Raw genomic sequence first — 112,431 nt, forward strand, 5'->3', positions numbered from 1 at the left:
GCCCGAAGCCGCCTTCGGTGCCGAGGCGATGGTCGTTGATCACGAGCACGTCACCCGGATAGATCAAGTGTGGATTCTTGATCTGCCCGTTGTCCTGCCAGATCTCGGGCCAGTGCCACGGCTTCTTCAGGAAGCGCGCGGAGATGTCCCAGAGGGTGTCGCCCTTCTTGACGACGTACCGGTCCGGGTGGTTGTCCGCCCACTCCGTCGTCGCGGCGTAAACCGTCAGCGTCAGCAGCAGGCCCGCCGAAACCGAAAGGAGTTTTTTAAGCATGACTGCCAATCCCCCGATCCCCAAAGGTTTTCCCGAGTGTAATGGAAAAGTTAGGTACAGGAAAACGAACTGCGTCGCAGCTGCGGAAGGCGGCCCACGGGCGCCTGCAGCAGGTTCCGGCCGGCCCGCGGGGCTGCCGCCGGCCCGGGACGGCGGGTAGAATGACTGGCCCGGCCCTTGCACCCGACTGCCCCGGCCGCATACTGGGACCGCCATGGCCTTGCTTCCGATCCTCGAATTCCCCGACCCGCGCCTGCGCACGAAGGCGCAGCCGGTCGCCGTGTTCGACGCCGCCCTCAAGCAGCTCGTCGCCGACATGTTCGAGACGATGTACGCGGCGCCGGGCGTCGGTCTCGCCGCCACCCAGGTCAACGTGCACCAGCAGCTGCTCGTCGCCGACATGTCGGAGAACTCCGACCAGCCGCTCGTGCTGATCAATCCGCGCATCCTGACCAAGGACGGCGTGCAGGTGTTCCAGGAAGGCTGCCTGTCGTTCCCCGGCATCTTCGCCGACGTCGAGCGCGCGCTGCACGTGAAGGTCGCGGCGCAGGACGGCGACGGCAACGCGTTCGAGCGCGAGTTCGAAGGCCCGCTCGCGGTCTGCATCCAGCACGAGATGGATCATCTCGTCGGCAAGGTCTTCGTCGACCACCTGTCGCCGCTGAAGCGCTCGCTGCTGCTCAAGCGCCTCGAGAAGAAGCGCCGCCAGAGCGCCTGACGCCGTCCGGCCCGAGTCAAAAGCCTTCGACACGAAGGACACGAAGAACACGAAGGAGAAATCTGGTTTCCCTTCGTGTTCTTCGTGTCCTTCGTGTTTCAATCTTTCAATCCTTCTCTAGTCTCCTCCGCCACTCGCCATGTCAAAACCGCTGCGCCTCGTCTTCGCCGGCACGCCCGAGTTCGCCGTGCCTTCGCTCGCGGCGTGCCTGGCGAGCGGTGCCGAGGTCGTCGCGGCCTACACGCAGCCGGACCGGCCGGCCGGGCGTGGGCGCAAGATTGCGGCGAGCCCGGTGAAGCAGGCTGCGCTCGCCGCGAACGTGCCGGTCGAGCAACCGGAGACCTTGCGTGACCCGGCCGCGCGCGCGCGCCTTGCGGCGTACGCCCCCGATCTCGTCGTCGTCGTCGCCTACGGACTGATCCTGCCCAAGGCCGTGCTCGCGCTGCCGCGACTCGGTTGCTGGAACGTGCACGCGTCGCTGCTGCCGCGCTGGCGCGGCGCGGCGCCGATCCAGCGCGCGATCCTCGCCGGCGACGCCGAAACCGGGGTCGACCTCATGCAGATGGAAGCCGGCCTCGACACGGGGCCGGTGTTGCTCGAAGCGCGCACGCCGATCGCGCCGGACGACACCGGCGGACGCCTGCACGACCGCCTGGCCACGCTCGGCGCGGCGACGCTCGCCGACGGCCTCGCACGCGTGCGGCGCGGCGACACGCTCGCGCCGACCGCGCAGCGCGAGGACGGCGTCGCCTACGCGCACAAGCTCGACAAGGCCGAGGCGCGTCTCGACTGGAACGAGCCGGCCGTCGCGCTCGCGCGCAAGGTGCGTGCATTCGATCCGTGGCCGGTCGCCGAAGCCGTCATCGACGGCGAGCGCCTGCGCATCTGGTCGGCACAGGCGCTCGACGCCGACACCGGCGGTGCCGCGCCGGGCCGCGTGGTCGCGACGCAGCGCGACGCGATCGACGTCGCGACCGGCGCCGGCGTGTTGCGCATCACCGAACTGCAGCGCGAAGGTGGCCGCCGCATGGCGGTGCGCGACTGGCTCAACGCGCGCCGCGACGGCGTCGCCGCGTGAGTCGCCCGCCCGCTCCGCCGCGGCGTGCGCGCTCGAACCCGGTGCCGCCCGGCGCCGCGTTGCGCGCCGACGCCGCACGTGCGCTCGCGCGCATCGCGCTCGACGGCGTCTCGCTGCGCAGCGCGCTCGCCGAAGCGAATCAGCGCGTCGCTGATCCGCGCGACCGCGCGCTGCTCGCCGCGTCGCTGTTCGAATCCTCGCGCTGGTGGCTGCGCTTCGACGCCGCGCTCGCGCGCCTGCTCGAAAAGCCGCTGCCGCCGAAGGCGCGCGACGTGCGCGCGCTGCTCGTGCTCGCGTTCGCCCAGCTCGCCGTGCTCGGCCTGCCCGAGTACGCGGTCGTGGCCGCCTCGGTCGAGGCGGTGCGCGCACTCGGCCAGCCGCAGTTCGCCGGACTCGCGAACGCGTTGCTGCGGCGCTTCCTGCGCGAACGCGCCGCGCTCGACGCCGAACTCGATCGCGATGCGTCGTTGCGCCATGCGCATCCGCGCTGGCTCATCGAAGCGATCGAGCGCGACTGGCCGGAGCAGGCCACGGCGATCCTCGCCGCGAACAACCGCGAGGCGCCGCTGACGCTGCGCGTCAATCGGCGCCGCACGACGCGCGAGGCGTTGCTCGCGCGTTTCGTCGAAGCCGGCATCGCCGCACGCGCGCCGGACGGACTCGCCGACGCGCTCGTGCTCGACGACAGCACCGACGTGACGCGCCTGCCCGGCTACGCCGACGGCGCATTCTCGGTCCAGGACGGCGCCGCTCAGCGTGTCGCCGAGCTGCTCGCGCCTGCCGCCGGCATGCGCGTGCTCGACGCCTGCGCCGCGCCGGGCGGCAAGAGCGCGCACCTGCTCGAGCGCGCCGACGTCGACCTGCTCGCGCTCGACGCCGATCCGGCGCGCCTGCCGCGCGTGCGCGAGAATCTCGAGCGCCTCGGCCTCGCCGCGACGGTCGTCGTCGGCGACGCGGGCGAACCTGCGGCGTGGTGGGACGGCCGGCCGTTCCAGCGCATCCTCGTCGACGCGCCGTGTTCGGCGACGGGCATCGTACGCCGCCAGCCCGACATCAAGCTGCACCGCCGCGGCGCCGACGTCGCGCCGCTCGTCGCCGGCCAGCTGCGCCTGCTCGCCGCGCTGTGGCCGCTGCTCGCCCCCGGTGGCCGCCTGCTCTACGCGACCTGTTCGTTGTTGCGCGCGGAAAACGAAGGCGTGCTTGCCGAGTTCCTGCGTGGCCGTGATGATGCGCGCGCGATGCCGTTGGACGAACGCTGCGGCCATGCCGCAGGGATCGGCCGCCAGAACCTGCCGGGCGAAGGCGGCATGGATGGCTTCTACTATGCGCTGGTCGAAAAGCAGGCGTGAGCGATTCCGGCGCGGCGCGCGCGCGTTCGCGGCTGCCGCGTTCGCCTGCGCGCTCGCCGCGTGCGGCATGCTCGCGCCACCGGGTTCGCTCGGCGTGCGCGGCGTGCAGCTGTACTCGACCGCCGGCACGGCGGTGCTCGAACTCGGCCTCGACTGCCGCTTGAGCGGGCCGATGCAGGACGCGCTCGACCGCGGCATCCCGATCACGTTCGCGATCGACGTGCGCGCCGGCGACTGGCCGCGCCGGCAGGCGCGCGCGACGCGGGCGATCGAGCTGCGCTACTACCCGCTGTCGCGCCGCTACCAGCTGCGCCTGGGCGACAACCCCGACGACGTGCGCAGCTTCACGACGCAGGCCTATCTCGTTTCCGCGCTCGGCTCGCTGCGCCTCGGCCTGCCGGCCGAATTCGCGCACCTCGCGCCGGCCACGCCGCTGCATGTGCGCGCGGCGATCGACCCGACCGCGCTGCCGGGCGCGCTGCGCCTGCCGGCGCTGTTCGAACCGGCCTGGCGACTCGCTTCCGCGGACAGCAGATGGCCCGCCGCGACGCGCTGAACTTCCTGTTCCGCCGCGTGCTGCCCGCGCTCGCGGTCGCGGTGCTGCTGGTCGCGTCGCTCAAGCTCGCCGAGGACGCCGCAGCCGACAGCGCGCGCTTCGCCGCGCACTACCGCTGGGTGCTCGGCGCGGCGCTCGTCGCGCTCGTCATGCTGGTCGGCGCGATCGGCCTGCGCCTGTGGCGCCTGCGCGCGGACGTGCTGCGCGGCGTGCCCGGCGCGCGCCTCAACCGGCGCCTGCTGCGCCTGCTGATCCTGCTCGCGCTGCCGGCCAGCGTCGTCGTCTACGGCTTCGCGTTGCGCTTCCTCGACGCGACGATCGACAACTGGTTCAACCTGCGCCTCGAGCAAGCGCTCGACGACGCGCTCGAACTCGGCCGCGTCGTCATCGACGAACACCTGCATCGCGACGAAGGCGCGAGCACGCAACTCGCGGTACGCCTCGGCGAAGAGCCGGCCGAACGCGCGCAGGCACTGCTCGACGAAGCGATCGAGGGCCTCGGCGCGATCCAGCTCAGCGTGCTCGGCGCGGACGGCCGCATCGAGGCGAGCGCGAGTTCCGATCCGCGCTACCTCGATCCGCCGATTCCCGACGGCGCCGTGCTGCTGCGCGTGCAGGGCGATCGCCGCTACGCCGCGGCGGAACCGTTCGGCAGCGGCCTCGCCCTGCGCGTGGTGCTGCCGATCGCGCCCGCGGCGCGCCCCGCGCAGGCGGCGCAGGAGCGCCTGCTGCAGGGCCTGTTCCCGCTGCCCGCGCGACTGCAGCCGCTGGCCGCGCGGATCGAACGCGCGAGCTTCGACTTCCAGCGGCTGAAGTTCCTGCGCGGCTCGCTCAAGCTCACGTTCGCGTTGATCCTCACCTTCGTGTTGCTGCTGTCGGTGCTCGTCGTCGTGCTGGCCGCGTTCGGCCTCGCGCGCCGGCTGGTCGCGCCGGTCGGCCGACTCGCCGCGGCGACGCGCGCGGTCGGCGCAGGGCGTTACGACACGCCGCTGCCGGCGCCGAGCGACGACGAACTCGGTTTCCTCGTCGCCTCGTTCGCGAAGATGACGCGCGAACTCGAGTTCGCCGGCGCGCGCGCGCAGAAGAGCGCGCGCGAGACCGAGCAGCAGCGTGCCTGGCTGGAAGCGGTGCTCGAGCGGCTCTCGGCGGGCGTGCTCGGTTTCGATCGCGATGGCCGCCTGCGCGTCGCCAACCGCGCAGCCGACACGATCCTCGACGTCGACTTCGAGCAACACCTCGGCGCGAGCGCGGTCGAGATCGGCACGCTGCACGCCGCGCTCGCGCCGTTCACCGACCCGCTCGCGCGCCACCTGCGCGAGGACGTGCGCGAATGGCGCGAGGAGGTCGTGCTCGACACCGCGCAGGGGCGACGCAGCCTCATGGTGCGCGGCACCGCGCTGCCGGGGCAGGCCGGTTACGTCGCCGTGTTCGACGACCTCACCGTGCTCAACCGCGCGCAGCGCGACGCCGCCTGGGGCGAGGTCGCGCGACGCCTCGCGCACGAGGTGAAGAACCCGCTCACGCCGATCCAGCTCGCCGCCGAGCGCCTGCGCCGGCGCTTCCTCGGTCGGCTTGCGCCGGAAGAGGGCGAACTCATCGATCGCGCCACGCACACGATCGTGAGCCAGGTCGAGGCGCTCAAGACGATGGTCAATGCGTTCGGCGACTACGCGCGGCCGCCGCAGCTCGCGCCGCGTCCGCTCGCGCTGCACGCGCTGCTCGGCGAAGTGCTCGACCTGTACGAGAACGACCAGCGCCTGAGCCTCGCACGTCGGTTCGCAGCGGGCGAGCCGCGCGTGCGCGTCGACGCGGTGCGCCTGCGCCAGGCGCTGCACAACCTCATCAAGAACGCGCTCGAGGCGATCGGCGAAGTGCACAAGCCGCAGCTCGTCGTCGCCACGCGCGTGTTCGAGGAGGACGGCGAAGCGTGGGTCGAGCTGTCGGTCGCCGACAACGGTCCGGGCCTGCCGGCCGACTTCGGCGAGCGCTGGTTCGAGCCGTACACGACGAGCAAGTCGCGCGGCACCGGGCTCGGCCTCGCCGTGGTCAAGAAGATCGCCGAGGAACACGGCGGCAGCGTACGTGCGGAAAACCGCGCCGAGGGCGGCGCGCGATTCAGCGTGCGCCTGCCGCTCGACACCGCGCCGGACTGAGCCGCCTGGCTCAGCCCTTTCAGTCGCGCGCGTCGCGCAGATCCGGCGGCGGCGCGCGGAATTCGTCGAGATGGCCGTCGAGGCCGTGTTCGCAGCGCACGAGGCCGCGCGCGAGCGTGTCGGCGAGCAGGCCGTCGTTCGCTTCGTGCAGCGTGCGCGTGCGGTGCCACAGGTGCAGCGCGAGGCCGCCGAAGCGCAGGTCGCGGCGCTGCAGGCCCGCGTTGAACGCGCGCGCGGCCAGTTCGTTGTCCTCGCGGCCCCAGCCCGTCATCGCTTCGTTGAATCCGTTGATCGCGACGAGGTCGTCGCGCCAGAAGCCCCAGTTGCAGCTCTTGATGCCGCGCTGGCTGCGATGCGGCCGCGCGTACAGGCGTGCGAGCAGCGGGATGCGCAGCGTGTGGCGGCGGCGCTCGATCGCCGGTTCGAAGAAGCCGATGTCCAAGCGGCGTTCGGCCAGCACGCGCGTGCTGCACGCTTGCGAGGTGAGCACGCGCGAGCCCTGCACGAAGCAGCCGCGGCGCGCGAAGGAGCGATGCTCGGCGATGCAGTGGCGCTCGGCGACCATGTCGCCGTCGAAGAACACGATGTAGTCGCCTTGCGCGGCGGCGATGCCGCGGTTGCGCGCGCGGCTCATGCGCGCGCCGTCGTCGGGCTGCCACAGGTGCACGAGCCGCGTCGGGTAGTCGCGCGCGAGTCCGCGCAGCAGCACCGCGGTGTCCTCGCGCGACCCGTCGTCGGTGACGATGACCTCGTCCGGCAGCACGGTCTGGCGCGCGAGCGCACGCAACACGAGGTCGAGCGCCTGCGGCCAGTTGTAGGTGATGACGACGACGCTGAGGCGCATGCCGGCTCCGTCCGCTGCGGGCGCGCATGGTAGCAGGCGCGCGACGGTGCCTCGCGCCACGCCGTCTCCGGTCCCGTGCACCGGCGCGCGCGCCCACGGCCGATGCGCCATAATCCGCGCCCCGCGACCGGGTCCGAGCGCGCATCGCGGCGAACGGCACCGTCCGGCGGGACGGCTTGGGCATGGACACTGGGACGGTATCGATGGACAGCGTGCTGGTCACCGGCGGCGCCGGGTTTCTCGGGTCGCACCTGTGCGACCGCCTGGTCGAGCGCGGCCACGACGTGCTGTGCGTCGACAACTTCTTCACCGGCAGCAAGCGCAACATCGCGCACCTGATCGGCCGGCCGTACTTCGAGCTCATGCGCCACGACGTGACGTTCCCGCTCTACGTCGAGGTCGAGCGCATCTTCAACCTCGCCTGTCCGGCCTCGCCGATCCATTACCAGTTCGATCCGGTGCAGACGACGAAGACGAGCGTGCACGGCGCGATCAACATGCTCGGCCTCGCCAAGCGCGTGAAGGCGCGCATCCTGCAGGCATCGACGAGCGAGGTCTATGGCGATCCCGAGATCCATCCGCAGACCGAGGACTACTGGGGGCGGGTCAACCCGATCGGCCTGCGCTCGTGCTACGACGAAGGCAAGCGCTGCGCCGAGACGCTGTTCTTCGACTACCACCGCCAGCACGCGCTCGACGTCAAGGTCGTGCGCATCTTCAACACGTACGGTCCGCGCATGCATCCGAATGACGGCCGCGTAGTCAGCAACTTCATCGTGCAGGCGCTGCGCGGCGAGGACATCACGATCTACGGCGACGGCAGCCAGACGCGCAGCTTCTGCTACGTCGACGACCTGATCGAGGCGATGCTGCGCATGATGGACACCGAGGCCGGCTTCACCGGTCCGATCAACATCGGCAACCCGGGCGAGTTCACGATCCGCGAACTCGCCGAGAAGGTCGTCGCGCTCGTCGGCGGTCGCTCGAAGCTCGTGTTCAAGCCGTTGCCCGCCGACGATCCGCGCCAGCGCCAGCCCGACATCGCGCTGGCGAAGGGAAAGCTCGACTGGCAGCCGCGCGTGGCGCTCGAGGACGGCCTCGGCGAGACGATCCGCTATTTCCGCGACCTGCTCGCGGCCTGAGGCGCACGATGACGGGTACGAGCTTCGCGGTCGTCGTCACCTGCTACAACTATCGCGACTTCGTCGCCGAGGCGGTCGACGCCGCGCTCGCACAGACGCGCGCGGCGGCACAGGTGATCGTCGTCGACGACGGCTCGCGCGACGGTTCGCCCGAGCTGCTGTGCGAGCGCTACGGCGACGATCCGCGCGTGACCGTGCTGTGCGTCGCCAACGGCGGCCAGCTGTCGGCGTTCCAGCAGGGCCTCGCGCGCGTCGACGCCGACGTCGTCTGCTTCCTCGACGCCGACGATCGCTGGAGCGCGGACTACCTCGCACGCATGGCCACCGTGTTCGATGCCGAGCGCGAGGTCGACTTCGTGTTCTCCGACGTCGAGTTGTTCGGCCACGAACAGCGCCGGCTCGGCTATGCCGACGCGCCGGTCGACTTCGGCTACACCGCGATCGCGACCTACCTCGACGCGCACTGGTACGGCGCGCCGACCTCCGCGCTCGCTCTGCGCACGCCGCTCGCACGGCGCGTGCTCGACCTGCCCGGCGAGCTGCTCGCGACCTGGCGCCTGAGCGCCGACAACTGCCTCGTCTACGGCGCGAGCGTGCTCGGCGCGCGCAAGCGCTTCCTGCCGACCGGCGCGGTGCACTACCGCATCCACGGCAACAACGGCTGGTGGGGCAAGCAGAGCGCGCAGACGAAGTTCCTCAACCGCTACCGCTCGCGCTGCCTCATCGAGCAGTATGCGCGGCGCGTCGGCCTCACCGATGCGTGCGCCGAGGACATCAAGCTCGAGTACCGCAGCAAGCCGGCGCCGTCGTGGCGCGAGACGCGCCGCTACGCGCGCCTCGCGATGCACGGACGCGTGTCGAGCCTGCTCAACCTGTCGCGCGCGCTGTCGATCCTGCTCGCGCGCATGCGTGGCTAGGCGCATGCATCGCGCGCCATTCATCGCACTGCTCGGGCTGCTCGGCGGCTGCGCCGGCTTCCATCCTGTCGCGATGGACGAGCTCGCCGCGGGCCATGCGAGCCGCATCCACGGCGTGCGCATCGCGCACGAGTCGCCCGGCCATCTCGACCTCGAAGTCGACTACACCTACGACGGCGCGGTCGGCACCTGCGCGTTCGCCGGCGCGACGAGCCGTTGCAGCGGCGCCGACGCTTGCCGCGACGCGCCGCCCGCGCCGTGGGCGTAAACGCCGGCGCCGCTCGAGCCGGGGCGGCATGTCGCGCACGTGCTGGTGTCGATGAACGACGACGCGCCGCGCATGTACGCGAGCGACGAGCTGCACATCGAGCTCTACGAGGGCGGCAGGAGCGAGTTCGCGACGGCGACGTTCGCGTATCCGAAACTCTGGCGGCGCGAGCGCGCCTCGCCACGCTGGGTCGGCGACTGGGCCTGGTGCAAGGCGCCCGCCGCGCGCACCTGCGACTGACCGGCGAAAATCGGCGTCGCACTGCCGGCGCGGTCGCGCTATCCTCGCTGTCTCCTTTTCGCAACGCTGGAACGAGCGATGGCGGCAGCCGCACGCGTACTCGTGGTCGACGACGAGCCGGACATCCGCTCGACGATCCGAGACATCCTCGAGGACGAAGGCTACGCGGTCGATCTCGCCGACTCCGCCGCGGCCGCGCGCGAGGCGCGCCGGCGCCAGCGGCCCGACGTGGTCCTGCTCGACATCTGGATGCCCGACCTCGACGGCATCAGCCTGCTGCGCGAATGGAACGAGCGCGGCGGCCTGCCGTGCCCGGTCATCATGATCAGCGGCCACGGTACGGTGGAAACCGCGGTCGAGGCGACCCGCCTTGGCGCCTGGGACTTCATCGAGAAACCCATTTCGCTGGCCAAGCTGCTGCTCGTCGTCGGACATGCGCTCGAGGCGGGCCGGCTCAAGCGCGAGAACGAAGGCCTGCGCCGCCAATTGCCCGCACCCGGTGACCTCGTCGGTTCCGGTCGCGCGATGCAGGCCTTGCGCGCGCAGATCGACAAGATCGCCGCGCACGACACCGGAGTTCTCGTCGCCGGGGAGCCGGGCACGGGCAAGGAAACGATCGCGCGCGCACTGCACGATCGCAGCGCGCGCCGCGCCGGCCCGTTCGTGACCGTGGCCGCCGGCGCGATCGCGCGCGCGACCGCCGCGCTCGCGCTGTTCGGCGCCGAGGACGCGAACGGCGTGCAGCACGGCCTGTTCGAGCAGGCGAACGGCGGCACGCTCTACCTCGACGAGGTCGCCGAACTCGATCCCGAGCTACAACTGCGCCTGTCGAGCGTGATCGAGCGGCGCGCGCTGATCCGCTGCGGCGGGCATGAACCGGTCGCGCTCGATGCGCGCGTGATCGCCGCGACCGCGCACGATCTCGGCGCGCTCGTCGCGGCCGGACGCTTCCGCGAAGAGCTCTACTACCAGCTCAAGATCGTGCCGCTCGCGGTGCCGTCGCTGCGCGAGCGCGGCGACGACATCCCCGAACTGCTGCGCTATCACACGGACTGGTTCGCCAACCGCGACCAGTTGCCGTACCGCAATTTCCCGGTCGCGGTGCAGAACCGCCTGCGCCACTACGCGTGGCCGGGCAACTTGCGCGAGTTGCGCAACCTCGTGCAACGCCTGCTCGTGCTCGGCGCCACGAGCGAGGTCACGCTCGAGGAAGTCGAGGCCGCGCTCGGCTCCGCCGGCGCGGTGGCGACGCCCGTGGCGGGCGCGTCCGGGGTCGACTTTTCGCTGCCGCTGCGCGAGGCGCGCGAGCAGTTCGAGCGTGCCTACCTGCTGCACCAGCTCGATGCGGCCGGCGGCAGCGTCGGCAAGCTCGCCAAGGCGGTCGGCATGGAACGCACGCACCTGTACCGCAAGCTCAAGGACCTCGACATCGACCCGCGCCGGGTCGACCAGGCCGGTTGAGGCAGGGCCACCGGTTCAACCGCAGCTGAACGGACTGGTATTTTCGTGCTGCAATGCGGAAACTTCGGCGTCATGCGCGGGTCATATCCAGCAGCTTCATTCACACTCCAACTGGGCGCCGCCGCGCAAGCAGCAGCGCCATTTTTTTGTCCGGGAATCGGCGCAGGCGAATCGGGCACCCGTGCGGGCGACCGGCGCCGCCCGTGACCTCCCCACCTGCGGCCCGCCCGTGACCGCGATCAGCTAGAGGAACCCCCATGCGACTCGATGGCAAAGTGGCAATCGTGACCGGCGCGGCGAGCGGCATCGGCAAGCGCATCGCCGAGGTGTACGCGGCGAACGGTGCCGCGGTCGCGATCGCCGACCTCAACCTCGACGGCGCGCAGGCGACCGCGAAGGAGCTGGCCGACAAGGGCGCCAAGGCCGTCGGCATCGCGATGGACGTGACCGACGAAGTCGCGGTGGACGCCGGCGTCGACGCGGTCGTGAAGGAACTCGGCGCGGTCGACATCCTCGTCTCCAACGCAGGCATCCAGATCGTCAACCCGGTCGACACGTTCGCCTACGCCGACTGGAAGAAGCTCATGGCGATCCACGTCGACGGCGCGTTCCTCACCACGCGCGCGTGCCTACGCCACATGTACGCGCGCGGCAAGGGCGGCGCGATCATCTACATGGGTTCGGTGCATTCGAAGGAAGCGTCTAAGCTGAAGGCGCCGTACGTGACCGCCAAGCACGGCCTGATCGGCCTCGCCAAGGTCGTCGCGAAGGAAGGCGCCGAGCACGGCGTGCGCGCGAACGTGATCTGCCCCGGCTTCGTGCGCACGCCGCTGGTCGAGAGGCAGATACCCGAGCAGGCGAAGGAGTTCGGCATCTCCGAGGACGACGTGGTGAAAAAGATCATGCTCAAGGACACCGTCGACGGCGAGTTCACCACGGTCGACGACGTGGCCGCGTGCGCGCTGTTCTTCGCCGGCTTCGAGACCAACGCGCTGACCGGGCAGAGCATCGTCGTCAGCCACGGCTGGTGCATGCAATGAGCACGCGTCGGCGCGGTGCCGCGGAACGCCGCGTCGCGCGCGGCCGCGCGCTCACGCGACCGGCGGCGCGCACGTTGTCGGCGCCGGCCGAATCGGCGGGCGCGTACGAAACCGTCGCGCTCGTGTTGCAAGGCGGCGGTGCGCTCGGCGCCTACCAGTGCGGCGTGTACGAGGCGCTGCATGAGGCGGGCATCCGGCCGGCGTGGTTCGCCGGCACGTCGATCGGCGCGATCAACGCGGCGATCCTCGCCGGCAACGCGCCCGAGCGGCGCGTCGAGCGCCTGCATGAATTCTGGGACACGATCTGCGCGCCCGCGGGCGCGGTCGCATGGCCGCTCGTCGCGCTCGCCGGGATCTCCGACTGGCTGCCGCCGAGCACGCCGTTGAGCGCGTGGCTCAATGCGCTCGGCGCCTGGGGTGCGCTCGCGCACGGCCAGCAGGGTTTCTTCACGCCGCGCCTGCCGCCGCCGTACGCGTTCAGCGACGGCAGCGCCGCGGCGACGAGCTTCTACGACACCGCGCCGCTCAAGGCCACGCTCGAGCGCCTCGTCGACTTCGACCGGATCAACGCGGACGGCGTGCGCCTGTCGGTCGGCGCGACCAACGTCGCGACCGGCAACTTCCGCTACTTCGATTCCGCACGCGAGCGCATCCGCCCCGAGCACGTGCTCGCCTCGGGTGCGCTGCCGCCCGCGTTCCCCGCCGTGGTCGTCGACGGCGAGCCGTACTGGGACGGCGGCCTCGTCTCGAACACGCCGCTCGAGTACGTGCTCGAGTCGGTGCCGCGGCGCGACACGCTCGTGCTGCAGGTCGACCTGTGGAGCGCGCGCGGGCCGCTGCCGAAGACCGTGCTCGACGTGCTCGAGCGGCAGAAGGACATCCAGTACTCGAGCCGCACGCGCCAGGGCACCGACCAGATCGCCGCGCGCCAGCGCCTGCGCAACGCACTCGGCCTGCTGCTCGAGCGCGTGCCGGACGGCAGCCTGCCGGCCGAACTCGGCGCCGAACTCGAACCGTGGTTGTGCGATCGCGTGTTCAACATCGTGCACCTGATCTACCGCGCGAAGTCCTACGAGGAGCAGTACAAGGACTACGCGTTCGCCGCCGCGACGATGCGCGAACACTGGGCGAGCGGCCACGACGACATGCGCCGCAGCCTCGCGCGGCCGGAGTACTTCATGCTGCCGCAGCGCGGCCTCGGCGTGGTCACGCACGACATCCACCGCGCGCGCGGATAGCGCGGGCCCGCGGCAGGGGCTCCCGCCTCGCGCGCCAATTCCGGCCCCTCGCGTCATCCGGATCCGCTCCCGCGCGTTGCAAGGAAACGTTCGCGAATCGAGGAATTTCGATGGATTCGGCCGTGCCGCGTGTATCCGTCACGCCGACGCGCGATGATGCGCGGATGGAACCGGACTTCATCGCCCGCCTGCGTACGCAGCTCGGTGGCCCGCGCGACGGCGCGCTGCTGCGCTTCTCGCTCGGCAATGCGCTGCTCGGGCAGGGCGATGCCGCGGGCGCTGCCGTCGCATTGCGCGAGGCGATCGCGTTCGATCCGCACTACTCGGCCGCGTGGAAGCTGCTCGGCCGCGCCCTCGCCGAAGGCGGCGACCCCGCCGCGGCGGCGGACGCGTTCGAACGCGGGATCGCGGTCGCGCGCGAGCGCGGCGACGAACAGGCCGCGAAGGAAATGGGCGTGTTCCTGCGGCGCCTGCAGAAGCCGGCGGCGTCCTGAACCGATTGCATGCCCTGCTGCTGCTGTCGATCGCACTGCTCGCGTTCGGCGGCCTGCGCTGGGCGATGCATCGACCGGTCGCGCATGCCGCGGGCGTGCTCGTCGACGCGGTGCCGCGACAGACCGATCCGAGCGACCGCTCGCTCGTGCAGCACGGCGACTATGCCTTGCAGCCGCTCGCCGATTTCGACATCGAGGCGCGCGTGCTGTCGCGCGCGGACTATTCCTTCGATGCCGGCGCGGCACTTTCGCCGACCGATCTCGCGCTCGGCTGGGGACGGATGTCCGACACGGCGGTCATCGACGCGCTCGACATCGAGCAGTCGGTGCGTTACTTCAGCTACCGCTGGCGCGACGCACCGCCGATCCCGCCCGCGGAAATCGTGCGCTCGGCGACCAACCTGCACGCGATCCCGACCGATGCCGCGACCGCCCGCGCGCTCGCGCGCGTGCGCGTCGGCGACGTCGTCGAATTGCGCGGACGCCTGGTCGAGGCGAGTCGCGCCGACGGCTGGCACTGGCGCAGCTCGCTCAGCCGCGAGGACAGCGGCGCGGGCGCATGCGAACTCATGCTGGTCGAGTCGATCGACCGGCGACCGGCGCGATCCGACTGAGCGCGCAAGCCGGTCGTCCCGTGAGGCGGGATTGGCTCCCCGTGCATCCGGAGCGACAGGGATTCCCGCGTTCGCGGGAATGACGGGCACCTTGGCCTATGGAACGGCCGCGGCCGCCGTGGGCGCCAGCGCGTTCGGCCAGCGCTTGTAGGTCCACTGGTATTGAGCGAACGCGAGCCGCACGCAGTCCTCGACACCACGGTTGAGCGCGGTGCAGGCGACGCCGATGTCCGGGTCGGCGATGCCGGCCGGCGCGGGCAGGAAGTGCACGCGGAAACCCGCGCCGTGCGGCAGGCGTTCGACGAAGCTGAAGAGCACGCATGCGCCGGTGCGCTCGGCCAGGCGCGGCAACAACACCATCGTCGGTGCGGGCACGCCGAAGAAGGGCGCCTGCGCGCCTTCGCCCTGGCGCGGCTGCTGGTCGGGCAGGATGCCGACCACGCCGCCGGCGGCGAGGCGCTTGTACAGCGTACGCACGCCGGCTCCTTCCGCGCGCACCTGCTCGACCGGCAGCGCGCCGCGCGCGCGCAGCAGCAGCGGCTCGAGCACGGCATGGCGGGGGGCGCGGTAGAGGATCGCGAGCGGCGTCTGCGCGGCGAGCCAATAGTTGAGCAGTTCCCAGCAGCCCAGGTGCGGCGCCGCGACGATCAGGCCGCGGCCGGCCGCGAGTGCCGCGTCGAACAGCTCGCGGCCGCGCACCTCGCGCACGAGCGCGAGCGCGTCCTCGGGCCGGTTGCCCCAGATCGCGGCGACCTCGGCGAGCGCCTTGCCGGTCTCGACGAGGCTCGCACGGGCGAGGCGTTGTCTGTTTTCGGCGCTCTCTTGCGTCAATACGAGGGAGAGGTTGCGTTCGGCGATGCGGCGGGTGCGCCCGTCGCGCAGCCACGACAGCCAGCCGAACGCACCGCCGAGCGCGTGCACGAGGCGGAGCGGACAACGGCCGACGAGGCGCAGGCTGCCGTAGAGCAGCGCGACCGGCCAGGACAAGGCGGGAGACGGCATGGCGGCGGCGATTGTAAAGGCGCGACGGGTGCGGTGCGGACGGATTGACCGTCACGGGTCGCACGGCGAGCATGCTGGGCTTTGCAGTGGAGGCCGGGATGATCGCCCTGATCCAGCGCGTCGGCGAGGCGCGTGTCGAAGTCGACGGCGCGGTCGTCGGCGCGATCGATGCCGGCCTGCTCGCGTTCGTCGCGGTGCAGCCGGGCGATGGCGAGGCGCAGGTGCAGCGCCTGCTCGAGCGGCTGCTCGGCTACCGCGTGTTCGCCGATGCGCAGGGGCGCATGAACCGCTCGCTCGCCGACACCGGTGGCGGCCTCCTGCTGGTGTCGCAGTTCACCTTGGCCGCCGATACGCGTTCCGGTACCCGACCGGGGTTTTCGACCGCGGCCGCGCCGGCCGAAGCGGAACGCTGGTTCGCGCGCCTGGTCGAATTGTCAACTTTGCGCCACGCGAGGGTGGAAACCGGGCGTTTCGGGGCCCATATGAAGGTCCATCTGGTCAACGACGGGCCGGTCACGTTCTGGCTCGAGACGCGCTGAGCGACGCCGGCGTGATCCACGCGGGCGGCGTTTTACGTATTAGGAGTAATGGGCCCGCCGGCGCACGGGCTCCCGCGGCCGGACGCCGCCTGCAGGACGCCGGATCCCGCTCGCTTGCGTGGGGCCCGGCGGCGACGCCGCGAGCCGGCCGGCCGCGCCCTTGACGCGGCTCCTATACTCAATTTCCTTTGCCGTACAGAATCTTCCGGAACCGACATGGCCGCAGAGCACAACCAGGAGCAGCAGTCCGAGATCAAGACCCTGATCATCAAGGGCAAGGAGCAGGGCTACCTGACCTATGCCGAAGTCAACGACCACCTGCCCGACGACATCGTCGATCCGGAGCAGATCGAAGACATCATCGGCATGATCAACGACATGGGCATCGAGGTGCATGAAGTCGCACCCGATACCGAGACGCTGCTGCCGGAGACGCCGGTCGCGACCGACGACGACACCGCGACCGAGGAAGCGGTCGCCGTACTCAGCGCGGTCGACGCCGAAGTCGGTCGCACCACCGACCCCGTGCGCATGTACATGCGCGAGATGGGCACGGTCGAGCTGCTCACCCGCGAGGGCGAGATCGCGATCGCCAAGCGCATCGAGGAAGGCCTGAACCAGGTGCAGGGCGCCCTGGCGAGCTTCCCGTGGTCGATCCAGCTGCTGCTCGAGGAATACGACCAGCACACGGAGGGCAAGAAGCGCCTGTCCGAGGTGCTCGCCGGCTTCGCCGACATGGAGCAGCCGGACGTGGTCGTCGCCGAGGCGTCCGTGGACGCCGAGGCGGTCGCCGAGGAAGACGAGGAAGAGACGGAGGGCGGCGGCGACGAGTCCGATCCGGCCGACGTCGGCCTCGACCTCGCCGAGGTCGCGCGCCGCATGGACGAACTGCGGCAGATCTATGCGAAGTTCCAGAAGACCGCCGACAAGTACGGCACCGCCGACCGCAAGTCGCAGAAGCTGCGCGACGAGATGGCCGAGGCGTTCCTCAAGCTGAAGCTGCCGGCGATCATGATCGACGGCTTCGTCAAGAAGCTGCGCGACGTCGTCAACAACATCCGCAACCACGAGCGGGTCATCGGCGACCTGTGCATCAAGCACGCACGCATGCCGCGCAAGGATTTCCTCAAGCTGTTCCCGTCCAACGAGACCAACCTAGAGTGGGCGGACGAACTCGCGCGCAAGCGCCAGAAGTGGTCGCCCGCGGTCAAGGTGCAGCGCGACGCGATCGTCGCCGAGCAGGAGAAGCTCATCTCGATCGAGCAGGCGCTCTACCTCGGCGTCGCCGACATCAAGGAGATCAACCGCGCGATGTCGATCGGCGAGGCGAAGGCCCGCCGCGCGAAGAAGGAGATGGTCGAGGCGAACCTGCGCCTGGTGATCTCCATCGCGAAGAAGTACACCAACCGCGGCCTGCAGTTCCTCGACCTAATCCAGGAAGGCAACATCGGCCTGATGAAGGCGGTCGACAAATTCGAATACCGCCGCGGCTACAAGTTCTCGACCTACGCGACGTGGTGGATCCGCCAGGCGATCACGCGTTCGATCGCCGACCAGGCGCGCACGATCCGCATCCCCGTGCACATGATCGAGACGATCAACAAGCTCAACCGCATCAGCCGCCAGATGCTGCAGGAGATGGGGCGCGAGCCGACCCCGGACGAACTCGCGGTGAAGATGGAGATGCCCGAGGACAAGATCCGCAAGGTGCTCAAGATCGCCAAGGAACCGATCTCGATGGAAACGCCGATCGGCGACGACGAGGATTCGCACCTCGGCGACTTCATCGAGGACTCGACCATCGTTTCGCCGATCGAGTCGTCGACGAACATCGGCCTGATGGAAACGGTGAGGGACGTGCTCGCCGGCCTCACGCCGCGCGAGGCGAAGGTGCTGCGCATGCGCTTCGGCATCGACATGAACACCGACCACACGCTGGAAGAGGTCGGCAAGCAGTTCGACGTCACGCGCGAGCGCATCCGCCAGATCGAGGCGAAGGCGCTGCGCAAGCTGCGCCATCCGAGCCGTTCGGAGCAGTTGCGCTCGTTCCTCGACATCGACTGATCCGCGCTCCATTCGCCGCGAAACGCCCGCGCCTGTCGCGGGCGTTTTTCGTTTCCACGCCCGCATCACGCCCACACGTGCAACCGCGCGCTGCGATCCCGTTCACGCGCTCGCGGGGTGTCCGCCGTCGCCCATCCGCGCCGGCGGCTTCGGGCCGTGCCGACGATCCCGCGGCGTACGGCGGGGCGCCTGCGCGAAACCGCCGCGTCGGGGTAGACTCGGGCGTTCGGTCGGAGCGGAGACACCCGCGAGGCGCCCGGGGTGGGAGGGACCCCGGTCCGCCTGCGTCGCCGCCCGCGCCGCGTCCCGACCTGTGCGTCGCCACCATGTTGCTGGGGAGAGTCCATGAAGCGTCCTGCCGTTCCTTCGATCCGTCGTTCCACGCGCGGCTTCGCGCTGTGCGCCCTCGCGTTCGCCTGCAGCCAGGTGCTCGCCGCCGAGATCAGCCCGTCGCTCGCCGTCGAGGCCGATGCCGCCGGTCGCGTCGAGGCGCTGATCGTGTTGCCGGACCAGGCGACGCCCGTGCTGTCGCCGCTCGGCGGCGACGCCGACTACCTCGTGCGCCGCCGCGCGCTCGTCGATGCCTTGCGCGCCCGCGCGACCGCGCAGCAGGCCGGCGTGGTCGACTGGCTGCGCGCCCGCGGCATCGAGCATCGCGCGTACTGGATCTCCAACCTCGTCTGGGCGCGGCTGTCGAGCGCGGATCTCGCCGAACTTGCGACGCGCACCGACGTCGCGCGCGTCGAGGCGAACCCGCACGTCCAGCAGGCGTTGCCGGTCGACGAAGTCGCGCCCGCGCAGCCGGCATCGATCGAGGCGATCGAGTACGGCGTCAACAAGATCAATGCGCCGGGCGTGTGGGCACTCGGCTACACCGGCCAGGGTGTCGTCATCGCCGGCGAGGACACCGGCTACCGCTGGGATCATGCCGCGCTGAAGTCGCACTATCGCGGCTGGAACGGCAGCAGCGCCGACCACAACTACAACTGGCACGACTCGATCCACGATTCGGTCGGCAACGTCTGCGGCAACGATGCGCCGGCACCGTGCGACGACAACAGCCATGGCACGCACACCGCGGGCACGTTCGCCGGCGACGACGGCGGCAGCAACCAGATCGGTGTCGCGCCCGGTGCGAAGTGGATCGGTTGCCGCAACATGAACGCAGGCGACGGCACGCCCGCGCGCTACATCGAGTGCATGCAGTGGATGCTCGCGCCGACCGACCTCGCCGGGCAGAACCCCGATCCGGACAAGGCGCCCGACGTGGTCAGCAACTCGTGGGGCTGCATCCCGTCGGAAGGCTGCACCACCGGCACCGAGATCAAGACCGCGGTCGACAACGTCGTCGCGGGCGGCATCTTCTTCGCCGCCGCCGCCGCCAACGACGGCCCCGGTTGCGGCTCGATCACCGATCCGCCGGCGATCTACGATTCCGCGTTCGTCGTCGGCGCGACCGACAGCCAGGATCGCATGGCCTCGTTCTCGAGCCGCGGCCCGGTCAGCGGCGTCACGCGCATCCGTCCGGACGCGTCCGCACCCGGCGTGAGCACGCGTTCGGCGACCAACGCGAGCACGACCAGCTACGGCACCAAGAGCGGCACGAGCATGGCGACGCCGCACGTCGCCGGCGCGGCCGCATTGTTGATGTCGGTGAACCCGGCGCTCAAGGGTCATCCCGACCAGGTCGGCGACCTGCTGCGCAACACCGCGGTCACCGCCGGCGTGACCGATCCGTCGAACTCCGGTTGCGGCGGCCTCACGATGGCCGATCATCCGAACTACCAGGTCGGCTGGGGTCGCATCGACGTGCTCGCCGCGGCGCAGGCCGCGATGGGCTCGAACCACACGGTGACGCCGAGCGTGGCCGGCGGCAACGGCGCGATCTCGCCGTCGACCGCGCAATCGGTCGCCGACGGCGCGACGATCGCGTTCACGCTCACTCCGGTCGCCGACTACCACCTCGTCACGCCGATCGGCGGCACCTGCGCGGCGGGCTCGCTCGCGGGCAACGTCTACACCACCGGCGCGATCACCGCGGACTGCACGGTCGTCGCGAGCTTCGCGATCGACACCTGGACGGTCGACGCGAGTGCAGGCGCGAACGGCACGATCACGCCGGCGTCGCAGACGATCGATGCCGGCACGAGCGCGACCTTGACCGTCACGCCCGACGCCGGATACACCGTCGCCGCCGTCGTCGGCGACACCTGCAGCGTCGCCCCGAGTGGTGCAGGCACCTACGCGACCGGTGCGATCCACGCCGATTGCGCGATCAGCGCGACGTTCGCGCCCGACGGCAACGACACGATCTTCGACGACGGCTTCGACGGTCCCTGAGCGTGCCACGCAGGCGGCGCCGCGCGATGCGGCGCCGCCCGGGCGTCAGTTCACCGTGAGCGTGACCGGCACCGGCACGCGCCGGTTCGTGAGGTCGTTGTTGGCGATGCAGACGTTCGCATGGTACGTGCCCGGAGCGAGCGTCGACGCGTCGAAGCCGACCGTGACCGGCGTCGTCGCGCCCGCGGCGGTCGAGCCGCGCGTGGTCGAGTAGGCGAGCCACGGCACGTCGTTCGGGTACGCGCACACGCCGGCGAGCCGTGCGACCGCGAACGCCGCGAGCTGCGTCCGCGTCGGGTCGGCGCCGCTCGCGCCGACCAGCATCAACGCGCCGGTCGACGGCTCGATCGTGTACATCTGCGCTTCGCCGACGCTGTTGTTGAACGCGGCGTAGTAGAGCTGACCGGTGTAGTCGTCGAAGTCGAGGCCCTGGGCGAAGTTGGCGTCGAAGCCGAGCGAGGAAACCACCGCCGCTTCCCCGTTCGCCTTGTCGATCGCGACGAAGTCGTCCGCGACGATGTCCACGCCGTACATGTGGCCGTCCGCGTCGACCGCGATGTCGACGACGAGCGTGCCGTTGGCCGGATCCCCGATGCCGCCGATGCGCCCGACCAGGGTCGCCGCCGCGGTGAGCGGATCGATCGTGTAGAGGAACGAATCGATGCCGAAGCGCCCCTGCGCGTAGGCGGATGCGTACAAGGTGCCGGTCGACGCGTCCCAGGCGAGGCCGCTCCAGTTGATCCCGGCGCCGTTCTGCAGCACTGCGGTGCCGACGACGGTGCTGGTGCCGTCACGCGTGTTGAGCGTGAGCAGATGCCAGCTGTAGTAGTCGATCGCGTACAGCTGCGTGAAATCTTCGTCGACGAACTCTCCCGCGGTGAGGATGAGGTCGCCGACGCTCGCGACCGGCGTGATCGTTTCCGGGTGCGTCGCGTCGAGGCCGACCAGCGAGGACGTGTCCAGGTCGATCGCGAACGCCGACACGCCTTCGGCTTGCGGCGCCTGCGCGGGTGGGGTCTTCGGCGGATGCGCCTTGCGCGGCGGCGCCGGCATCGCGGTGGTCGCCGCGGGATCGCCGAGCGGAACGGTGTAGCGCGAGGTCGCGGGAAGGTGCGAGGCGGTACCGAACGAACCGATGTTCCAGGTCAGCGGCCGGTTGCCGATGTTGCCGATGTCGAGCGTCGCGCTGGTCGAGCCGCCCGCGGCGGCCGCGACGTCGAACTGCGCCGGCGTGACGGTGATCTTCGGTACGCCGACGTCGAGCGTGACCTGCGCGCTCGCGCTGTAGGCGACCGGCGTCGTCGGCGAGAACAGGATCGCCTTGCCCGCGGAGACCGAGGCGCTCTTGTACGAGTACTGCAGCGCGGCGTCGACGCCGGCCGGCGCGTTGAGGCCGATCGTCGCGCTGATGCCGTCGTTGCGCAGCGGATCGCCGACATCGGTGTCGGCGTACTGGAACAGGATCGCGTTGCTACCTTCGTAGATCACCGTCTCGAACGTCGCGCTGTCCTGCTGGATGCCGCCGATCATGATCGGCAGGTTGAACCACTCGACCACGAAGCGCCGGTTCGGCGCGCTGCCGAGCGTGGCGACGTAGATGTCGCCGTCGCCGGGCTGCTGGTAGTAGATGTCGGTCCAGTACGGCAGGATCGCCGCGCCGACGTCGGTCGTGGGCAGAGGCACGTTCTGCGGCGTGAACCAGCCGGCCTCGAGATCGAACAGGATGCCGCCGTTGTAGGCGACGCGCAGGCGGTCGGCGGTGAGGCCGTAGTAGGTGAACGGGAAGCCGACGTCGACTTCCGCCGTGCTGTCGTCGTCCTCGAGGCCGAGCGGCGTGCCGACGCCGGTGATGTCGACGAAATCGTAGACCGGCTCGCCGTTGCCGGCGCCGTCGAAGCCGTCGTCGAAGACGCGTTCGCCGGCGAGCACGTTCGCGGCGAGGGCGTAGCCCGGGTGCACGTCGTACGCGGTCCAGTGCGTGTCCGGCGCCTGCGACTCGCGGGCGGTGACGATGCGGTTGTATTGCCGGCTCGCGCCCGGCGGCAGGTTGATGGGCGCCGCGCTGAGCAGCACGCCGGAGACGTCGTCTGCGAGCGTGTGCCAGGCGAGCGTCGTCGACGAATGGTTGGTCACGACATAGCAGAAGTTGACCTGATCGAGCCGGGTCACGTCGAGCTGCGTGTCGCCGCCGCAGGCACCGTCGGCGAGGTCGGTGCCGAGCGTGACCGAAAGGTCGATGCCGGCGCCATGCGGTGCGGCGGCGGCCATCGTCGCCGCGCCGGCCATGGCGAAGGCGGTGCACAACGCGACGGCGGTGCGCAGGCGAAGCCGCGCGTGAACGGATTGCCGCGGCTCGGTCGTCCGTCGGTGCTTGCGAAATGGCATTGGGGGTCCCCTCTGTTCGGTCGTGTCCACGCGGCGGCGCGCAGCACGAGCCGGCGCCGTCGGCGAGCATGGGCGCCGGCGACATTGCGGGCATTAGTCGAGCATGAGTGATCCGTTGCGCGGCGATGAATCGCGCGCTCAGGCGGGCCCGGCCGGCGCCGATCCGGCCGCGGCGGCCTCGGCCGCGATCCCGGCCGACCAGCGCTCCCCCGCAAGGCCGTGCGCACGAGCGAACCAGCTGCGCGCGAGTGCCGGGTCGCCCACCTGCGCGGCGACGCGCGCGAGCAGCAGGGCGCTCGCGAAATCGTGTTCGGCATACGGGCCGAGCACGCTCGCGGTGCGACGTGCTCCGTCCGCATCGCCGTGCGAAAGCAGGAACTGCGCGTAGGGTACGGCCGCGTCGCGCAGGATGACCGGGGTCGCGAATGCCTGCGCGAGCTCGAACGCCTGCGTGAACGCCGCCGCGGCGGCCGCGTCGTCGCCGCGTCGCGCCTGCCAGCGTGCCCGTGCGACGAGCGCATGCACGCGCGAGGGTGCGAGCGCGTTCGCCGGTTGCCACAGCGCGGCATCGGCGCCGAGCGCGTCGGCGGCCGCATCGTCCGCCTGCAGGTGCAGCTGCAGCAACACGGCCGCGGTCTCGAGGCGCAGGTCCGCTGCGCCGTCATGGCCGAGTCCGTTCCTGACCGCTTCGGCGCGCCGCAAGCCGGCGGCGATGTCGCCGATCGCGAGCAGCACCTGTGCCTCGTCGAGGCGCACGTCGACGACGGCATCATCGACGGCGCCCGCGCCCGCCTCGGCGTCGAGTCCGGCGAGCACCTCGCGCGCGGCGCCGAACGCGCCGCTCTCGGCGAGCATGCCGGCGTAGGCGACCATGCCGAAGCGGTGCAGCGCGGGGTAGTCGAGGCCGCGCAGGCGCGGCAGCAGCTCGCGCATGCGCTCCAGTGCCACCGCGTGGTGCAGGAGGAACTCGTGCGCCTGGGCGATGTTGAGGCGCGATCCGAGCTCGGTCTCGTTCGCGCCGAAGGCGGCGGCCATCGAGGCCGCCTGCTCGTACGACAACAATGCATCGGCCATCCGACCGCGCCGTGTCGCGATGTAGCCGAGGCCGTCGGTGATGCGTGCGAGGACGAGGCGGTCGCCGGTCGACTCGAGCTCGACGCGCGCGTGCAGGTAGCTCTGCTCGGCATCGTCGAGATCGTTGCGCACGACCTGCGCGATACCGAGCCCGCGCCACGCGAGCCCGGCCGCGCGCCGGTCGCCGCTGGATCCGAGCAACTCGAGGCTGCGTCGGAAGTGCGCTTCGGCGATCGCGGGACGCCCGCGCGCGAGTTCGCAATCGCCGAGCGCGCTCCAGGCCGGGCCGAGCCAGCGCGTCGCCGGCGCCGCGTTCGCCTGCTCGATGAACGCTTGCAGCGCGGCCGCGGCGTCGTCGGCGCGTCCGAGCTGGATCAGCGCTTCGCTGCGCAGCAGGATCAGCGCGGGTGCCGCGGCCGCGTCGGCCGGCGCGGCGTCGTAGAGCGCGAGCGCGCGGCCGTTCTGGCCTTCGAGGATCGCCGCGCGCATGCGCGCGCGCAGGGCGACGACGTCGGGCGGCAGTGGCTCCGCCTCTTCGTGGCCCTCGCCGTCGGCGAGCAGCTGGCGCACGTCGCGCGCGAGCGCGCCGCCCGCGCTGACCGCATCGGTGGAACGGCTGCCGACCATCTGCGTGTTGCCGTCGGCGCCGAACAGCGTCGCGCCGAGCGACCAACCGTCGCCGCTGCGCACCGCTTCCGAGGTGATCACGATCGTCGCGCCGGTCTCGGCACGCAGGCGCGCGAGGTCGTCCGGGCCCGACTGCGCGATCGCGGCCAGCGCCGTCTCGTCGGGTACCACCGCATGCCCGGGCAGGTCGCGCAGCGCCTGCGCGAGCAGCGACATCACGCCGAGGCGCATCCAGCCGTCGTCGCCCGTGTTGCCTTGCACGCGCGTCGGCACGACGAGCACGAGGCCGGCGACGGGCTTCGTCGTGCTCGCCACTGCAGCGGGCGGCGCCGGAGCCTTCGAGGAAAGACCATCGCGCTGCGCGAACAGCGCGACGAGCACGCCGAGCGCGAGCACAAGCGCCGCAGCGGCGGCGATCGGGCGCCGGCTCATGCGCGCGGCCGGCGGCGGCGCCGCTCCTCGTGCGTCGTCCTCGCGTGCGGTGTCGGAAACGGGAACCGACGGCGCGTCGAGCATGCGCGTGTCAGCCACCCACTGGTAGCCGAAGCGCGTCACGGTGCGGATGTGGTGCTGCGCATTGCCGTCGTCACCGAAGGTACGGCGCGCCTTGAGCACGGCTTGCGCGAGCAGCGCGTCACCCGCCTCGGTGCGGCCCCAGACCGCGGAGATGAGTTCGTCGCGCCCGACCGCGCGGTCGCGATGCTCGATCAGGTAGACGATCAGGTCGAACACGCGCAGGCCGACGACGACGTCGGCGCCGTCGCGGACCAGGCGACGCGACTCGGGTAGCAGTTCGTAGTGGTCGAAGCGGAACGATGGCATGTCGGCTCGCGCGCGCGGCGGCGTCGACGCCGTGGCGCGGCGGACCTCCGCATGCGCGCGGGCGGCGATCGTCGCCTAGGATGCCAGAAGCGCACGCGCCGGGGTCACCGCGGGCTCGTCGCCGCGCCCGCGCACGGTTACACTCGCGGGCCTTTCGGGCCTGTAGCACAGCGGTTAGTGCAGGGGACTCATAATCCCTTGGTCCTCGGTTCGAATCCGAGCGGGCCCACCATCCATCGATCGGGGGGACACGGACCACGCCTACAGGGTCCGGCGCCCGCCCGCACCTTGCATGGCCGGAACGAATCGCGCCAGGCGACCGGGCCCGGACGCCCGATGCGGCGCTTCGTCGCATCCCGTGGCCGAGTTGACGTGCATCAAGTGCGCGACGGCGCGCACTCCGAAGATTCCGTTCGACGAACGTCTTCCCACTCGAACGGAGCATCAACATGTTGCGCAAGTTGACACTGGCGATCGTGGTCGCGATCGGTGCCGCTACCGCCGCGCACGCGGAACAGGGCGACTGGCAGGTCAAGATCGGCGCCCACGCGGTCGATCCGAAGTCAAACAACGGCCACCTCGCGGGCGGCACGCTCGCGGCCGGCGTGGATTCGGCATGGAGCCCGACCGTGACGCTCGAATACTCGGTGACGAAGAACCTCGGCATCGAGGTGCTCGCCGCGCTGCCGTTCGAGCACGACGTCAAGCTCAACGGCGCCAAGGCGGCGACGGTCAAGCAATTGCCGCCGACGGTATCGCTGCAATGGCACTTCGTGCCCGACGCGAAGGTGAGCCCGTTCATCGGCGTCGGCGTCAACTACACGCGCTTCTTCTCGATCGACGAAACCGGGCCGCTCGCCGGAGCGAAGCTCGACCTCGGCGATTCGTGGGGCCTCGCGGCGCACGCGGGCGTCGACGTCGCACTCGCGCCACGCTGGTCGCTCACCGTCGACGCGCGCTGGATCGATATCGACACCGACGCCAAGGTCGGCGGGGTGAAGGTCGGTTCGGTCGCGATCGATCCGTTCGTGTACGGCGTCGCGCTCGGCTACCGGTTCTGAAATGGACGGGGGCCACGACGCGGGTCGACCGATCGTCACCGACGCGGTCATCGTCGGTGCCGGTCCGGTCGGCCTGTTCCAGGTGTTCGAGCTCGGCCTGCTCGGCCTGCGCGCGCACGTGATCGACGCGATGCCGCAGGCCGGCGGGCAATGCGTGGAGCTTTATCCGGACAAGCCGATCTACGACATCCCGGCGCTGCCGCGCTGCGACGCGCGCGAACTCGTCGAGCGCCTGCTCGAGCAGGCGCGCCCGTTCGCGCCCGAGTTCCATTTCGGTCACGTCGCCAGCGGGCTCGAGCGGAGCGCGGACGGCCTCTGGCGGGTCACCACGCATCGCGGCCTCGTGTTCGACGCCGCCGTCGTCATCCTCGCCGCCGGCCTCGGTGCCTTCATGCCGCGCAAGCTCGACCTCGACGAAGCACGCCGTCTCGAAGGCGTCGCGGTGCATTACAAGGTCGCCGACGCGCACGCGCTCGCCGGGCGCGAGATCGTCGTCGCCGGCGGCGGCGACTCGGCGCTCGACTGGGCGGCCGAACTCGCCGGGCTCGGTGCGTCGGTCGTGCTCGTCCATCGCAGCGCCAGGTTCCGCGCCGCGCCGGCGAGCGTCGCGCGCATGCACGCGCTCTGCGACCAGGCGCGCATGCAGTTCCTCGAAGGCGACATCGTCGGCCTCGACGCCGACGGCGAGGCGTTGCGCGCGGTGCGCGTGCGCGCGCGCAGCGGCATCGTCCAGCGCGTCGGTGCGGAACAGCTGCTCGTGTTCTGGGGCTTGCACCCGGCGTTGGGGCCGATCGCGGATTGGGGACTGGATCTCGAGAAGAACCAGATCGCCGTCGACACGGCGACCTTCGGCACCGGCGTGCCCGGCGTGTACGCGGTCGGCGACGTCAACACGTATCCCGGGAAGAAGAAGCTCATCCTCAGCGGCTTTCACGAGGCTGCGCTCGCCGCGTTCGCGGCGAAGGAATACCTCAGCCCCGGGCAGAAGGTCCCGCTGCAGTACACGACCACGAGTCCGGCGATGCATCGACGGCTCGGCGTCTCCCCGGATCTCTCCGATCTCGCCTGAAGCTTGCTCGAGCGCTCCGACGGCGGTCGAGCCGCTTCGTGCTACGCATGTGCCGCATCGACATGGCGAACTCTCGCGCGCGAGTTCGATGCCTTTCACGCCGCTGCCGAGCATGACGTCGGTGAACCAGCAGCGCGTCCGCGCGCAGCGCGGCGAACGCTCAGCGCGCGGGCGCGATGCAGTCGAACGACAGCCACGCGTGCGCGGGCAGGTACGGTGCGAGCCACGGCCCGATCGCCACGAGCATGCCGCAGGCGAGCAGGACGAGACCGGCGGCTCGACGCACGTGCGTGCGCGCCATCGCGCGCGCGACGCGCGGGAATCCCCACGCGGTCGCGAGCATCGCCGGCGCGGTACCGAGGCCGAATGCGAGCATGGTCGCCGACGCGTCGAGCGCCGAACCGGCGAGCGCGGCGACGAGCAGCATCGAATAGGCGAGGCCGCACGGCATCCAGCCCCAGATCGTGCCGAACGCGAACGCGCGCGACGGGTCCGTCACGGGCAGAAGGCGCACCCCGAGGCGCGAAAGACGTGGCCATAAGCGCAGGCCGAGCGCGAGCCCGGGTGCGCGCCGGCGCCACAGCAGCGACAGCGCGGTCGCGGCGATCGCCGCCGCGGTGGCGAGGCGCAACGCCACGCGCACGCGGTCGGCGTCGAGCCAGTGCAACAGGCCGTCCCCGATGGCACCGGCGACGAAGCCGGCGAGCGCGTACGAGGCGATTCGCCCCGCCTGGTAGGCGACGAGCAGGTCGCGTCGCGCGCGACCGTCCGCGCCGCGTGCACTGACCATGCCGAGCGCGCCGGCGATGCCGCCGCACATCGCGACGCAGTGCGCGCTCGCGACGAGGCCGGCGAACGCCGCGGCACCGATCGTGATCGATGCGCTCATCGGCGCGCGGGCTCGTCGGTGCGCGTGGCGTCGTCGTCGACGAGCGGCGCGAGCGCGGGCGTGTCGAGGTCGTCGTACTGCGCATCGTCGACGGCCCAGAAGAATGCGGCGACGCCGACGCCGAGCAGGACGAGGCTGACCGGGATCAGGGCGAGGATGATGTTCATGCGGCCTGCACGCGGGCGAGCGGCACGGACGCCGCAGCCGGCGGCGCGGGGCGCGCGGCGGCGCGCGTGCGGCCGATCGCGAACGTGTTGGCGACGACGACCAGCGAACTCGCCGACATGCCGATCGCGGCGAGCCATGGCGGCACCAGGCCGAGTGCCGCGAGCGGTATCGCGAGCAGGTTGTAGGCGAATGTCCAGCGCAGGTTGCGCCGGACCACGGCGAGCATGGAGCGCGCGACGCCGCGCGCATCGACGATGCCGCCGAGGTCGCTGCCGGCGAGGACGATGCCGCTCGCGGCCTGGGCGAGCGCAGCGCCCTCCCCGAGCGTGATCGCGACGTCGGCGCCGCCGAGCGCCGGCGCGTCGTTGACGCCGTCGCCGACCGCGGCCACGGCGTCGCCGCGTGTGCGCAGCGAGGCGAGGTGGGCGAGCTTCGCCTCCGGCGTCGCGCGCGCGCGCCATTCGGCGACGCCGAGCGCCACCGCGACGCGCTGGACGCGCTCGGCATGGTCGCCGCTGACGATCTCGCAGGCGACGCCCGCGGCCTGCAGCGCGTCGATAGCTTCGCGCGCGCCGGCGCGCACGCGTTCGACGATCGGGAAGCGCGCGATCTCGCCGGCGTCGTCGGCGAGCACGAGCGCGTCGCCGTCGCCGTCGACGAGCGCGAAGTCGGGCCGGCCCAGGCGAAGCGTATGGCCGTCGAACCGGCCGAGTACGCCGCCGCCGGTCTCGCGCACGTCGGCGATCGCGGGCAGGGCGAGGCCGCGCGCGGCGTCTCGCAGCGCGCGCGCATACGGGTGCGTGCTCGCCTGCTCGAGTGCCGCTGCGAGGGCGAGCGCGCCCTCGCGCGACCCGCGCGCGACGCGCAGGCTCGCGACGTCGATCGCCGGCTCGGTCAGCGTGCCGGTCTTGTCGAACACGATGCGGTCGACGCCGGCGAACGCTTCGAGCGCATCGGCGTCGACGACCATCACGCCGCGCCGCGCGAGCACACCGACCGCGCGCGTCAGCGCCGACGGCGCCGCGAGCGCGAACGCGCACGGGCAGCTGATCACGAGCACGGCGACCGCGCTGGCGAACGCGCGCGTCGGATCGATCGCGGCCCAGGTGAGCGCGACTACGCCGGTCGCGGCGAGCACGCGCACGACGAAGCGCGCCGCCGCCGCGTCGGCGAGCCGGGCGATGCGCGGCCGCGCTGCGGCGGCGCGCTCGACCATGCGCGCGAGCGCCGACAGCACGGTCGCCGGGCCGACCCGCCGCACCTCGACCTCGACGGGTCCGTCCAGCGCGACGCTGCCCGCGACGACCTCGTCGCCGACCTCGCGCAGGCACGCGGCGGATTCGCCGGTCAGCAACGATTCGTCGACGCGGCAGCGTGCGCCGCGCAGCACGCCGTCGACGGGGAACGTCGCGCCGGCGCCGACGCGCACGACCTGGCCCGGTTCGAGCTCGTGCACGCCGATCGTCTCGCAAGCGCCTTCGGTGCAGCGCTCCGCGGTCGCCGGCTGCAGCCGCACGAGCGCGTCGGCGACCTCGCCCGCGCGCTGGCGCGCGCGCAGCTCGACGTAGCGCCCGAGCAGCAACAGGAACACGAACATGCAGACCGAATCGAAATACACTTCGGCCCCGCCGAATACCGTGGCGACGACACTGCCGGTGTAGATCGCGCCGATCGCGAGCGCGACCGGCGTGTCCATCGACAGGCGGCGCGCGCGCCACTCGCGCACTGCGCCGGCGAAGAACGGTCGCGCCGCATACAGCACGACCGGCGTCGCGACGAGCATGCCCATCCAGCGCAGGAACGCGCGCACCGCCGGATCGATGCCGTCGAAGGCGCCTGCGTACAGCGCGACCGCGTACATCATCGCCTGCATCGCGCCGAAGCCGGCGACGACGAGGCGCTTGAGCGCCGCGCGCCGCTCGCCCGTGCGCAGCGCGTCGATGCGATCGCCCTCGAGCGGGTGCGGGCGGTAGCCGAGCCGCGCGAGCGTCGCCAGCAAGGCCGGGAGGCGCACGCGACTCGGGTCGAACACGATGCGCACGCGCTGTACCAGCGGCGACACGGTCGCCTCGTGCACGCCGTCGCGGCGCGCGAGCGCGCGCTCGATCAGCCAGGCGCACGCGGCGCAGCGCATGCCTTCGACGAGCACGGTCGCTTCGGCGCGGTCCGCGCCGAGCTCGCGCACGTGCCGGCGCGCGAGGCGCGGCCGGTCCCATTCGGCGTAGTCGTCGGCGGGCGCGGCGCGCTCGCCGGTGACCTCGCGCAGGCGGTAATAGTCGGCGAGGCCGAGGCCGTCGATCCATTCGACCGCGGCGCGGCAGCCGATGCAGCAGACCGGGTGCGACTGCGTGCCGATCGTCGCGAGCAGCGGGACGCCGCCACCGATCGGTTCGCCGCAGTGGAAGCAGGCGCCGGGCATCGCGTCAGCGCCGTGGCGGCGCCGCGCCGGCCGTGCGCGCGGGCGGCTGGTGGCCGGGCCGCGGCGCGTCGTCCGGCACGACGATGTGCGCATCCGGATGGCGCACCGCGGTGGCGACCAGCGACAGCGAGCCGGCCACGGTCGCGCCGAGCAGCACGAGCATGAGCCAGACCTCGCCGACGCGATACCAGCGCATCGGCGCGGCGGGGGCGGATTCGGCGGGTGTGTTCATGGGGACTCCGGGGCGAAGAACTGCGCCTTGGCGCGCGCGAGCTCGCGGCCGTCGGCGGCGACGACGACGATCGTGATGGGATTGCGTCCGCGCACCGCGCCGCGATCGGCACGCAGGGTCAGCGGCAGCGAGAACACTTCGCCCGGGTCGAGCAGCACGCTCGCGTTGCCGATCGCGTGCAGCGCCAGTGGCGTGTCGGGGCGCAACGACAGCGCGACTGCATGGTCGGACTTGTTGGCGAGCTTGACCGCGTAGCTGTTCTCGATCGCGCCGCCGGGGAGCGGACGGAACAGCCCGTTGCGGTCGTGCAGCACTTCGGCGATCAGCGGCGCGCGCGCGACGACGCCCCACGCGAACGCGGCGACGAGCGCACCCAGCAGGGCGGCGTAGGCGTACACGCGCGGGCGCAGGATCTGCCGCGGCGAGCCGGCCAGTTCGTTCTCGGTGGTGTAGCGGATCAGCCCGCGCGCGAGGCCGACCTTGTCCATCACGTCGTCGCAGGCGTCGATGCACGCGGCGCAGGCGATGCAGTCGATCTGCAGGCCTTCGCGGATGTCGATGCCGGTCGGGCAGACCTGCACGCAGGCGCGGCAGTCGATGCAGTCGCCGAGCGCCTTCGGCGCGGACACCGCCGCGCCGACGCTGCGCAGCTGCGCGCGCGAGCGGTGCCCGCGCGGCTCGCCGCGCGCGACGTCGTAGCTGATCACCAGCGTGTCGCGGTCGAACATCGCGCTCTGGAAGCGCGCGTAGGGGCACATGTACTTGCACACCTGTTCGCGCAGCAGGCCCGCGTTGCCCCAGGTCGCGAACGAGTAGAACACGATCCAGAAGGCTTCCCAGCCACCGAGGCGCCACTGCGCGACTTCCGCGCCGAGTTCGCGGATCGGCGTGAAGAAGCCGACGAAGGTGAAGCCCGTCCACAGCGCGAACACGACCCAGGCGGCGTGCTTGGCCGTCTTGCGCAGGAGCTTGGTCCGGCTCCACGGGTCCTTGTCCAGACGCATGCGCGCATTGCGATCGCCCTCGATGCGCCGCTCGATCCACAGGAACACTTCCGTCCACACGGTCTGTGGACAGGCGTAGCCGCACCACAGGCGACCGGCGAGCGCGGTGAAGAAGAACAGGCTCAGCGCGGCGATGACGAGCAGCAGCGTGAGCAGGTAGAAGTCCTGCGGCCAGAACGTGAGGCCGAACACGTGGAAGCGGCGCGCCGGCAGGTCGAACAACACGAGCTGCTGGCCGCCGATGCTGATCCACGGGAACGCGTAGAACATGCCGAGCAGCCAGAACACCGCGGCGATGCGCAGCCGCTGGAAACGTCCGTCGGTCTCGCGTGGATACACCTTCGGCTGCTTCGCGTAGAGCGCGCCGCCGCCGTCGACGACGCGCACGTCGATCTTGCGCGAGTCCGCATTCACCGCGTCGCTCCGTCGCGCGCAGGCGCGCGCAGCAGCAGCGCGGTGAACAGGCTCGACGACGCGGTGCAGAGCCAGAACATGAAGAAGCCGATCGAGTAGCCGAGCTCGCGCGAGAACGCGAAGCGCGGCCAGGTGATCGTCGCGAGATCGAGCGGGTCGACGACGGCGAAGAACACCATCGTCGCCACTCCCGCGGCGAAGAACGACGGCCACAGGATCGCGCCGAGCCAACGCACGCTCGCGCCGTGCATCGTCATTGCGTCGCTCCAGCGGGTGCGCCGGCCGAAGCGCCCGCGTCGTGCGGGTTCTGCGCGAGCAGCCAGGCGACCGCGAGGCGCGCGCGATCCTCGCCGAGCACGGAGGCCCACGCCGGCATCGTGCCGCTGCGGCCGTCGACGATCGCGGTGCGCACCGCCGCGACGTCGCCGCCGCCGTGCAGCCAGACGTCGTCGGTGAGGTTGGGGGCGCCGAGCGCGTGGTTGCCCTTGCCGTCCTTGCCGTGGCACGCGGCGCAGATCGTCTCGAAGCGCGGCTTGCCGAGCTCGGCGAGGCGCGCGTCGTGCGGTCGGCCGGACAGGCCCATCACGTAGTTCGCGACGTCGTCGACGCCGCCGTCGGGCAGCGTCGCGGCGAGCGGCGGCATCACGCCGTGGCGGCCGTGCAGCACGCTCGCGAGCATCGTGTCGCCGTCGCTGCCGTAGAGCGCGTCGTCGTCGACGAGGTTCGGGTAGCCGACCGCGCCGCGTGCATCCGACCCATGGCAGGCGGCGCAGGTGTTGGCGAACACGTTGCGACCGATCTTCACGGCCTTCGGGTCGCGCGCGAGGTCGGCGAGCGGCCGACCGCGGAAGCCCGCGTAGAGCGCTTCGAGCTTCGCGTTGGTTTCGCGCAGTTCGTCGGCGGCGGCGCCGTTCGAGGTCCAGCCGAGCCGGCCGGCGAAGTTGCCCATGCCCGGATACAGCACGAGGTAACCGATGGCGAAGATCACGGTCAGCACGAACAGCCCGAACCACCAGCGCGGCAGCGGGTTGTTGAGCTCCTCGAGGTCACCGTCCCAGACGTGGCCGGTGGTCGCGCGGGCGTCGCCGGCGTCGCCGCGGCGACGGCGCGCGGTCGCGAACAGCAGCACGACGAGGCCGACGATGTTGGCCACGACGAGCAGGATGATGAACCAGCTCCAGGACGCGCTCATCGGGAATCCTCCGCAGGCAGGGTGTCGACCGCGGGCTCGAGGGCGAGTGCGGCGGCTTGGTCGAATGCTTCGCGGCGGCGCGTGCTCCAAGCCCACGCGACGAGCGCGGGGAACAGCACGAGCATCGCGGCGATGAGGATTCCCGAGGTCATTTCGCAGCCTCCGGTGCGGGCGGCTGCACGTTCGTGCCCAGTCCCTGCAGGTAGGCGACGAGTGCGTCCATTTCGGTCTGGCCGGTGACCGCCGTGCGCACGCCCGCGAAGTCGGCGTCGGTGTAGGGCGTACCGAGCAGCTTCAGCGCGTGCATCTTCTTCGCGACGAGGTCGGGATCGACGAGCGCCTGCGACAGCCACGGGTAGCCCGGCATGTTCGATTCGGGCACGACATTGCGCGGGTTCTTCAGGTGTACGCGGTGCCAATCGTCCGAGTAGCGGCCGCCGACGCGCGCGAGGTCCGGTCCGGTGCGCTTGGAGCCCCACTGGAACGGCCGGTCGTACACCGATTCGCCCGCGGCCGAATACGGTCCATAGCGCAACGTTTCGGAAGCCAGCGTGCGGATCATCTGCGAGTGGCAGCCGTAGCAGCCCTCGCGCACGTAGACGTCGCGACCGGCGAGGCGCAGCGGCGAGTACGGCTTGACCCCGGGCGCGGGTTCGACCGCCTGCGCCTGGAACATCAGCGGCACGATCTCCGCGAGGCCGCCGCTGAGGATCACGACGAGGATGAGGGCGGCCATCAGGCCGACGTTCTTTTCGATGAAGGCATGCAGCATGGGGGGCGACCTCAGGCGTGGACCGGCAGCGGAACGGGGACGACCGGCAGCGCGCGCCGCGGCATGCACGTCTTCCACGCGTTCCAGCACATGATCACCATGCCGGTGAAGAACATGAGGCCACCGAGAACGCGCGTGACGTAGTAGGGGTAGGTCTGGCGCAGCGACTCGATGAACGTGTACGTGAGCGTTCCGTCCGGGTTCGTCGCGCGCCACATCAGGCCCTGCATGACGCCGGCGATCCACATCGCGGCGATGTACAGCACGACGCCGATCGTGGCGATCCAGAAATGCACGTCGATGGCGCGCGTCGAATGCATGCGCTCGGCGCCGAACAGCTTCGGCAGCATGCTGTAGACCGCGCCGATCGTGATGAAGGCGACCCAGCCGAGCGCGCCCGCGTGCACGTGGCCGATGGTCCAGTCGGTGTAGTGCGACAGCGAATTGACCGTCTTGATCGACATCATCGGCCCCTCGAAGGTCGACATGCCGTAGAACGACAGCGAGACGATCATGAACTTGAGGATCGGGTCGGTGCGCAGCTTCTGCCACGCGCCCGACAGCGTCATGATGCCGTTGATCATGCCGCCCCAGCTCGGCGCGAGCAGGATCAGCGAGAACACCATGCCGAGCGACTGCGCCCAGTCCGGCAGCGCGGTGTAGTGCAGGTGGTGTGGGCCGGCCCACATGTAGACGGCGATGAGCGCCCAGAAATGCACCACCGACAGGCGGTACGAATAAATCGGCCGCTGCGCCTGCTTGGGGACGTAGTAGTACATGATCCCCAGGAAGCCCGCGGTCAGGAAGAAGCCGACCGCGTTGTGCCCGTACCACCACTGAACCATCGCGTCGACCGCGCCGGAATAGATCGGATACGAATCGGTCAGCGTCACGGGGATCGCCAGGCTGTTGACGATGTGCAGCACGGCGACGGTGAGGATGTACGCGCCGAAGAACCAGTTCGCGACGTAGATGTGCTTGACCTTGCGCTTCACGATCGTGCCGAAGAAGACGATCGCGTAGACCACCCAGACCACCGCGATGAGCACGTCGATCGGCCAGATCAGCTCCGCATATTCCTTGCTCTGCGTATAGCCGAGCGGGAGCGTGACCACGGCGAGCAGGATCACCGCCTGCCAGCCCCAGAACGTGAACGCGGCGAGGCGGTCGCCGAACAGGCGCGCCTGGCAGGTGCGCTGCACGACGTAGTAGGAAGTCGCGAATAGGCCGCAGCCGCCGAACGCGAAGATCACCGCATTCGTGTGCAGCGGCCGCAGGCGACTGTAGGTCAGCCACGGGACGTCGAAATTGAGCGCCGGCCACGCCAGCTGCGCCGCGATCAGCAGGCCGACGGCCATGCCGACGACGCCCCAGACGATCGTCGCCACGGTGAATTGGCGCACGACCCGGTCGTTGTACGTTTCCACATTCTGCATCGGAGGCCCCTGGGTAGTTCCGCGCGCAGTGTCCCCGGACGTCGTCGCGGACAATTGATCGAAGTCAAATCCGAGAGCGGCGACACCCTCGTGCGGCATTTCGTCACGGCTCGCCGCGCATGCGCGAGGCGAGCCCCTGTCGCGAACCGCTCGGGCGATCAGAGCTTGAGCGAATGGATCACCTGGCTCGCGTCGAGCGGGTCCGCGCGACGCATGAAGCCGAGGTACGCGGCCAGGTCGCGCATCTCCGGGTTGTCGGCCGCGTCGAGCGAAACCATTTCGTGGATGCCGCGCGCGCGCGCGACCGCGATGAGGTGGCGCATCAGCAACGTGCCGAGCCCCTTGTGCTGCCATTCGTCGGCAACGGTGACCGCGCATTCGCACGACTTGCGGTCGGCGCCGAGGCTGAAGCGGCTGACGCCGATCAGGTGCTTCTCGCCCTCGCGCGCGATCAGCGCCGCGAACGCGACTTCGCGGCGGAAGTCGAGCTGGGTGAGCTGGCGCACGAGCGCGTCGCTCGGCGAGCCGATCAGGCCGAGGAAGCGCAGCCGTTTCGAGCGTGCCGACAGGTGTTCGATGAACTCGCGTTCGAGCGCGGCGTCGTCCGCGTGCAGCGGGCGGATCAGCACGCGCGTGCCGTCGAGCAACTCTTCGTGCCAGTGCTGCACTTCTTCGCCGGCATGCATGGTCGCGGATGGAATCGTTCCGGTTTGCGGTTGCATTGACCGATCTCCTGGGGGATGACGCATTCATCCTGATCCGGCCGCGCACGCGCGCGTTGATCTGGATCACCTTGCGCGCGGATCGCACGAGGTGCGGCGGTGGTTGATCGGGATCAATCGGTCGGCGGGCGCGCAGCGCTAGCGTGGCAACCGACGAAGGCGAGTGGAGACCATCGTGCAGCCTCGACACCCCGCTTGCGCAGCGACCGATCCGGCGGCGACCCGCGTCGCCACGGACCTGCTGTACAACGTCGCGGGCCTGGACGCAGCCATCCTCGATTTCGCCGCCGAGCGCTGGCGCAAGAATCTCGATGCCTTCGCGCGCCTCGTCGCCTGCGGATCACCGCTAGCACTCGTGTTGCTGTCGATCGACCTCGCCACGGAGGCGACCGCCGACGGCTTCGCGTTCGCGCAGCGCCTGTGCGGCGTGCTCGACCCGGCCGTCGTCGACAGCTCGCTCGCCGTGTCCTGACCCCGGAGAACGAACATGCGTGACATCATGGTCCATACCGGCCGCTACGACGCCTGGAGCACCGGCGTCGAATACGCCGCCGATCTCGCCGCGCGCCTCGACGGCGCGCTCACCGGCGTCTTCGTGCATCCGTCGCCGCTCTACATGATGCCGCCGTACGTGTCGGGCGACGTCGTCCAGGCCGTGTTCGAGACGGCGCGCGAGGTCGAGCGGTCGGCCTACGCCGCGCACGACGCCTTCGCGGCGTGGGCGTCGCGGATCGGCGTTCGACAGGCGTCCTGGCAGGTCGCCGAAGGCCGTACGCCGGAAACGCTCGCGCACATCGGCAACTGGCACGACCTGCTCGTGCTGGAGCGCAACCCCGCTGTCCCGTGGGGCGCCCCGCCGGACCTCGGCGCGGTCGTGCTCGCCTCGCGGCTGCCGTGCGTCGTGGTGCCCCCGGGTTGCCGCGAAGCCGCGCTCGGCCGCATCGCGATCGCCTGGAACGGCTCGGCGGAGGCGGTACGCGCGCTGCACAGCGCACTGCCGCTCCTGCATCACGCCTCGAACATCGTGCTGCTCGACGGTCCGCGGCGCGCGCCGGAGATCGAAATAGGGTGGCTGCCACCGTTCGACGTGCAAGCGTGGCTCGCGCGGCACGACGTGCGCGTGGTGGCGAAGCCGATCCTCGCTCCCGACGACCGCGCCGGGGAGGCGATCCTCGCCGCCGCGGGCGAGGTCGGCGCAGATCTGCTCGTGATGGGCGCGTACGGACGCTCGCGCTTCAGCGAGTGGGCGTTCGGCGGCGCAACACGCACGGTCCTGCACGAAGCGACGCTGCCCGTGCTCATGCGAAATTGAGGAGCGAAGCCATGGACCACGCGAACGAAGTACTTCTGCTCGTCGCCGCGCTCGTCGCGGTGCCGTCGCTCGTTGCCGGCACGATGTACTGGACGCACCGCCGCGGCCTCGGTGTGGTCAAGGGATGGGGTGGGACATTGTTCATCCTGCTGGGCTGGATCGCCGCGCTGGCGCTGATCCTCTATCGCACCGCACACTGACGGGCGCGCGCCACGGCGGCGCCCGTCGCGGGACTCAGCGCAGGTCGAACACGACGCGACCGTCGACCTTGCCCGCCTTGAGGTTCGAGAGCACCACGTTGACGTCCTCGAGCCGCGCCGCGTGCACGCGCGTGCGTACCTTGCCTTCCGCGGCGAACGCGAGTGCCTCGGCGAGATCGCGGCGCGTGCCGACGATCGAGCCGCGCAGCGTGATGCGTTTGAGCACGACGTCGAACACCGGCGTCGGGAAATGTCCCGGCGGCAGGCCGACGAGGCTGATCGTGCCGCGCCGCCGCACGACGGCGAGCGCCTGCTCGAACGCCGGCAAGGAGACGGCCGTCACGAGCACGCCGTGCGCGCCGCCGCCAGTCGCCTGCAAGGTGCGCGCGACCGCATCCGACGCGGTCGCATCGAGCGCGAGGTCGGCGCCGCATTCGCGTGCGAGCGCGAGCTTGTCCGCGGCGATATCGAATGCGACGACGTGCAGGCCCATCGCCTTCGCGTACTGGATCGCGACGTGGCCGAGGCCGCCTACGCCGTAGATGGCGATCCATTCGCCCGGCCGCGTCTCGGTTTCGCGGATGCCCTTGTAGGTGGTCACGCCCGCGCAGAGGATCGGTGCGATCGACAGCGCATCGACGCCTGCCGGCAGTGGCGCGGCGTAGGCGGCGTTCGCGATCACGTACTCGGCGAATGCGCCGTTCACGCTGTAACCCGTGTTGTGCTGCGCCTCGCACAGCGTCTCCCATCCGGCGTTGCAGTACTCGCAATGCCCGCAAGCGTCGTGCAGCCACGGTACGCCGGCGAGGTCGCCTTCGCGCAGGCCCTTCACGCCGCTGCCGAGCGCGGCAACGACACCGACGCCTTCGTGCCCGGGAATGAACGGCAGCGCCGGCTGCACCGGCCAGTCGCCGTCGGCGGCGTGCAGGTCGGTGTGGCAGACACCGCTCGTCTGCACCTTGAGCAGTACCTCACCCGGGCCCGGGCGGGGCGCCGGCAGGTCTTCGATCGCGAGCGGTCGACCGAACGCGCGTACGACGGCGGCTTTCATGCGGAGCTCCGGTAACGGAAAGGACGGATGCACCGTAGCGCGTACGGACGCGCGCACCTTGACCGGAATCAACCGCTCCCGAGTTGATGCACATCAACGAGCCGATCGCGGGACGGCATACCGTCGATGACGAAGACCCATTGCGGAGCCATCGCCATGTTCCAGCGCATTCTCGTTCCGACCGACGGTTCCGACCTGTCGAAGAAGGCGGTGCGAGCCGCCATCCGCCTCGCTGCATGCACCGGCGCGCACCTCGTCGCGTTCCACGCGATCCCGAAGTTCCGCATGTTCACGCTCGACGCGCAGATGCTCGAGGACACTGCGGGGGAATATCGCGTGGCGTCTGTAGCGCGGGCGCGCTCGCTGCTCGCCGGGGTCGCCGCGGAGGCGCGCAAAGCGGGCGTCGCCTGCGACGTCGCGCACGCGACGAGCGATCAACCCTGGGCGGCGATCATCCGCGAGGCGAAGCGCAAGCGCTGCGATCTCGTCCTGATGGCTTCGCACGGGCGCAAGGGGCTGCAGGGCGTACTGCTCGGCAGCGAAACCCAGAAGGTGCTCACGCACAGCACGATTCCCGTGCTCGTCTACCGCTGAGTGGAGGCCCCGCCGTGTTCGAACACATCCTCATTCCGACCGACGGCTCGAGGCTGTCCGAGAAGGCCGTGCGCAAGGGCATCCGCTTCGCCCACGCGATGGGCGCGCGCGTGACCGCATTCCACGCGATCCCGAAGTTCCAAGCGAGCGACGTCATGATGGACCTGCTCGGCACGAACCGCGGCGACTACGCAAGAGCGGCGCAGGCGTACTCGAACGAGCGCCTGCGATTCGTGCAGAAGGCGGCGGCCGCGCTCGACGTGCCGTGCGAAACCCGCCATGCCACGACCGATGATCCCGCCGGAGCGATCATCGAAGCCGCCCAGGCGAGCGGCTGCGACCTCATTCTGATGGCGTCGCATGGACGTCGCGGTCTAGGCGCGCTGCTGCTCGGCAGCGAGACGCAGAAGGTGCTCACCCACAGCTCGATCCCCGTGCTCGTATATCGCTGAATCGCGCATCGCCGCGCCATTCGACGGCTGCTCAGGCGTGTCCTGCCGCCGGGGCCGAGGCGCGCGTTCGCGCGACGAAGAGCGGCACGAGGGCTGCGAGGGGGAGGCCGGCCGCGAGCGCGAGCACACCCGCAGGGGGGGCCTCGAAGCGGAACAGGTGGCCGAGTTGCGGCAGGCCGAGCGTTGCGGCGAGCACGCTCGCTGTACCGGCAGCGACGATCCAGAACGCGTGATTGCGCTTGTGCAGCAGGCCGCTGCCACGATTGAGCGCGATGAGGCCGACGTTGCCGACGACCAGCGCGACGAAGGTCGCGGCGGCGACACCGGCATCCGGGCACCTTAGCGCGCGTGCCGTCGCGTACACGAACGCGGAAGCCGCGAGCATGAGCGCACCGTCGAGAACGCCGCCGGCGAGCAGGCGCAGCCCGAGCACGGTACGGTGCGGATCGCGCGGCGGTCTACGCATGACGTCGCCTGCCGCCGGCTCGCGCTCGAACACCAGCGCGCAGGCCGGGTCGATCACGAGCTCGAGAAACACGATGTGGATCGGCCAGAGCACGAGCGGCCCGCCCGTCAGCAGCGGAAGCAGCGCCATGCCCATGATCGGCACGTGCACCGCGAGGATGTAGCGCATTGCGCGCACGATGTTGTCGTGGATCGTGCGCCCACGGCGGATGCCACGCACGATCGAAACGAAGTCGTCGTCGAGCAGCACGAGCGCCGCTGCCTCGCGCGCGACGTCGGTGCCGCGCCGGCCCATCGCGATGCCGACGTCCGCCGCCTTCAAGGCAGGCGCGTCGTTGACGCCGTCACCGGTCATCGCGACGATCTCGCCGCGAGCGCGCAACGCCTCGACAAGGCGCAGCTTGTGCTCCGGCGTCACGCGGGCGAACACCCGCCGGTGCGCGCAGATGGCCGCGAGTTGCGCGTCGTCGAGTACGGACAGGGCTGCGCCGGCGAGCGGGCCGTCGCCTACGTCGATGCCGGCCTGCCGCGCGATCGCCGTCGCCGTCTCCGGGAAGTCGCCGGTCAGCATCACCACGTCGATGCCTGCCGCGGTCGCTTCGGCGACGGCCGCGGCGACGCCCTCGCGCAGCGGATCGGCGAATGCGACGAGGCCGGCTTCGACGAAGGCGAGAGCGTCCTGCCGCTCGGGCAGCGGCAGTGACACGGGATGCTCGAGCGCCCCGATCGCGATCACGCGAAGGCCGTGCCGCGCGAGCACCGCGACGTCGGCGAGCATGCTTTCGCGACGCGCAGGCGCGAGCCGGCACAAGTCGGCGATCGCTTCCGGCGCCCCGCTGCATGCGCCGACGAGCCCAGCGGGCGTACGCCACACTTGGGTGCGCGCGAACAGGCCTGGCATGAGCGGGTATTCGCGGACGAGCGTACGTTCGCCAGCGCCGGCCCGGGGCGCTGCAGCCTCGACGATCGCGCGCTCCATCGGATCGGTCGGATCGATGCGGCACGCCATCAGGGCACGAACGAGCAGGTCGTCGAACTCCGCTCCGATCGGCACGCCGGCCGCGACATCCCATGCCGCCCCGCTCTGGCGCAACGCCGCGATGCGCATGCGGTTCTCCGTGAGCGTGCCGGTCTTGTCGACGCACAGGACCGTGATTGCGCCGAGCGTCTCGATCGCCGGAATGCGTCGCGTGAGCACGCGCTCGCGGGCGAGGCGCCACGCGCCGAGCGCGAGGAACACGGTGAGCACGACCGGGAACTCCTCCGGCACGTTGGCGATCGCGAGCGTGACCCCCGCGAGCAGCGCATCGATCCATCCGCCGCGCAGCAGCGCGTACAGCAGCGTCACGCTCGCGCAGAGCCCGAGGCCGGCGGCTGCGAACACGATCACCGCGCGGTCGATCTCGCGCTGCAGGGTGCTGCGCGGTGGATTGGTGCGCTCGAGCGAAGCGCCGATGCGGCCGACCGCGGTGCGCGCGCCCGTCGCGACGACCTCGGCGAGCGCGTACCCGTGCACGACGAGCGTGCCTCGGTACACGTGGTCGTCGCGCGTCGGCGCCGCTTCCGCTTCCGCGCTTGGCGCGCATGTTCCTTTCGGCGCGGGCGACGCTTCGCCGGTCAGCAATGATTCGTCGATGCCGAGCTGCGTGGCCTCGATCAAGCGCGCATCCGCGGGCACGCGGTCGCCCTCGCCGAGTACGACGACGTCGCCGGTCACGAGCCGGCGTGCATCGATGCGCACCCGATCACCGTCGCGCAGCACCGACGCCTGCGGCGTCGAGAGATCGCGCAGCGCGTCGAGCGCCCTTTCCGACTTGCCCGCCTGGCGAAGCGTGATGCCGACGACGACCGCAACGGAGGCGGACAGCACGAGCGCTTCGCCGAGATCACCGAGCACGAGATACAGCGTCGTGGCGGCACCGAGCAGCAGGAACATCGGCTCCCTCAGCACCGCGAGGGTACGCACGAAGAAGCCGCGGCGACGCGCCGTCGGCAACTCGTTCGCGCCATCACGCGCCAGGCGGCGTTCCGCTTCGGCCGTGTCCAGGCCGCCCCGCATCGGTTGGAACGCGATGCGGCCGCGCAGCGCGGGCGCGTCGTTCATGCGTCGCTCCCAGTTTCAATCTTCCGCGCCGTGCCGTGGCCGGTGCCGCCGTGTGCGTCGCGGCAGCATGCGCGCCAGCGCGTCGTCGCGCAGCAGGTAGTGGTGCACGAGCGCGGCGCCGGCATGCCCCCCGACGAGCGCGTAACCGGCGGTGGCGACGCCTTCGTGGACCTCCTCGGCGATCTGCGCGAGTGCACGATCGGGCGGGACGAGCGCGGGCAGCTGGAATGCGCCGAGCGTGATGGCGGTACCTTCGGCGCTGGCCAGCAGCCAGCCGAGCAGCGGCATCGCGATCAGGAACGCGTACAGCAGCACGTGCATCGCGAGGGCGAGGCGCGCCTGCAGCCGCGACGGCGGCGGCACGATCGCCGGCCGCGGGCCGGTTCGCAAAGCAAGCCGCGCGAACACGAGCACGAACACGGCTAGGCCGGCGCATGCGTGCGCCGTGGCCAATCCCGTGCGTTGCGGACCATCTTGGGCGAACAGCTCGCGAGATTCTGCGGTCGCGTAGGCCGCGACGACGAGCAGGACCATCGCCCAATGCAGCGCGATCGAGGGCGAGCTGTAGTGGTGCGTCTCGTTCTTCCAGTACATGCGGTGCTCCTCGTCCTTTCAGGAACGTCCGCCGACGAGACCGAACTCGACGGGCCAGCACACATGGGTGAGTGCGAGTGGTTCGCTCGCGAGCGAATCGATCAGGCGTCGCGCTTCCTCTTCCGGCAGCACGAACTCGACGAGGAGCGGTTGGCTGCCGGGCAGTTCGCCGAAGCGCGGTTCGTGCAGGCCACCGTGCCGACCGAATCCGGCGATCGCACGGAAAACCGAACCACCCGCGATACCGATGCTGCGCGCATGCTGGAGCAGCCATTCGTGGCGCGGCGACGCGGATTCGCCCGCGTCGTCGCAGAAATAGAACCGCAGGCACTGGCCGCGCATCGGAGCATTCCTCGGCAGGATTCCGCTTGTGCTGGGACGCACCGATTGTCGACCGTCGCCGCGACGGTGACTTGATCGGCGTCAATTACGCGTGGACGACGCCGATGCCGACGCGGAAAGGAGGCAGCCTTGGCGGACGCCAGGGCTGCCACCATCGCGCAGCAGGTCGCGACGCGCGTCGCGACCCACTGCATCCGTCCGTGGATCGGGCCAGCCGTATGTCTCTCCTCATCCGGCCGACCCGCAGCATCAGAACGTCACGCTCCAGCTGTCGATGTAGCCGGTGTCCTGCGCGGCGTTGTCGTTCACGCGCAGCTTCCACGTGCCATTGAGCGCCTCGCTCGACAGGTTGAGCGTCACCGTCTTGTTGATGTTGTCGGTGCCGCCGCCGGTATGGTTGTGGATGTTGTAGAGCGTGCCGTCGGGCGCGACGAGATCGACCTTGAGGTCGCCGATGTAGGTGTGCACGATCGCGACGGTCACCGAGGCGTTGCTGGGTGCATTGCCGCTGCGGCCGGACACGGTGATCGGGCTCTCGACGGTCGCGTTGTCGGCGATCGGATAGTCGGTCGCGTTGCTGTAGGTCTGCGTGCCGCCGCCACTGGTCGAATAGCTGCCGGTCAGGCTCGTGCCCGAATACGCGGCGTACGCGTGCACGAGCACGTGGTACGTGCCTGCTTGCGCCGTCGCGATGCTGCAGGTTTCGGCGGTCGTGCTTCCTTCCGACTTGCAATCGTACGTCGTCGTCGTCGGGTCCGCGCCGAACTTGACGTAGAGGTCGGCATCGCCGCTGCCGCCCGCGGTCACGAACTTTAGGTGGGTCGCGCCGGCCGGTACGTCGAGCGTGAAACGCTTGTCGGCACCCGCTGCAGCGGACAGGCCGGTGACGGGCACGCCGTTCTGCAGCACGTTGCCGCCGCCGGTGGAGACGGTGACCGAGCTCGTCTTGGTGTTGGTGGCGCCGCCGTTGTCGGTGACGGTGAGCGAGACGCTGTAGGCGCCGGCGCTGGCGTAGGCGTGGCTCGGGTTGGTCGCGGTCGAGGTGCCGCCGTCGCCGAAGGTCCACGCGCGCGAGGCGATCGTGCCGTCGCTGTCGGTGGAGCTGTCGGTGAAACTGGCGGCGAGGCCGCTCGTCGTCACGCCGTAGTTCGCGACCGGCGGCACGTTCGCGGGTGGCGTCGTGGCGTGCGTCTTGCCGAGTTCTCCGACGAAGGCGAGGCCCAGTTGCGCGAACTTGACGCTGTTCTGCGCCGAGTTCGCCATGTTCGCGAGCGTGTCGTTGGCTGAATGGATGTACGGGAAGTAGCCGCTGGCGTCGCCGGCCTCGAACATCATCGCGGCCGGATAGCCCGCGCTCGTCCACGAGGCATGGTCGGAACAACCGTAGCCGCAGGTATAGGTGCCGCGGTTGAACCCGCGCGGAGCGAGGTAGGCGTCGAACAGGTCGGTGAGGAACGTCTGCATCGCCACGTTCGAATAGTCCGTGATCAGCTGCATGTCCTCGACGTTGCCGGACTTGTAGTTGGTCATGTCGAACTGCATGACGCCGACGACGTTCGTGCCCGCGTTCCTGAACGATTGCGCGATCGCGTTCGAACCGCGCAAGCCGACTTCCTCGGCCGCATAACCCATGAACTTGACCGTGCGCTGTGGGCGCCAGCCGTTCGCGAGCGCGACGCGGATGACTTCGGTCAGCGTGGCGATGCCCGAACCGTCGTCGTCCGCGCCCGGCGCGGTCTGCTCGGTGCTGCCGCCGGCCGAGCCGTTGATCGAATCGAGGTGCGCGCCGAGCACGACGACTTCGCTCGGCAGGTCGGCGCCCTGCACGGTGAGGATCACCGACGGTTGCGTCGAGCAGTTCGTGCAGCCGGTGTAGAGCTCGGCGACGACGTCGCTGCGGCTCCCGGCGAGGCCGGCCCAGGTCGAGCGGATCGACTCCGCCGCGCTCTTGCCGTAGGTCGAGGTGTAGTAGCGGTTCTTGTAGCCCGACAGCGACGAGATCGTGCCGCGGATGTTCGCTTCGCCGACGAGCGGCAGCCAGGCGTCGACGGTGGCGTGGTTGTCGATCGTGTAGGCGACCAGCGCCGAGCGCCCGGCGACGACCGCGGAGCGGTCGCCCGCGACGAACGCGTCCGCCTCCACGCGCGTGCGGAACGCGAAGAAGCCGCCGCAACGCAGTTCGCGTTCATGGATGCGTTCGGCGATCGCGCCGAGCTGGAGCGCCTCGACCTCCGACACCATCAACGCGCCACCGGTGGCGTCAAGGCGCGGCGAAGCGGCGAGCGTGAGCGGGCGGATGAGGTCGTAGGTATCGCGCGAACTGACGATGAACATGCGCGCGAACGGATCGCTTTCGGCGTCCATACCCGCCGCGAGTGCGGTCGTGGACGAAGCGGGTGGCGCGAACACGGCCGCGCCGAGCGCGAGCGTGGCGCCGAGGACGTGGGCGGACAGCTTCATGGAAGGCTCCTGCAAGGCCGCACGGTGCCGCACACCGTTGCGCGCGGCGGGCTTCGGACGGCGAGGCGTCGCCGGCGGGATTCGGCGATCGCGAAAGAAAGGCAGCCCCGGCGGGGGCCGGGGCTGCCGCCATTGCGCAGCGGGTCGCGACGCGCGTCGCTACCGCCGCATCCGTCCCTGGATCGGGCCGGACGGATGTCTCTCCCCCATCCGGCCGGCCCGCAGCATCAGAACGTCACGCTCCAGCTGTCGATGTAGCCGGTGTCCTGCGCGGCGTTGTCGTTCACGCGCAGCTTCCACGTGCCATTGAGCGCCTCGCTCGACAGGTTGAGCGTCACCGTCTTGTTGATGTTGTCGGTGCCGCCGCCGGTGCGGTTGTGGATGTTGTAGAGCGTGCCGTCGGGCGCGACGAGATCGACCTTGAGGTCGCCGATGTAGGTGTGCACGATCGCGACGGTCACCGAGGCGTTGCTGGGTGCATTGCCGCTGCGGCCGGACACGGTGATCGGGCTGTCGACGGTCGCGTTGTCGGCGATCGGATAGTCGGTCGCGTTGCTGTAGGTCTGCGTGCCGCCGCCGCCGGTCGAGTAGCTGCCGGTGAGGCTGAGGCCGGTGAAGCTCGCGTACGCGCGCACCATCACGTAGTACGTGCCGACCTGCGGCGAGGCGAACGTGCAGGTCTCGCTCGACGAACTCGTGTACGGACGGCAGTCGTAGCTCGACGTGGTCGGCGCGCTGCCGAACTTCACGTAGAGGTCGGCGTCGCCGTTGCTGCCCGAGGTCGCGAACACGAGGTTGGTCGCGCCGGCCGGCACGTCCATCGTGTAGACGGCGGTGTTGGTGCCGGTGGTCGCCGACAGGCCGGTGACGGGCACGCCGTTCTGCAGCACGTTGCCGCCGCCGGTGGAGACGGTGACCGAGCTCGTCTTGGTGTTGGTGGCGCCGCCGTTGTCGGTGACGGTGAGCGAGACGCTGTAGGTGCCGGCGCTGGCGTAGGTGTGGCTCGGGTTGGTCGCGGTCGAGGTGCCGCCGTCGCCGAAGGTCCACGCGCGCGAGGCGATCGTGCCGTCGCTGTCGGTGGAGCTGTCGGTGAAGTTGGCGGTAAGGCCGCTCGTCGTCACGCCGAAGTTCGCCACCGGCGGCACGTTGCCGCCGCCACCGCCCGAACACGCCGGGCGCGTGCCGCAGGCGATGCCGTGCGCGTTGAACGCATCCCAGATGCGGCAGCCGTTCGGCGTACCGTTGGCGAGGTTGCCGTCGTCGTCGTCCGCCGCGAGATAGACGGTGTACCAGTTGTTCGAGCCGCAGCCGTTCACCGTGGCGCTCGCGTTGCACTTGCCGCCCGAAGTGACCTGGTATGCGCTCTTGCTCGGCGTGAGGCTGCCGTACCAGATGCGGTCCATCTCGGCCCAGCCCTGCGTGCTGCCGTACTGCGTGACGAGCGCCTGCGCGAGATCCCAGTTCGCCGAACTCGCGATGTAGCTCTCGCAATGACCCTCGTAGCCCATCGGGCCCTGGTACGGCGTGATGCCGTTGGCGAGATAGGGGCAGGCGTAGCGGTCGCAGTTGATGCTCGAGTTGTTGGTCACGTTCGCCGGCTTGGCGATGACCGCCGCGCCGAGCGTGCTGAACGCGTTGACGTCGCGAACGCCGGTGCAGCTCGACGAGCAGTTCGCGCACGGCACGCCGGGCTGGAAGTTGTTGCCGATGCAGCCGTCCTTGGTCTCGAGGAACGCGAAGCTGTCGCCGACCGCCTCACCGGTGCCGTACTCGGATGCCGAGCCGCCGCTGTTGGTGTCCATGCCGTGGCCCCATTCGTGCAGGAACACCGCGGCGATCTCGCCCGTGTTGGAGCAGCCGCTGCCGGACTTGAAGAAGTTCAGCGAGCTGCCGTCCCAGTACGCGTTGCAGACGTCGTTGACGTTCATGTTCGCGGTCACCTTCGAGGCGATCCACGCGTTGCCAGGCAGGAAACCCGATGCCTTGCGATTGATCTTGGTCAGGTAGTAGAAGCCGTTGCGCGACGCGCGCGTGTTGCCGTTGCCGCCGGCGCCGCCGGCCGCACCGCAGTCGGTGCTCGTGTCGGTGCCGAGGTGCAGGTTGCCGTCGCTCGAGTTCGACAGCGAGATCGAGCCGCAGGTGTCGACCATCTTGAAATACTTGCCGTCGAGCGCGGTCGTCGCGGTGCCGCCGGAGTAGTCGTAGATGCCGAGCGCATCGGTGACCTTCGCGCTGCCGTTGGTGACTGCAGCGAACGGCATCGCGACGATCGTCTCGGCGCCGGTGTTCACGCCGGTCGCGTAGATGCCACCGTCGATGGTCGCGCTGACGTAGTCGTTGAGGTCGCGCACTTCGATCACGCGATTGGTCTTCGCGTCGACCATGGCCTCGTAGGTGCTGCGGTCGCCGCCGATGCGGAACACGTAGCGCCAGGCGAGGCGATGCGCGTAGCCGGCGCCGTCGGCGCCGCTGAAGCCTTCACCGGCGCCCTTGCCGTCGGCCGCGTACGGCAGCAGCAGCAGTTCACCCGGCTCGAGCATCTCCTTGACCCGTGCACCGCTGCCGAAGTCGAGTTCGCCGAACGCGAGCTCGAACGCCTTCTCGCGCGACGACACCGGCTGCGTGTCGATCGCGACCGGCGCGACCAGGTGGCTGCCGAACTGCACGATGTTGCCGTGCGAGATGCGGAAGAACAGGTTCGCTCCGCGCACGCGCACGCCGCCCTTCGACTGCGCGAGCTCGACGAACCAGTGCGAATCGCCCTTGCCGTAGACCGTGCTCGACGTTTCGTCGAGCTGGAACTCGAGGCCGTCGGTCTTGAGCAGCGCGTGGTTCGCGGCGATGAAATCGAGCAGGCGCGTCTCGACGACGGCCATGTCGACGTGGTCGCTCGCGCGCAGGCCGAGCGAAGCCAATGTGAGCGCGTTGCCGCGGCCGGGCACGAGCGGCACGCCCGCGCCCTGGACGAGGTCCGGGCGGTCAGCGCGGCGGTCCCAGCGCATCTCCCAGGCCCCGGGGTTGCGCCGCGCGAAGTCGGCTGCCTCGACATGGCGACCGGTTTTCGCGTCCAGTGTCGCGGTCGCCTCGAGTTCGGGCTGGACCTGCAGTTCGGGCGCGACGAACGCGTGGCGCAGCCGTGGTGCCTCGCGCGCGGACTCGACCGGCTGGATCGCCTGCGCGAACGTCCCCACGGCGAGCAGGCCGAACAGCAGGGGCTGGAGCAACATCGGGGCCGACCGCCAGAGTGGCGTCGAGCGGCCCCGGGTGGATGCCGAACGATTCATTGGGCTCTCTCCCTCAAGAAATACGTCGTACCAGGGGTGCCGCCGGTGGCGAGGCAGAACGCGCAGCCGCGCGGTGCGCTGGGCGCACCGCGCCGCGAGCCGTGCATGGATCCCTCGGACAGGCTGGCGTCGACCGGTTTCGCATATCGGCGCACGCTCCGCCCTTGCGGAATTCTCTGAAATATCTCTCCATGAACGACGGTGGGCGTCGCGTGCTGCAGCCATGCTGCAATTCGCGCGAAACTCGGCGAACACGTGAATCTGAATGGACGTCCATCCGCTATCGCATGGCGGAGGCGTCGGCGAGCGTGCGATGCACCGCAGCTTCGTGCATGTCCCCTTGAGCGCGACGCTCGACTGCGCTATATCCGAACGTTCACAGGCTTCCTTGCGCAACATTGAGGGTGCTCCGACCACGCGACCAGGGGTGGTTCGTGCCGGAGTGGCGATGGGGATCGCTCCTGGGGAGGAGCCATGACCGAACGCATCGGGCTTTCATGGCCCGCCGAGGCGCAGAAGATCGTGCTCGGCGGCATCGAGGTCGACCTGCGCTATCGCGTGGTGCGGCGCATGGGCGTGGCGCACGAACTCAACCCGCGCACGTTCGACCTGCTCAGCCTGTTCCTGCACGAACCGCGCGTGCTGCACACGCGCGAGGCGATCTTCGCGAAGATCTGGCCCGGCGTGATCGTCGAGGATGCGAGCCTCACCACCTGCGTGTGGATGCTGCGCCGCGCATTCGGCAACGACGCGAAACAGTGGATCCGCACCGTCTCCAAGCAAGGCTACGTGTTCGACCCGCCGTGCGAGATCCGCCTCGTCGAGGGCGACGCCGCCATCGCGCCGGCCGAGATCGTCGATCCGTTCGCCCTGCTCGACGCCGCCGACGGCACCGACGAACCCGCGTTCCCCGCGCGGCCGCGCGTGCGGCGGTGGGCGAAGGTGGCGGCGCTCGCGGCGCTCGTCGCGTGCGCGACGAGCGTGACCGTGCTGCGTGGCGGTGCGTCGCGCGCGCCGACGCGCGTCGCGCTCGTGCTCGCCGACGGCGCGGGCGGCGAACCGGTGCAGTGGCCGGCCGCGCTGCTGCGGGCATGGCTCGACTGGCAGGTGCGCAGCCTGCCCGATCTCCTCGCCGCGGACGCGAGCGATGCGTGCGACGCCTGCGACGACGTCGCCGTGCTGCTCGAGGTCGAAGCGCCCGCGCGCCGTGACGGCGAATGGCGCGTCACGGCACGGTTCCGCGGCGACGCGCGCCGCGGCGACATCGAGCAGCGTTGCAGCGAGGGCCAGCTCGTCAGCGCGATCGATGCCGTCGGCCGCGCCACGCTGCACGAACTCGAGCCGTCGATCGATGCAGCGGCGTTCCCGGCGCTGTCGATCGATGCCGCCAGCGCGCGCGAACTCGTCGACGGCCTCGCCCACGAGCGACGCCATCGCTGGGGCGATGCGGTCCGCGCCTACGCGGGGATCGCCGAGCGCGACGCCGCCTTCGGTTGGGTGCAACTGCGCCTCGCCGCGAGCCTCGCCGAGATCGGCCAGCGCAGCGGTGCCGAACGCGCGCTCGAACGAGCGCTGCCGTGGCTCGACGCGCTGCCGCCGGCGCTGCAGCAGCCGGCGCGCGCGCAACAGGCGTTCCTGCACCAGGATTACGCCGCGGCCGCGGCCGCGTTCGCGCGCCTGCAATCTGCGTACGCGCGCAACGTGCCGTTGCGGCTCGACGAAGCGGACAGCCTGCGCCGCGCCGGCCGCATCCAGGAGGCGGCCACGCGCGTCGAAGGCGAGCTGCCGGCCGGCGCGTCGGGCGTGCGCTGGCTGATCCGGCAGGCGGAAATCGCGTCGTCGAATCGCGATCCCCAGCACGCCGCCACCGCTGCCGAGGACGCGATCGCGCTGGCCGAACACCGTGACTGGCCGCACGACCGCGCGCAAGCCACGCTGCTGCTCGCCGATGCGCGGCTCGCGCAGGGCGACGCACCCGACCCGGCGCTGTACGAAAGCGCCGCGAGCGACTACGAACGCAGCGGCGATCGCCTCGGTGCGCTGAGCGCGCGCCTGCAGGCGGACCTGCAGGCGACCGCGACGGCGGCGCGCGAGCCCGCGCACCTGGACGAACTGTTGTCGGAGGCGCGGCTCGCCGGCAACACCGACGTCGAGATCGACGCGCTGCGCCGCACCGCGCTGTTCCACGATCGTGCCGGCGACATCGCGCGCGCCCGCGAGAGGTTCGCGCAGGCGGCCGCGGTCGCCGACACGGCCGGCAACGCCTACGAACGGCGCAAGCTCGACCTCAACCTGCTGCAGGAGGACGCGCTGCGGCTCGACTTCGCGATGCTCGACCACCGCCTCGCCGCGTTGCGCGCCGAGGCGCCGCAGGGCGGCATCGCGTTCGGCGTCGGCCTGCAGGCCGCGCGGCTCGCCTACCTGCGCGGCGATTTCGACGGCGCGCTCGCGCGGCTCAGCGAAGCGGAAGCGGCGGTGCGCGACGGCGACCGCGGCCGCGCGCCGCACGTGTCGACGATCGGCTGCATGCGCGTCGCCGTGCACATGATGCAGGGACGCACCGCGGCCGCGCGCGACGACGTGCGCGATTGCCGCTCGTCCGGCGTACCCGTGCTCGATCATTTCGCCGACATCGCCGAGGCCGAACTGGCCATCCATACCGGCGACCTCGCGCAAGCGCGCCGGCTGCTCGCGCCGATGCGCGAGACCTTGCGCGCGCAGGCGAACGAAGTCGATCGCTGGAACCTCACGATCGAGATCGCGCCGCTGCTCGCACGAGCGGGCGAGCTCGACGTCGCACGCGCGGTGCTCGACGAGGTGCTGCCCGAGATCGAGGGTTCCGGCTATCGACTGATCGAGGCCGACGCGCGCGCGACGCGCGCGGAGATCGCGCTCGCCGACGGCCGCCTCGACGACGCCGCGCGCGAAGCCGCGCTCGGCGGCGCGCTCGTGCCTGCCGACGACTGGTACGAGATGCGCCGGCTGCGCACCGTGCGCGCGCTTCTCGCGCAGGCGCGTGGCGAGCCGGAAGCCGCGGCGCAGATGCTGCGCGCGCTGCACGCCGACGCGCGCCGGCACGAGGACGTGCTCGCCGAGCTGCTCGCGCACAGCCTGATGAGCACGCGCGCATCGTTCGACGACTGCCCCGAGGCGCGGCGCGCGCACCTCGTCGCGCAGAGCGGCCTGCGCGGCGCGTCGGATCTGTGGATGAACCCAGCCGCGCACGGCCACGGCGCGCTCGCGAAGGCGGCGCAGTGAGCGGACGAGCGAAGCGGGGAGCCTGCCGGCGGGGCGTGCCGCCGGCTCGAAGATGGCGCGCCCGAGAGGATTCGAACCTCCGACCACCGCCTTCGGAGGGCGGTACTCTATCCAGCTGAGCTACGGGCGCATCGTCGTGGCCGCCGGCGGTCGGACCGCCGGCGGGGCGGCAGTATAGCCGACGACCGGCGTAATCCGGGTCGGGACGCGACGGGCAGCGGAAGGTCCGGGCGGCCGCCGCCTTCCGCGGGCCGGGGCGCGCCCGCTATAATCCCAAGACTTTTTGTACGCCGATCGGGCCCTGGCCCGGCGATTCGCGTTTTTTCGAGGTGGTTCCGTGACCAATCCCGTTCCCAAGACCGACATGGTCTTCCTCAAGCACTTCGCGCAGCTGATCGCGTTCCTCATGCTCGTGGCGGTGCTGCTGATCGCGCTCGGCTCGTACATCTATTCCAAGCATCCGCCGGAAGAGAACCCGGACAAGGCGAAGGTCGTCACCGACCGCATCGCGCCAGTCGGTGGCGTCTACGCGGGCGATACCGGCCGCGCCGCAATGCAGGCCGCGCAGGAAGCCGCCGCCAAGGCCGCCGCCGCGCAGGTCGCTTACGGCGGCACCACCGACGGCAAGACGATCTACGGCAACCTCTGCCACAGCTGCCACGACACCGGCGCCGGCGGCGCGCCGAAGATCAGCGACAAGGCGGCCTGGGCGCCGCGCGTCGCGCAGGGCGTCGACACGCTCGTCAAGCATGCGATCGAAGGCTTCACCGGCAAGGCGGGCGTGATGCCCGCGCGCGGCGGCAACCCCGCGCTCAACGACGCGCAGGTCAAGGCCACCGTCGAATGGATCGCCGGCGAGGTCAAGTGACGCGCTTGCACGCTGCCCTCAGGCAGCGTGCGCGTCACTTGGATCGGTCCAGGATGGACCGACGGCGATAGCTCCAGGGACGGCTGCTCGAGAAGCCCTGGTTGCGCGATGTCATCCGACATCGCGCGCTCGTCACTTGGGTCGATCCAGGTTCGATCCAGGATGGAGTGACGGCGCCAGCTCCAGGGACTCCGGTCACGCCACTCCGAATCGCGCCCGCTGGTGCTCCGCATACGCGAGCAGATCCGGAAAGAACGCCGCAAAATCCGCTTCGAGCGCATCCGCCTGCGCCTCGACCACGGGCAGCGCGCGCGCGAGCGGGTTCTCGCGCGACAGCCGCTGCGACAGGCCGCCGAACACGTCCGCGATCATCGGGCGCTCGCGATAGCGCGCGGGCAGGTCGTTGCGGCGCAGGTACTCGACGAAGCGGCGCATGCGCGGCGGAACCTCGTCCGCGCGGCGATCCAGCAGCGCGCGTACGTCGTCCGAGAACGTCGTGAGCGGGCCGGCGCCCCAGCGCGACCAGTCGCGCGCGAGCAGGTGGTCGAACCAGACGTCGAGCACGATGCCCGCGTAACGGCGGAACGGCGGCTCGAAGCGCGCACGCGCCGCGACGACACGCGGGTGCGCGTCGGTGTACGCGTCGACGCCGCGGTGCAGGGCGACGCCCGCGCGCACGCCCGCGCGGAGCGTGGGATCGATCGCGCCGCGCACGAAATCACCGACCAGGCTGCCGAAGCGGACATCGTCGTCCGCTCCGGCGAGCAGCGCATGCGCGAGCAGGTTCATGCCGCGATCGTCGACGCGCGTCGCACCGGCGTCAATCGCATCAATGTGGATCGCGGCGACGTCAGGGCAGGGGATCGCCGAGGAACGCGAGCAGTTCGGCGTCGCCGACCGCGCCGGGATCGGCGAGGTCGAGCCCCGCGAGCGCAGCGGGAACGACCGGACGCTCGAAGCGGAAGTAGTCGAACTGCGCGCGCAGGTCCGGATCCGCGGGCACCTGCGCGTCGAGCCACGCATGCTCGATGCGCGTGCGGTTGTGCTCGGCATACGGATACGTCGAAGCGATCGCCCAATCGGTATAGACGGTCATGCCGACCTGCAGCGCGAGCGGGAAATCGTCGCGCCGGTAACGGCGGTGCACGATCCACGACGCGCCGGGATCACGCACGAGCAGCAGCAATGCGCCACCGATGCGCGCGACGCGCAGTTCCTCCTCGTCGGCCTGCGCGGAGGCGATCTCGAGGTTCGACACGCTGTGCGTCTCGGGCGCGATCGCCGCACGCGTCGTCTTCGCTTCGAGCTGGTACGTGCCGGGCTGGTCGGCCGCGCCGAACGAGAGGAACACGTAGCGTTCCCCGCCCGGCTGCCACCACGACGAATCGCAACAGGCGACGTCCTCGTGCGGCGCACGCACGAGGATGCCCGCGAGCGAGAACTCCGAGCCGGCCGCGCCCCCGTGCGTGCCGCCCGGCGCGGCGTTGCCGCCACGCGCACGCGCGCGCACGCGCGTCGTCGCGACGAAGTCGCCGCTGACGGGTTGGAACGCGAGCTCGCCGACGTAGTCCTCGTACCACGTGCTCGTCCACGGCACGAACGTGATCCAGCCCGCGAGCGGAGAGCCGATGTCGAACTGCTCGAGCGGGTCGCGCCCCCAGTATTCCTCGCGCCAGATGCGGTGCCAGTTGCCGAGCGTCGCGGGCGAGTCGAACTCGTCCGACATCGGCGCGATGTCGGCCGATTCGGGCCGTTCGAAGCCGTCGCGCAGCACGAGATCGGGCAGCGGGGCGCCACCCGCATGCACGCCGCCCGAGGCGAGCACGGCAACGAGCACGAACATCAGGCGCAGGCGTGGATGCGTACGTGCGGTGTTCATGGCGAACCTCCCGATGCGAGCGCGCGCTGCACGCGCAGCGGCGCGAGTCCCGGCGCCACGGTGGCGGGCGCCGGACCGCGTGCGAGCGCGAGCGCGGCGAACAGGCGGTGCCCGGGCGCAAGCTGCGCACGCGCCTGTGCTTGCGCCTCGTCGAGCAAGCGCATCGAGCGCGCCGCGTCGCCGCGTCGTTGCGCGACGAGCGCCTCGCCGAGCGCCGCCTCGATGCGACGCGGATGGCCGAGCGGCTGCACGCCGTCGAACACGCGCCGTGCGCGCGCGAAATGTTCGGCCGCTGCCGACGCGTCGCCGCGCGCGAGCGCGACGAAGCCCGCGTCGAGCGCGGTGTAGCCGTGGATGAGATGACCATCGGGCACGCGGCCGCGCAGGTCGGCGTCGATGCGTTCGACGCGCCGCGCGGCGTCGTCGAACGCGCCGCGCGCCTCGTCGAGCTCGGCGACGACGCGCTCCCAGTACGTGATCGCCGGCGACGTCGTGCCGAATGCGTTCGCGAGCAGCGCGAACGCGGGCTCGATCTGCGCAGCGGCCTCGTCGTAGCGACCGAGGTCGAGCAGCAGGCGGCCGTAGCCGAGGTGGCTCGCGATCGTGTTCGGGTGCGTCTCGCCGTGCGCCCCGAGCTGGGTCGCGATCGCCGTGCGGTAGAGCCGTTCGGCTTCGTCGTAGCGGCCCGCGTCGCGCCGCACGTCGGCGAGGTTGCGCGCGATCGCGGGCGTGAGCGGATCGGCGTCGCCGACGGTCGCGCGTGCGCCGTCGAGCGCGCGCGCGAGCTGCGCGCCGGCTTCGTCGTAGCGGCCGCGGCTGTGCAGCAGGTCGCCGTAGTAGTGGCGCGTCGACAGCGTCCAGCGCGCGTTCTCGCCGATCGCGGCGACGCGTTCGTCGAGCGCGTCGCGGAACAGCTCCTCGGCTTCGGCGTAGCGCCCGCTGAAATGCAGCAGGGTCGCGAGGCTCGCCTTGCTCGCGCCGCGCCACTCGGGCGCGAGGTCGGGCAGCGACGCGTGCAGCGCGAGCGCCTCGCGGATCGGCGGCTCGGCGAGCGCGTACTCGCCGCGCGCCATGTAGACCTCGCCGATGAGGCCGATCACCGCGGCCTGCAGTTCCGGTTGCGCGTCGAGGTCGCGGCGCGCGTTGGCGAGCCCGTCGGCGAGCATCTGGCTCGCGCGCGGATCATTCGACTTCACGTCGGCGGGGTCGGCGGTCTGGAACCAGCCGACGAGGTAGTCGCGCAGCGCGCGGTTGATCGAAGCCTCCTGTTCGAGCCGACGCGACTGCGACACCACCGCCTGCAGGTAGGCCGCGCCGAACGCGGCGACGGCGGCGATGCCGAGCGCGAGCACGCGGTGCCGACGCAACCACTGGCGCGCGCGCTGCAGCGGCGCACCGCGCCGCGCACGCACGGGTCGCCCGGAGCACCAGTTCGCGACGTCTTCGCGCAGCGCGTCGACCGTCGCGTAGCGCTCGCCCGCGGCGCGGGCGAGCGCGCGCCGCACGATCGCGTCGAAATCGCCGCGCAGGCGGCGCGCGAGCGCGTTCGGCGCGGAGGCGCGCAGGACCGCGCGCCCTGCCGCGTCGGCGCCGCGCGCGGCGAGCGCCGAGGCCGCGGGGGCGTCGTCCTCGCGGATGCGACGCTCGCACTCCGCCGGGCTCGTGCCAGCGGTGCGGTACGGCTGCACGCCGGTCGCGAGTTCGAGCAGCAGCAGGCCAAGCTGGTAGACGTCGCTCGCGGTCGTGACCGCGTCGCCGCGCACCTGCTCCGGGCTCGCGTACTCGCGCGTGAGCGCGCGCGCATCGCCAAGCGTCGCCGGTGCCGCGTGCGGGAAGCCCTGCGGGTCGAGCAGCTTGGCGATGCCGAAATCGAGCAGCTTGACCGCACCGTCGCGGCTGACCAGCACGTTGGCGGGCTTGAGGTCGCGGTGGATGATGAGCTGGCGATGCGCGGCGGCGACCGCAGCGGCGGCGTCGGACCACAGCGCGAGGCGCGCGGCGAGGCCGAGGCGGCGCTCGTCGCAATGGGTCGTGATCGCGACACCGTCGACGTATTCGAGCGCGAGCCATGGCGTGCCGTCGCCGCGCACACCGCCGTCGAGCAGGCGCGCGATGCGCGCTTCCTCGAGGCGCGCGAGGATCTGCCGCTCCTGCTCGAAGCGTGCGGCGAGCCCGGCGGCAACGATGCCCGGCCACGGACACTTGATCGCGGCCCACTGCTGGAACGCGCCGTCCGCGCGTTCGGCGAGCAGGACGCGCGCCATGCCGCCGTGCGCGAGCGTGCCGACAGCGCGCCAGGCGCCGAAGCGCTCGCCCGCGGCCGCGTCGTCGGCGAGCGCGCCCCAGACGCGCGCGTCGAGCGCGTCGGCGAGCGCATCGCGCGGCGCCTCGGCCGCGGCGAGCAGCGCCGTGAGCGTCGCCGCGCTCGGCGGGTCGAGCGCGGCGAGGAAACGTGCGCGCGGTTCGCCCGAGAGCTCGAGCGCCTGCTGCAGCAGCGCGTCGATACGGCCGAAGCGTTCGGCGTTCCAGTGCGCGTTCATGGCGACATGAGCTCGGCCATCCAGGCTTTCGCGCGCTTGAGCTCGCGCTGCACCGTGCGCAGCGACAGGCCGGTGAGTTCGACCAGCTCGTCGCTGTCGAGACCGATGAACCAGTGCTGCTCGATCAGGCGCAGCAGGCGCGGATCGACGCGCTCGAGCAGCGCGAACGCGTCGTCGAGCGCGAGCAGTGCGTCGTCGAGCGTCGCGTCGTGCGCGTCGGCCGTGGCGAGGTCGACCGGCGCGTGGCCGCCGCCGCGCTTGGCGCTCGTGCGTGCCCGCGCATGGTCGATCACGATCTGGCGCATGACGCGCGCCGACAGCGCGAGGAAATGCTCGCGCGTGAGCCGCGCGTCGGCACCGTGCGCGGCGACGCGTGCGTAGGCCTCGTGCACGAGCACGGTGGTCGACAGCGTCGCGCCGGGCAGGCGGCGGAACAGCTGGCGGTGCGCGATCCGCTTCAATTCGGCGTAGACCTGCGGCAGCAGCACGCGCAGGTCGCGCGCGTCGCCGTAGCCGGCATCGGCGAGGCGGTCGGCGAGTTCGGCGTCGCTCGTCCCCATGGCAAGGCCCGCGCCCCGCCGCGGCGCGGCGGGCACGCCGGCGATTGTCGCGCGGGCGGTCGCGCTGCGCACGCGGCGCCGGCTCAGATGCGGTCGAATGGTTCGAAGAAGATCACGTCGCCCTGCAGCTCGACCGCGCCGATGTCGCACAGCGCGGCACCGTCGCCGTCGAAGTCGACCGGGCGGTCGGCGAGCGACTGGTCGTCGTCCTCGCAGCCGGTCGCGCTGAACAGCGGATGGCCGTGGTCGATCGCGACGCTGTTCGGCGCCGGCCAGATCGTCGGCGTCGGTCCGCCGTGGTCGGCGAGCGGCGTGAGCTGCGGATCGACGCCGACATGGTTCGAGCCGCCGCCCGACAGCGCGCAGGAATCGTCGGAATCGAGGTTGTAGCGGTTCGTGTCGGTCGCGACGCCGCCGGCGATCGCGCAGTCGGCGAGTCCGTTGTGCGCGATCATCGTGTTGTGCATGAGCACGCTGCCGTCGCTCATGCCGAGGCCGCGTTCGGTGTTGCCGGCGATCGTCACGCTCGACAGTTCGAGGTCGCCGCCGTCGATGTTGATCGCGGTGCCGGTGTTGTGGAAGAACGTCGTGTTGGCGATGCGCACCGAACCGGAGCCGGCGCCGAGCGGCTCGCTGTCGATCGCGTTCGCGGTCGGCGTGAACGTGCCGGACGGCGCGTCGGGCAGGCTGATCGGCACGCCGCTGTTGTGGTGGATCACGCTGTAGGAGACTTCGAGGTTGCCGCGATTGCGGATCGCGCTGCCCGACGGCGTCGCCGTGCTGTCGCCGCGGAAGATGTTGTTGCGAAAGACCGAGCCGCTCACGCGCGTGTCGGCGCCGGCGTTGTAGAGGCCGCCGCCGAGCTCGGCGGTGTTGCCCGAGACCTGCATGAGGATGAAATCGACCGAACCGGCGCCGGAGCGCACGAGCACGCCGCCACCCGACGTCGCCGCGGCGCTCGTCGCGGCGCCGCCGGAGATCGTGAAGCCGAGCAGGGTCACGTTGCCCGCGATCACGTCGAACACGCGGTCGATGCCGGCGGCGGACACGACCGGGCGTTCGCCCGAGGCGAAGAAGCGGATCGTGAGGTCGTCGCTGATGTCCAGGTCGCCCAGCGCGGCGGTGTCGTCGCCCTGGCCTTCGCGGTCGAGCGTGTAGTGGAACCCGGCGAGCAGGTCGATCGTGTCGGCGCCGGCGAGCGCGTTCGTTTCCATGATCGCCGCGCGCAGCGTGCACGGTCCCGCCCCCGGCTGCGGGAACACGTTGCAGAAGCCGTTGCCGGGAATGAGGTCGGGCAGGTCGGCTTCCTGGTTCGCGGTGAAGGTCGCGCCGCGCGCGACCACGCAGGCAGCGGCAAGGACGATGGCGATCGGCAGGCGGGCGTGCATGTGGATGCTCCTCGGTGGGCATCCGGTAGTACGCAAATGGATGACGCAAACGCCATCCACGTATCATTCGCGCATGAACGACCTCCCTGCCACCGGCCCGGCGTTCCCGACCGGGTCGTCCAGCCTGCTGCTGCCGGGGCCCGCCGGCGCGATCGAACTCGCCTGCACGCTGCCGACCGAGGCACCGCCGCGGGCCGGCGTCGCGATCATCGCGCACCCGCATCCGCTGCAAGGCGGCACGATGCACAACAAGGTCGTCACGATCACCGAGCGGGCGCTGCTCGAACTCGGTCTCGCGACGGTGCGCTTCAACTTCCGCGGCGTCGGGCACAGCGAGGGCGTGCACGACGAAGGCGTCGGCGAGACCGACGACCTCGTCGCGATCGGTACCTGGCTGCGCGCGCAGCGCCCGGGCGACACGCTCTGGCTCGCCGGCTTCTCGTTCGGCAGCTACGTCACCTTGCGCGCGGCGTCGCGCCTCGATCCGGCCCAGCTGATCCTCATCGCGCCGCCGGTCGGCCGCTGGGACTTCTCGATGATCGGTGCTCCGACCTGCCCATGGCTGGTCGTGCAGGGCGAGGACGACGAGATCGTCGATGCGCCCGCGGTGTTCGCCTGGGCCGAGGCGCTGCAACCACCGCCGCAGCTGATCCGCATGCCCGAGACGGGCCACTTCTTCCATCGCCGGCTGATGGATCTGCGCGGCGCGCTGAAGAACGCGCTCGCGCCGAACCTGCCACCGACGCGCGCATGAGCGAAGCCGGTACCGACGCCGGCGCCGACGCCACGCCCGGCGCGCGCTACCGCCGCGGCGTCGCGGCGGGCGAATGGCAGGCCGATCCGGCCCAGCTCGCGGTGCTGACCGCGTTCGATCGCCTCGCCGCGGAACTCGCGCACGCGCCGGAGCGATCGCTCTGGCAGCGTCTGCGCGGCGAGCGGCCGCCGGCACCACGCGGCATCTACCTGTGGGGTCGCGTCGGCCGCGGCAAGACATTCCTCACCGAGCTGTTCTGCGCCGCGCTGCCGACCGCGCGCAAGCGGCGCGTGCACTTCCATCGCTTCATGCAGGACGTGCAGGCCGAACTGCGCATGCTCGAGGGGCGCAGCGATCCGCTGGTCGACGTCGCCGCGCGCCTCGCCGCCGAACTGCGCGTGCTCGTGCTCGACGAGTTCTTCGTCGGCGACATCGGCGACGCGATGATCCTCGGCAACCTGCTGCGCGCGCTGTTCGAGCGCGGCGTCGTGCTGGTCACGACCTCGAACACGCCGCCGCGCGACCTCTACAAGGACGGCCTGCAGCGCGAGCGGTTCCTGCCCGCGATCGCCCTGCTCGAGCAGCATTGCGAAGAGATCGAGCTCGTCTCGGCGACCGACTGGCGCCTGCGCGCGCTCAAGCAGGCGCCGGTCTACTACACGCCGCCCGGCGCGCCGGCCGAGCGCGCGCTGCAGGCGGCGTTCCAGCGCGTCGCGCACGGTGACGTGCGGCGCGACTTCGAGCTCGCCCTCAACGATCGCGCGATCCCGGTGCGCGCGGAGGCCAATGGCGCGATCTGGTTCGAGTTCGCCGCGCTATGCGAGGGGCCGCGCGGCGTCGCCGACTACATCGAGCTTGCGCGCGCGTACCACACGCTGCTCGTCTCCAACGTCCCGCAGTTCACCCCGCAGACCGACGACGCCGCGCGGCGCTTCGTCGAGCTCGTCGACGAGGTGTACGATCGCGGCGTGAACCTGGTGCTGTCCGCGGCGGCGCCGATCGTCGACCTCTACGACGGCGAGCGCCTGCGCGCGGAGTTCGCGCGCACCGAATCGCGCCTCATCGAGATGCAGAGCGAAGACTACCTCGCACGGGAACACCGGCCATGAGCGCGTCGCCGCGCCTGCGTGCCGCGCTCGTCGTCCTCGCGATCGTGCTGTACGCGTGCCTGCTGCAGGGCGTGCGCCCGCTCTACTCGCCCGACGAGGGCCGCTACACCGACGTCGCGCTGATGATGCTCGACGACGGCGACTGGCTGCATCCGATGCTGCACCCGGAAGTGCCGCACTGGTCGAAGCCGCCGCTCACCTACTGGAGCATCGCGGCGAGCGTCGGCGCGTTCGGCCACACCGAGTTCGCCGCGCGCCTGCCCGGCGCGCTCGCGTTCGCCGCGACGATCCTCCTGCTCGGGCGCCTCGGCCGACGCTTCGTGCCGGCGCAGCCGTGGCTGCCGGCGCTCGTCTACGCGACGTTCGCGTTCCCGTCCGCGGCGTCCAACCTCGTCACGACCGACAGCCTGCTCGCGCTGTGGGAAACGCTCCAGGTCGTCGCCTTCGTCGAACTCTGGTGGGCCGCCGATGCGCGCGAATCCCGCCGCGCGCGCCGGCTGCTCGGCCTCGCGCTCGCGCTCGCCTTCCTCACCAAGGGGCCGCCCGGCCTGCTCGCGTTCGCGGCCTGCCTCGCGTTCGCGGGCTGGAGCGAAGGCACGCGCGGCCTGCGGCGCACCTTCGGCTGGGACGCGCTGCTGTTGTTCCTCGTGGTCGGCGGCAGCTGGTACGCGATCGTCGCCTGGCAGGAGCCGGGCGTGATGCGCTACTTCCTCGTCGAGGAAGTCGTCAACCGCGTCGCCAGCGACAAGATGCACCGCAATGCCGCATGGTACGGCGCGTTCAAGGTGTACGTGCCGACGCTGCTGCTCGGCACCTTGCCGTGGCTGCCGCTGCTGCTCGGCGCGGCCTGGCGCCATCGCCGCGATGTCGTCGCGCACGTGCGCGCGGACGCCGAGCTGCGCTTGCTCGCGTGCTGGCTGCTGCTGCCGCTCATCGTGTTCATGCTCGCGCGTTCGCGCCTGCCGCTGTACGTGTTGCCGCTGTTCGCGCCGATCGCACTGGTTGCCGCGCGCGAACTCGCGCCGTGGACGCCGCGGCGTTGGCAGCTCGCGCTGCTCGGCGCCTGGTGCATCGCGATGGTCGGCCTGCGTGGTTTGCCCGCGCGGCTCGACGTCGACGCCGACGACCGCGCGCTCGCGCAGGCGATCGATCGCGAACTGTCGCCACGGCCGGCCGAAGTCGCGTTCGTCGAGGAAGCGCCGCGCTTCGGCCTGCGCTTCTACCTCGGCAGCGAGATCGAGCGGCTCGACCTGTCCGACGAGCCGCCGCAGGCGCAGGCGCAGGACCTGCCGAGCGAACTGCGCGAGCGCGAAGGCTGTCGCCTGCTGCTCGTCTCGCCCGAGCTGCGCCCCGAACTCGAACGCGCGCTCGTCGCCTACGGCGTCGGCTGGCGCCGCATCGTCGACGTGCGCGGCTACGCCGCGCTCGCCCAGCTCAGCGACGATTGCGCGTGGCGCGCCGACGCGCACGCTATGCTGCCGCCATGACCGCCACCGGCAGCCATGGACCCCTCGGGCGCAGCGTCGCCTACGCGAGCCGCTACGATCCCGGCCTGCTGTTCCCGATCGCACGTGCGATCGGCCGCGTCGAACTCGGCCTCGGCGCGACCCTGCCGTTCGACGGCGTCGATGTCTGGAACGCGTACGAACTGTCCTGGCTCGACGCGCGCGGCAAGCCCGAGGTCGCGCTGGCCGAGTTCCGCGTGCCGGCGTCGTCGCCGAACATCGTCGAATCGAAGTCGTTCAAGCTCTACCTCAACAGCTACAACCAGGAGCGGCTCGCCTCGATCGACGCGATGCGCGAACGCCTCGTGCACGACCTGTCCGCGGCCGCGGGCGCGGCGGTGGAGGTCACCCTGCTGCCGTCCGCGCGCTTCGCCGCGCTGGCGCTGCACGAGCTCGACGGCGAATCGATCGACGACCTCGCGCTCGACGTCGACGACTACGGTCCGCCGAACCCGGCCCACCTTCGCGCGGACGGCGCGCCCGTCGCCGAGACGCTCGTGTCGAACCTGCTGAAGTCGAACTGCCCGGTCACCGGCCAGCCCGACTGGGCCAGCGTGCAGGTCCGCTACCGCGGCCCGCGCATCGCGCGCGACGGATTGCTGCGCTACCTCGTGTCGTTCCGCGAGCACGCGGGTTTCCACGAGCAGTGCGTCGAGCGCATCTTCGTCGACGTCACCCATCGTTGCGCGCCGGCCGCGCTCGAGGTCTACGCGCGCTACACACGCCGCGGCGGGCTCGACATCAATCCCTGGCGCGCGAGCACCGGCGCCACCGCGACGAATCCGCGCGGCGCCCGCCAGTAGCCGTCCGCGCGATGCAATTTGTAACGCATGCGAGCGAGCCTGCACTCATTCGCGGTTAAGCGCGATGGGGTGTAATGTGCGGGTCCTGCAACGGAGAGGAGAGCGGACGATGGCCAACGAGCCGAAGAAGCCGGATTTTTCCAACGTGCAGGGCGGCGGCCAGTCGACCGCGCCGCCGCCGGCACCGAAAGCGGATTTCAGCAACGTGCAGTCCGGCGTGCAATCGACCGCGCCGATCGTGGCACCGGCCACGCAGACCTACACGGTCGTCAAGGGCGACAGCCTGTCGAAGATCGCCAAGCACTTCTACGGCAGCGCGAACCGCTGGAAGCAGATCTTCGATGCGAATCGCGACCAGCTCGACGATCCGGACCTGATCAAGCCGGGACAGGTCCTGAAGATCCCCGCAGACAACGATTGACGCCCGACACCCTGGAGGAACGACGATGATCAAGCCACGCAGTCAGCTCACCCTGATCGCCGCGATCGCCGGCGCATTCGCGCTGTCCGCTTGCGGCAAGAAGGAAGAACCCGCTCCGGCACCGGCGCCGCCTCCGCCGGCCGCTTCGACCCCGGCTCCGCCGCCGCCGGCTGCGCCGGCACCCGCGCCGGTCGCAGTCGCCTCGGTCGACCTCGGCTCCGCGGTCGGTCCGGACCAGAAGGTGACGACGCCGACGACGGCGTTCACGCCGAAGGACACGATCTACGCCGCGGTGTCGACCACCGGCACGGCGCCGAACGCGGTGCTCAACGCGAAGTGGACGTACCAGGACGGCCAGACCGTCAACGAGTCGAGCCAGACGATCGCGCCGAACGGCCCGGCCGTGACGAGCTTCCACATCAGCAAGCCGGATGGCTGGCCGGCCGGCAACTACAAGGTCGAGATCTCGCTCAACGGCACGTCCGTGGCGTCGAAGGATTTCTCGGTCAAGTAACGCGCATCGCCGTCATGGCTGCGAACGGAAGGGCGCGAGCGATCGCGCCCTTTCTTTTTCGTCAGCTGCCGAACTCGTGTTCGGGCGCGGCGAAGCCGATCGTGACCGCGCCGGTACCGACGTTGACCATGCCGGTCACGCTCATCGGCGCTTCGAATACCTCGACCCCGTGTCCGGCGCAGGTCTGCTTGAGCGAGGCGTAGCCGGGCAGCGCGTCGAGCTCGTCGAGCTTGCCGCCGTAGCTCACGCACACGGTCGGCGTGAGCAGGCCCGCGCGCACGCGCTTCTCGGCGTAGGCAAACAGCGTTTCGGCGCCGTGGTCGAAGCCGCGCACCTTCGCCACCGGCGAGGTCGTGTTGCGATAGCCGCGCAGCAGCGGCTTGATGTCGAGCGCGGTGCCGAGCGCGGCGCTGAACCAGCCGACGCTGCGATCGCCCTTCTTCTGCGCGCGTGCGCGCATGTAGTAGAGGTCGCGCACGATCATGTAGCCGAACGTGTTGTGCGCGATGTATTCCAGGCGCTCGCGCATCTGCCCCGGATTCATGCCACTTTCGCGCAGGCGCACCGCCTCGACCGCGGTCACGCCGGTCGCGGCGAACAGGTTCTCCGAATCGATCACGCGCATGAGGAACGGGCCGGACACGCCGGCCTCGCGGCGGATCGGCCGGTAGTCGGTGAGGATCGCGAAGCTCGCCTTGCTCGCGTTGGCATGGATGCCGCTGCGCGAAGAGGCGATCGTGATGCAGAACACGCAGTCGTAGTCGACCACGAGGCGGCGCAGGAACAGGTCGCGGATCTCCTCCACACCGAACGGCTCGGTCTCCGCCGCGTGCGCGCGCGTGCCGAGGTCCTCGTCGAGGAAGCGTTGGCGCACCGCGGGGTCGCGATCGTCGACGAGGGTCGCCTCGTCGATGCGCGTGGTGATCGGGAGGATCGTGAAGCCGTGCCGATGCAGGTAGTCACCGGGCAGGTCACAGGCCGAATCCACCACGAAACCGATGCGCATAGCAGGTCCTCCACGACGTCGCCGTGCGCCGTATCCCCGATCGACCGATCGGCGGCGCGTCGGAGCCGCGCTCCAAACTTAGCATGGCGATGCCCTTGCAAGGATCGTGCAGCGCAGCGTGAAAATCCCTCACTGCGCACTGCCGGTGCCCGGCGCGGTGCGCTCCGGACGGTGTCGTATGGAGGCCGCCGGTCGGGCGCCCGGCTTCATCGGCGCCGCCGAACGCGCGACAATGGGCGGCTTGCCGCCGGGTTCGCGTCGTTCGACGCATCCGGCGGCGTTCCCATTCGACATCCGCGCCGCCGCCCCGCGGCGCGACGCCACGACGAGGTTGATCCCGCCCCATGTCCGACAGTCCGAAGATCATCTACACGCTCACCGACGAAGCGCCGTGGCTCGCCACGCAATCCCTGTTGCCGATCGTGCAGGCGTTCGCGCGCACCGCCGGCGTCGCGGTCGAGACGCGCGACATCTCGCTCGCCGCGCGCATCCTCGCCCAGTTCCCCGACCTGCTCGGCGAGCGCAAGGTCGCCGACGATCTCGCCGAGCTCGGCCGCCTCGCGACCACGCCCGCGGCGAACATCATCAAGCTGCCGAACATCAGCGCCTCGGTGCCGCAGCTCAAGGCCGCTATCAAGGAACTGCAGGCGCAGGGCTGGCCGCTGCCCGACTACCCGGACGAGCCGAAGGACGCGCGCGAGAAGGACGCCAAGGCGCGCTACGACAAGGTCAAGGGCAGCGCGGTGAACCCGGTGCTGCGCGAAGGCAACTCCGACCGGCGTGCGCCGCTGTCGGTGAAGAACTACGCGCGCAAGCACCCGCACAAGATGGGCGCGTGGAGCGCCGATTCGAAGACGCACGTCGCGCACATGGACGGCGGCGACTTCTACGGCAGCGAGACGTCGACCACGGTCGGGCAGCCGACCACGGTGAAGATCGCCTGGTTCGGCAAGGACGGCTCGAGCACCGTGCTCAAGGAGAAGACAGCGCTCAAGGCCGGCGAGATCATCGACGCCGCGGTGATGAGCCGCACCGCGCTCGCCGCGTTCATCGACGCGCAGATCGCCGATGCGAAGGCCCGCGGCGTGCTGTTCTCGCTGCACCTCAAGGCGACCATGATGAAGGTGTCCGACCCGATCATGTTCGGCGTCGCGGTCGGCGAGTTCTACGCCGACGTGATCGCGAAACACGCGGACGCGCTGAAGCAGGTCGGCTTCGACCCGAACAACGGCATCGGCGATCTCGACGCGCGCATCGCGAAGCTGCCGGCGGACCAGCGCGCCGCGATCGAGGCCGACCTGCGCGCGCAGTACGCGACGCGTCCGGGGATCGCGATGGTCAACTCGGACAAGGGCATCACCAACCTGCACGTGCCGAGCGACGTCATCGTCGATGCGTCGATGCCGGCGATGATCCGCGACTCCGGCCGCATGTGGAACGCGCAAGGCAAGCTGCAGGACACCAAGGCGGTGATCCCGGACCGCTGCTACGCCGGCATCTACGAAGCGGTCATCGACGACTGCAAGGCGCACGGCGCATTCGATCCGGCGACGATGGGCAGCGTGCCGAACGTCGGCCTGATGGCGCAGGCGGCCGAGGAGTACGGCTCGCACGACAAGACGTTCCAGATCGCCGCCGCCGGCGTCGTGCGCGTCACCGACGACGCGGAGCACGTGCTGCTCGAGCAACCGGTCGAGGCGGGCGACATCTTCCGCATGTGCCAGACCAAGGACGCACCGGTGCAGGACTGGGTCAAGCTCGCGGTTTCGCGCGCGCGCCTCAGCAACACGCCCGCGGTGTTCTGGCTCGACGCCAAGCGTGCGCACGACGCGCAGCTGATCCGCAAGGTAGAGAAGTACCTGAAGGACCACGACACGCACGGCCTCGACATCCGGATCCTCGCGCCGGTCGACGCGATGCGCCTTTCGCTCGCGCGCATCCGCAAGGGCGAGGACACGATCTCGGTCACCGGCAACGTGCTGCGCGACTACCTCACCGACCTGTTCCCGATCATGGAGCTCGGCACGAGCGCGAAGATGTTGTCGATCGTGCCGCTGATGGCCGGCGGCGGCCTGTTCGAGACGGGCGCCGGCGGCTCCGCGCCGAAGCACGTGCAGCAGTTCCTGCAGGAGGACTACCTGCGCTGGGATTCGCTCGGCGAATTCCTCGCGCTCGCCGCGTCGTTCGAGCACCTCGCCCAGCGCCATGGCAACGCCGCCGCCGGCGTGCTCGCGCGCACGCTCGACCAGGCGAACGGCCGCATCCTCGACGAGAACCGTTCGCCCGCGCGCAAGGTCGGTGAGCTCGACAACCGCGGCAGCCACTTCTATCTTGCGCTGTACTGGGCGCAGGCGCTCGCCGCGCAGGACGACGATACGGCGCTGAAGGCGAAGTTCGCGCCGCTCGCTGGCGCGCTCGCCGACGCCGAGGCGAAGATCGTCGCGGAACTCAACGGTGCGCAGGGCAAGCCGGTCGACATCGGTGGCTACTATCATGCCGATTCCGGCAAGGCCAGCCGCGCGATGCGCCCCAGCGCAACGTTGAACGCGGCGCTCGCCACGCTCTGAGCACGGCGGTGACGAGGCGTGCGTCCATGGAGGGCCGCACGCGGCGGGTTTGAACGACGTCATTCCCGCGCAAGCGGGAATCCACCGTCCGGTTCGAGGGAAACGGGAAAATGGGTGCCCGCTTTCGCGGGCACGACGCCGCAAGGCTCATTGACGGTGAGAGGGGTGGACCAAGGCGCATGGCGCCGACTACCGTTCGCCGCAGGGACGCACTCGGGGGAGAGCGCGATGGGCAAGGCAACGGCGGATGCGACGCGCGCGTTCTTCGACGCGGTCGATCGCCTCGATGCGCCACGCCAGCAACCGCGGCGCGTCGAAGCCGCGCTGCGGCGCGAGCTGCTGCGCATGTCCGCGGCGCAGCTCGAGGATTTCCAGCGCGGCTTCGACCTCGCGCTCGCCGAATTGCGCACGCCGGCGTTGTGGGCGGCGGCCGGTCTCGTGCACGAACCGCTCGACCCGTACGACTACGACGGCTTCGCCGCTTGGCTCCTGTTGCAGGGCGAGCACGTCGCGCGCCGCGCGCAGGACGATCCCGACGCGGTGATCGCCGCGCTCACGCGGCGCCTGTTCGGCCGGCGCCGCCGGCCGATGTACGACGATGTGCTGGAGACCGCGCAGCGCATCTACGAGACGCGCTTCGACAGCGATCTCTACGAGGCCGTCGCCGCACCGGCTTGGCACCTCGATCCGCTGTACGCGGACGGGCCGGTCGCGAACGTGCGCTGGACGCATCCGGAGATCCTCGAGCAGCGCTATCCGCAACTGTGGCGCGCCTTCGACACGCGCGCGCTGCGCGTGATCCCGATGAGCGACGACAGCGGCGACGCCTGCACCTGCTGCGGGCGCGTCTACCACGTCGGCTACGGCCTGCTCGCGCACAAGCGTGCGCCGCTCGGCGCATACACCGTGCATTTCGTCGAAGGCGCGTTCGGCGCGGTCGATTCGACCGTCACCCTCGACGACGGCGAACGCAGCGTGATGATCGGCGTGCGCCATTCGCAGCGCGGCTCGCGCAGTGGCGTGCGCGTGCTCGACGAAGACGAGATGCCGTGGCGTCCCGACGACGATCGCGTCGTGCTCGGCCGCGACGCTGCGCGCGCGCACCCGCTGTACCGACGCGCGCTGCAGGCGATGCTCGGCGTGTGGGACCGCGAGCCGCGCCTCGCCGGCCATCGGCGTGCGTGGCGCCAGCGCCGATGGCTCGCCGATGCGAGCGCGCGCCGCGTCGCCGCGCCGCCGGCCCCGGCCGACCGCGCTTGCGGGAGTTGCGGCCGCGTGCACGGCGACCTCGAGATCAGCCATCGCTTCCCCGACGCGCTGGCGACGATGTCGCGCTGGCAATGGCGCCATCGCGTGCAGGGCGACGGCGACGACCTGCTGCTCGACGGTCGGCGCCACTTCCTGCGCGGCCTGCTGCCCGTCGCGGTCGACGGCGCGAGCACGCCGTACCGCTTCGGCGTGTGGATCGAACGCCTCGATCCGAGCCTCGGCACGCGCGAGATCGACGGCCGCGAAGAAGCCGAGCGGCGCCTGCAGCGCGGTGCACGCGGCCTGCTCGCGAACGACCTGCTGTTCCTGCCCGAGTCGACGCTCGGCCTCGAAGTGTCCGTGCGCCAGCGCGACGACGGCGAACGCCCCGAGTTCCAGTTCGACCACGACACCGATCACCCGCTCGCGAAGATGCAGCGCGACGGCCTCGCCGCGGACCTGCCGCGGCGGTTGCTCGCGCTCGTGCCGCACGATTGAGCCCTGCTGCGTCGTCATGACGTCTGCATGCGACGTCATTCGGACTCATCCGCGCCGATCACGTGCTCGCCTGCGCGCCAGTGCCCCGCGTCACGCGCCGGTTGCGTTCAGCGCACGCTCGGCACGATCGCGCAGGGTTTCCGTAGCGTCGCGCAAGCCCGCGAGCGCCGCGCGCAACAGCGGTTCCGCCGCCGCCCGATCGCCGCGCTTGGCGAGTGCGAGACCGCGCAGCGCATCGAGGCGGAACGTCCACAATCCGTCGCCGGCGCCGGCTTCGAGCGCAGCAGGGTCGAGCGCGTCGAGTCCGCGCGTCGCGTCGTCGACGCGACCGAGTTCGATCTCGGTCGCGGCGAGCCAGAAGCCGGCGACCTGGCTCTGCGGATTCTTCGCGCCGAGCTGGGCGGCGAGCTTGTCGTGGGCGGGTTGCAACTTCGCCGCTGCGTCGCGCGCATCGCCGGATTCGTACAGCGCCTGGCCCCAGTTCGCGAGCGTGACGGCGGTGACGTTGTGGTCGGCGCCGAGCCGCTTGCGGAAGGCTTCGTGCACGCGTCGCGCGTAGTCGAGCGCGTGTGGCCAGTCGCGCTGCTTCATCGCGACGTCGAACAGGTCGCTCAGCACCATGAGATTGCGCGTGTGGTCCTCGCCGAGGCGCTCGACGATCGTCTTCTGTGCTTCGATCAACTGCTGCTGCGCCTTCGCCGGATCGCCGCCCTGCGTGTAGGTGCGTGCGACCGCGGCCTGCGCGAACGCGATCACCAGCCCGTTGTCGTCGGCACGCGTTCGCGCCTCGGCGATGAGGGACTCGCCTTCCGCGCGCGCCTCGTCGAGGTGGCCGGTCTGGGTCAGTGCGCCGACGAGGTCCATGCGCATCGAATCGCGCAAGGTGACGTTGTCGGGATCGGTCGCGCGCAGCAGCGGGATCGCGGTGCGGTATTCCGGCAGCGCCTTGGCGTAGTCGCCGCGGTTCATCGCATAGATGCCCCAGGCGGACGCGCGCAGGAAGCTCCGCTGCGGATCCTGCGAATCGCCGACCAGGCGATCGAGCGCGTGCAGGTGCTCGAGCGACTCGTCGAACTTGCCGATGCGCGTGAGCAGGCGCGCGAGCAGGGTGCGCGCCTTCAGCGCGTCGAGGCTCGCTTCGCCTTCCTCGCGCTCGTACAGCGCGAACGCGCGGCGCGCCTCCTCCTCGGCCTCGGGCAGGCGCTCGATCATGTTGAGCAGCATCGTGAGGCTGGTGCGGATCGACGCTTCGGTCAGCGGCTGCCCGGCGAAGCGCGTCGCGATGCGCGCGCGCGCGCCGAGCAGCACGTCCTTGAGCGAGGCGTCGCCGCCCTTGGACAGCACGAGCGGGTTCGAGCGACCGATCAGGTCCTCGTTGAGGAAGCGGTTGATCGCGTTCGCACGCGCGAGTTCGCGCTGCGCGTCGTCGCGCGCGCGCGACGCGGCGAGCCACAGGCCGAGCGCGGCGACGAGGCCGGCGGCGAGCGCGCCGAGCAGCGCGATCGCGTAGGGACGACGCGCGCGACTGCGCGCGAGCGCCTCGCGCGCCTCGCGATCGCGTCGTTCGGCCTGCGCGGACGCCGTGCGTGCGTCGCGCCGCGCCGCGAGGCTGCGCAGGCGTGCGGCGAGTTCGGCCGCGCTGGCGAGGCGGCGCTGCGGCTCGCCGTCGGTGGCGAGGCGGATGTCCTCGCGCAGCAATTCATCGTCGACGTCGCGTTCCCAGCCGGACGCCATCGGCCGTGCGAGGTCGCCGGCGAGCAGCTGGTAGAGCATGACGCCGAGCGAATAGACGTCGCTGCGCACGGTCGGCGCCTGCCCCGCGAACAGTTCCGGCGCGACGTACAGCGCGGTGCCCGCGGTCGAGTCGGTCGCGACATCGCGTGCGGTGGCCGGCCCGAGGCGCGTGATGCCGAGCTCGGCGAGCCGCTCGGGATCGACGAGGTGGCCGCTGCCGAAATCGGTCAGGCGCACGTGCGGCGTTCCGTCGCGGTCGTCGACGAGCACGTTCGCCGGCTTCAAGTCCTTGTGCAGTACGCCGACGCCGTGCGCGGCGTCGACCGCGTCGGCGACCTGCAGGAACAGCGCGAGGCGCGCATCGATGCCGGTCGCGCCGAGCGACGCGATCGACCATTCGAGCAGGTTGTCGCCGCCGTACTCGCATTCGAGGAAGAATGGCGGGTTCTCGAAGTTCCAGTCGATGATGTCGACGAAGCGGCTGCGCTCGTCGAGGCTTTCGCGCAGCACGCGCGCGAGCGTCGCCTCGCGCTTGAGCGCGCGCAGGCGCTCGCCGTCGGCGCCGAACTTGTAGACGCGCAGCACGTGCGTCTTCGCCTGCTCGGCGAGCCAGACTTCGCTGCCGCGGTTGGCGCCGAGCTGGCGGCGCAGGGTGAAGTTCGGCCGCCCGGGCACCGGCCGGCCGGGCGCGAGGTCGAGCCGGCTGTCGATGCGGCGGCCGGTCGCGACGCGCGCGACCTCGCCGTCGAGGCGGTAGCCGATGCGTGCCTGCGTCACGAGCCGCTCCGCGTTCGCCTCGCCGAGCGCGCGGCGCAGCTTGGCGATCGCGTTCGGCAGCACCTTGTCGACGGTCACGCGCCCGGCCCACACCTCGCGCAGCAGTTCTTCCTTGGTGACGACCTCGCCGGCGTGGCGCAGCAGGTAGCCGAGCACGTCGAGCGCGCGGCGTTCGACCTCGACCGGGAGGTCGGCGACGCGCAACTCGAAGCGGGCTTCGTCGAATTCGGCGCTGCCGAAACGGTAGCGGTAGCAGTGCGGTTCGGTGCGATCGGGGTCTTGCATGCGGCGACGGGGAAGCGCAGGCCGCGACACCGAAGGCATCGGCGAGGCCGGGCGTGCAGGGTACACGACCCGGTTCTCGCGCCGCGAGTGTCGGTGCCGCCGCGAAATCGCCTCGCGTGGACGATCCGTTACCGAACCGTGGTGCTGGCGTAACCCCATGTGCGACGCATTGCTCTACGCTCCGCGCCCGTCGTCGCATCGGGCTCGCCGCATGCGGCGCCGTTTTCGTTCAGCAATGTCTTCCAAGGAGCCGTTCACGATGAATCCCCGCCTCGTTCCCCTGGGCCTCGCCATCAGTCTCGTCCTCGCCGCGCCGTGCGCCCTTGCGCAGACCGTGCCTTGGCGCGCGGTGATCGGCACGAACTCGAGCGTCGTCGTGCCGGGGCTGCCGAGCGTGGCGCGCTCCTACGGCGACGTCGTGCTCAGCGATGCCGGCGGCGGCCGCGTCGGCGTGCGCATGAGCTCGTCGAACTACGCCGGCTACTGGGCGTACAAGCAGGGCGCATGGGCGCAGTACATGAAGGAAGGCGTGACCGGCGTGCTCGGCCCGGGCCGCAGCGGTGGTGAAGCCGCGCACGTCTTCCTCGACTACAGCAGCGGTTTCGGCGCAGCCGGCTTCGACGGCCAGCGCGTGTTCGTCGCCAAGGCCGGCAACCCGGCCGACACCGTCAACGCGACCTGGGGCGTATGGCGCTGGGACCAGCAGAAGAACGTCGAGATCGCGCGCGTGCTCACCGACGGCACGCTCGGCCCGGGCATGGGCCTGGACTGGACGTACGCGGCCGGCGTCTCCTTCGGCGTCCGCGCGATGAGCGGCGGTCGCGCCCTCATCAATGCCGACGTGACCTCGCCGACCAGCCAGGTCAACCGCCTGCTCGTGCAGTCGCTGCCGGGCGCGGCGAACCAGCCGTGCATGCTGCGCAACTCGACCTCGCGCGATCTCGCGCCGAACCTGGTCGCGGGCGACACCTTCGACACGGCCTGGGATTTCAATGCGCTGGCGGTGACACCCGGCAATCGCGTCTACGGCGCGTTCAGCGCGAGCAGCGGCGACGGCATCTGGGAAGTCTGCAACGGCGCGCCGCGCGCGCGCGCGGCGACCGGCCGCACCGATGCGCTCGGTCCCGACATCGGCGTCGCGACCGCGCAGTTCACCAGCTCATTCACCACGCCGCGACCGGGCAACGAAGGCAATGTCTACTTCTTCGCCAACTTCCGTCCGACTTCGGGCGACAGCAGCCGCGCGGGGCTGTTCTGGAACGACGGTGCCAGCAACCGCGCGCTCGCGATGAACGACGCGAGCGGCACCTGGGGCCCGCATTGGCTCGATGCGACCTGGAGTTCGTTCGACACCGGCTCCCTGATGAGCGCGGGCGAGTGGAGCGCGTTCACCGCCACCGTACGCACCGGCGACGGCGGCACGCCGGAAGGGCTTTGGCGCGTCCAGGCCGGCGGTACGCCGGAACTGGTCGCCTTGTTCGACCTGCCCGGCAGTTATGGTCCGGAATCGGGACGCAGCTGGTCGAGCTTCTACGCCCGCGCGATCCTCTCCAATGGCGACATCATCGTTTCCGCGTACACCAATCCGAACAGCGAATACGCGCTGTGGCTGCTCAAGCGCGGCGCCGCGCCGCGCCGCATCCTCGCGGCCGGGCAGAGCGTGTCGATCCCGACCTCGTCGGGCATCGTCGCCGACACGGTCAGCAGTTTTTCGTTCGATGACTCCGGTCCGGCGTTGTACGGCGCCGGCGTGGATTCGTGGGCGGGCGCCGACGGCAGCGTGCTCGTACAAGTCAACGCTGCGACCTACGGCAACGTGCGCGTGATGGCGATCCCCTCCAATCCCGTCGATCTCATTTTCCGCAACGGCTACGACGGCTAGCCCCCGGTCGCGGTGCGCGCCAGCACGGATGCGGCGCGCATCACGACCGGCTTCCGTCGCGCGCGCTACACGCCCGGCCCGCGTCGCCCCATGACCAGCGAGACGACGAACAGCACGAGGAAGACGAGGAACAGGATCTTCGCGATCGATGCCGCGGTGCCGGCGATGACGCCGAAGCCGAGCACGCCCGCGATGAGCGCGATCACCAGAAAGACGATGGCGTAGTACAACATGCGGTTCTCCTTGCAGGGTTTCCGTGCGGTCGCCGCGGCGCGCGGCGTCGTTCGCGGCTCCACGGTGGAGCGCCGCGCGTGAATGCGTGGTGACCCGCGCAGGCCACCGTTCAGCGCGTGGACGGGCGTGGTCGCGAGGGCGCTGTGCTAACCTCGCGCACCCGAGAATCCGTGCCCGATCAAGACCCGAGGAACGCCATGAACAAGCTCGCCTGCCTCATCCCACTCGCGCTCGCGCTCGCCGCCTGCGGTTCGAACGAATCGACCGCACCGGTCGCCGCGACGCCGAAGCCGGCTGCGCCCGCACCGGTCGACCAGCCCGCGCAGCCGACGCCGCCGCAAAGCGCGAACGAGCTGCTCGGCGCGAAGCTCGACGGCATCCTCGCCGGCGACTGGCGTTCGGCCGCGAACAAGGCGCGCGACCAGTACCGTCATCCGAAGCAGACGCTCGAGTTCTTCGGCCTCAAGGCCGGCGACACGCTCATCGAGATCACCCCGGGCGGTGGCTGGTACACCGAGATCCTCGCGCCGCTCATGAAGGGCAACGGCACCTACATCGCCGCGGTCGCCAAGCCGAACAAGCCCGACGGCGAAGCCGCGACCGACAAGGCGAAGCTCGAGCAGCGCTTCGCCGCGGACGCGGAGCGCTACGGCGAGGCGAAGACGGTCGAGTTCGACGGCCAGGCGCCGGTGCTCGGCGCGCCGGGTTCGGCCGACGTCGTCGTCACGTTCCGCAACGTGCACAACTGGGCCGTCGGCGGCAGCGCCGAGGCGAAGTTCAAGGCGTTCTTCGACGTGCTCAAGCCGGGCGGCGTGCTCGGCGTGACCGACCATCGCGCCGCGCCGGGTGCCGAGTTCGAGAAGATCAAGGATTCGGGCTACCTGCCGCAGGAGATGGTCGTCAAGCTCGCCACCGACGCCGGCTTCAAGCTCGTCGCGACGAGCGAGATCAACGCCAACCCGAAGGACACCAAGGACTACGAGAAGGGCGTGTGGACGCTGCCGCCGACGCTCCAGCTCGGCGACAAGGACAAGGACAAGTACCTCGCGATCGGCGAGTCGGACCGCATGACGCTGAAGTTCGTCAAGCCCGGCCCGGACACGATCTTCCGCCAGCCGGACCAGGCACAGAAGCACTGACGCGCGTTCAATGCGGCGCTCCCACGACGGCGAGCGTCGCGCGGTAGCGTTCCGGGTACGGCGCCGGCTGCTGCAGCAGCACGGCGCCCGCGCGCTGCAGCAGCCGTCGTGCTTCGTCGCTGCGCCCACTCGCATGCCATGCGCGAGCCAACACGCGGCGCGCTTCGGCGATGCGCCAGTCGTCGTCGCCGAAATGCCGCGCGAGGATGCGCAGCGCCTCGTCGATCGTTCGCGTCGCCTCGTCGACGCGGTCCAGTTCGACGAGCGCCTCCGCGTAGCCCATGAGGTTCTCCGCGATCCGCTTGTGGTCGGGAGGGAGCTTCGCGCGCAGTACCGCGAGCGCGGCCGCGAAGCTGACCGCTGCCCGCTCGTATCGCCGCTGCCCGGACTGCGCGTAGGCGAGGCGCGTGCGATCGATCGCGACATCGACGCTGTCGGCGCCGAAAACCGTGCTTTCGGCGGCAATCACGCGCGCGAAATCCGTGGCCGCGCCCGCGTAGTCGCCACGCTGTTCCTGCAGTCGCGCGAGGTTGTAGAGCACCGCGGTCACACCGGGCGCCCGGTCGCCGAGGCGCGGTGCCATCACGGCGAGGGAAGCGCGTAGCGCTGCCTCCGCTTCGTCGACGCGACCGAGATGCATGTAGAGCCCCGCGCGATCGGCCTGCGCCTCGGCGAGCGCGAGCGGATCGGGCGGCTGCTGCCGACGGTAGGCGGCGATCGCGCGGTCGAACACGGCGACGCCTTCGGCATAGTCGCCGGCGTCGCGCATCGACAGGGCGATGCCGAGCCCGTGCAGAGCAGCGGCATTGCCGCCGCCGTCGCCGGCCGCGCGCACCGCTTCGCGAGCGCGTTCGATCGCCCGATCGAGGTGGCTGTCGTCGCGCTCGATCGCGGCGAGTTCGGTCAGGTCGCGGGCGAGGTCGTCGGAGACGCCGCCGAAGCCGCGTTGAAGGTCGATCGCCTGTTCGAGCAGGGAGCGGGCGCGTGAATGGCTGCCGAGCGCGTGATGGACGCGGCCGATCGTGTAGAGCAGATCCGCGCGCACGCGCGGTTGCGATGGGAAGGCGCCGGCGATGCGCTCGCTGCCGGCGTCGAGCACCTTGCCGACGCTGAGGTTCTCGCCCTCCGACTTGGCAGGGTCGGCCTGCTCGAACAGTTCGACGAGAAAGTCGCGGGTGGCGGCAGCCTTGGCGGCCTCGATGCGCGCGGCGTCGCGCTGCGCCCGAACTTGTCGGTTCTGCGCGACCAGCGCGCCGGCGTAGGCGAACGACACCACGAGCGCGCCCGCGACCGCGGCCGCGACGAGGCGGTGGCGCCGCACCAGCGCGCCTGCGCGTTCGCCCCACGTCGCCGCGCGCGCGGCGATCGGCTCGCCGGCGAACCAGGCGACGAGGTCGCGATCGAACGCGTCGACCGACGAGTAGCGCTGCTCCGGTTCCTTCTGCAAAGCGTGCGACACGATCCGTTCGAAGTCGCCGCGCAACGCGCGCGGCGCGACCGATGTGACGTGGCCGGCGCTGCGCCTGCGCTCGAGCACGTCGGCAGGCCGCGGGGATTCGCATTCGCAGAGCGCGCGCTCGAGTGCGACGCGGTCGCCGTCGTACGTCGCGAAAGGACGTTCGTCGCAGGCGAGCTCGTACAACAGCAAGCCGAGCAGGAAGACATCGGTGGCGGTACTCGCCGGCTCGCCGCGCAGCTGCTCCGGACTCGCGTAGTGGGGCGTGAGCAGGCGCGCACTCGCCTGCGTCACGTCGCCGTCCTCGTCCAGCGGCTTGGCGATGCCGAAGTCGAGCAGCTTGACCTGCCCGTCGCGGCTGACCAGCACGTTCGACGGCTTGATGTCGCGATGCACGACGAGATGTCGGTGTGCGTGCGCGACGGCGCCGGCGACGTCGCGGAAGAGCTCGACGCGAGCACGCAGGTCGAGTGCATGCTGCATGCAGTAGCGGTCGATCGGCAGGCCGTCGACGTATTCGAGCGCGAGCCACGGCCGCCCGTCCGCGGCGATACCGCCATCGAGGTAGCGCGCGATGCGCGCATCGGTCAGCCGCGCGAGGATCGCGCGCTCGCGCAGGAAGCGCATGCGCAGCGCGGGCGAGGCGAAGCCGACCGCCATCAGCTTGAACGCGGCGACTTGCCGCACGCTGTCGTGCACGCGTTCGGCCAGGAATACTTCGGCCATTCCGCCTGCGCCGATGCGTTGCCACAATCGCCAGCCGCCGATTTCGATCGCGGCCGGTCGCGCGGCATCGAGCGCTTCGTCGAGCAGGCGCGCCGCGTCGAGCGCCTCAAGCGGACCGGCGCGTCGCGCGTGCCCGAGCAGCCGTCGCAGCTCGTCCGCGAGATCGGGTTGCGTCGCGCAGTGGCGCGCGAGCCACGCCGCCTGTGCATCCGCCTCTAGCTCGAGCAAGACGCGCAAGGCCGCGTCGAGCGCTCGCCAGCGCGCCGCGTCGGGCCACGGGCTCATTCGTTCGCCTCGAGTGCAAGTGCATGGCCGATCCAAGCGCGCGCTCGCAGCCACTCGCGCTGCACGCTGCGCGGCGTGAGCCCCAGCAGCGCCGCGGCCTGCGTGCTGTCGAGGCCGCCGAACAAGCGGTATTCGATCAGGCGTACGAGGCGCGGGTCGCGTTCGGCGAGCGCGGTCAGCGCTTCGTCGAGTGCGACGATCACCTCCGGTCGATCACCGGCGCTTGCTTCGATCGCGCCGAGAGGGAGCGCGCCGCCACCGCCTCCGCCGCGCTTTTCGGCGTGGCGACGACGGGCGTGGTCGACCATGATCTGGCGCATCGCGCGCGTGCACAGCGCGAGCAGATGCGTGCGGTCCTGCAGTGCCAGTGCCGCGTTCCCTGCGAGCTTGACGTAAGCCTCGTTGACGAGCGCCGTCGTCGACAGCGTCGCTCCGCCGCTCGCGCGCAGCAAGGCCCGATGCGCGATGCGGCGCAGCTCGTCGTAGACGAGCGGGAACGCCTGCGCGAGCCGCAGGTGCTCATCACCACAGCCGGTGGCGGGCAGGCGGCCAACGCCGTCGTCGGTGCTTTCGTGCATGGTCAGCGACTCCGCCGCTCGCACGAGCCGGCCCACAGGCTCGCGCGCGGCGGCGGCGATTGCAAGCGCGTCATCGCACGACGACATCGGAGCCGAGGTGCTCACAGCCGTTCGAACGGATCGTGGAACAGCACGTCGTCGGAAAGTTCGATCGCACCGACGTCGCAGCGCGCGTTGCCGTCACCATCGCCGTCGGCCGGCCTCTCGGCGAACATCTGGTCGTCCTCCTCGCACCCGATCGCGCCGATTACCGGGTGCCCGGCATCGACCATCGGACTCGTCACGAGCGGCCACGCGGTCGGCGTGAAGCCGCCGTGGATGGCGAGCGGAGTCAGCTGCGGCTCCACGCCGGGATAGTTCGAGCTGCCGCCGGCGAGTTCGCAGGTGTCGTCCGAATCCATGTTGTAGCGGTTGAGATTGAGGGTCGCTCCGGCGGACACCGTGCAATCCTGGCCGCCGTTCTTCGCGATCACGCTGTTGCGCATCTGGAACGTGCCGCCGACGCCGCTGACGGCAATGCCGACGTTGCTGTTCGCCGCGATGGTGGAGTTGCGCACGACCAGCGTCGCGGCGTCGAGGTTGCCGACGCCGATGCCGAGGTTGTCGGCGATCGTGCTGTCGACAACGCTCAGGCTCGGCGAGCCGGAGAACGGCGGCACGTTGCGGATCGCGAACGCGCCGAGCTCGCCGACGCCGTGATTCGCGTGCACGCTGCTGTGGTCGATCACGAGCGTGCCGCGATTGAGGACCGCCGCCCCGGCACTGTCGACGAAGTCGTCCGCCTCCTCGTTGTCGAAGAACTCGCATGCGCTGCAGCGCGTGTCGGGACCGTCGTTGTAGAGGCCGCCGCCGAAGTTCGCGCGGTTGCCGTAGAAGCGCATCAGCGACAGTTGCACGACGCCGGCGTCGAAGTCGACGGCGATCCCGCCGCCCGCCTGGTCGCTCGGCAGGGTCGCATCGCCGCCCGTGATGTCGAAGCCGAGCATGGTCACGTTGCCGCCGTGGACATCGAACGCCCGCTCGAGGCCGCCGGCATCGACGATCGGGCGCTCGCCCGAGGCGAAGAAGAGGATCGTCACGTCGTCGGTGATGTCGAGATCGCCGACGAGCGCGGTATCGTCGCTGCCGCTGCGGGTGAGCGTGTAGAGCTGGCCCGCGTCGAGGTTGATCTGGTCCGCGCCGGCGTGCGCGTTCGCTTCCTGCACCGCCGCACGCAGCGTGCACGTGCCGGGCAGGCCGAGTTCCGCGTGGCAGATGCCGTCGCCGACGTCGTCGTCGGGGACGTCGGCCGCGCTGGTCACGGTGAAGACGGTCGCATGCGCCGGCAGGGCGAGCGCAGCGACGAAGAGGACGAGGACGAGGTGGCGCATGATCGGGCTCCTGTGGGGTTTCCGATCCACAGAACGCAGGCGAGGCAGCGAAACGACATCGAGCGTGCCGACGACGTGCTAGGCTGCGCGGCCGATGCTGATCCTGCTCAACAAGCCGTACGGCGTGCTGTGCCAGTTCACCGATCGCAGCGTGCCGCCACGGCGCACGCTCGCCGGGTTCGTCGACGTTCCGGGCGTCTATCCGGCCGGCCGTCTCGACCACGACAGCGAAGGCCTGCTGCTGCTCACCGACGACGGCGCGCTCGCGCACCGGCTCACCGATCCGCGCCACAAGCAGCCGAAGACGTACCTCGTGCAGGTCGAAGGCACGCCGACGCCGGTCGCGCTCGATGCGCTGCGCCACGGCGTCACGCTCGCCGACGGACCGACCCTGCCCAGCGATGTCGAAGCGCCCGTCGCGCCGCCCGACTGGCTGTGGCCACGCGTGCCGCCCGTTCGCTTCCGCAAGAGCGTGCCCGACGCATGGCTCGCGCTGACGATCCGCGAAGGCCGCAATCGCCAGGTGCGGCGCATGACCGCCGCGGTCGGCCTGCCGACCTTGCGCCTCGTGCGCGTGCGCGTCGGCCCGTACGCACTCGACGGCCTCGCGCCCGGCGAGACGCGCGTCGTGCCGGACCACGCGTAGGCCGGATCCGCGAGAAATGGATCCGGTGCCCGTGGGCGCCGCGCAAGCCGCGATGCTCTTGCGATTGCGGCGTGGCGGGAACAGCATCGCGGTTCCGCCGCTGCCACGGGAATGCGCATGTCGTTCAAGGACCATTTCTCCGGTCACGCGGGCGCCTACCACGAAGCGCGGCCGACCTATCCGGACGCGTTGTTCGACTGGCTCGCCGCGCAGGCGCCGGCGCGTTCGCTCGCCTGGGACGTCGGCTGCGGCAACGGCCAGGCGAGCGTCGCGCTCGCGCGCCGCTTCGCGCGCGTGCATGCGACCGACCCGAGCGCGGCGCAGATCGCGAATGCGGAAACACGACCGAACATCGACTACCGCGTCGAACCGGCTGAAGCATGCTCGCTCGCCGACGCGGGCGCGGACCTGGCAACCGTCGCGCAGGCGCTGCACTGGTTCGACCATGCGCGCTTCTACGCCGAGGTGCGACGCGTGCTCGCGCCGGGCGCGCTGGTCGCGGCATGGAGCTACGCCGACTGCAGCGTCGCACCGGCCGTCGACGCGGCGAAGAACCGGCTCTACGTCGACCTCACCGGGCCGTACTGGCCGCCCGAGCGGCGCTACATCGACGAAGGCTACCGCACGCTGCCGTTCCCGTTCGACGAGATCGCCGTGCCGGCGTTCGACATGCACGTCGAATGGACGCTCGCGCAGTTCCTCGCCTACCTGCGTTCGTGGTCGGCGACGCAGCGCTACCTCGCCGCGAACGGGCATGATCCCGTCGCGCTCGTCGAGGACGAGATCGCGCGCGGCTGGGGCGATCCGCTGCAGGCGCGACGCGTGCGCTGGGATTTCCACCTGCGCGCCGGGCGCGCCTGAGCTCCGGCGATCGGCCCCATCAATCACGCACGAAATGGACCGGGGATGGGGCCGCCTGCGTGACTAGACTCGCCGGCGATGCGGTTCGCGCATCGTCATGACGAGGTTCCCATGGCTCGCACCCCGGTTCTTCGCAACGCGACCTTCGCGGGCAGCGTGCTCGCCGCGTGCCTGCTCGCATCCACGTCGTCGGCGAGCGCCGGCGCACCGCCCGACGCGCCCGGCTACACGACCGCGCGAACCGGCGGCGCGCACGACTTCGAGTATTTCGCCGGTGGCTGGCGAACGACGCAGCATCGCCTGAAGGCACGCGGCGTCGGCAGCAACGAGTGGGACACGTTTCCTGCCACGCTGTGCATGACGCCGTACCTCGACGGCCGCGTCACCGCGGACGAGATCCGCTTCCCGACCAAGGGCTGGGCCGGCTTCACGCTGCGCAGCTACGATATCGCCAAGAAGCAGTGGTCGGTCTGGTGGATCAACAGCACGAGCGGCCGCCTCGAGACGCCCGTCGTCGGCGGCTTCGACGGCGCGCGCGGCGAGTTCTACGGTGAGGACGTCGACGACGGCCGGCCGGTCAAGGTGCGCTACCGTTGGGACAAGGTCGATCACGACCACGCGCGCTGGGAACAGGCGTTCTCCTACGACGGCCGCGCATGGGAGACGAACTGGACCGCCGACTTCGTGCGCGCCGACGCCGCGACCGCGTGCAGCCAGGGGCGACCGCGCGACTAGCGGTGCCGGCGCGATCGTCCGCGGTGCGCGCCTACAGGCGCGTCCAGTCGATGCCGAGCGCGCGCAGCCCGGCGTCGCCGCGCGCACCGAGCGCGAGCGCGCGCGAGTCCCGCCGTGGCCGCAACCAGCCGCGCTCGAACAGGCGCTCGGCGAGGCGGTTGCCGAGCGCGCCGGCGAGGTGGAAGCGGCGTTCGGTCCAGTCGACGCAACTGCGTCCGGCGAGCGCGAGGCCTTCGTCGTCGTCGAACAGGCCCGCATCGTGCAGCCAGCGCGCGCCCGCGGCGCTGAGGCGGATCGCGTCGCTGCCGAGCTCGAGCGCGTCGCGCTCGCGCAGGCGCTCGAACAGCGCGACGCCGAGGCGGCCGGCGAGGTGGCGGTAGCACGTGCGCGCACGGCGCAGCGGTGTGTCCGCGGGCGACACCGCAGCCGCGGCCGGCGCGTGCGCTCCGGCGAGCGCGAGCGTCTCGACGAGGTGCGCGACGTCTTCGCCGGCGAGGCGGAAATAGCGGTGCCGGCCCTGTGCGTGCAACGCGAGCAGGCCACCGGCGACGAGTCGCTGCAGGTGCGCGCTCGCGGTCGCCGGCGCGACGCCGGCGAGCGCCGCGAGTTCGCCGGCCGGCCGCGCGCTGCCGTCGATGAGCGCGAGCAGGATGCCCGCGCGCGCGGGCTCGGCGAGCAATGCGCCGATCTCGGCGAGGCGGTGGCGGCTGGTCGGTGCGGCACTCGTCATGCGGCGAGCGTAGCCGATCGCCGCAGGCGTCGTTTCGGCCGCCGCCGAAGCGTCCCGCGCGCGGCGCGGGCACACTGCACCGGTTCCATCCGATCCGCACGAACTGGCCCGCTGCGGGGGCTGGAATTGGCCAAGAGTGGCCGCATGCAAGGACACCCGCCGCCGCGCGACTGCCGGAGACCCGCGCCATGAACGACACGCTCGCCGCGACCGGCGCACCGCGCACCGACTGGCTGACCCCGCTCGAACTCGTCGCCCTCGGCGCGATCTGGGGCGGCTCGTTCCTCTTCATGCGCGTCGCCGCGCCGCAGTTCGGCCCGTTCGCATTGGTCGAAGTGCGCATCGTGCTCGGCGCGCTGATCCTGCTGCCGTTCCTGTGGCGTGCGCGAGCATTGCTCGATGCGAAACGCCTCGTGCAGTTCGCGATCGTCGGCGCGCTCAATTCGGCGATCCCGTTCTCGCTGTTCGCCTGGGGCGCCGAGCGCGCGCCTGCCGGCGTCGGTGCGATCGCCAACAGCCTCACCGTGTTGTTCACCGCTCTGGTCGCGCTGCTCGTCTACGGCGAGCGCGTGAGCCTGCGCCGTGCGTTCGCGATGATCGTCGGCTTCGTCGGCGTCGTCGTGCTCATGAGCGGCAAGGTCGCCGGCTCCGACGTGTTCTCGGCCGCGCTCGCGGGCACGGCCGCGTCGGCGTGCTACGGCTTCGCCGCGAACTTCACCAAGCGCTGGTTCGCCGGCGTGCCGCCGCTCGCCGCGGTCGCCGGCACGCTCGGCTGCGCGGCGATCCTGCTCGCGCCGTTCGCTCTCGCGACCTGGCCCGCGCAGTCGCCGTCGAGCGCGTCGTGGGGCAGCGCGGTAGCGCTCGGCGTGCTCTGCACCGGCATCGCCTACGCGTTCTTCTTCCGCCTGATCCAGCGCGTCGGCGCCGCGCGCGCGACTACCTGCACCTACCTCGTGCCGCTGTTCGGCGTGTTCTGGGGCTGGCTGCTGCTCGCCGAAACGCCGACCGCGACGATGCTGATCGCGGGGACGATGATCCTCGGCAGCGTGATCGCGAGCCAGCGCGAGGGCCAAGGGCGGCGCTGAGGCGCCGCCTTCGTCGCGCTTGCGCTTGCGGGAGCGTTGTGCGGTGCGCTGTTCGTTGTCGTTTCGTCGTGTTGGACGGCAGCGCAAAGCACTTTCGCGACAACCGACCCGCATCCCTGCGTGTTCCGCTCGCATCCGTGCGAGCGGGTTCCTTTTCTTTGCTTGTCCAAAGAAAAGGAACCAAAAGAAAGGACCCCCCGACAGCGGCGCCCTCCGGGCATCCTGCCCTGCGGGTGCGTGAACGGCGGCCGGGATTCGCCGACGGCGCCTCCTGCGCCGACGGCGAACGCGCACACGTCCTGTGCGCGCCCCTGCGGGCTGATCCGTCCGCCGTTCACCGCCGCTGAGGGGGCCCCGAGAGCAGCGCGCTCCTGCGCGCAGAAGCCAGCAAAGCAAGCGGACGATGCGGACACGTCGTCGCGTCGGTCCCCGTCGACCTGGCGGCCGGCACGGCCGAGCCGAAGCCGCACGCGCGAAGTCACGCGTGACCGTCCGCCCTCTCGCTGTCGGGAGAAGCCGACGCGGGCAGCGAGGCGGGCGGGTGCGCCGAAGTGATGCGCCCCTACGCTCGTGGGCACTTCACCCGAACCGCAGAGGCCACCCAGGGAAGTCGACCGGCCGACGACGCGGCGTCGAACGCCAGGACAAGTGCTCGAACCTCCCGGAACCGCCCTTCATCCGCAGAGCGCGGAACTCGGCGCGCCAGGCGCGACGCTCGAAACGTCCGACGCAGGACCCGAGCCTTCGAGCGCCGAACTCGAAGGCCGGAGCCCGGATCTCGAACGCTCGAGCGTCGGACGCCAACGTCGGAGCAAGCATCTCGAAATGTCGAGCACCCCGCCCGAGCTTTCGAGCTCCGAACTCGAAAGTTCGAGCTCCAGGCGCAGCACACCGAGCTCGGAACGCGAAATGCCAAGCTCCATGCCCATACCCCCGGTCCCGGAACCCGATCTCCCGCGTCGAACGCTCGCGCCGTCGAGCAACGAGCGCCGATGCCGCGCATGAGCGCGCGCGCGCCGGCGTACCTCACTCGGCCAAAGGGCGCGCTCGTCAGCGCCCCGGCGCGCAGGGCCGCGATGCGCCCGGAACGGCTTCGAGCCACCCGTTACGCTCATGGTTCCAGATGCGTGAACCGCTACACCCCCTGCCGGCGGCATGTTGCGCGGCGCTGCGGCATGGCCCGATCCCGCGGTCGACCAAGCGATTGAAAGCGCGTTGGAAATCGGCTTGACCAGTATTGCTTGGTCGAGCACGATGCCGTGCAACGCCCCGATTCGGGGTCGATTTGTAGTATGGCACCTGCATCGGAACGCCATTGCCATGCCTAAGCTCATGCTCGTGCCGCTGCTCCTGGTCGGCTTATCCTTGCCAAGCTTTGCGGCCGAACAAGCGTCGATTCCCAAGTGGCTCCTGGGTATTTGGGAACTCACGGACGATCCTGATCACAGTCCGACAGACTGGATGGAGTTTCGCGCTGACGGCACATTCGTGAATACGCTCGTCGATTGCAGGAAGGTCGCAGGGACATTCCACCTGTTTCGAGGCGATATCTATCTCGCCATCGAGCAAAACGGGAAGTTCTTGGCGAATGGCTCGCGACCGAATCAAGAAAAGACCAAGCTTCTTTACACTTCGCCGCGAACCAGAAATACAGCAACCTATGAGAAGGTCGCATCAGTGGAGTGCCACGGTGGCTGACTATTCGGTCAAATGGACCGAAGCCCGCTGTACTCCGATGCATGTGTGGCAGCGGCCACTACCTCAAGAGTTAGCTCTCATGAAGGCCACCTTGCCGTCCGTACTTGCGATTCTTCTATTCGCCGATTGCTCACTAGCATGTGAGCACGACTTGAGTGGCGTATGGAAGTCCGATGCCGACGCATCCATGTCGTTTAATAGAGCAAACGCCAAGCTCCAATCCAAGACGGATGCATTTCTCGCCGCACTGCTAGGCCACTTGACGTTGACGTTCGCTGGCCATGAACTGCATGAAGTGATGCCCGATATCGAAGTGCCGGTTGCTGGCCAATCAAAGCCGTTTTCGGGTTCTGATAAGCGCAAGCCGTACAAAATTCTATTCTGTAGTGCCTCGATGATTGTTTGGTCGGCCAAACGATCCTTCGCCGAAGGAGAAGAGGCTACCACCTTCAACTTTGTCGATGCTGATACGTTTTGGGTCTATGCCGGTAGCACAGAGCCTGGCTTACCGGATCTTCACGCGCGCGAGTATTTTCGGCGGGTGCGCTGAGGGCTAACATTTGTGTATGGACTCCCCTTGCAAATGACCGAGTGATTTCGCTTCTGGCAAGCGGTGCGGTTGCAGTCGTGTATTCGGACTTGGAGTGAGCAGCAGATGCTCGGGCCATGATGGAATCCGCCGGGGGCGAGCGGTCGCTGCTCTTTCGCAGCGACCTACCCCTCACGAAACTCATGTCCCGCGCGGCTTCGCGCGATGCGTCGGCACCGCCGTCCACGGATCGTCCGGCCACGGATGTTTCGGGTAGCGGCCCTTGAGTTCCTTCTTCACTTCCGGATACGTGCGTTCCCAGAAGCTGCGCAGGTCCTGCGTGACCTGCACGGGTTTGCCGCCGGGCGAGAGCAGGTGCAGCGTGAGCGGTACGCGGCCGCCGGCGATGCGCGGCGTGTCGGCGAGGCCGAACAGTTCCTGCAGCTTCACCGCGAGCACGGGGGGTGCGTCGTCGGCATAGGCGATGCGGCGTTCCATGCCGCTCGGCACGCGCAGCGACACCGGTGCCTGTTCGTCGAGCGCGCGACGCTGTGCGAAGTCGATGCGCGCCGCGAGCGCTTCGGCCAGTTGCGCCGCCTGCAGCGCATCGAGGCGGCGCTTGCCGGTGAGGTAGGGCGCGAGCCAGTCGTCGAGCGAGGCGAGCAGGGCAGCGTCGGAGAAGTCGGGCAGGCCGAGTTCGGGGCACCAGCCGCGCAGCGCATTCACGCGCAGACGCAGTTCGCGCGCGTGATCGCTCCACGGCAACGCATCGAGGCCGAGTTCGCGCACCGCGGCGAGCAGCGCGGGCACCGCGTCCTCGGGGCGCGTGGGCACGCTGCGGCGTTCGAGCACGATCGCGTCGAAGCGGCGCTGCTCGAATGCGTCGACCGCGCGCGTGTCGCGGTTCCAGCGCACGCTGCGCTCGCGCACGAGGCGCGTCGCGAAGTCGCGTTCGATCAGCGCCGGATCGAACGGCGCGGCGGCGTAGACGAGGCTGTCGCGATCTTCCTGTCGCAGGTCGACGACGACGAGCCACGGCTCGCCGTACAGCGCGCTGTCGTCGGCAAGGCGCGCGCCGCGGCCGTTGGCGAGCGTGTAGCGGCGCGGGTTGGCCCCATCCTGCTTCGCGATGCGATCGGGGAATGCGTGCACGAGCACGTCGCCGACCGCCGTCGCCGCCGAACCTGCCGTCGTGGGAGCGGCGGAAGCCGCGATGCCCCTGATGGCGGTGGACATCGCAAGTGCATCGCGGCTTCCGCCGCTCCCACAGCGGCGCCGCCACGCATCCGCTGCCTGGACGATCGCCGCAAGCGACTTCGGCTCGGCGCCGACTTCGCGCACGCGCGCTCCCTCGCGTGCGCGCGATGCCTGCAATGCGGCGACGCGCACGCGGAAATCGTCATTGCGGCCGGCGTCGCCGCGCAGCGGATTGCGTGCCTCGACGAGCGCGACGACGTCGCAGGCGAACGCGGCGTGCGTCGTGTCGGCGCGCAGCACTGCGGCACCGAGGCGTGGCGTCGCGCCGAGCGCGAGCATGCGCCGGCCGAGCGGCGCGATGCGGTCGTCGGCGTCGAGCGCGCCGAGCCGGCGCAGCAGTTCGCGTGCCTGCGCGAGCGCGCCCGCGGGCGGTGCATCGAGCCAGCGCAGCGCGTCGGTGCCCCAGGCCGCGAGTTCGAGTGCGAGCTGCGACAGTTCGACCTGCGCGATCTCGGGCGTGCGTTCGGCGTCGAGCCGGCGGCTCTGCGGCCAAAGGCGATACGCGTTGCCGGGACCGAGGCGGCCGGCACGGCCGGCGCGCTGGTCGGCCGAGGCCTGCGAGATCGCACCGGTGTCGAGCCGGGTGAAGCCGCTGTTCGGATCGAAGCGTGGTTCGCGCGCCAGACCGAGGTCGACGACCGCGCGCACGCCGGGCAGGGTCAGGCTCGATTCGGCGACATTCGTCGCGAGCACGACGCGACGCCGTCCCGCCGCCGCGGGCGCGAGCGCCGCGTGCTGCTCGGCGAGGGCGAGGTCGCCGTGCAGCGGCAGCACGTCGAGCGCGTCGCCGAGGTCGGCGAGCGTCGCGCGCACGCGCTCGATCTCGCGCTTGCCGGGCAGGAACACGAGCACGTCGCCGTCGGCTTCGGCGAGCGCGGTTTCGATCACGCGGCGCACGCCGAACGGCCAGCCGCGTTCGGGCCACGCTTCTCCCGTGCGCGCGGGTGGGTGCAGGATGCGCACCGGGTGGCTGCGCCCTTCGCTGGCGATGCGCGGCGCATCGAACCAAGCTGCGACGCGTTCGCCGTCGAGCGTCGCCGACATGACCACGAGGCGCAGGTCGGGACGCAGGTTCGCCTGCACGTCGAGCGCGAGTGCGGCGCCGAGGTCGCCGTGCAGGTGGCGTTCGTGGAATTCGTCGAACAGGATCGCGCCGACGCCGGACAGTTCCGGGTCGTCCTGGATCATGCGCGTGAGGATGCCTTCGGTGACGACTTCGATGCGCGTCGCGGCCGACACGCGGCTCTCGAAGCGGATGCGGTAGCCGACGCTCTCGCCGACGCGTTCGCCGGCCTGCGCGGCCATGAACTCCGCCGCGGCGCGCGCGGCGATGCGGCGCGGCTCGAGCAGCAGCACCTTGCGGCCGGCGAGCCAGTCCGCGCCGAGCAGCGCGGGCGGCACGCGCGTCGTCTTGCCCGCGCCCGGCGGTGCTTCGAGCACGAGGCGCGTGCCCGCGGCCAGCGCGCGCTGCAGGTCGGCGAGGATCGCATCGACGGGGAATCGCGCGGGGTCGTCACGCATGCGGGGTCATCGGGCCGGCCCCCGGAAAAAACGATCCCGCCGTGCGGCGGGATCGTCGGTGCTGCAGTGGGCGCTGTTATTCGCAGGCGAGTGCATTGATGTCCGCGACGCGCGTCCAGATGCGCGAGCCGCTGCCGCCCGGGCCGTTGTCGCCGGTACCGGTATGGCCGTTGAAACTGAAGGACATGTGCATGCAGTCCGGGAACGACACCGACAGGGTGCCCCAGTTGGCGAGGGTCACGGTCGAGCCGAAATCGCCGGCGAAACCGCCGCCGCTCGTGTAGTAGACCGGCACGTTGGTGAGGTCGGTCTGGAAGTGCGGCATCGTGCCCTGGATGATCAGCCAGTACGGCAGGCCGAGCTGGTCGTACGTGTACCAGGCCGCGAAGAACGTGCGCGACGCCGTGCCGTTGTCGATGATCTGCGTGAGCATGCCCTCGCCGTTGTGCGCTGGGTCGTACCACGAGGCGCTCGAATAGCCGTCGATCGGCAGCGGTTCGAACGCGGCCGGGTACGCCGACTGGGTCGGCACGTAGTCGGCGATGGTGAACTCAGCCGGCGACACGTTGCCCGCGTACGGATGCACGCGCAGCTTGAACGCGTAGTTGTACATGTGCAGGTAGTCGGCGCCGAAGTTGTAGTTCTCCAGCACGAACGTCGTGCTCGAGAACACCGGCGTATCGAACATGTAGTCGGCGACGAACGTGTTCGGCTCGGTGGAGGCACGCACGAAGCTCGCGGCGTCGTTGTAGTCGATGCTGCCTTGGGTGACCTGCAGCGCGGGGAACGTCGGGAAGTAATCCGTGTGGCCTTCGTTGGCGGTGTCACGGTCGATGCGCATCAGCGTGATGGCGTTGTAGCCACCGTCGCTGTTGTACGGGGTCTCGTTGCCGGAGCTGCTGCACGGTACGCGCCAGACCGAGATCGTGACGGTTTCCGGATTGAGCGCGTTGCCCGCGCTCGAGCGCGTGTAGAGCGGCAACCGCGCGGTCGACACCACGCCGCTGGCCTTGTCCGGCAACGGCCAGGCCGCGCAGCTCGGCGGGTAGGCGCGGTACTCGTTCGCGAGCGGCGTGCCCGGGAACACGTTGTTGCCCATCGCCTTGCTGCGCTTGGCGGAGCCGGTGCCCGCCGCGCGGGCACCCTGGGCGAGGGTCGCGCGCACGTTCTCGACGGCGGCCTCGTGGGCGGCTTGCGCATCCGCCGGCGCCGCGGCCGGGGCTGCGAACGCGTGCGCGGTAACGATGCCTGCGGTCAGGGTGAGCATCAGGCGGAGCGGGCTTTTCATTGGTAGTTCCCCAAGTTGGACCGCGCGAGCTTCCCCGGGCGGCAATGAATTCGCGGTGAACCGCGCCGGATGCGAGCCCGACGCAGAGTGCGCATAATCGCGCGTTTGCATGGCCGGATGAAGAGCCACCCGAGATGAAGGATACCGACCTGGCGCTGGTCGACATCGGCGCGAACCTCACGCACGAGTCGTTCCGCCCGGATTTCGACGCCGTGCTCGACCGCGCGCGTGCGCACGGCGTGGCCGCGATCGTCGTCACCGGCGCGAGCGCCGGCGGCAGCCGCGCCGCGCATGCGCTCGCGCAGGCCCATCCGGGCTTCCTGCACGCGACCGCGGGCGTGCACCCGCACCACGCACACGAATACGATGACGCCACGGACGAGTTGCTGCGCGACCTCGTCGCGACGCCCGACGTGAAGGCGGTCGGCGAGACCGGCCTCGACTACTACCGCAACTACTCGCCGCACGCGGCGCAGATCGCCGCGTTCGAGCGCCAGCTCGCGATCGCAGCCGACAGCGGCAAGCCGCTGTTCCTGCACCAGCGCGACGCGCACGCGGACTTCATCGCCTGCCTCGACGCCGTGCGCGGGCGTGTCGGCCGTGCGGTCGTGCACTGCTTCACCGGCGAGCGCGCCGAACTCGTCGACTACCTCGACCGCGACTGCTACATCGGCATCACCGGCTGGATCTGCGACGAACGCCGCGGCGAGCACCTGCGCGAGCTCGCGCGCCTCGTGCCGGCCGATCGGCTCATGATCGAGACCGACGCGCCGTACCTGCTGCCGCGCGACCTGCGCCCGAAGCCGTCGCATCGCCGCAACGAGCCGATGTACCTCGCGCACGTGTGCGCGGCCGTCGCGCGCGCGCGCGGCGAGGACGTGGCCACGACCGCGGCGATCACGAGCGCGACCGCGCGCGCGTTCTTCGGTCTCGCCGCTTAGCGGCGAACGCGCCACGTGCGCGCTCACCGCCGTGCACGTCATTCGCAGACGAGGCCGTTCGGCGCGAACAGGCGCTCGTAGGCGACCGGTCCGTCGAGCAGCGGTATCGGCGCGGCGACGTCGTCGCGCGCCGCATAGTCGAGCGAAATGTGGTTGCAGTCGGTGATCGACACCGTCACCTGGCCCCACGGCACGTGCACGAGGTCCGGACCGAGGTAGATCAGGTCGACGGTGACGCTGGTCTGGCCGGGCGTGAACGCCGCATTGCCGACCAGCCACAACGGGTCGCCGTTGTCGTCGGCGAGCAGCACGTCGAGCACGAGCTGGCGCACGGTCGAACCGTCGCCCTGACGCTGTTCGGTCATCTGCACGAGCAGGCTCTGGTTCTGCGCGTAGTTGATCCACTGCGCCGCGACGTAGCCGTCGAACGGGCGCGGCGTGGTGACGACGCCCTGCGCCGCGGCGTACGCGGGCACGGCGATGTCGACCGGCTGCACCGTGCCCGGCACGTTCGGGTCGACGCGCAGGGTGAAGGCGTCGCCGTAGGTGAAGAAGCCCGCGTCCGCATCCGGGAAGTTCTCCAGCACGAAGGTCGTGCTGTCGATGATCGCGTTGTCGTAGTTCGCGCTCTCGCGCACCGTGTTCGGCTCGCTGGCGATGCGCGGAAAGCTCTTCGGATTGCGCGCGGTCGCGCTGCCCGAGGTGATCGTGAAATCGATCGAGCCCTGCTTCACCTGCAGGATCGGGAAGGTCGGGTAGATGTCGTCGTGGCCTTCGCGATCGGTCGCGCGGTCGATGCGCACGAGCGTGATCGAATTGGGCAGGCCTTCGCTGTTGTAGGGCGTCGCCGCGCCGCTGCTGCTGCACGGCAGGCGCCAGACGCTGACCGTCACGTTCTCGAGGTAGCCGTGGTTGAGATCGGACGGCTTGCGCGCCCAGAACGGCATGTTGGTCGAATACACCGGCGCGACCGGCTTGTCCGGCAGCGGATCGGCGGCGCAGCTCGGCGGATAGGCGCGATAGCGGTTCGCGAGCGGCGTGCCCGGCGACGTATGCGTGCCCTCGACTTTCGCAATCGCGCGGCGAACGCTGCCGACGCGCGGCGCGGCCGCTGCGCGTGCCGCAACGACGTCGGCTGGAAGCGGCTGGTCGGCGGTCGCGGCGAAGGCCGCTACCGCAGTGAGGCCCGCCAGCAGCGCGAGCGAGGCGAGTGTCGTCTTGTTCATTCGTTCTCCCAGGATTTGCGGATCGCAGGCGATCGTCGGCGGCGCATCTTCGCACGCCTGCCGGTGCCACCAACGCACGGCCCGCGCGGGCGGCATGCACGCGCGGCGCCTAGTGGACGCGCGGGCGCGCGCAATCGTCGCAGCGGGCGCTCGCCGGTCGTGTCGCTCGCCGGCGCGTCGCGTCCTAGCGCGTGGCGTCGCGTCCCGCTGCGCGCGAGGGCGGCGCATCCGGCCGCGCGTGCGGCGAATGCGCACGCACCGGCGACGCCGAACCGTCGGCGACCGCGGCGAGACCGACGCGCATGACACCGTCGACCGCGCCGAATTCACCGCCGACGTAGATGCCGTCGGGCGCGCGGACGATCGCATGGATCACCGTGCCGTCGACGACGGCAATCGGCACCGTTTCCGAGCCGTCGACGCGTGATCGTCCGACCAGGCTAGACGTTCCAACGTACGGAAAGTCGCTGTAGCGGCTGCCGCCGACGACGACGACACCGGCGTCGATGAGCAGCGCCGAAGCGGCCGGATGCTCGCCCCGGACCGCGGTCGCCGCGTTCCATGGCGCGTCGGGTTCACCTGCGGTCGTGAAGGCGAGTACGTCATTGGTCGCGTCGCCGGTGAGGAACTGGCCGCCGACGTACAGCATTCCCTCGGGGGCGAGCGCCAAGGCGCTGGGCATGCCCGGCAAGGGCTGCCTCCAGCGCAGGCTGCCGCTCGCGTTCGAGAACCGCGCCAGCGAGTTGCCGCCGCCCAGGGGCAGCGCGTACGAGCCATATCCGTCCGCGAGGTAGAGCGCGTCCTCGGCGTCGTCGACGACGATCGCGTTCACCGGGAACATCGACGTGCCCCAGGCAGGGAGCACGCTCGCATCGCGCAGCGACAGGCGCGCGAAATGCTCGCGCGCGAGGTCGGCGACATGCGCGAAGTAGCCGCCCACGTAGAGCGCGCCGTGCGTGTCCGGCGCGAGCGCGTGGACCCAGCCGTCGACGACGACGTTCCAGCCGGGGTCGATCGCGCCCGCATCGCCGTCGATGCGTACGATCATCGACGCCGTCTGGTACGACGGCGCGGTCGATTCACCGCTGGCGTACACCTCGCCCTGCGCGCCGATCGCGATGGCATCGACGCTCAGCAGCTCGGTCGACGGATGCCACGTCGGGTCGAGTCGACCCTCCGGATCCAAACGCAGCAGGTTGTCGCGCATCGTCGTGCCGGCGACGTCGAAGTGGCCGCCGATGATCTTGCTTCCGTCGGGTTCGACGGCGATCGCATGGACGGCGCCGGGCTTCGCCGCATCCGCGCTGGCGAGGAAATGCCCGTCCACGCCGTCGAGGCGGGCCAGGGCGAGACGCGACGGAAGTCCCCACCCGCTCGCGTAGACGGAACCGCCGGCAGCCGGCGCGAGCACCCTCACGCCCTCGGCCGGCGTTCGCCATGCCGGATCACCGGTGCGCGCGGACCAGCGCGCGAGCTGCGGCTCGACGGTGCTGTTTCCGCCGAGCGCCGCGAAGACGGCATCACCGTCGACGGCGAGCGCGGTCACCGGTGCGGAGCAGGGTGGATTCCACGCCGGATCGAGCGCGCCGGTGCTGCCGGAGATGCGTGCGACGTAGCGTGGCGCTGCACCGTTCTCCGCAGGGAAACCGAACACGGAGGACGCCATGTAGAGGGAGCCGTCCGCGCCGACGGCCGTTGCGTGGGGCAAATCGTCGAATGCAGGTCGCCAACCGGCGACGTCGTCGCCGTGGCCGGTCTCGGTGACCTTGTGCACGGCGACTTCGCCGTAGGACGCGCCGCCGACCACGTACAGGAAGCCTCGCGTATCGGACATGATCGCGTGCACGCTGCTGCGAAGCGTCGGATTCCATTGCGGGTCGATGAGGCCTGCGGCGGAGATCTTCACCGCATGATGCGGGCCGAGCTGCGCAGGCCCCGCCACCTCGCCGGCCGCGAATACGTCGCCATGCAGGCCCACCGCCAAGGCGGCAAAGCCGTACGTGGCGTCGATGTTCCTGCCGGGGTTCCATGCGCGATCGACGTCGCCGTGCCGGCCGGCCGCGATGCGGGCGATATCGTGGCGTGGTTCGCCACCGACCGCGTCGAACGAACCGGCGACGTAGACGCGTCCGCTCGCGTCGACGGCGAGGGCGCGAACCACGCCGTCGACGGACGGGTTCCAGTCCGGATCGAGCGAGCCGTCCGCACGCAGTCGCGCGAGATGGCTGCGCTGGACGCCGTCGATCATCGAAAAGTCGCCGCCGATGACCATGGCACCGTCGGCTTGGCGCGCGATCGCATGGACGTCGCCGGCGACTCCGAGCGGAAGATCCGGCAGCGGCGATGGCGCGGTCGCGCACGCCGAAGGCGGCACCGCGCCCAGCCATCCGAGCGCCAGGCCTGCCGCGATGCGACACCATGCTGAACGATGCACGTCGTGTCCTCGTCCGGACAACTACCTTGCGCATGATAGGCGACTCGCGCCGGCGACGGTACCTGCAGGGATTCCGCGCCCCGGGATCTCGCCGGCGTGGCGCATCGGCGCCACGCCGGTCGCAGGGTCACGCGCTGTCGACGAGCACGACCTCGGCGTCGGCGAGGGCGGTGACCTCGAACGCGTCGACGTCGCGGATCGCCGCGCCGTCGCGCGCATCGACGCGCAAGCCGTCCACCTCGACGCTGCCCGCGGCGGGCACGAGATAGGCGTGGCGACCCGCGCCGAGCTCGTAGCGCACCGATTCGCCGGCTTTGAGCGTCGCGCCGAGCACGCGTGCGTCGGTGCGGATCGGCAGCGCGTCGCCGTCGCCGGCGATGCCGCTGGCGAGCGTGACGAAGCGGCCCGATCGGTCACCCTTCGGGAACGGTCGCGCGCCCCACGACGGCGAACCGCCGCGGCGCGTCGGCAGTATCCAGATCTGGAAGATGCGCGTCGTCTCGTCCTCGAGGTTGTACTCGGCATGCTGGATGCCGCTGCCCGCGCTCATGACCTGCACGTCGCCGGCGGCGGTGCGGCCCTGGTTGCCGAGGTTGTCGCGATGGGTGATCGCGCCGTCGCGCACGTAGGTGATGATCTCCATGTCCGCGTGCGGATGCGGCGGGAAGCCGCTCTGCGCGGCGATCTCGTCGTCGTTCCACACGCGCAGGTTGCCCCAGCCCATGCGCGAGGCGTCGTGGTAGCCCGCGAACGAGAAATGGTGCTTCGCCTTGAGCCAGCCGTGGTCGGCTCCGCCGAGCTGGTTGAATGGTCTGCGTTCGATCATCGTCGTTTCCTTCGTGCCCGCACCGGGCACCGCTGACGCCCAAGGTAGGGTGCGCGCGACGCGCGGACCAGTCGGTGCGGCGGTGACGCAGTGTTCACGGGGATGCACGCCGGCCTGCAAGCATCGTGGGAGCGGCGGAAGCCGCGATGCTCTTCAACCCGCAGCCCTCGGCCCTCAAGGCATCGCGGCTTCCGCCGCTCCCACAGGCGGGCTTCCGCCGTCAGCTGCGCAGGCCGACGCCGCGGCGCAGCAGGGTCAGCGCGATCGCTGCGAGCACGACCGCGAACGCGAGCATGACCGCGTAGGCGGTCCACATCGGGATGTCGCTGATGCCGAGCAGGCCGTAGCGGAACGCGTTGACCATGTAGAGGATCGGGTTCGCGTGGCTGATCTCGCGCCACGGCGAGCCGAGCTGGTTCACCGAATAGAACACGCCGCCGAGGTAGGTCAGCGGCGTCAGCACGAAGGTCGGCACCAGCGCGATGTCGTCGAACTTCTTCGCATAGACCGCGTTGACGAAGCCGGCCAGCGAAAAGACGATCGCGGTGAGCAGCACGGTCGAGAGCGTGATCCATGGGTGGTACAGGTGGATGCGCGTGAAGAACAGCGAGATCGCGAGCACGATCAGCGCGACGATGAGGCCGCGCAGCACCGCGCCGGTGACGTAACCGGCGAGGATGACCCAGCTCGGCATCGGCGAGGCGAGCATCTCCTCGACGTAGCGGCCGAACTTGGATCCGAAGAACGACGAGGAGATGTTGCCGTAGCTGTTCGTGATCACCGCCATCATGATCAGGCCGGGCACGATGTAGTCGATGTACTGGATGCCGTCGGCGATCTCGCCGATGCGGCTGCCGACCATGCGGCCGAAGATGACGAAGTACAGCGTCATCGTGATCGCCGAGGGCAGCAGCGTCTGCATCCAGATGCGCAGGATGCGCACGACTTCGCGGCGCGTGATCGTGCCGAACGCGACGACATTCGGGTTCGCGCTCATGCGGCCGCCTTGCCGGCGTCGGCACTGCCGGTTTCGACCAGGCGCACGAACAGCTCCTCCAGCCGGTTCGCCTTGTTGCGCATCGAGCGCACCGCGATGCCGCGCTCGGTGAGCGCGGCGAACATCGAATTGAGGTCGTGCTCGCGCGACATCTCGGCTTCGAGCGTCACGTCGTCGACGCGGCTGAACGCGACGCCGGGCACCTCGGGCAGGTTCGCGCACGGGCGTTCGAGGTCGAGCACGAAGGTCTCGACGTCGAGCTTGGACAGCAGCGATTTCATCGTGGTGTTCTCGATGATGCGGCCCTTGTCGATGATGGCGATGTTGCGGCAGAGCTGTTCGGCTTCCTCGAGGTAGTGCGTGGTGAGGATGACCGTGGTGCCGGCGGCATTGATCGCGCTGATGAACTTCCACATCGAGCGGCGGATCTCGATGTCGACGCCGGCCGTCGGCTCGTCGAGGATCAGCAGCTTCGGCTCGCTCATCATCGCGCGCGCGATCATCAGGCGCCGCTTCATGCCGCCCGACATCGTGCGCGCGGGCTGGAACGCCTTGTCCCACAGCTGCAGCTGCTTGAGGTACTTCTCGGCGCGCTCGCCCGCTTCCGCGCGCGGGATGCCGTAGAAGCCGGCCTGGTTCACGCAGATGTCGAACGGCTTCTCGAACATGTTGAAGTTGAGCTCCTGCGGCACCAGGCCGATCAGGCGCATCGCGGCGCTGCGCTGCTCGCGGATCGACACGCCGAAGATGCGCGCGTCGCCGCTGCTCGGGTTGACGAGCGAGGACAGGATGCCGATCAGGGTCGACTTGCCGGCGCCGTTCGGGCCGAGCAGGGCGAAGAAATCGCCGGGCTGGACGCGGAGCGAGACGCCCTTGAGCGCCTCGACGCCGTTCGCGTAGGTCTTCTTCAGCTCGACGACGTCGAGCGCGGGGGTCGTGGTCATGGAGCCTGGGATCGCCGGGGCGGGGTCGTTTGGCGGCTGCTGGTAGTATAGCGGGCCGTTTTGCGCGTCCTACCTGCTGCCTCGATGGAACATTTCAAGCTCCGCCTCGCCGCGAGCCACATGCTCGCCCCCACCGTCCGCCACCTCGCGTTCGAACGCGAGGACGGCACGCCGTTCGCGTTCGTGCCCGGCCAGTTCCTGCAGATCCACTTCCACTACGCCGACGGCAAGCCGACCAAGCGCAGCTACTCGGTCGCGACCGTCGGCGACGGCAAGGCGCCGGTGCAGCGCATCGAGATCGCGGTGTCCTACGTCGAGGGCGGCGCCGCGACCGAGCTGCTGTCGACGCTCGACGAAGGCGGCACGATCGAGGCGAGCGGTCCCTACGGGCGCTTCTGCCTCATGGACGGCGACACCAACTCGCGCTACCTGCTCGTCGCGACCGGCACCGGCGTGACGCCGTACCGCGCGATGCTGCCGCAGATCCGCGCGCTGACGCAATCGCGCGGCTGCACGTTCGCGCTCGTCTACGGCGCGCGCAACGAGACCGAGCTGCTCTACGGCGACGAATTCGAGGCGTTCGCGCGCGAGGTGCCCGGCTTCACGTTCCATCCCTGCCTCAGCCGCACGCCGCGCGCGGTGCCGCGCCCGCACGACCGCCATGGCCGCGCGCAGGTCGCGCTCGGCGAGCTCGGCCCGAACGCGGCGAACGACATCGCCTACCTGTGCGGCAACCCGAACATGGTCGACGAGGCGTTCGCGCTGCTCAAGGAGGCCGGGTTGCCGGTACCGCACATCCGCCGCGAGAAGTACGTCTCCTCGCGCTGAGCGGGGTCAGTAGGTCACCGTGACGGTGATCGTGTCGTTGTAGGTGCCGGCCGCAGGCGTCGTCTGCGCCGGCACGCTGCCGTAGACGGTGAGGTTCTGCACGCTGCCGTTGCCGGTGCCTGCGACCGTGTTGCTGCCGACCGTGTCGCCCCATACGGTCGTGCGTGCCGCGTTCGAGTAGAGCTGGTAGCCGACGAGGTTCGCGCCCGACGCCATCTTGCGCGTGGTGATCGAGGCGCCGTTGCTGCCCTTGTCGAGGCCGACGTTCCAGGCGCTGCCGCTCGAGCACTGCACGCCGATCGTCGAGGTACCGAGCGTGTTGGCGAGCAGCAGGCCGACCGTGCCGAAGTCGAGCGTCGTCGCGGTCACGCTGCACTGCTTGGCGACGGTCGCGGTCACGGTGAAGCCGAAGTTGCTGTCGATCGTCGTGTCGCAGCTGCCCGGCGGCGAGCCGATCGCTTCGTTGATCGTGAGCGCGGTATGGCCGCCCGCGAAACTGTCCTGGTAACTGCCCGGGATCGCGCCGGCCTGGCCGGCGTTGACGCGGCCGTACATCGTCGCACTGCCGCTGACCGAGCCGTTGGTGCCGCCGGTGCGGCGCGGAATGGTCAGGTTGACCATGTACGGCGTGTTGAACACGCCGAAGAAGCTGCTGCCCCAGACGGTCGAGTACGACGCATTCTGGTACAGCTGGAACTGCAGCACGTCGGCCGCACCATCCTGCATCTCGCGCGGATTGGTCTGGCCCGAGCCCTGCGCGCCGTCGCCGATGCTGAAGCAGACCGTCGCGTAGCGCGTCGACGTCGCGCTGTTGGTGCAGGTGTAGTTGAGCGTCGCGTTCGCGGTGGTCAGGCTCGACAGCGGGTTGACCGTGCCGAACGCGACATTGCTCATCGTCGCGCTGCAGGCGACGTTCTGGGCGAGCGCCTGCGTGCCGCCGGCCGAGAGCAGCAGCACGAGCAGGATGCGGAGGGACGGTTTCATCGCGGACTCCCGGTGCATGCGAGCGGGCCGATCACCGGCACCGTGTGGGCCGGCGCACGGTAGTCGAAGCCGACCGAGCAGGTACCGGTCGGCGTCTGCACCGCGAGCGTGTTGTGGTCGGCGAGGCCTTCGAGATAGACGACGCCGTCGTAGCCGACCGCGGTCGCCGACGCCGGCTTGCCGGCGAGGCTGACGAGGCTGCCGACCGGCAGCGGCTTGCCGTTCGCGTCGTGCAGCACGATCGACGCGGCGCGCACGGTCTCGACGCCGAAGCGCACGAGCATGCCGGCGCGGTCGGACGGCGTCACCTGCGCGTCGACGCGGTCGATGCGCACGTCCGCCGGCAGCTGCATCGGGTCGATCGACAGCTTGTTGCGCTGGTACGCATTGAGCGGCGTGACGAGCAGGTCGCCGCGCGCGTCGGTGGTGCCGATCGGGCGGTTCTCGAGCAGCACGGGCAGGCCACCGACGCCGTTCGCCGACACCACCGCGAACGCGTCGTCGATGCGCCGCGAGGCGAACAGCTGGCCGTCCATGAACACGAGCGCGCCGGCGGCGTCGGCGTACGCGCGCGTTTCGTCGTCGCGGTTCTCGATGCCGGCGAGCAGCTGCACTTGTTCGGCGCGATAGCCGACCTCGGCCTGGCCGCCGTGGCCGTTGCTGCCGTCCTCGGCGCGCACGCGCCAGCCGTAGCCGCCGTCGGGATTGATCGGGCGGTTCGCGTCGACCACCACGGTGTTGCCGTTGGCGTCGTGCTGCGCGGACAGGCCGAGCGAGCGGTTGTCGTCGAAGCTGAAGGTGAGCCCGGCGAACACGCTGCGATCGCGGTGGTCGTCGAGGTTCTGGTTCGCGCTCAGGCTGAACGAACAGCGGCGACCGAGTGCGAGGAAGTAGTAGCCGCTCGCGAAGCGCGTGCGTTCCTCGCCCGGATAGCGCTGCTCGACGTAGCTGACGCCGAGGCTGCCGGCGCGGCCGAGCATGACGCCCGCGAGCGCACGGTCCGAGCGGCGCGGCGGCGCGCGGCCGAATGCCGCGGCGACGTCGCGGTAGCCGCCGAACGTGCGCGTGCTGTCGAGCGAGAAGTTGAAGTGGTCGTTGCGCCAGGTGTAGCCGAGCTGCGCCTGCGTGCCGTCGTCGCCGTGGTCGCGGCTGCCCGCGAGCGCGAGGTTGACGATGCCGGCGCGGCCGACGCCGAGCACCGCGCCCGCGCCCGCGTTGGCGAGGCCGGCGCTCGCTTCGGCGTGGCTTTCGACGGTGAGCCAGTCGGTGAGGCCGTAGCGCCAGCTGCCGCTCGCGGCCGGGTCGTGCGCGTAGGAGAACGAGGTGACGCCGTATCCCTTGCGCACGTAGCCGGCTTCGAACGAGAAGTCGCTGAGCCCGCTGCGCAGCAGCTGGTTGGCCGTGTAGAAGGAGAAATCGAGCGTGTTCTGCCGGCCCATCGCATCGGTGATCACGACCTGCGCCTGGCCGTTGCCGTTGACGATCGGCACCGTGTTGAGCTGGAACGGCCCGGCCGGCACCGGGCTGCTGTATTGCTTGAGGCCGTTGATGTAGAGGTCGACCGTCGACGGCAGCGTCGCCTGGCCGTAGAACGCCGGCACCGGGAACGTGACGAGATCGGGCTGCAGCGCGAAGTTGCGCTGCAGCTGGATGCCGCCGAAGCGCGTCGCGCGCGTCCACGACAGGTTGCCGCTGACCGCGTCGCCGATGCGCAGGGTCAGCGCGCGATCGACGAACGAGTGGCTGAAGGTCGTGTCGAGACGCATCGAATCGGCGCCCCAGCCGCTGCCCGGCGAATCGGTCACGCGCGAGAGCGCAGTGGTCGACAGCACGCCCCAGGCGTTGAACAGGCGCAGCTCGGCGAATGCGGACAGCCCGAGTGCGTCGTGCTGGTCGCGCGTGCCGTACAGGTCGTAGTTGAGCAGCGCGCCCGGCGAAGCCTGCGGTTCGGGCACCACGGCGACGGTCGCGTTGAGCACGGAGGTCGCCTGGTCGAGCTGGTCGGCCGGCGCATCGATCTCGACGCGCTGGCGCTCCTCGTCGTAGCGGAACGAGGTGCCGGCGATCTCGCGCAGGTCGAGCGAGGCATCGCCCTCGCGACCCTTCAGGCGGAAGCCCAGTTCGCGCAGGGTCGCCGCGCTCGCGCGCAGGCGTTCGCCGTCGCGCATGAAATGCGCGATCTTGCGCGTCGGATTGCCGTTCAGCACGACCTCGAGGTAGAGGTCCTGTCCGATGCCCGCGGACGCGCGCTCGGGAATGACCGTGAGGCTCGACGGGTCCGGCACCGGGTCGGGCGTCGGGCCGGGATCCGGCGCCGCGGTCGCGAGCCCGTGCAGCAGGGCGCTAGCGAGACAGGCCGACCGCAAGTGCCTGATCGATCGCCTTGCCATTGATCTTCGCCTTGATCGCGAGCGGGCCGCCGAGGCGGTCCGGCGTCGCCTTGAGCGGCCAGCGCATCGTCATGCCCGGCAGCACGTAGCCGTACAGGCCCGTCGCCGATTCGAGCGCGTCGCCGCTGCCGCCATGGAGTTCGAAATCGCTGATCTGCGCGTGGCGCGTGCCCGGGTTGCGCACGACCAGCGCCGCGCCGTTGCCTTCGCGCTCGATCGACCACTGCAGGGCCGCGGCGACGTCGGCATCGGAGGCCGGTGCGCCGGCGACGAACACCGGGATCGAATAGCGCAGCACGTACTGCAGGCCGCTCGATTGCGCCTGCGCGGCCTGCGGAAGTTCGTCGACGAGTACGCGGAACGCGTCCTCGTTGCCACCGGACGACGCGCCGCCGGTGCGGATGATCCGCACCAGCTGGCGTGCGCCGGGTGCGAGTTCGAGCATCGGCGGACTCGCGACGAGGCCCTGGCTCGCGGCGAGGTCGTCCTTGCCGCTCGCCTGGGTCCAGTGGAACACGCGCACCTGCGCGCGCAATTCGCGATCGCCGGTATTGGTCAGCCAAAGCCCCTGCGCCGAACTCGAAGGCGTGAGTTCGAGGCCGATGGGTGCGACCTGCAGACCGGACGCACCCACCTTGCCCGCCGTCGTGAGCAATGCCGCCAGGACGATGCCGCAGACGACGTTCCGACGCATGGTGGCGAACCTCAGTAGGTGACCGTGACCGTGACGTTGTCGGTGTAGACGCCGGCGGCCGGGGTCGTCTGCGGCGGAACGCGGCCGTAGACGGTGACCGACTGCGCGGAGCCGTTGCCCGTGCCGGCGAGTGTATCGGTGCCGACGGTGTTGCCCCAGTTCAGGGTACGCGCGCTGTCGCGGAACAGCGAATAGTTCACCGGCGTCGTGCCGTTCAGCATCGTGCGCGCGGTCACGCTGCCGCTGACGCCGCCGTTGAGGCCCACGTTGTAGGGAGCGAGGTTGGTGCAGGTGACGGTGATCGTCGAGGTCTGGTCGATGTTCGCGACCAGCGGACCCTGGGTGCCGAAGTCGAGCGTGGTCGGCGCGGTGGTGGTGACGTTGCAAGCGTTCTGGATCGTGATCTTGACCGGCATCGAGTTGGTGACGGTCGCGGCCTGCGCCGTGGCGAAGGCGAAGCCGAGGGCAGCCAGCGCGATCGCGCCGGAGAGTTTGACGTTCATGTGCTGAGCCTTTTTTCGAATGTCCCGGAGGACGGAGCCCCGCATCAGGCGAAATCGACCCCTTCGGATCGTCGGCAAGCGCAGGTGCGTAGGCTTAAGCAAGGGGTGTGCCAAATGAGAACGCCGTCACATTTCGGCAGAGCCTGACAATCCGCGGGCGTAGGGGCGCAGCCGGCGTCGCATTCGCGCCTGGCCTGGGCCAAATTTGCGCAACTGCGGCATTCTGCGCGGACGCATGTAAAGGGTGCTTGACACGCGGCTGGCTCCCGGCGCAGCATGATGTCAAGCGAACTTGACAGGCGACCCGCATGCTCCGCGAGTACTTCTGCGCCGGCGCGACGCCACGCTACTGGCGGCTCAGCGCGCTGCTGATGACGCTCTATCTCGGCTCGATCGCGCTCGCGCTGGTGTTCGGCCCGGGCTTCACGACGCCGTGGGCACGCGCCGCCGCGGCGCTCGCGCCGGTACCGCCCGTGCTCGGCTTCGTCGTGCTCGAGTTCCGCCGCATCCGTGCCGCCGACGAATTGCGCCAGCGGATCGAGCTCGAGGCGGCCACCACGGCGCTCGCGCTCGGCATCCCCGTATTGCTCGCGCTCGGCCTGCTCGATGGTGCCGGCGTGCTGCCCGTGCGCATGATCCTCGCGTCGCCGGTGCTGATCGGCGTCTACCTGCTCGCGCAACTGTGGGCGCACTGGCGTTATCGATGAACAACCAGGTGCGCGCGTTGCGCGAGGCGAAGGGCTGGTCGCAGGGCGAACTCGCCGAGCAGCTCGCGGTGTCGCGCCAGACCGTCAACGCGATCGAGACGGGCAAGTACGACCCGAGCCTGCCGCTCGCGTTCCGCATCGCGCGCCTGTTCCGCAAGCCGATCGAAGCGATCTTCCACCCGGAGGAATGAGAACGATGGACTCCCGCAACGCCCTCAAGGCCGCCGCGATCGCGCTCGCGGTCGCCGCCGTCGCCGGCAAGGCGCTCTGGCGCCCGGCCGACCACGGCGGTGGCGCGGCGCCCGGTGCCGACCTCGTGCAGAAGCCGGGCGAGCGCGGCTTCACGCTCGGTACGCTCGCGTTCGCGCCGTGCGAGCTCGAGACCGACCAGACCGCGGCGACGACGCCGGCATGGTGCGCGCCGTTCCAGGTGCCCGAGGACTGGCAGCACCCGGACGGCCGCCGTATCGACCTCAAGCTCGCGCTCGTGCGCGGCAACGCGCCGCTGGCCGAGCGCGACCTCGTCGTGCTGCTCGCGGGTGGCCCGGGCCAGGCCGCGACCGAGGCCTGGCCGCGCGCGCGCGGGGGCTTCGCACCGCTGCTCGAGCACCGCAACGTGCTGCTGCTCGACCAGCGCGGCACCGGCGGCTCGAACGCGCTGAACTGCAAGGGTGAGGACGGCGACGACACCGAGCAGCCGTTCGACCTCGAGCGCGTGCGCGCACGCACGCGCGCCTGCCTCGACGCGGTGTCGAAGCACGCCGATCCGCGCTTCTACACGACCGGCGACGCACTGCGCGACCTCGAAGCGGTGCGCGCCGCGCTCGGCTCGCCGCAGTTCGACCTCGTCGGCGTCTCCTACGGCACGCGCGTCGCGCAGCAATACGCGGCGCGCTACCCGCGGGGCGTGCGCAGCATCGTGCTCGACAGTGCGGTGCCGAATGAGCACGCGCTCGGCGCCGAGTTCGCGCGCAACCTCGACGTCGCGCTGCAGGCGCAGTTCGCCGCGTGCAAGGCCGCGCCCGCGTGCGCGAAGGCGTACGGCGATCCGTGGGCGAACCTGCTGCATCTGCGCGAAACGTTGCGCGCGCGACCGGTCGAAGTCGCCTATCGCGACCCGTTCGACCATGCGCAGCGCACGATGAAGCTCGGCCCCGCCGTGCTGGCCGGCCTCGTGCGCATGTACGCGTACCTGCCCGAGACGAGCGCGCTGCTGCCACTCGGTATCGCGCGCGCGCAGGCCGGCGACTACGCCTCGCTCGCGGGGCAGATCCGCATGCTCGGCCGCGACCTCGAAAGCCTCGCCGAGAACGCGATGCAGCTGTCGGTGATCTGCAGCGAGGACGCCGACCTGCTGCCGGCGTCCGGCGACGATGCCACGACCCTGCTCGGCAGCGAGTTCGTCGATACCCTGCGCGCGCAGTGCACGATCTGGCCGCACGGTGCACGCGCGGACGATTTCCATGCAGCGTTCGCGAGCGACAAGCCGGTGCTGCTGCTCGCGGGCGAATTCGATCCGGTGACGCCGCCGCGTTACGCCGAGCAGATCGCCAAGACCTTGCCGCACGGCCGCGTGCTCGTCGCGAAGGGACAGGGCCACAGCGTGATGGGACGCGGTTGCCTGCCCAAGCTCGTCGCGCGCTTCGTCGACACGCTCGACGCCGCCGCGCTCGATGCCGGTTGCATCGCCGACTTCTCCGCGCAACCCGCATTCATCGACTTCAACGGAGCCGCGCCATGAACGTTTCGAGTGCCGTGTGGTGCCGTCGCAGTGCGCGCCACGGAGGGCGCGCCGCGCAGCCGACGAGGCTGCGTCGGAGCCGCGTCCGGACCTGCGCCGGACGCAGCGAGACGAAGACGGTCCAGGACGGGCCGTCTTCGTCCTTCGGCAAGGATGGCGCACCATGATCGAAGCCCGCGACCTGCACAAGGCGTTCGGCGCGGTGACCGCGGTCGACGGCGTCTCGTTCGTCGCGCGCGACGGCGAGATCACCGGCCTGCTCGGCCCGAACGGCGCCGGCAAGACGACCACCTTGCGCATGCTCTACACGCTGATGCGGCCCGACCGCGGCGAGGTGCTCGTCGACGGCATCGATGCCGCCGGCGACGCCGCGGCGGTGCGTCGCCGCCTCGGCGTGCTGCCCGACGCGCGCGGCCTGTACAAGCGCCTCACCGCGTACGAGAACATCGAGTACTTCGCGCGCCTGCAGGACATCGACGCGGACACGCGTCGCCGGCGCATCGACGCCCTCGTCGCCGCACTCGACATGCGCGACATCGTGGACCGACGCACCGAAGGCTTCTCGCAGGGGCAACGCGTGAAGACCGCGATCGCGCGCGCACTCGTGCACGATCCGCGCAACGTGATCCTCGACGAGCCGACCAACGGCCTCGACGTCATGGCGACGCGCGCGATGCGCACGTTCATGCTGCGCCTCAAGCAGGAAGGACGCTGCGTGCTGTTCTCCAGCCACATCATGCAGGAGGTCGGCGCGCTGTGCGACCGCATCGTCGTCATCGCGCGCGGCCGCGTCGTCGCCGACGCCGCGCCCGAGGCGCTGCGCGAGCAGACCGGCGCGGCGACGCTCGAGGACGCGTTCGTGAAGATCATCGGTTCGGAAGAAGGACTCGCCGCATGAGAGCCGCACTGACCGTGTTCTGGAAGGAAGTGCGCGAGAACCTGCGCGACCGCCGCACCGTGATCAACACGCTGTTGACCGGGCCGCTGCTGGCGCCGCTGATGTTCGTGCTCATCATCAACGCGGCGATCACGCGCGAACTCGACAAGGCCGACAAGCCGCTGCCGGTACCGGTCGCGGGCGCGGCCAACGCACCCAACCTCGTCGCTGCGCTGCGGCGCGCGGGCGTAGAAATCAAGGACGCGCCGGCCGATCCCGAGCGCGCGGTGCGCGAGCAGGACGTTGACCTCGTGCTGCGCATCCCGGCCGGCTACGCCGAGGCCTGGGCGAAGGGCGATCCGGCGCAGGTCGAGCTCGTCTACGACCAGTCGCAGCGCGACGCGCAAGGTTCGGTCGCGCGCCTGCACGGACTGCTCGACGCGTACGCGCAGCAGACCGGCGCGCTGCGCCTCGTCGCGCGCGGCGTGTCGCCGAACGTGACGCGGCCGCTGGTCGTGGCCGAGCGCGACCAGTCGACCGCGCAGGCGCGCAGCGGCACCTTGTTCGGCATGCTGCCGTACTTCTTCATTCTGGGCGTATTCATCGGCGGCATGGCGCTGGCGATCGACACCACCGCGGGCGAACGCGAGCGCCAGTCGCTCGAGCCGCTGCTCGTCAACCCGGTCGGCCGCGGCGGCATCCTCGCCGGCAAGCTCGGCGCGACCGCCGCGTTCGCCTTCACCAGCCTCGTGCTCAGCATCGTCGCGTTCTCGATCGCGGGACGGTTCCTGCCGACCGCCAAACTCGGCATGAGCCTCGAGCTCGGCGCCTCGTTCGCGCTCGCGACGCTGTTCGTGATGTTGCCGCTGGTGGTGATGCTCGCGAGCCTGCAGACGCTCGCCGCGGCGTTCGCCAAGAGCTTCCGCGAGGCGCAGACCTACCTTTCGCTGCTGATGTTCGTGCCGGTGATCCCGACCCTGCTGCTGTCGCTGTTCCCGCTCAAGACGCAGAGCTGGATGTACGCGGTGCCGCTGATGGGCCAGCAGGTATCGATCATGCGCCTGCTGCGCGGCGACCCGATCGCGCCGTACCAGCTCGGCCTGTGCTTCGGCGCGACCGCGCTGGCCGCGCTGCTCGCCTGCCTCGTCACCGCCTGGGTCTACCGCAGCGAGCGTCTCGCGATCTCGGCCTGACGCGCCCGCGGCAAGGAAGGATCGGCCTTGCTGCGGCGCAGCGCGCTCGGCGCTATCCTACGCGGCTGCGGGCGCCGTTCGCCCGCCGGAGCAGGCTGGCGTGATCAAGTGGGTCGTCCTCGTGGTGTTCCTCGCATGCGCGGCGTACGTGCATTTCCGTGGTCGCGTGCGGCTGCGCCTGACCCGCCAGATCACCGACCACTCGACCTTCATGGCGCCGCTCAACGTGCTGCTGTACGCGTGTTCGGGCGTGCCGAACGGGCGTTACGTCGGCGTCGAGCGCTTCCCCGAACTCGCGCCGCTGCGCGAGCGCTGGCAGGAGATCCGCGAGGAGGCGCTCGCGCTGCGCGCGGCGCAGCAGATCAAGTCGTCCGACCGCCACAACGACGTCGGCTTCAACTCGTTCTTCCGCCGCGGCTGGAAGCGCTTCTACCTCAAGTGGTACGACGACGCGCATCCGTCCGCGCGCGAACTGTGCCCGCGCACGACCGAACTGCTGCGCGCGATCCCGACGGTGAAGGCCGCGATGTTCGCCGAACTCCCGCCCGGCGGCGAACTGCGCCGCCACCGCGACCCGTACGCCGGCTCGCTGCGCTACCACCTCGGCCTGGTCACGCCCGGCGACGACCGCTGCTACATCGAGGTCGACGGCGAACGCTACAGCTGGCGCGACGGCGAGGCCGTCATGTTCGACGAGACCTACATCCATCGTGCCGAGAACACGACAGAACACGACCGCATCATCCTGTTCTGCGACATCGAGCGGCCGATGCGCTGGCGCTGGGCGACCGCGCTCAACCGCTTCGTCGCGCGCAACTTCGTCGCTGCGGCGAGTTCGCCGAACACCGATGCGGACCGCACCGGCGGCCTCAACCGCGCGTTCGGCTACTTCTACAAGTTGCGCCAGCCGGCCAAGCGCCTGCGCGAATGGAACAAGCACGTCTACTACATCGTGAAGTTCGGGGTGATCGGCGCGCTCGCCTGGCTGCTGTTCCGTCCCTGATCGCGCTCCCGTGCCCGTGCGTCGATCATGCGCGGGTCACGCGTCGGTGCGCGTGACACCGGCGAGCGCGTCGCGCAACACGAGCGCGAGCCGGTCCGATCGCGCGAGCGGAATACCCGCCGCATGCAGCGCGCCGATCACCGCTTCGTGCAAGCCGTCGTCGCAAGGGCGCTCGGCGACCGGCGACGCGCCGGTCGCGTAGCCGAGCCAGTCGTCGACATCGGCGAACGCACCGCGCAGCCAGGCGATCGTCGGCGCATCGAGTTCGCGCGTGCTCTCACCCGGCGGCTCGCCGCGCAGGAGCGTGCGGTCGACGACGCCGAGCCCTAGCAGCCGGCGATCCTCGGCCTTGACGCGTTCGACCGACGACGCGTCCGCGGCGCGCGCGAGCTCGCCTGGCGTCGTGTCGAGCCCGAGCCATGCGGCCACGCCGGCGAGCGTCGCGAGCGCATCCGCGCGATAGTCCTCGAAGCGCACGACGCGGATGTCGGAACGCTCCGCCTCGTGCCGCCAGCTGCGCAGGAACACGCGCAGGTAGTCGCGCCGCGACAGCGGGTAGTGGAAGTAGCGCGCATTGCAGTAGGCGCGGAAATCCGGCGTCGTTCCAGCGTGCGCGAGGTGGCGGCGCCAGTCCGAGTACAGCGCGTCGCACGGATCGCGCACGAACAGCACGCGGCGCGCCGCCGCCGGATACACGCCGGGCCAGACGTGATGGACGCGCACGCACGCGCCTGCGCGGAAACGCAACGTGCGCCCGTCGCGCAGGGCGGGCAGCAGCCGGCTCCAGCCGTTGTCGCCGCCGACGTAGCGGTGTGATCCGTCGTCGCCGGTCGCCCAGTGCGTGGCGTCGTCGCTGCCCCACGGCTTCCACGCCGGCACGCCGAGTTCGATCAGGCAGTTCGCGAGCCAGGACGCGCCGCACGGAAGCTCCGGCGAGGCGATCTCGATCGTGTAGCGGTCGTAGCCGGGCCGGTCGGGCACGGCGTGGAAGCGCGTCAGGTCATGCATCGCGCGCCTCGCCCCAGCGCGCGACGATGCGCGCGCCGATCTGCGCGGGCGATGCGGTGCCGCTGTCGAGGCGCAGCTCCGCCGCGAGCGGCCATTCGGCCGGAATGTCGCGGCCGACCTCGGGTGCACCGTCGACCGGGCGCGGGCGCCGGCGCTCGCGCTCGACCTCGTCGCAGGCGAGCAGCACCTCGAGGTAGCGCGCGAAGCGTTCGCGATTGCGCGCATGCACGTCGGCGAACAGCGACACCGTCGCGACGACGGCGGTGATTCCCTGCGCGCTCGCGTCGGCGGCGAGATTGGCGTAGACCTCGGCTAGGCGCCGCCGGTCGCGCTCGCCGTAGCCGCCGCCGAGCGGCGCGAGCGCCGCGCGCAGGCGATCGCCGTCGAGCAGAAGCGCATGTTCGCCGGCCTCGTGCAGCAGCGCGACGACAGCGGCTGCCGCGCTGCTCTTGCCGACACCGGGTAGCCCGGTGATCCAGATCACGCCCATGCGCCGTCCTCCGCGCGCGGGCGCCAGTCGTGGCTCCACGGCGCGTTCCCATGCAGGCGGCGACGACACAGGCGAAGATCGTCCGCGCTGTCGATCTCGCACCAGCGTCCGTCGAGCGGCACGTCGGCGACATCGACGCCCTCGCGCAGCATCGCCGCGAGCAGCGAGGTCGCGTCGTGCGCGGCGCACGCGAACGACGAAGCGCGCACCCAGCCCGCGGCGCTGAAACGGATGAGCCCGGCGAACTGCGCCTGCACCTCATCGAGCGAGCGCGGGCATGCGCCGATCGCGCGCAGGCGGCCGTCCGCGGCGAGATAGGTCTCGGCGTCGACGAGAGGGTCGCCATGGCGCTCGCGCCAGAGCCGCTGCCACTGCCGGTCGCCCGCCACCGCGACGTCCGCGCGTGCGTCGAGCAATGCGGCGATGTTCGCGGGATGGTGCGGGCAATCGGCGTAGGCGAGCAGGAAACCTTGCTCGAAGCGCGACGGCTGCGCCGCAGCGAGCGAAGCGAGCGGGCCGGTCTCGTGCCACCTCGGCGCGAGCACGGCTTCGACGCCGGCGCGCGCGAGCTGCGTCGCGCGATAGCCACCGACGACGACGATCGGTGCGAGCCCGTTCGCGCGCAGCGCCTGCAGTTGCCAGTCGAGCAGCGTCCGCCCGCCGGCGCGCACGAGCGCCTTCGGCAGGTGGCGCGCATGGCGCCCGAGGCGCGAACCGCGCCCCGCGGCGAGGACGATCGCGGCTGTCACGCGCTCTCGCGCCGCCACGCGAGCCAGATGCGCGTCGTGAACGGAACGTCGATCGCGGCGTGGCCGGCGAGCGCGGAGTGCATCGCATCGAGCACGGCCGGCATCGCCGCACCCGCCTGGCGCACGAGCGTGGCATGGGCACGGAAGCCGTCGACGAAGTCGTCCGCGCGCACGCGGTGCATGAACCGGCCGACGATGTGCTCGACCGCGCCGAAGCGGCCGTCGGCCTCGATCGTCGCCGACGGATCGTCGCGGCGGCTGCCGTGCGCGTAGCCGGGCACGTGACGTTCGATCGCGGCTTGCACGCGCTGCTGCAGCGGATCATCGAGGTCACGGTGGTTCCACAGCACGAGCAGCGCACCGCGCGGCCGCAGCAGCCGCGCGGCGATGTCGAGCGCGCTGCGCACAGGCATCACGTTGAACGACGAACCGAACGTGAGCACGGAACAGCAGTCGGCGTCGAGCCCGCAGTGCTCGGCGTCGGCGCCGATCCAGCGCGCGGCCGGGACTTCGCGCTCGCCGATCGCGCGCATCGGCGCGCTCGGCTCGACCGCAGTCACGCGCAGCCCGCGCACCACGAGCTCGGCCGTGAGGCGGCCGCTGCCGGCGCCGATGTCGACGCAATCGGCGCCGTGTGGCGCGGACCGCGCGACCGCGGCGTCGAGCGCAGCCGCGTCGTACGGCGCG

The 112,431-nt window shown here is 70.7% G+C and carries 99 protein-coding genes and 2 tRNA genes (2 of these 101 only partly in view); 51 read left to right on the forward strand and 50 right to left on the reverse strand.

What is annotated here, in order from left to right; all coding sequences use genetic code 11:
• Positions 1 to 274: the 5' end (the start) of a LysM peptidoglycan-binding domain-containing protein gene (locus FHW12_RS08160; protein WP_182530514.1), read on the reverse strand. It extends 887 nt beyond the left edge of the window; only the first 274 of its 1,161 coding nucleotides appear in the window; the start codon lies at positions 272 to 274; its stop codon lies off the left edge, out of view.
• A 214-nt stretch (positions 275 to 488) separates the two neighbouring features.
• Between FHW12_RS08160 and def the strand changes: the two genes are divergently transcribed.
• The 5 genes from def to FHW12_RS08185 all read left to right on the forward strand — a co-directional run bounded on the left by def (position 489) and on the right by FHW12_RS08185 (position 6,128).
• On the forward strand, positions 489 to 992 hold the full coding sequence (gene def, locus FHW12_RS08165) for a peptide deformylase (RefSeq protein ID WP_182530515.1): 504 nt from the start codon (positions 489 to 491) through the stop codon (positions 990 to 992).
• 139 nt (positions 993 to 1,131) lie between these two features.
• Positions 1,132 to 2,070: a methionyl-tRNA formyltransferase gene (gene fmt, locus FHW12_RS08170; protein ID WP_182530516.1), complete on the forward strand. Its 939-nt coding sequence runs from the start codon at positions 1,132 to 1,134 to the stop codon at positions 2,068 to 2,070.
• Positions 2,067 to 3,419 carry a 16S rRNA (cytosine(967)-C(5))-methyltransferase RsmB gene (gene rsmB / locus FHW12_RS08175; protein ID WP_428993616.1) on the forward strand — a complete coding sequence of 451 codons (1,353 nt, stop codon included), beginning with the start codon at positions 2,067 to 2,069 and terminating at the stop codon, positions 3,417 to 3,419. The genes fmt and rsmB overlap by 4 nt, the downstream gene beginning before the upstream one ends.
• A complete protein-coding gene (locus tag FHW12_RS08180) occupies positions 3,394 to 3,975 on the forward strand; it encodes a DUF4390 domain-containing protein (RefSeq protein WP_182530517.1) in 582 nt (193 codons plus the stop codon). The genes rsmB and FHW12_RS08180 overlap by 26 nt, the downstream gene beginning before the upstream one ends.
• Complete coding sequence (locus FHW12_RS08185; RefSeq protein WP_182530518.1) at positions 3,954 to 6,128, forward strand: sensor histidine kinase; 2,175 nt, start codon at positions 3,954 to 3,956, stop codon at positions 6,126 to 6,128. Before FHW12_RS08180 ends, FHW12_RS08185 begins: the two co-directional genes overlap by 22 nt.
• Before the next feature lie 19 nt (positions 6,129 to 6,147).
• Here FHW12_RS08185 and FHW12_RS08190 read toward each other — a convergent pair whose 3' ends face one another.
• Positions 6,148 to 6,972 (reverse strand): glycosyltransferase family 2 protein, encoded by an 825-nt coding sequence (locus FHW12_RS08190; protein WP_182530519.1) that lies wholly within the window; start codon positions 6,970 to 6,972, stop codon positions 6,148 to 6,150.
• 203 nt (positions 6,973 to 7,175) lie between these two features.
• Between FHW12_RS08190 and FHW12_RS08195 the strand changes: the two genes are divergently transcribed.
• The 9 genes from FHW12_RS08195 to FHW12_RS08235 all read left to right on the forward strand — a co-directional run bounded on the left by FHW12_RS08195 (position 7,176) and on the right by FHW12_RS08235 (position 14,386).
• Entirely contained in the window at positions 7,176 to 8,114 is a 939-nt protein-coding gene (locus tag FHW12_RS08195) for a UDP-glucuronic acid decarboxylase family protein (protein ID WP_182530936.1), read from the forward strand.
• Positions 8,115 to 8,122: 8 nt separating this feature from the next.
• Positions 8,123 to 9,031, forward strand: a complete 909-nt coding sequence (locus FHW12_RS08200) for a glycosyltransferase family 2 protein (protein ID WP_182530520.1) — start codon at positions 8,123 to 8,125, stop codon at positions 9,029 to 9,031.
• A gap of 4 nt (positions 9,032 to 9,035) precedes the next feature.
• The gene (locus FHW12_RS08205) at positions 9,036 to 9,299 is read left to right on the forward strand and encodes a hypothetical protein (RefSeq protein WP_182530521.1); all 264 of its coding nucleotides are present in this window, start codon (positions 9,036 to 9,038) and stop codon (positions 9,297 to 9,299) included.
• A 51-nt stretch (positions 9,300 to 9,350) separates the two neighbouring features.
• A complete protein-coding gene (locus tag FHW12_RS08210) occupies positions 9,351 to 9,539 on the forward strand; it encodes a hypothetical protein (protein WP_182530522.1) in 189 nt (62 codons plus the stop codon).
• A gap of 78 nt (positions 9,540 to 9,617) precedes the next feature.
• Positions 9,618 to 11,000 (forward strand): sigma-54-dependent transcriptional regulator, encoded by a 1,383-nt coding sequence (locus FHW12_RS08215; RefSeq protein ID WP_182530523.1) that lies wholly within the window; start codon positions 9,618 to 9,620, stop codon positions 10,998 to 11,000.
• Between the two features lie 257 nt (positions 11,001 to 11,257).
• Entirely contained in the window at positions 11,258 to 12,040 is a 783-nt protein-coding gene (locus tag FHW12_RS08220; RefSeq protein WP_182530524.1) for a 3-hydroxybutyrate dehydrogenase, read from the forward strand.
• A complete protein-coding gene (locus tag FHW12_RS08225; protein ID WP_182530525.1) occupies positions 12,037 to 13,278 on the forward strand; it encodes a patatin-like phospholipase family protein in 1,242 nt (413 codons plus the stop codon). The genes FHW12_RS08220 and FHW12_RS08225 overlap by 4 nt, the downstream gene beginning before the upstream one ends.
• Positions 13,279 to 13,442: 164 nt before the next feature.
• The gene (locus FHW12_RS08230) at positions 13,443 to 13,772 is read left to right on the forward strand and encodes a tetratricopeptide repeat protein (RefSeq protein WP_182530937.1); all 330 of its coding nucleotides are present in this window, start codon (positions 13,443 to 13,445) and stop codon (positions 13,770 to 13,772) included.
• A 5-nt stretch (positions 13,773 to 13,777) separates the two neighbouring features.
• Positions 13,778 to 14,386, forward strand: coding sequence for a hypothetical protein (locus FHW12_RS08235; protein ID WP_259392932.1), 609 nt, complete (start codon positions 13,778 to 13,780; stop codon positions 14,384 to 14,386).
• 96 nt (positions 14,387 to 14,482) lie between these two features.
• Here FHW12_RS08235 and FHW12_RS08240 read toward each other — a convergent pair whose 3' ends face one another.
• A complete protein-coding gene (locus FHW12_RS08240; RefSeq protein ID WP_182530526.1) occupies positions 14,483 to 15,388 on the reverse strand; it encodes a lipid A biosynthesis acyltransferase in 906 nt (301 codons plus the stop codon).
• Positions 15,389 to 15,486: 98 nt separating this feature from the next.
• Between FHW12_RS08240 and dtd the strand changes: the two genes are divergently transcribed.
• From dtd to FHW12_RS08255, 3 genes are all read left to right on the forward strand, one after another.
• A complete protein-coding gene (gene dtd / locus FHW12_RS08245) occupies positions 15,487 to 15,927 on the forward strand; it encodes a D-aminoacyl-tRNA deacylase (RefSeq protein ID WP_182530527.1) in 441 nt (146 codons plus the stop codon).
• A 216-nt stretch (positions 15,928 to 16,143) separates the two neighbouring features.
• The gene (rpoD, locus tag FHW12_RS08250) at positions 16,144 to 17,991 is read left to right on the forward strand and encodes an RNA polymerase sigma factor RpoD (RefSeq protein ID WP_182530528.1); all 1,848 of its coding nucleotides are present in this window, start codon (positions 16,144 to 16,146) and stop codon (positions 17,989 to 17,991) included.
• A 345-nt stretch (positions 17,992 to 18,336) separates the two neighbouring features.
• Positions 18,337 to 20,331, forward strand: coding sequence for a S8 family serine peptidase (locus FHW12_RS08255; RefSeq protein ID WP_182530529.1), 1,995 nt, complete (start codon positions 18,337 to 18,339; stop codon positions 20,329 to 20,331).
• Between the two features lie 45 nt (positions 20,332 to 20,376).
• On the opposite strand, the gene FHW12_RS08260 is transcribed toward FHW12_RS08255, so the two are convergent.
• Positions 20,377 to 22,599, reverse strand: a complete 2,223-nt coding sequence (locus tag FHW12_RS08260; protein ID WP_182530530.1) for a hypothetical protein — start codon at positions 22,597 to 22,599, stop codon at positions 20,377 to 20,379.
• A gap of 255 nt (positions 22,600 to 22,854) precedes the next feature.
• Positions 22,855 to 25,239, reverse strand: a complete 2,385-nt coding sequence (locus FHW12_RS08265) for a winged helix-turn-helix domain-containing protein (RefSeq protein WP_182530531.1) — start codon at positions 25,237 to 25,239, stop codon at positions 22,855 to 22,857.
• Between the two features lie 156 nt (positions 25,240 to 25,395).
• On the opposite strand from FHW12_RS08265, the gene FHW12_RS08270 reads away from it, so the two are divergent.
• The 3 genes from FHW12_RS08270 (at position 25,396) to FHW12_RS08280 (ending at position 27,369) form a co-directional block, all read left to right on the forward strand.
• Positions 25,396 to 25,471: transfer RNA gene (locus FHW12_RS08270), tRNA-Ile, on the forward strand.
• A gap of 211 nt (positions 25,472 to 25,682) precedes the next feature.
• Positions 25,683 to 26,300: an OmpW/AlkL family protein gene (locus FHW12_RS08275; RefSeq protein WP_428993624.1), complete on the forward strand. Its 618-nt coding sequence runs from the start codon at positions 25,683 to 25,685 to the stop codon at positions 26,298 to 26,300.
• Between the two features lies 1 nt (position 26,301).
• Positions 26,302 to 27,369, forward strand: coding sequence for an NAD(P)/FAD-dependent oxidoreductase (locus tag FHW12_RS08280; RefSeq protein ID WP_182530533.1), 1,068 nt, complete (start codon positions 26,302 to 26,304; stop codon positions 27,367 to 27,369).
• Positions 27,370 to 27,529: 160 nt separating this feature from the next.
• Here FHW12_RS08280 and FHW12_RS08285 read toward each other — a convergent pair whose 3' ends face one another.
• The 11 genes from FHW12_RS08285 to FHW12_RS08335 form a co-directional block, all read right to left on the reverse strand.
• Positions 27,530 to 28,258 carry a sulfite exporter TauE/SafE family protein gene (locus tag FHW12_RS08285; protein WP_182530534.1) on the reverse strand — a complete coding sequence of 243 codons (729 nt, stop codon included), beginning with the start codon at positions 28,256 to 28,258 and terminating at the stop codon, positions 27,530 to 27,532.
• The gene (gene ccoS, locus FHW12_RS08290) at positions 28,255 to 28,425 is read right to left on the reverse strand and encodes a cbb3-type cytochrome oxidase assembly protein CcoS (protein WP_182530535.1); all 171 of its coding nucleotides are present in this window, start codon (positions 28,423 to 28,425) and stop codon (positions 28,255 to 28,257) included. Before ccoS ends, FHW12_RS08285 begins: the two co-directional genes overlap by 4 nt.
• Positions 28,422 to 30,845 (reverse strand): heavy metal translocating P-type ATPase, encoded by a 2,424-nt coding sequence (locus tag FHW12_RS08295; protein WP_182530536.1) that lies wholly within the window; start codon positions 30,843 to 30,845, stop codon positions 28,422 to 28,424. Before FHW12_RS08295 ends, ccoS begins: the two co-directional genes overlap by 4 nt.
• Positions 30,846 to 30,849: 4 nt before the next feature.
• Entirely contained in the window at positions 30,850 to 31,077 is a 228-nt protein-coding gene (locus tag FHW12_RS08300) for a hypothetical protein (protein ID WP_182530537.1), read from the reverse strand.
• Complete coding sequence (ccoG, locus tag FHW12_RS08305; protein ID WP_310735186.1) at positions 31,074 to 32,495, reverse strand: cytochrome c oxidase accessory protein CcoG; 1,422 nt, start codon at positions 32,493 to 32,495, stop codon at positions 31,074 to 31,076. The genes FHW12_RS08300 and ccoG overlap by 4 nt, the downstream gene beginning before the upstream one ends.
• Positions 32,492 to 32,752, reverse strand: coding sequence for a hypothetical protein (locus FHW12_RS08310; protein WP_182530538.1), 261 nt, complete (start codon positions 32,750 to 32,752; stop codon positions 32,492 to 32,494). The genes ccoG and FHW12_RS08310 overlap by 4 nt, the downstream gene beginning before the upstream one ends.
• Positions 32,749 to 33,687 (reverse strand): cytochrome-c oxidase, cbb3-type subunit III, encoded by a 939-nt coding sequence (ccoP, locus tag FHW12_RS08315; RefSeq protein ID WP_182530539.1) that lies wholly within the window; start codon positions 33,685 to 33,687, stop codon positions 32,749 to 32,751. The genes FHW12_RS08310 and ccoP overlap by 4 nt, the downstream gene beginning before the upstream one ends.
• On the reverse strand, positions 33,684 to 33,839 hold the full coding sequence (locus tag FHW12_RS08320; protein ID WP_182530540.1) for a CcoQ/FixQ family Cbb3-type cytochrome c oxidase assembly chaperone: 156 nt from the start codon (positions 33,837 to 33,839) through the stop codon (positions 33,684 to 33,686). The genes ccoP and FHW12_RS08320 overlap by 4 nt, the downstream gene beginning before the upstream one ends.
• A complete protein-coding gene (ccoO, locus tag FHW12_RS08325; protein ID WP_182530541.1) occupies positions 33,836 to 34,459 on the reverse strand; it encodes a cytochrome-c oxidase, cbb3-type subunit II in 624 nt (207 codons plus the stop codon). Before ccoO ends, FHW12_RS08320 begins: the two co-directional genes overlap by 4 nt.
• 11 nt (positions 34,460 to 34,470) lie before the next feature.
• Positions 34,471 to 35,895: a cytochrome-c oxidase, cbb3-type subunit I gene (gene ccoN, locus FHW12_RS08330; protein WP_182530542.1), complete on the reverse strand. Its 1,425-nt coding sequence runs from the start codon at positions 35,893 to 35,895 to the stop codon at positions 34,471 to 34,473.
• 158 nt (positions 35,896 to 36,053) lie between these two features.
• On the reverse strand, positions 36,054 to 36,581 hold the full coding sequence (locus tag FHW12_RS08335) for a GNAT family N-acetyltransferase (protein WP_220484370.1): 528 nt from the start codon (positions 36,579 to 36,581) through the stop codon (positions 36,054 to 36,056).
• Positions 36,582 to 36,792: 211 nt separating this feature from the next.
• On the opposite strand from FHW12_RS08335, the gene FHW12_RS08340 reads away from it, so the two are divergent.
• From FHW12_RS08340 to FHW12_RS08350, 3 genes are read left to right on the forward strand one after another with little or no spacing between them, the layout of a single operon-like run.
• Entirely contained in the window at positions 36,793 to 37,089 is a 297-nt protein-coding gene (locus tag FHW12_RS08340) for a hypothetical protein (RefSeq protein ID WP_182530544.1), read from the forward strand.
• 15 nt (positions 37,090 to 37,104) lie between these two features.
• Positions 37,105 to 37,929 (forward strand): universal stress protein, encoded by an 825-nt coding sequence (locus FHW12_RS08345; RefSeq protein ID WP_182530545.1) that lies wholly within the window; start codon positions 37,105 to 37,107, stop codon positions 37,927 to 37,929.
• A gap of 11 nt (positions 37,930 to 37,940) precedes the next feature.
• On the forward strand, positions 37,941 to 38,129 hold the full coding sequence (locus FHW12_RS08350) for a hypothetical protein (protein ID WP_182530546.1): 189 nt from the start codon (positions 37,941 to 37,943) through the stop codon (positions 38,127 to 38,129).
• A gap of 34 nt (positions 38,130 to 38,163) precedes the next feature.
• Here FHW12_RS08350 and adhP read toward each other — a convergent pair whose 3' ends face one another.
• On the reverse strand, positions 38,164 to 39,180 hold the full coding sequence (gene adhP / locus FHW12_RS08355) for an alcohol dehydrogenase AdhP (RefSeq protein WP_182530547.1): 1,017 nt from the start codon (positions 39,178 to 39,180) through the stop codon (positions 38,164 to 38,166).
• A 156-nt stretch (positions 39,181 to 39,336) separates the two neighbouring features.
• On the opposite strand from adhP, the gene FHW12_RS08360 reads away from it, so the two are divergent.
• On the forward strand, positions 39,337 to 39,774 hold the full coding sequence (locus FHW12_RS08360) for a universal stress protein (RefSeq protein WP_182530548.1): 438 nt from the start codon (positions 39,337 to 39,339) through the stop codon (positions 39,772 to 39,774).
• A 14-nt stretch (positions 39,775 to 39,788) separates the two neighbouring features.
• Positions 39,789 to 40,226: a universal stress protein gene (locus FHW12_RS08365; RefSeq protein WP_182530549.1), complete on the forward strand. Its 438-nt coding sequence runs from the start codon at positions 39,789 to 39,791 to the stop codon at positions 40,224 to 40,226.
• A 31-nt stretch (positions 40,227 to 40,257) separates the two neighbouring features.
• Here the strand turns inward: FHW12_RS08365 and FHW12_RS08370 are convergent, their stop codons facing one another.
• From FHW12_RS08370 to FHW12_RS08390, 5 genes are all read right to left on the reverse strand, one after another.
• On the reverse strand, positions 40,258 to 42,795 hold the full coding sequence (locus tag FHW12_RS08370) for a cation-translocating P-type ATPase (protein ID WP_220484371.1): 2,538 nt from the start codon (positions 42,793 to 42,795) through the stop codon (positions 40,258 to 40,260).
• 15 nt (positions 42,796 to 42,810) lie between these two features.
• Entirely contained in the window at positions 42,811 to 43,389 is a 579-nt protein-coding gene (locus FHW12_RS08375) for a cytochrome b (protein ID WP_182530550.1), read from the reverse strand.
• An 18-nt stretch (positions 43,390 to 43,407) separates the two neighbouring features.
• Positions 43,408 to 43,731 carry a DUF190 domain-containing protein gene (locus tag FHW12_RS08380; RefSeq protein WP_182530551.1) on the reverse strand — a complete coding sequence of 108 codons (324 nt, stop codon included), beginning with the start codon at positions 43,729 to 43,731 and terminating at the stop codon, positions 43,408 to 43,410.
• 249 nt (positions 43,732 to 43,980) lie between these two features.
• Complete coding sequence (locus FHW12_RS08385; RefSeq protein WP_182530552.1) at positions 43,981 to 46,191, reverse strand: M20/M25/M40 family metallo-hydrolase; 2,211 nt, start codon at positions 46,189 to 46,191, stop codon at positions 43,981 to 43,983.
• 227 nt (positions 46,192 to 46,418) lie between these two features.
• Positions 46,419 to 49,418 (reverse strand): proprotein convertase P-domain-containing protein, encoded by a 3,000-nt coding sequence (locus FHW12_RS08390; RefSeq protein WP_220484372.1) that lies wholly within the window; start codon positions 49,416 to 49,418, stop codon positions 46,419 to 46,421.
• Between the two features lie 531 nt (positions 49,419 to 49,949).
• Here FHW12_RS08390 and FHW12_RS08395 point away from each other — a divergent pair.
• On the forward strand, positions 49,950 to 52,733 hold the full coding sequence (locus FHW12_RS08395; RefSeq protein WP_182530553.1) for a winged helix-turn-helix domain-containing protein: 2,784 nt from the start codon (positions 49,950 to 49,952) through the stop codon (positions 52,731 to 52,733).
• Positions 52,734 to 52,786: 53 nt separating this feature from the next.
• Here FHW12_RS08395 and FHW12_RS08400 read toward each other — a convergent pair.
• Positions 52,787 to 52,863 (reverse strand) — tRNA-Arg (locus tag FHW12_RS08400).
• 234 nt (positions 52,864 to 53,097) lie between these two features.
• On the opposite strand from FHW12_RS08400, the gene FHW12_RS08405 reads away from it, so the two are divergent.
• Positions 53,098 to 53,601, forward strand: coding sequence for a c-type cytochrome (locus FHW12_RS08405; RefSeq protein ID WP_182530942.1), 504 nt, complete (start codon positions 53,098 to 53,100; stop codon positions 53,599 to 53,601).
• A gap of 195 nt (positions 53,602 to 53,796) precedes the next feature.
• Here the strand turns inward: FHW12_RS08405 and FHW12_RS08410 are convergent, their stop codons facing one another.
• The 5 genes from FHW12_RS08410 to FHW12_RS08430 all read right to left on the reverse strand — a co-directional run bounded on the left by FHW12_RS08410 (position 53,797) and on the right by FHW12_RS08430 (position 59,968).
• Positions 53,797 to 54,390: an ACP phosphodiesterase gene (locus FHW12_RS08410; protein ID WP_182530554.1), complete on the reverse strand. Its 594-nt coding sequence runs from the start codon at positions 54,388 to 54,390 to the stop codon at positions 53,797 to 53,799.
• A 61-nt stretch (positions 54,391 to 54,451) separates the two neighbouring features.
• Positions 54,452 to 55,480 carry a hypothetical protein gene (locus tag FHW12_RS08415; protein ID WP_182530555.1) on the reverse strand — a complete coding sequence of 343 codons (1,029 nt, stop codon included), beginning with the start codon at positions 55,478 to 55,480 and terminating at the stop codon, positions 54,452 to 54,454.
• Complete coding sequence (locus FHW12_RS08420) at positions 55,477 to 58,020, reverse strand: tetratricopeptide repeat-containing protein kinase family protein (RefSeq protein ID WP_182530556.1); 2,544 nt, start codon at positions 58,018 to 58,020, stop codon at positions 55,477 to 55,479. Before FHW12_RS08420 ends, FHW12_RS08415 begins: the two co-directional genes overlap by 4 nt.
• On the reverse strand, positions 58,017 to 58,580 hold the full coding sequence (locus FHW12_RS08425) for an ECF-type sigma factor (protein ID WP_182530557.1): 564 nt from the start codon (positions 58,578 to 58,580) through the stop codon (positions 58,017 to 58,019). The genes FHW12_RS08420 and FHW12_RS08425 overlap by 4 nt, the downstream gene beginning before the upstream one ends.
• Positions 58,581 to 58,663: 83 nt before the next feature.
• The gene (locus tag FHW12_RS08430; protein ID WP_182530558.1) at positions 58,664 to 59,968 is read right to left on the reverse strand and encodes a right-handed parallel beta-helix repeat-containing protein; all 1,305 of its coding nucleotides are present in this window, start codon (positions 59,966 to 59,968) and stop codon (positions 58,664 to 58,666) included.
• Between the two features lie 73 nt (positions 59,969 to 60,041).
• Between FHW12_RS08430 and FHW12_RS08435 the strand changes: the two genes are divergently transcribed.
• The 6 genes from FHW12_RS08435 (at position 60,042) to FHW12_RS08460 (ending at position 65,074) form a co-directional block, all read left to right on the forward strand.
• Positions 60,042 to 60,722, forward strand: coding sequence for an alpha/beta hydrolase (locus FHW12_RS08435; protein WP_182530559.1), 681 nt, complete (start codon positions 60,042 to 60,044; stop codon positions 60,720 to 60,722).
• On the forward strand, positions 60,719 to 61,831 hold the full coding sequence (zapE, locus tag FHW12_RS08440; protein WP_182530560.1) for a cell division protein ZapE: 1,113 nt from the start codon (positions 60,719 to 60,721) through the stop codon (positions 61,829 to 61,831). The genes FHW12_RS08435 and zapE overlap by 4 nt, the downstream gene beginning before the upstream one ends.
• On the forward strand, positions 61,828 to 63,318 hold the full coding sequence (locus FHW12_RS08445; protein ID WP_182530561.1) for a glycosyltransferase family 39 protein: 1,491 nt from the start codon (positions 61,828 to 61,830) through the stop codon (positions 63,316 to 63,318). The genes zapE and FHW12_RS08445 overlap by 4 nt, the downstream gene beginning before the upstream one ends.
• A complete protein-coding gene (gene queF / locus FHW12_RS08450; RefSeq protein ID WP_182530562.1) occupies positions 63,315 to 64,139 on the forward strand; it encodes an NADPH-dependent 7-cyano-7-deazaguanine reductase QueF in 825 nt (274 codons plus the stop codon). The genes FHW12_RS08445 and queF overlap by 4 nt, the downstream gene beginning before the upstream one ends.
• A gap of 109 nt (positions 64,140 to 64,248) precedes the next feature.
• Positions 64,249 to 64,560 (forward strand): LysM peptidoglycan-binding domain-containing protein, encoded by a 312-nt coding sequence (locus tag FHW12_RS08455; protein WP_182530563.1) that lies wholly within the window; start codon positions 64,249 to 64,251, stop codon positions 64,558 to 64,560.
• A gap of 25 nt (positions 64,561 to 64,585) precedes the next feature.
• Positions 64,586 to 65,074, forward strand: coding sequence for a hypothetical protein (locus FHW12_RS08460; RefSeq protein WP_182530564.1), 489 nt, complete (start codon positions 64,586 to 64,588; stop codon positions 65,072 to 65,074).
• A 61-nt stretch (positions 65,075 to 65,135) separates the two neighbouring features.
• On the opposite strand, the gene FHW12_RS08465 is transcribed toward FHW12_RS08460, so the two are convergent.
• Positions 65,136 to 66,080, reverse strand: a complete 945-nt coding sequence (locus FHW12_RS08465; protein ID WP_182530565.1) for a DegV family protein — start codon at positions 66,078 to 66,080, stop codon at positions 65,136 to 65,138.
• 344 nt (positions 66,081 to 66,424) lie between these two features.
• Between FHW12_RS08465 and FHW12_RS08470 the strand changes: the two genes are divergently transcribed.
• Positions 66,425 to 68,647 (forward strand): NADP-dependent isocitrate dehydrogenase, encoded by a 2,223-nt coding sequence (locus tag FHW12_RS08470; RefSeq protein ID WP_182530566.1) that lies wholly within the window; start codon positions 66,425 to 66,427, stop codon positions 68,645 to 68,647.
• A gap of 228 nt (positions 68,648 to 68,875) precedes the next feature.
• A complete protein-coding gene (locus tag FHW12_RS08475) occupies positions 68,876 to 70,393 on the forward strand; it encodes a DUF2199 domain-containing protein (RefSeq protein WP_182530567.1) in 1,518 nt (505 codons plus the stop codon).
• Positions 70,394 to 70,483: 90 nt separating this feature from the next.
• Here FHW12_RS08475 and FHW12_RS08480 read toward each other — a convergent pair whose 3' ends face one another.
• Positions 70,484 to 73,189: a protein kinase domain-containing protein gene (locus tag FHW12_RS08480; protein WP_182530568.1), complete on the reverse strand. Its 2,706-nt coding sequence runs from the start codon at positions 73,187 to 73,189 to the stop codon at positions 70,484 to 70,486.
• Between the two features lie 259 nt (positions 73,190 to 73,448).
• On the opposite strand from FHW12_RS08480, the gene FHW12_RS08485 reads away from it, so the two are divergent.
• A complete protein-coding gene (locus FHW12_RS08485; protein ID WP_182530569.1) occupies positions 73,449 to 75,071 on the forward strand; it encodes a hypothetical protein in 1,623 nt (540 codons plus the stop codon).
• A gap of 65 nt (positions 75,072 to 75,136) precedes the next feature.
• Here FHW12_RS08485 and FHW12_RS08490 read toward each other — a convergent pair whose 3' ends face one another.
• Positions 75,137 to 75,304 (reverse strand): DUF1328 domain-containing protein, encoded by a 168-nt coding sequence (locus FHW12_RS08490; RefSeq protein WP_182530570.1) that lies wholly within the window; start codon positions 75,302 to 75,304, stop codon positions 75,137 to 75,139.
• 198 nt (positions 75,305 to 75,502) lie between these two features.
• Here FHW12_RS08490 and FHW12_RS08495 point away from each other — a divergent pair, with 198 nt between their 5' ends.
• On the forward strand, positions 75,503 to 76,444 hold the full coding sequence (locus tag FHW12_RS08495) for a class I SAM-dependent methyltransferase (RefSeq protein WP_182530571.1): 942 nt from the start codon (positions 75,503 to 75,505) through the stop codon (positions 76,442 to 76,444).
• Positions 76,445 to 76,451: 7 nt separating this feature from the next.
• On the opposite strand, the gene FHW12_RS08500 is transcribed toward FHW12_RS08495, so the two are convergent.
• The 3 genes from FHW12_RS08500 to FHW12_RS08510 all read right to left on the reverse strand — a co-directional run bounded on the left by FHW12_RS08500 (position 76,452) and on the right by FHW12_RS08510 (position 80,859).
• On the reverse strand, positions 76,452 to 78,911 hold the full coding sequence (locus FHW12_RS08500) for a serine/threonine-protein kinase (RefSeq protein ID WP_182530572.1): 2,460 nt from the start codon (positions 78,909 to 78,911) through the stop codon (positions 76,452 to 76,454).
• Entirely contained in the window at positions 78,908 to 79,489 is a 582-nt protein-coding gene (locus FHW12_RS08505; RefSeq protein WP_182530573.1) for an ECF-type sigma factor, read from the reverse strand. The genes FHW12_RS08500 and FHW12_RS08505 overlap by 4 nt, the downstream gene beginning before the upstream one ends.
• Before the next feature lie 101 nt (positions 79,490 to 79,590).
• Positions 79,591 to 80,859, reverse strand: coding sequence for a right-handed parallel beta-helix repeat-containing protein (locus tag FHW12_RS08510; RefSeq protein ID WP_182530574.1), 1,269 nt, complete (start codon positions 80,857 to 80,859; stop codon positions 79,591 to 79,593).
• A 94-nt stretch (positions 80,860 to 80,953) separates the two neighbouring features.
• On the opposite strand from FHW12_RS08510, the gene FHW12_RS08515 reads away from it, so the two are divergent.
• From FHW12_RS08515 to FHW12_RS08525, 3 genes are all read left to right on the forward strand, one after another.
• A complete protein-coding gene (locus FHW12_RS08515; RefSeq protein WP_182530575.1) occupies positions 80,954 to 81,505 on the forward strand; it encodes a pseudouridine synthase in 552 nt (183 codons plus the stop codon).
• A 117-nt stretch (positions 81,506 to 81,622) separates the two neighbouring features.
• Entirely contained in the window at positions 81,623 to 82,366 is a 744-nt protein-coding gene (locus FHW12_RS08520) for a class I SAM-dependent methyltransferase (protein WP_220484373.1), read from the forward strand.
• A gap of 111 nt (positions 82,367 to 82,477) precedes the next feature.
• Positions 82,478 to 83,101, forward strand: coding sequence for a hypothetical protein (locus FHW12_RS08525; RefSeq protein WP_220484374.1), 624 nt, complete (start codon positions 82,478 to 82,480; stop codon positions 83,099 to 83,101).
• A 31-nt stretch (positions 83,102 to 83,132) separates the two neighbouring features.
• On the opposite strand, the gene FHW12_RS08530 is transcribed toward FHW12_RS08525, so the two are convergent.
• Positions 83,133 to 83,831, reverse strand: a complete 699-nt coding sequence (locus tag FHW12_RS08530) for an ArsR/SmtB family transcription factor (RefSeq protein ID WP_182530577.1) — start codon at positions 83,829 to 83,831, stop codon at positions 83,133 to 83,135.
• 188 nt (positions 83,832 to 84,019) lie between these two features.
• On the opposite strand from FHW12_RS08530, the gene FHW12_RS08535 reads away from it, so the two are divergent.
• From FHW12_RS08535 to FHW12_RS08545, 3 genes are all read left to right on the forward strand, one after another.
• Positions 84,020 to 84,916 carry a DMT family transporter gene (locus FHW12_RS08535; protein WP_182530578.1) on the forward strand — a complete coding sequence of 299 codons (897 nt, stop codon included), beginning with the start codon at positions 84,020 to 84,022 and terminating at the stop codon, positions 84,914 to 84,916.
• 1,155 nt (positions 84,917 to 86,071) lie between these two features.
• On the forward strand, positions 86,072 to 86,614 hold the full coding sequence (locus FHW12_RS08540) for a hypothetical protein (protein ID WP_220484375.1): 543 nt from the start codon (positions 86,072 to 86,074) through the stop codon (positions 86,612 to 86,614).
• Positions 86,607 to 87,164, forward strand: a complete 558-nt coding sequence (locus FHW12_RS08545) for a hypothetical protein (RefSeq protein WP_182530580.1) — start codon at positions 86,607 to 86,609, stop codon at positions 87,162 to 87,164. The genes FHW12_RS08540 and FHW12_RS08545 overlap by 8 nt, the downstream gene beginning before the upstream one ends.
• 180 nt (positions 87,165 to 87,344) lie before the next feature.
• On the opposite strand, the gene hrpB is transcribed toward FHW12_RS08545, so the two are convergent.
• Both hrpB and FHW12_RS08555 read right to left on the reverse strand, forming a co-directional pair.
• A complete protein-coding gene (gene hrpB / locus FHW12_RS08550) occupies positions 87,345 to 89,921 on the reverse strand; it encodes an ATP-dependent helicase HrpB (RefSeq protein ID WP_182530581.1) in 2,577 nt (858 codons plus the stop codon).
• Between the two features lie 76 nt (positions 89,922 to 89,997).
• Entirely contained in the window at positions 89,998 to 91,209 is a 1,212-nt protein-coding gene (locus FHW12_RS08555) for a hypothetical protein (RefSeq protein WP_182530582.1), read from the reverse strand.
• A 134-nt stretch (positions 91,210 to 91,343) separates the two neighbouring features.
• On the opposite strand from FHW12_RS08555, the gene FHW12_RS08560 reads away from it, so the two are divergent.
• Positions 91,344 to 92,150, forward strand: coding sequence for a TatD family hydrolase (locus tag FHW12_RS08560; protein ID WP_259392933.1), 807 nt, complete (start codon positions 91,344 to 91,346; stop codon positions 92,148 to 92,150).
• A 38-nt stretch (positions 92,151 to 92,188) separates the two neighbouring features.
• Here FHW12_RS08560 and FHW12_RS08565 read toward each other — a convergent pair whose 3' ends face one another.
• The 5 genes from FHW12_RS08565 to FHW12_RS08585 form a co-directional block, all read right to left on the reverse strand.
• A complete protein-coding gene (locus tag FHW12_RS08565; protein WP_182530583.1) occupies positions 92,189 to 93,376 on the reverse strand; it encodes a hypothetical protein in 1,188 nt (395 codons plus the stop codon).
• Between the two features lie 184 nt (positions 93,377 to 93,560).
• Positions 93,561 to 95,810 (reverse strand): delta-60 repeat domain-containing protein, encoded by a 2,250-nt coding sequence (locus FHW12_RS08570; protein WP_310735188.1) that lies wholly within the window; start codon positions 95,808 to 95,810, stop codon positions 93,561 to 93,563.
• Positions 95,811 to 95,937: 127 nt separating this feature from the next.
• Complete coding sequence (locus FHW12_RS08575) at positions 95,938 to 96,636, reverse strand: pirin family protein (RefSeq protein WP_182530585.1); 699 nt, start codon at positions 96,634 to 96,636, stop codon at positions 95,938 to 95,940.
• A gap of 220 nt (positions 96,637 to 96,856) precedes the next feature.
• Positions 96,857 to 97,633 (reverse strand): ABC transporter permease, encoded by a 777-nt coding sequence (locus FHW12_RS08580; RefSeq protein ID WP_182530586.1) that lies wholly within the window; start codon positions 97,631 to 97,633, stop codon positions 96,857 to 96,859.
• Positions 97,630 to 98,577, reverse strand: coding sequence for an ABC transporter ATP-binding protein (locus FHW12_RS08585; protein WP_182530587.1), 948 nt, complete (start codon positions 98,575 to 98,577; stop codon positions 97,630 to 97,632). Before FHW12_RS08585 ends, FHW12_RS08580 begins: the two co-directional genes overlap by 4 nt.
• A gap of 84 nt (positions 98,578 to 98,661) precedes the next feature.
• On the opposite strand from FHW12_RS08585, the gene FHW12_RS08590 reads away from it, so the two are divergent.
• Positions 98,662 to 99,405: an FAD-binding oxidoreductase gene (locus tag FHW12_RS08590; protein ID WP_182530588.1), complete on the forward strand. Its 744-nt coding sequence runs from the start codon at positions 98,662 to 98,664 to the stop codon at positions 99,403 to 99,405.
• Positions 99,406 to 99,411: 6 nt separating this feature from the next.
• On the opposite strand, the gene FHW12_RS08595 is transcribed toward FHW12_RS08590, so the two are convergent.
• From FHW12_RS08595 to FHW12_RS08610, 4 genes are read right to left on the reverse strand one after another with little or no spacing between them, the layout of a single operon-like run.
• Positions 99,412 to 100,389, reverse strand: coding sequence for a Csu type fimbrial protein (locus FHW12_RS08595; RefSeq protein WP_182530589.1), 978 nt, complete (start codon positions 100,387 to 100,389; stop codon positions 99,412 to 99,414).
• The gene (locus FHW12_RS08600; RefSeq protein WP_182530590.1) at positions 100,386 to 102,755 is read right to left on the reverse strand and encodes a fimbria/pilus outer membrane usher protein; all 2,370 of its coding nucleotides are present in this window, start codon (positions 102,753 to 102,755) and stop codon (positions 100,386 to 100,388) included. Before FHW12_RS08600 ends, FHW12_RS08595 begins: the two co-directional genes overlap by 4 nt.
• The gene (locus tag FHW12_RS08605; RefSeq protein ID WP_182530591.1) at positions 102,733 to 103,473 is read right to left on the reverse strand and encodes a fimbrial biogenesis chaperone; all 741 of its coding nucleotides are present in this window, start codon (positions 103,471 to 103,473) and stop codon (positions 102,733 to 102,735) included. Before FHW12_RS08605 ends, FHW12_RS08600 begins: the two co-directional genes overlap by 23 nt.
• Before the next feature lie 11 nt (positions 103,474 to 103,484).
• The gene (locus tag FHW12_RS08610; protein WP_182530592.1) at positions 103,485 to 103,976 is read right to left on the reverse strand and encodes a Csu type fimbrial protein; all 492 of its coding nucleotides are present in this window, start codon (positions 103,974 to 103,976) and stop codon (positions 103,485 to 103,487) included.
• A 308-nt stretch (positions 103,977 to 104,284) separates the two neighbouring features.
• On the opposite strand from FHW12_RS08610, the gene FHW12_RS08615 reads away from it, so the two are divergent.
• From FHW12_RS08615 to lpxO, 6 genes are all read left to right on the forward strand, one after another.
• Complete coding sequence (locus tag FHW12_RS08615) at positions 104,285 to 104,683, forward strand: hypothetical protein (protein ID WP_182530593.1); 399 nt, start codon at positions 104,285 to 104,287, stop codon at positions 104,681 to 104,683.
• A complete protein-coding gene (locus FHW12_RS08620; RefSeq protein ID WP_182530594.1) occupies positions 104,680 to 104,874 on the forward strand; it encodes a helix-turn-helix transcriptional regulator in 195 nt (64 codons plus the stop codon). Before FHW12_RS08615 ends, FHW12_RS08620 begins: the two co-directional genes overlap by 4 nt.
• A gap of 5 nt (positions 104,875 to 104,879) precedes the next feature.
• On the forward strand, positions 104,880 to 106,424 hold the full coding sequence (locus FHW12_RS08625; protein WP_259392935.1) for an alpha/beta hydrolase: 1,545 nt from the start codon (positions 104,880 to 104,882) through the stop codon (positions 106,422 to 106,424).
• Between the two features lie 163 nt (positions 106,425 to 106,587).
• On the forward strand, positions 106,588 to 107,322 hold the full coding sequence (locus tag FHW12_RS08630; RefSeq protein WP_182530596.1) for an ATP-binding cassette domain-containing protein: 735 nt from the start codon (positions 106,588 to 106,590) through the stop codon (positions 107,320 to 107,322).
• Positions 107,319 to 108,494: an ABC transporter permease gene (locus tag FHW12_RS08635; protein ID WP_182530597.1), complete on the forward strand. Its 1,176-nt coding sequence runs from the start codon at positions 107,319 to 107,321 to the stop codon at positions 108,492 to 108,494. The genes FHW12_RS08630 and FHW12_RS08635 overlap by 4 nt, the downstream gene beginning before the upstream one ends.
• Positions 108,495 to 108,594: 100 nt before the next feature.
• On the forward strand, positions 108,595 to 109,497 hold the full coding sequence (gene lpxO / locus FHW12_RS08640) for a lipid A hydroxylase LpxO (RefSeq protein WP_310735189.1): 903 nt from the start codon (positions 108,595 to 108,597) through the stop codon (positions 109,495 to 109,497).
• 36 nt (positions 109,498 to 109,533) lie between these two features.
• On the opposite strand, the gene FHW12_RS08645 is transcribed toward lpxO, so the two are convergent.
• The 4 genes in view from FHW12_RS08645 to FHW12_RS08660 are tightly spaced (each overlapping or abutting the next) and all read right to left on the reverse strand, a layout consistent with a single transcriptional unit that may run on beyond the window.
• On the reverse strand, positions 109,534 to 110,505 hold the full coding sequence (locus FHW12_RS08645; RefSeq protein WP_182530598.1) for a sulfotransferase domain-containing protein: 972 nt from the start codon (positions 110,503 to 110,505) through the stop codon (positions 109,534 to 109,536).
• Positions 110,498 to 110,995: an adenylyl-sulfate kinase gene (locus FHW12_RS08650; RefSeq protein ID WP_182530599.1), complete on the reverse strand. Its 498-nt coding sequence runs from the start codon at positions 110,993 to 110,995 to the stop codon at positions 110,498 to 110,500. Before FHW12_RS08650 ends, FHW12_RS08645 begins: the two co-directional genes overlap by 8 nt.
• Complete coding sequence (locus tag FHW12_RS08655; RefSeq protein WP_182530600.1) at positions 110,986 to 111,744, reverse strand: NTP transferase domain-containing protein; 759 nt, start codon at positions 111,742 to 111,744, stop codon at positions 110,986 to 110,988. Before FHW12_RS08655 ends, FHW12_RS08650 begins: the two co-directional genes overlap by 10 nt.
• Positions 111,741 to 112,431, reverse strand: the 3' portion of a protein-coding gene (locus tag FHW12_RS08660) for a class I SAM-dependent methyltransferase (RefSeq protein ID WP_182530601.1). Its footprint extends 62 nt past the window's final position; 691 of the gene's 753 nt are visible here — the last part of the coding sequence; its start codon lies off the right edge, out of view — the gene reads right to left on this strand; its stop codon occupies positions 111,741 to 111,743. Before FHW12_RS08660 ends, FHW12_RS08655 begins: the two co-directional genes overlap by 4 nt.

Source organism: Dokdonella fugitiva (genome assembly GCF_014138265.1).
GTDB lineage: Bacteria > Pseudomonadota > Gammaproteobacteria > Xanthomonadales > Rhodanobacteraceae > Dokdonella_A > Dokdonella_A fugitiva_A.

Excerpts from the sequence above, each read along its gene's own strand:
- def (WP_182530515.1), top strand. The coding sequence starts at position 489 with ATGGCCTTGCTTCCGATCCTCGAATTCCCCGACCCGCGCCTGCGCACG.
- fmt (WP_182530516.1), top strand. The coding sequence starts at position 1,132 with ATGTCAAAACCGCTGCGCCTCGTCTTCGCCGGCACGCCCGAGTTCGCC.
- FHW12_RS08180 (WP_182530517.1), top strand. The coding sequence starts at position 3,394 with ATGCGCTGGTCGAAAAGCAGGCGTGAGCGATTCCGGCGCGGCGCGCGC.
- FHW12_RS08185 (WP_182530518.1), top strand. The coding sequence starts at position 3,954 with ATGGCCCGCCGCGACGCGCTGAACTTCCTGTTCCGCCGCGTGCTGCCC.
- FHW12_RS08190 (WP_182530519.1), bottom strand. The coding sequence starts at position 6,972 with ATGCGCCTCAGCGTCGTCGTCATCACCTACAACTGGCCGCAGGCGCTC.
- FHW12_RS08195 (WP_182530936.1), top strand. The coding sequence starts at position 7,176 with ATGGACAGCGTGCTGGTCACCGGCGGCGCCGGGTTTCTCGGGTCGCAC.
- FHW12_RS08200 (WP_182530520.1), top strand. The coding sequence starts at position 8,123 with ATGACGGGTACGAGCTTCGCGGTCGTCGTCACCTGCTACAACTATCGC.
- FHW12_RS08205 (WP_182530521.1), top strand. The coding sequence starts at position 9,036 with ATGCATCGCGCGCCATTCATCGCACTGCTCGGGCTGCTCGGCGGCTGC.
- FHW12_RS08210 (WP_182530522.1), top strand. The coding sequence starts at position 9,351 with ATGAACGACGACGCGCCGCGCATGTACGCGAGCGACGAGCTGCACATC.
- FHW12_RS08215 (WP_182530523.1), top strand. The coding sequence starts at position 9,618 with ATGGCGGCAGCCGCACGCGTACTCGTGGTCGACGACGAGCCGGACATC.
- FHW12_RS08220 (WP_182530524.1), top strand. The coding sequence starts at position 11,258 with ATGCGACTCGATGGCAAAGTGGCAATCGTGACCGGCGCGGCGAGCGGC.
- FHW12_RS08225 (WP_182530525.1), top strand. The coding sequence starts at position 12,037 with ATGAGCACGCGTCGGCGCGGTGCCGCGGAACGCCGCGTCGCGCGCGGC.
- FHW12_RS08230 (WP_182530937.1), top strand. The coding sequence starts at position 13,443 with ATGGAACCGGACTTCATCGCCCGCCTGCGTACGCAGCTCGGTGGCCCG.
- FHW12_RS08240 (WP_182530526.1), bottom strand. The coding sequence starts at position 15,388 with ATGCCGTCTCCCGCCTTGTCCTGGCCGGTCGCGCTGCTCTACGGCAGC.
- dtd (WP_182530527.1), top strand. The coding sequence starts at position 15,487 with ATGATCGCCCTGATCCAGCGCGTCGGCGAGGCGCGTGTCGAAGTCGAC.
- rpoD (WP_182530528.1), top strand. The coding sequence starts at position 16,144 with ATGGCCGCAGAGCACAACCAGGAGCAGCAGTCCGAGATCAAGACCCTG.
- FHW12_RS08255 (WP_182530529.1), top strand. The coding sequence starts at position 18,337 with ATGAAGCGTCCTGCCGTTCCTTCGATCCGTCGTTCCACGCGCGGCTTC.
- FHW12_RS08260 (WP_182530530.1), bottom strand. The coding sequence starts at position 22,599 with ATGGCCGCCGCCGCACCGCATGGCGCCGGCATCGACCTTTCGGTCACG.
- FHW12_RS08265 (WP_182530531.1), bottom strand. The coding sequence starts at position 25,239 with ATGCCATCGTTCCGCTTCGACCACTACGAACTGCTACCCGAGTCGCGT.
- FHW12_RS08280 (WP_182530533.1), top strand. The coding sequence starts at position 26,302 with ATGGACGGGGGCCACGACGCGGGTCGACCGATCGTCACCGACGCGGTC.
- FHW12_RS08285 (WP_182530534.1), bottom strand. The coding sequence starts at position 28,258 with ATGAGCGCATCGATCACGATCGGTGCCGCGGCGTTCGCCGGCCTCGTC.
- ccoS (WP_182530535.1), bottom strand. The coding sequence starts at position 28,425 with ATGAACATCATCCTCGCCCTGATCCCGGTCAGCCTCGTCCTGCTCGGC.
- FHW12_RS08295 (WP_182530536.1), bottom strand. The coding sequence starts at position 30,845 with ATGCCCGGCGCCTGCTTCCACTGCGGCGAACCGATCGGTGGCGGCGTC.
- FHW12_RS08300 (WP_182530537.1), bottom strand. The coding sequence starts at position 31,077 with ATGAACACACCCGCCGAATCCGCCCCCGCCGCGCCGATGCGCTGGTAT.
- FHW12_RS08310 (WP_182530538.1), bottom strand. The coding sequence starts at position 32,752 with ATGACGATGCACGGCGCGAGCGTGCGTTGGCTCGGCGCGATCCTGTGG.
- ccoP (WP_182530539.1), bottom strand. The coding sequence starts at position 33,687 with ATGAGCGCGTCCTGGAGCTGGTTCATCATCCTGCTCGTCGTGGCCAAC.
- FHW12_RS08320 (WP_182530540.1), bottom strand. The coding sequence starts at position 33,839 with ATGACCTCGGGAATCCTCATCGCCGCGATGCTCGTGCTGTTCCCCGCG.
- ccoO (WP_182530541.1), bottom strand. The coding sequence starts at position 34,459 with ATGCTGCATGCCTTCATCGAAAAGAACGTCGGCCTGATGGCCGCCCTC.
- ccoN (WP_182530542.1), bottom strand. The coding sequence starts at position 35,895 with ATGCAGAATGTGGAAACGTACAACGACCGGGTCGTGCGCCAATTCACC.
- FHW12_RS08335 (WP_220484370.1), bottom strand. The coding sequence starts at position 36,581 with ATGCATGCCGGCGAAGAAGTGCAGCACTGGCACGAAGAGTTGCTCGAC.
- FHW12_RS08345 (WP_182530545.1), top strand. The coding sequence starts at position 37,105 with ATGCGTGACATCATGGTCCATACCGGCCGCTACGACGCCTGGAGCACC.
- FHW12_RS08350 (WP_182530546.1), top strand. The coding sequence starts at position 37,941 with ATGGACCACGCGAACGAAGTACTTCTGCTCGTCGCCGCGCTCGTCGCG.
- adhP (WP_182530547.1), bottom strand. The coding sequence starts at position 39,180 with ATGAAAGCCGCCGTCGTACGCGCGTTCGGTCGACCGCTCGCGATCGAA.
- FHW12_RS08360 (WP_182530548.1), top strand. The coding sequence starts at position 39,337 with ATGTTCCAGCGCATTCTCGTTCCGACCGACGGTTCCGACCTGTCGAAG.
- FHW12_RS08370 (WP_220484371.1), bottom strand. The coding sequence starts at position 42,795 with ATGAACGACGCGCCCGCGCTGCGCGGCCGCATCGCGTTCCAACCGATG.
- FHW12_RS08375 (WP_182530550.1), bottom strand. The coding sequence starts at position 43,389 with ATGTACTGGAAGAACGAGACGCACCACTACAGCTCGCCCTCGATCGCG.
- FHW12_RS08380 (WP_182530551.1), bottom strand. The coding sequence starts at position 43,731 with ATGCGCGGCCAGTGCCTGCGGTTCTATTTCTGCGACGACGCGGGCGAA.
- FHW12_RS08385 (WP_182530552.1), bottom strand. The coding sequence starts at position 46,191 with ATGAAGCTGTCCGCCCACGTCCTCGGCGCCACGCTCGCGCTCGGCGCG.
- FHW12_RS08390 (WP_220484372.1), bottom strand. The coding sequence starts at position 49,418 with ATGTTGCTCCAGCCCCTGCTGTTCGGCCTGCTCGCCGTGGGGACGTTC.
- FHW12_RS08395 (WP_182530553.1), top strand. The coding sequence starts at position 49,950 with ATGACCGAACGCATCGGGCTTTCATGGCCCGCCGAGGCGCAGAAGATC.
- FHW12_RS08405 (WP_182530942.1), top strand. The coding sequence starts at position 53,098 with ATGGTCTTCCTCAAGCACTTCGCGCAGCTGATCGCGTTCCTCATGCTC.
- FHW12_RS08410 (WP_182530554.1), bottom strand. The coding sequence starts at position 54,390 with ATGAACCTGCTCGCGCATGCGCTGCTCGCCGGAGCGGACGACGATGTC.
- FHW12_RS08415 (WP_182530555.1), bottom strand. The coding sequence starts at position 55,480 with ATGAACACCGCACGTACGCATCCACGCCTGCGCCTGATGTTCGTGCTC.
- FHW12_RS08420 (WP_182530556.1), bottom strand. The coding sequence starts at position 58,020 with ATGAACGCGCACTGGAACGCCGAACGCTTCGGCCGTATCGACGCGCTG.
- FHW12_RS08425 (WP_182530557.1), bottom strand. The coding sequence starts at position 58,580 with ATGGGGACGAGCGACGCCGAACTCGCCGACCGCCTCGCCGATGCCGGC.
- FHW12_RS08430 (WP_182530558.1), bottom strand. The coding sequence starts at position 59,968 with ATGCACGCCCGCCTGCCGATCGCCATCGTCCTTGCCGCTGCCTGCGTG.
- FHW12_RS08435 (WP_182530559.1), top strand. The coding sequence starts at position 60,042 with ATGAACGACCTCCCTGCCACCGGCCCGGCGTTCCCGACCGGGTCGTCC.
- zapE (WP_182530560.1), top strand. The coding sequence starts at position 60,719 with ATGAGCGAAGCCGGTACCGACGCCGGCGCCGACGCCACGCCCGGCGCG.
- FHW12_RS08445 (WP_182530561.1), top strand. The coding sequence starts at position 61,828 with ATGAGCGCGTCGCCGCGCCTGCGTGCCGCGCTCGTCGTCCTCGCGATC.
- queF (WP_182530562.1), top strand. The coding sequence starts at position 63,315 with ATGACCGCCACCGGCAGCCATGGACCCCTCGGGCGCAGCGTCGCCTAC.
- FHW12_RS08455 (WP_182530563.1), top strand. The coding sequence starts at position 64,249 with ATGGCCAACGAGCCGAAGAAGCCGGATTTTTCCAACGTGCAGGGCGGC.
- FHW12_RS08460 (WP_182530564.1), top strand. The coding sequence starts at position 64,586 with ATGATCAAGCCACGCAGTCAGCTCACCCTGATCGCCGCGATCGCCGGC.
- FHW12_RS08465 (WP_182530565.1), bottom strand. The coding sequence starts at position 66,080 with ATGCGCATCGGTTTCGTGGTGGATTCGGCCTGTGACCTGCCCGGTGAC.
- FHW12_RS08470 (WP_182530566.1), top strand. The coding sequence starts at position 66,425 with ATGTCCGACAGTCCGAAGATCATCTACACGCTCACCGACGAAGCGCCG.
- FHW12_RS08475 (WP_182530567.1), top strand. The coding sequence starts at position 68,876 with ATGGGCAAGGCAACGGCGGATGCGACGCGCGCGTTCTTCGACGCGGTC.
- FHW12_RS08480 (WP_182530568.1), bottom strand. The coding sequence starts at position 73,189 with ATGCAAGACCCCGATCGCACCGAACCGCACTGCTACCGCTACCGTTTC.
- FHW12_RS08485 (WP_182530569.1), top strand. The coding sequence starts at position 73,449 with ATGAATCCCCGCCTCGTTCCCCTGGGCCTCGCCATCAGTCTCGTCCTC.
- FHW12_RS08490 (WP_182530570.1), bottom strand. The coding sequence starts at position 75,304 with ATGTTGTACTACGCCATCGTCTTTCTGGTGATCGCGCTCATCGCGGGC.
- FHW12_RS08495 (WP_182530571.1), top strand. The coding sequence starts at position 75,503 with ATGAACAAGCTCGCCTGCCTCATCCCACTCGCGCTCGCGCTCGCCGCC.
- FHW12_RS08500 (WP_182530572.1), bottom strand. The coding sequence starts at position 78,911 with ATGAGCCCGTGGCCCGACGCGGCGCGCTGGCGAGCGCTCGACGCGGCC.
- FHW12_RS08505 (WP_182530573.1), bottom strand. The coding sequence starts at position 79,489 with ATGCACGAAAGCACCGACGACGGCGTTGGCCGCCTGCCCGCCACCGGC.
- FHW12_RS08510 (WP_182530574.1), bottom strand. The coding sequence starts at position 80,859 with ATGCGCCACCTCGTCCTCGTCCTCTTCGTCGCTGCGCTCGCCCTGCCG.
- FHW12_RS08515 (WP_182530575.1), top strand. The coding sequence starts at position 80,954 with ATGCTGATCCTGCTCAACAAGCCGTACGGCGTGCTGTGCCAGTTCACC.
- FHW12_RS08520 (WP_220484373.1), top strand. The coding sequence starts at position 81,623 with ATGTCGTTCAAGGACCATTTCTCCGGTCACGCGGGCGCCTACCACGAA.
- FHW12_RS08525 (WP_220484374.1), top strand. The coding sequence starts at position 82,478 with ATGGCTCGCACCCCGGTTCTTCGCAACGCGACCTTCGCGGGCAGCGTG.
- FHW12_RS08530 (WP_182530577.1), bottom strand. The coding sequence starts at position 83,831 with ATGACGAGTGCCGCACCGACCAGCCGCCACCGCCTCGCCGAGATCGGC.
- FHW12_RS08535 (WP_182530578.1), top strand. The coding sequence starts at position 84,020 with ATGAACGACACGCTCGCCGCGACCGGCGCACCGCGCACCGACTGGCTG.
- FHW12_RS08540 (WP_220484375.1), top strand. The coding sequence starts at position 86,072 with ATGTTGCGCGGCGCTGCGGCATGGCCCGATCCCGCGGTCGACCAAGCG.
- hrpB (WP_182530581.1), bottom strand. The coding sequence starts at position 89,921 with ATGCGTGACGACCCCGCGCGATTCCCCGTCGATGCGATCCTCGCCGAC.
- FHW12_RS08555 (WP_182530582.1), bottom strand. The coding sequence starts at position 91,209 with ATGAAAAGCCCGCTCCGCCTGATGCTCACCCTGACCGCAGGCATCGTT.
- FHW12_RS08560 (WP_259392933.1), top strand. The coding sequence starts at position 91,344 with ATGAAGGATACCGACCTGGCGCTGGTCGACATCGGCGCGAACCTCACG.
- FHW12_RS08565 (WP_182530583.1), bottom strand. The coding sequence starts at position 93,376 with ATGAACAAGACGACACTCGCCTCGCTCGCGCTGCTGGCGGGCCTCACT.
- FHW12_RS08575 (WP_182530585.1), bottom strand. The coding sequence starts at position 96,636 with ATGATCGAACGCAGACCATTCAACCAGCTCGGCGGAGCCGACCACGGC.
- FHW12_RS08580 (WP_182530586.1), bottom strand. The coding sequence starts at position 97,633 with ATGAGCGCGAACCCGAATGTCGTCGCGTTCGGCACGATCACGCGCCGC.
- FHW12_RS08585 (WP_182530587.1), bottom strand. The coding sequence starts at position 98,577 with ATGACCACGACCCCCGCGCTCGACGTCGTCGAGCTGAAGAAGACCTAC.
- FHW12_RS08590 (WP_182530588.1), top strand. The coding sequence starts at position 98,662 with ATGGAACATTTCAAGCTCCGCCTCGCCGCGAGCCACATGCTCGCCCCC.
- FHW12_RS08595 (WP_182530589.1), bottom strand. The coding sequence starts at position 100,389 with ATGAAACCGTCCCTCCGCATCCTGCTCGTGCTGCTGCTCTCGGCCGGC.
- FHW12_RS08605 (WP_182530591.1), bottom strand. The coding sequence starts at position 103,473 with ATGCGTCGGAACGTCGTCTGCGGCATCGTCCTGGCGGCATTGCTCACG.
- FHW12_RS08610 (WP_182530592.1), bottom strand. The coding sequence starts at position 103,976 with ATGAACGTCAAACTCTCCGGCGCGATCGCGCTGGCTGCCCTCGGCTTC.
- FHW12_RS08615 (WP_182530593.1), top strand. The coding sequence starts at position 104,285 with ATGCTCCGCGAGTACTTCTGCGCCGGCGCGACGCCACGCTACTGGCGG.
- FHW12_RS08620 (WP_182530594.1), top strand. The coding sequence starts at position 104,680 with ATGAACAACCAGGTGCGCGCGTTGCGCGAGGCGAAGGGCTGGTCGCAG.
- FHW12_RS08625 (WP_259392935.1), top strand. The coding sequence starts at position 104,880 with ATGGACTCCCGCAACGCCCTCAAGGCCGCCGCGATCGCGCTCGCGGTC.
- FHW12_RS08630 (WP_182530596.1), top strand. The coding sequence starts at position 106,588 with ATGATCGAAGCCCGCGACCTGCACAAGGCGTTCGGCGCGGTGACCGCG.
- FHW12_RS08635 (WP_182530597.1), top strand. The coding sequence starts at position 107,319 with ATGAGAGCCGCACTGACCGTGTTCTGGAAGGAAGTGCGCGAGAACCTG.
- FHW12_RS08645 (WP_182530598.1), bottom strand. The coding sequence starts at position 110,505 with ATGCATGACCTGACGCGCTTCCACGCCGTGCCCGACCGGCCCGGCTAC.
- FHW12_RS08650 (WP_182530599.1), bottom strand. The coding sequence starts at position 110,995 with ATGGGCGTGATCTGGATCACCGGGCTACCCGGTGTCGGCAAGAGCAGC.